The following is a 113,972-nucleotide window of genomic DNA, read 5'->3' as shown; positions in this document are numbered from 1 at the left end:
GATGATCACGGCACACCGGCCAATACCGCCGATGACTTCGTCCACGCCATAGGCGCGCTGAGCGCGGCGAGCTGCAAGGACTACTCGGGTTCCTATACCCCGGGCAGCGCAGGCTCCGAGAATCCGGGGTCCATCTCCTTCAGCGACACGGTCACGGCCACAGGGACGGCGCCGCTCGGCTTTGGCAGCGACACGGATACGGCAACCGCCACCTGCCCGCTCTGCCCGGTCTGTCCGAATTGCCCGACTCCTTAAGGGCGTAAACAGGGTTTCCTAAAACCTCCAGGGCCATGGCTGAGACCATGGCCCTTTTCTCTCTCCAATGCCTCGGTCAAAGGCCTTATTCCCGGCCGATCCAAACTTCAACGCCAGCGGCTCGGCTGCCGATTCAGCCCCTGTGACCGGTTTAGTTAGCGATAGATTAATAGGGCCGAATGTTAAAAATTCCTATTCCGGAAGGTTGCCAATTGGACCGATGCCCCGCAAGCTAAACGGGACGACAGGAAACACGATGGTCATCCCTCTGTTTTCCTGATGCTTTATTATTCAAACCGAGGGGCGGTAGCGGCCGCCTCCATCCCATTTTTGGAGGGGAACATGAGTCTGATTCAAGAGTTCAAGGCCTTTGCGGCCAGAGGCAACGTCATCGACATGGCGGTGGGTATCATCATAGGCGCCGCCTTCGGCAAGATAGTCTCCTCCTTCGTGGGCGACGTCATCATGCCCCCCATCGGCCTCATCCTGGGGGGCGTGGACTTCAGCGATCTCGCCGTCACCCTGAAGGCCGCCGAGGGAGATGTTCCCGCCGTGGTCATCGCTTACGGCAAGTTTATCCAGACCATCATCGACTTCCTGATCATCTCCTTCGCCATCTTCATGGGGCTCAAGGCCATCAACACCCTGAAGAAGAAGCAGGAAGAGGCGGCCGCCCCCGCCGGCCCCACCAAGGATCAGGAGCTGCTGACCGAGATCCGGGATCTGCTCAAATCCCAGCAGGGCAAATAATCCCACCTCCTGTCGTGCATTGAAAAAAACCGCCTGCTGGCGGTTTTTTTATGGGTGCAATACTCGCAGACGGCCTGCGTCAGGCCCGGGGGTGGTGCTCCCCGTGCAACGCCTTGAGCCGCTCGTTGGCCACATGAGTGTAGATCTGGGTGGTGGAGAGATCCGCGTGGCCCAGCAGCATCTGTACCACCCGCAGATCGGCGCCGTGGTTGAGCAGATGGGTGGCGAAGGCGTGGCGCAGGGTATGGGGGGAGAGCTCGCCCCGGATCCCTGCGCGCTGGGCATAGAGCTTGATGCGGTGCCAGAAGGTCTGGCGGGTCATCATCCTCGCCTGCTTGGAGGGGAAGACCACGTCCGAGCTGGTGCCACCGAGCAGCAGGGTGCGCCCCTCCCTGAAGTAGCGCTCGAGCCAGTGAATGGCCTCCTCCCCCATGGGCACCAGTCGCTCCTTGTTGCCCTTGCCCACTACCCGCACCAGCCCCTGGCGCAGGCTGACGTGCTCTGCGGTGAGCCCCACCAGCTCGGAGACCCGCAGCCCGGTGGCGTAAAGCAGCTCCAGCATGGCCCTGTCCCGCAGCTCCAGGGGATCGTCCACCAGGGGGGCCATGAGCAGCGCCTCCACCTCGGCTTCGCTCAAATCCGCAGGCAGCTTCTTGGGCAACTTGGGCCCCTCCAGCAGCACTGTGGGATCGTCGGCTCGCAGCTTCTCCCGATTGAGGTACTGATAGAAACGGCGCAGGGCCGACAAGAAGCGGGCCGTGCTGCTCGGGGCAAACTGCTGATCCACCCGCCAGGCGAGGTAGTGCTGGATCTCATCCAGCTTCGCCAGCAGCAGGGAGCTGCCCGCCTTGTCGAGCCAGAGCGCAAATTTCTCCAGATCGGTGCGATAGGAAGTGACCGTGTTGTCCGACAGCCCCCGCTCCAGCCAGAGGGCGTCGAGGAAGGGCTCTATGAGGGGATGATGGTGCTGGGCGGGAGCTGGCTTGGTCATGGGGCTCGGATCTTTGGCAAACGAGGGGCCATTGTAGCGCGACCCGATGCGCCAGGCATCGGCCAAGTACCCTCTTGCCCGATGAAGGGCGACCGGCAATCTGCTAGACTGGCGCTCTTCCCCCGGTCCCCCTCAGGGAGCCCGGCACCGGCAGCCCCACCGGCTGCGGCCAACTGCTTTCAAGAGAAGTGCGATGAAGATAGGTTTGTTTTACGGCTCCACCACCTGCTACACCGAGATGGCCGCCGAGAAGATCCGCGCCCTCATCGGCCCGGAGCTGGTCGATCTCCACAACATCAAGGATGTGCCCCTCGCCCGCATGCAGGAGTACGACATCCTGATCCTCGGCATCTCCACCTGGGATTTCGGCGAGCTGCAGGAAGACTGGGAATCCCGCTGGGAAGACATCCAGAACGTCGAACTGGAGGGACGCATCATCGCCCTGTTCGGCATGGGCGATCAGCTGGGTTACGGCGAGTGGTATCAGGATGCCCTGGGCCTGCTGCACGATCAGCTGCTGCCCAAGGGGGTCAAGCTGGTGGGCTACTGGCCGAACGAGGGCTACGAATTCGATGCCTCCAAGGCGCTGATCGACGATGGCCGCCACTTCGTCGGCCTGGCCCTCGACGATGCCAACCAGTACGACCAGACGGATTCCCGCATCGAGCAGTGGGTCGACCAGATCCTGGGCGAGATCCACGAGCTGCTCTGACTTGCCGGTTTGACGATGGCCGTCGTCTCGGCGGCGGCCTGACCCCGGGACCTTCCCAAATCCGGGCGACCCCCGCCGCTCGGACGCAGTTACTGCTCCTGTTTTTCCAATCGGACTCATCGCCTGATGCCATGGCGACTTTTTCATCTTGGTCTGCAACAATGCAGACGACGCTCCATAACAATCTCAACCAGAGCGTCGGAAGCAAACAGGAAACAGACCAGAAAAGGATATTCTATGACTCCATTCTCCCTGTTGGCCCCCGCCATCGCCCGCGACGTGCTCGATCACGCCCTGGCGCTGGGTGCCGACTTCGCCGAGCTGTTTGTGGAGCGCAAGCGCCGCAGCCAGCTCAGCCTGCTCTCCAGCCAGATCGAGGCCATCAGCGGTGGCCTCGATTTCGGCATAGGGGTGCGCCTCTGTTACGGCCACAAGGTGCTGTACGGCTACACCAACCTGGCCGATCGCGCCGAGCTGCTGCGCATCGTGAGCCTCCTGGCAGCCAAGGACAGGCGGGATCCCGTGGTGACCGCCACCGCCTTTGATTTCACCCGACTCAACGATCGCAACCCCATCGCCCTGCCCCTGTCGGCGGACAAGCAGCTGGAGCAGAAGATTGCCTACCTCCATGCCATGGACGCCGCCGCCCGCGCCGAGAGCGCCAAGGTGAGCCAGTTCTCCGGCAGTGCCCTTGGCTGGGAGCAGGAGGTGGAGATCTTCAACAGCGAAGGGCTACAGGTGAGTGATCGCCGCCACTACAACCGCATCACGGCCCAAACCATAGCCTTGGACGGCGGCGAGCAGAGCGTGGGTTATGAGGCCCCGGGGGCCATGATGGGCTGGGAACATGCGGCCCTCATCGATCCCCGGGAGCTGGCCCTCTCCTCCACCCGCCAGGCGCTGGTGAAGCTCGGCGCGGCACCCTGCCCGAGCGGCACCCTGCCGGTCATTCTGGAGAGCGGCTTTGGCGGCGTCATCTTCCACGAGGCGTGCGGCCACCTGCTGGAGACCACCTCGGTGGCCAAGAAGGCCTCCGTGTTCCACGACAAGATGGGCCAGCTCATCGCCAACCCCGTGGTCAACGCGGTGGATGAAGGGCTACAGGGCAACGCCTGGGGCTCCATCAACGTCGATGACGAGGGGATGGCGACCCAGCATACCCAGCTCATCAAGGACGGCGTGCTCACCGGCTTCCTGGTGGACAGGATGGGGGCCCTCAAGACCGGCTATGCCCGTACCGGCTCGGGTCGGCGCGAGTCCTACCGCTTCGCCCCGGCGTCGCGCATGCGCAACACCTACATAGAGGCAGGCCACCACAGCCTGGACGAGATGCTGGCATCGGTGGAATACGGCATCTATGCCAAGCGCATGGGGGGCGGCTCGGTGCAACCGGGTACCGGCGAGTTCAACTTCAACGTGCAGGAGGCCTACCTCATCGAGAAGGGCAAGGTCACCAAGCCCCTCAAGTCGGCGACCCTGATCGGCACCGGCCCGCAAGTCCTGCAGGAAATCTCCATGGTGGGTAAAGATCTGGCCATCTCGGCGGGCATGTGCGGCTCGGTGTCGGGCTCCATCCCCGCCTCCGTCGGTCAGCCCCAGCTGAAGGTCGACAACATCCTGGTAGGAGGTAACGCCTGATGAGCACCCTCGACATGAACCCGCTGCTCACCCGCCTGTTGGACAAGGTCGCGGACCTTGGCGCCGAGGCGGACATCATCGCCAATCAGGACAGGGCCTTCTCCCTCAAGGCGGACAAGGGGGAGCTCAGTGAATACAAGGTCACCAGCAGCCAGCAGCTCGGCATCCGCCTCATCAAGGACGGCCGGGTCGGCCTCGCCTACTCCGAATCTCTGGACGAGTCGGCACTGGACGCCATGGTGCAGGATGCCCTCGATGCCAGCCGCTTCGCCAAGGTGGACCCGGATCAGCGCATCTCGGTGCAGCAGAGCCGGCTCAATACGGATTGCACCGAGATCCATCAGCCAGACGGCACGCCGGTGGAGGAGAAGATCGCCCTGGCCCTGCGTCTGGAGTCGGAGATCCTGGCCCTGCCGGATGTGACCGGCGCCCCCTACAACAGCCTGTACGAGGGGGAGAGCCAACTCTGGCTCGCCAACAGCCAGGGGACCCTCTGCCAGCACGGGGAGTTCAGCGTCGGCTGCTACAGCTCGGCCCTGGTCGAGCGGGATGGCCGCCACGCCATGCACTATCAGGGGCAGATCGCCCGCCGTTTCGATGAACTCGACCCGAGCGGCCTCATCGCCCAGATCCATGCCATGGCCGATGGCCTGCTGCCCGGTGAAGCCGTGCCGAGCGGTCGCTACGGCGCGATCTTCAGCCTCGATTGCCTGGCCAGCCTGTTTGGCTGCTTCCAGTCGGCGCTGTCGGGCAAGTGGGCCCAGCAGGGGATCAACCCCTGGCGCGGTAAGCTCGGCCAGAGCGTGGCCTCCCGCTGGCTCACCCTGGAGAGCCGGGTCTATATGCCGGGGGGCATGCGTATCAAGGGGTTCGACGGTGAGGGAACGCCGACCCGGGATCTGCTGCTCATCGGTGAGGGGGAGCTCAAGACCCTGCTGCACAACAGCGCCAGCGCCCACCACTTCGGCGTGACCAGCAACGGCGCGGCGGCCCGCAGCGCCCGGGGCGCCCTGGATGTGGCTCCCCGTCACCTGGTCTTTGGTGCGGGTCCTCACACCGAAGCCGAGGTCAAGGCCGGCGAGTATCTGGAGCTGGTCAAGCTGGATGGCCTGCACTCCGGCGCCGATGCGGTGAGCGGTGACTTCTCGTTCGGCGCCTCCGGCTTCCTGTGCCGGGATGGCGAGCGGATGCAACCGGTGCGCGGCATCACGGTGGCGGGCAACTTCTATCGTTTGCTGGGAGAGCTGGAGGCGGTCGGCGATGTGCTGCATCACGACGATGGCAAGGGCTTCTACGCCCCCCTTATCCGCTTCGGTGGCCTGAGCATAGCGGGCAAGTAACCTCTCGCTTCCTCACGCAAAAGCGGCGCCATCAGGCGCCGCTTTTTTATGGCTGGCAACCCCCATGGACCGCTCCTACCCTCTAAGAACCTGTTGACGATCTGTCGCGAGAGGTCGGAAGCTCGGTAAAGAGCAGCGCAGGAACCTTGATCACGCCTCGCAGTAAGATCGCAGGCTGGTTCCAAGAGCCGCCGGTCGCATCGGCCGGATATTGCTGGAGAATACCAAGATGGACAACACCCTGGTTTGGGCCGACATTCCGACCCGGGATCTGGATCGCGCCATGGCCTTCTACGCGGCCCTGCTCGACGTGGAGGTCACGCCGGTCCAGGAGGAGATCCGCTTCGCCATGCTGCGCCACGATGGCAACAACGCGGCCGCCTGCCTCGGCCCCATGGATGAGTACCACCAGCCGGGTGGCACAGGCCCTCTCATCTACCTCGCCCTCGGAGACAGGTTGAGGGCGGCAGAGGAGATGGTGCCGAGGCTCGGCGGTCGGGTGCTGGAGCCCCTTCACAGCATCGGCAGCGGTCACGGCTCCCGGGTCATCATCGAGGACACAGAGGGCAACCGCCTCGCCCTCTATGCCCCGCCTGCGGCCTGAGTCAGTCGAACGTGCAGAAACGACAACGGCGACCCTGGGGTCGCCGTTGTGTTATCAGACTCTTTTGCCTGCTCAGGCCTCGGGATTGAGGCGAGTCGGCATGCCGGAGCGCTGTTCCAGCACCTGTTTGACCAGGTTGGAATCGCTGTCGGCGTGGGCGATGAAGCGGGTGATGGCCGGCGTCATGGGCAGCGGCACCGAGGCGGTGGAGTTGAACTCGGCCTCATTGCGTGACAGCGGCTCATGGACTTCCATGTAGCGACCGCCATCCGGCTCGACGGTGGACTTGACCGGCTGGTTCACGAACTGGACGCGGGTACCGACCGGTACCTTGTCGAACAGGTACTTGATGTCGTCGGCGCGCAGGCGCACGCAACCGCTGCTCACCCGCAGGCCGATGCCGAAGGTGGCGTTGGTGCCGTGGATGGCGTACAGGTTGCCGATGTAAAGAGCGTGCAGACCCATGGGATTATCCGGGCCGGCCGGCCAGACCGCGGGCAGGGTCTTGCCCTGGGCGGCGTAGCGACGACGGATGTTCTCGGTCGGGGTCCAGGTCGGGTTGGCGCGCTTGCGCTCCACCTTGGTGATCCAGTTCTCCGGGGTGTTCACCCCCAGCTGGCCGATGCCGATGGGCAGCACCTGCACCACGTTCTGACCTTTCGGGTAGTAGTAAAGACGCATCTCCGCCACGTTGATGACGATCCCTTCGCGCGGCGCATTCGGCAGGATCAGCTGGTGGGGGATGATCAGCTTGCTGCCCGGCGTCGGCAGATAGGGGTCGACACCCGGGTTCGCTTCCATGATGTTGGTCAGGCCCAGCTGGAAGTCGGAGGCGATCTGCTCAAGCGGACGGTTATCCGCAGGCACCACGTACTCCTGATTTTCACCGATCAGACGGCTGTTGGCGGCGGGCAGCACGTATTCAACGGCAGCGGCCTGCTGGCTGACCAGGGTCAGAGTACAAAATAGGGCCGAAGCGGCAATGCGAAGGGGATTCATAAAATTCCTGTGTAGTTCCTGTACCTGTGGGCCTGAGACCATTTTCTCCTCGGCGGGCCTGGCTGCGATCCGCTCGCGCCCGAGACCAATCACCGAGCGCGCATTCTTTCCCGAGTCGGCCAAAATTTCAACTTGAAGAGGCGGCTTTTTCACGGAAAAGATCCATTCTCCGGTCAACTCTCGGTTACGCACTCCCTCCGACACCCTAACATCGGCAGTCTGAGCGTAAAATGAACAGTATGGGCGCCTCAACATACCCGCTCAAATTGCATGATGAGCCGCTGGCGAGTACAATCTCGCACCCTTTATATCGGGAGTATCGAACCATTTCGTACTCCGGGTGAACCCTCATCGGAGGCCGTGCGTCGAGTACGGTCGCGCAGTGCCGATGAACCTATACGACGCCATCAGGTGGCGCCGTCCTGATTTGCAATCAGATATTAAGAGTCCAACATGTTCAAACCAGAATTGCTCTCCCCCGCCGGGACCCTCAAAAACATGCGTTACGCCTACGCCTATGGCGCCGACGCCGTCTATGCGGGCCAGCCGCGCTACAGCCTGCGGGTACGCAACAACGAATTCGATCACGAGAACCTGCAGCTTGGCATCAACGAGGCCCACGCCCTCGGCAAGCAGTTCTACGTGGTGGCCAACATCCAGCCCCACAACTCCAAGCTGAAGACCTTCATCCGCGACATGAAACCGGTCGTCGACATGAAGCCGGATGCCCTCATCATGTCCGACCCCGGTCTCATCATGATGATGCGTGAAGCCTTCCCGGACATGCCCATCCACCTGTCGGTGCAAGCCAACGCGGTCAACTGGGCCACGGTGAAGTTCTGGCATCAGATGGGCCTGACCCGCGCCATCCTCTCCCGCGAACTGTCTCTGGACGAGATCGAAGAGATCCGCATGCAGGTACCGGAGATGGAGCTGGAAGTCTTCGTCCACGGGGCGCTCTGCATGGCCTATTCCGGTCGCTGCCTTCTGTCCGGCTACATCAACAAGCGCGACCCGAACCAGGGCACCTGCACCAACTCCTGCCGCTGGGAGTACAAGGTGCACGAGGGGAAAGAGGACGAGGTGGGCCAGATCGTCCATCGTCAGGAGCCCATCGCCGTGCAGAAGGTCGACCCGACCCTGGGCCAGGGCAAACCCAGCGACGCCCTGGTACTGCTGGAAGAGTCCAACCGCCCGGGTGAATTCATGACCGCGTTCGAGGACGAGCACGGTACCTACATCATGAACTCCAAGGATCTGCGCGCGGTCGAGCACGTGGAGCGCCTGACCAAGATGGGGGTCCATTCCCTCAAGATCGAAGGCCGTACCAAGTCCTTCTACTACTGCGCCCGCACCGCCCAGGTCTATCGCAAGGCCATCGATGACGCGGTCGCCGGCCGCCCGTTCGATCCGACCCTGATGGGTACCCTCGAGAACCTGGCCCACCGCGGCTACACCGAGGGCTTCCTGCGCCGCCACAACCACAGCGAGTACCAGAACTACGACTACGGCTACTCCGTCTCCGACACCCAGCAGTTCGTCGGCGAGATCACCGGTCGCCAGGGCGACATGGTGGAGGTGGAAGTGAAGAACAAGTTCCTGGTGGGCAACAACCTGGAGCTGATGACCCCCCAGGGCAACCTCAGCTTCAACCTGGAGCAGATGCAGAACCGCAAGGGCGAGCTCATCGACACGGCGCCGGGCAACGGCCACGTGGTCTATGTGCCGGTCCCGAAAGAGGTCGACATCAACTACGGCATCCTGCTGCGCAACCTCGGCGAGCGCCAGGATACCCGTCAGCCCCACTCGGCCGCCTGAGATGGCCCTGCTCATCACCAGCAAATGCATCAACTGTGACATGTGCGATCCCGAGTGCCCGAACCAGGCCATCACCCTGGGGGCCAAGATCTACGAGATAGATCCAGATCGCTGCACCGAATGCGTCGGCCACTATGAGAAGCCCACCTGCATCAGCGTCTGTCCCATCGACTGCATCATCTGGGATCCCGCCCATGTGGAAACCGAGGAGCAGTTGCTGGACAAGTTCGTCAGGATGCACAGGCAGTAACAACTAAGGTCGACGGCTCCAGGGCCGCACCTTACCCCCATAGAAAAAGCCGGGCATGCCCGGCTTTTTCTATTGCGCTGCTCGCCCTCAGGGCTTGACCAGTTTCTGCAACGCCTCGAGTTCACGCTGACCCTCCAGCAGCTCGGCCTGGGACTCCTCCAGCTTGACCTGCTTCTTGGCGATCTTGTCCGGCTTGCCCGAGACCCGGGCGCTCTGCAGATCTGCCAGCCGCTCTTCCACCTCTTCCTTCTGCTTGGCGACCTTCTCTTGCTGCTCCTCGATGAGCTTGGCATCGGTGCAGTGGGTCTCGATGTTGCGCAGGGCCTGCTTCAGCCCGGCCACCTGCTCGGCATTGTTGTGCGCCTTGGCGAACACGAGCTGATCCGTCACCGCCTGATGCTTGGCCTTGCAGCCGACGTTTTCACTGGCATGGGCCTGCCCGGCCAACAGTAATATGCCAATTCCGGCAATTTTCCACATAACGACCTCATGGTGCTTTCATACTGGATGGCTGCCCATGAGACCCGACTCATGCGCTCAGGTCAAGCCAGCAGGGCAAGGGCTACGACAGAGTTTGCACTGCATCATGCTGATCGAATCCGTCTGGCGCTACAATGACATTTTTCCCTGTGGAGAGACCCATGAAGCAGCAAGTCGTCATCATCGCCAACGGCGCCCCCTACGGCAGCGAGTCCCTGTTCAACGCCCTGCGCCTCGCCATCGCCCTCAACGAGCAGGGCGGTGTCGTCCTGAAGCTGTTCCTGATGTCCGATGCCGTCGGCGCCGCCCTGGCAGGCCAGGCTCCGGCGGAGGGCTACAACCTGCGCCAGATGCTGGAGATCCTGCTGGCCCAGGGCACCCTGATCCGGCTCTGCAAGACCTGCACCGATGCCCGCGGCATCAGCCCCCTGCCCCTCATCGAAGGCATAGAGATTGGCACCCTGCCCCTGCTGGCCCAGTGGACCCTGGCCGCCGACAAGGTGCTGACCTTCTAGTTTCTAGGACTCGGCCTCGGCCCGGATCCGGGCTGGCCGGGGAGTCCTCGCCCCCCATCCGTAGAGTTGCAAGATGGCCAGGCAGAGCAGGGCCATCACGCCGTAAAGCCAGGCGCCTCCCCAGTTCGCCAGGATCCAGCCCCCCAGCAGGGCCCCGATGGCGATCCCCAGCCCGGACATGGACGCAGCCCCGAAGTAGCTCCCCTTGAGGTGCTCCGGCGCCATCTGGTCGACCAGCACGTTGAGCAAGGGGAACAGGATGCACTCGCCGATGCTGAGCAGGATCACTGCCACTATCCAGTGCCACCAGATGGCGGTGTCCCCGAGTGCAAATTGCAGCTGGGCGCCGAGGAAGAAGGCCACCCCGAGCTGCAGCCTGCGCTTGGTGTGCCAGCTGGCCGTGAGATGCAGCAAGGGAAACTGCAGTATCACTATGGTCAGGGCATTGGTCGCCACCAACCAGCCGATGAGGTGCTCCACCTCGGGCGTCCCGGCCCGGGTCAGGTACTGGATGAGGGGTGACTCGAACTGGGCATAGACCAGCATCAGCAAGAGGTTGGCCAGGGTCAACAACAGGAAGCCACGGTCCAGCCAGAGCACCCGCAGCACGGCACGCATGTCGGGACCGGCCGCCCGGTTCCCCTGACAGCCCGCCAGCCGAAAGCCGATGATGAAGATGAAGCCCAGCAGCAGATAGCTGGCGCTGAGCAGCAGGAAGGTCTCCTGCCGGGCGCTCAGACCGTAGCTGACCCCGAGCAGGGGGCCTATGGCCGCCCCCAGGTTCAGCAGGAAATAGCGCAAGTGCAGCGCCAGCTCACGGGCCTTGGGCTCGGCCAGGCTATCGGCCATCAGGGCCTTGCCCGGCGAGTCGATCAAGCCGTAGGAGAGACCGCTGCCGATCACCCCGAGCGCCAGCCAGGAGACCTGATGGGAGAGGCCGAGCAATCCCACGCTCAGGGCGGAGATCAGGCAGCCAAACAGCAGTATGTTGCGCCGTCCCCACTTGTCCGACAGCCAGCCCCCATAGAAGCTGACCAGGGTGGAGAGGGCCGCCGTCGCCCCCAGGATGAGACCGATCAGGGTCGCCGAGAGGTCGTAATCGCGGTAGAGCAGGATGGAGAGGAAGGGCCAGACCATGAAGAAGGTGGTCCGCACCATGAAGGTACCCAGGATGACGATCCAGACCAGCGGGGTAAATTGCCTGAGATAGGCCCATGACATACTGCAATTCCTTTTGACAGCGAGGCGGGGAGTCGTCCCTTATAACAACTGGCGCCAAAAGGAACAATGCCTCTTGCTGACATAATCAACCGCAGGAGAAAGGAAGCATAAAAAAAGCCGACCCTGAGGTCGGCTCTTTCACAGCGCTGCAGCCTTATTCGGCGGCAGGTGCCTCGACGGCAACGGCTTCGGCGGCCGGAGCAGCCTCGGTCGGTGCATTCGCTTCCTTGATGGAGAGACGCACGCGGCCCTGACGATCCACTTCCAGTACCTTCACCTTCACCACGTCACCGATCTTCAGGAAGTCGGCCACGTTCTGCACGCGGGCATCGGTGATCTGGGAGATGTGCACCAGACCGTCTTTACCCGGCAGGATGTTGACGAAGGCACCGAAGTCGGCCAGACGCACAACCTTGCCTTCGTAGATGCGGTTCACTTCGATCTCGGCGGTGATGGCCTCGATGCGACGGATCGCTTCCTTGGCGGCATCGTTGTCGACGGCGGAGATGCGGACGGTACCGTCATCATCCAGCTCGATGTTGGTGCCGGTCTCTTCGGTCAGGGCGCGGATCACGGAACCACCCTTGCCGATCACGTCCTTGATCTTCTCAGGATTGATCTTGATGGTGTGGATGCGCGGGGCGAAGTCGGAGATCTCGGCGCGCGGCGCCTGGATGGCTTCGTCCATCACCTTCAGGATGTGCAGGCGAGCACCACGGGCTTGCTTAAGGGCAATCTCCATAATCTCCTTGGTGATGCCTTCGATCTTGATGTCCATCTGCAGGGCGGTCACACCCTCGGTGGTACCGGCAACCTTGAAGTCCATGTCGCCCAGGTGATCTTCGTCACCCAGGATATCGGACAGCACGACGAAGCCCTCTTCTTCCTTCACCAGACCCATGGCGATACCGGCGACGGAGGCCTTGATCGGCACACCGGCGTCCATCAGCGCCAGGGAGGAACCACAGACGGAGGCCATGGAGGAGGAACCGTTGGATTCGGTGATCTCGGAGACCACGCGCACCACGTACGGGAACTCGGCGGCGCTCGGCATCACGGCGGCGACGCCGCGCTTGGCCAGACGGCCGTGGCCGATCTCGCGACGCTTGGGGCTGCCCATCATGCCGGTCTCACCGACGCAGTACGGCGGGAAGTTGTAGTGCAGCATGAAGCGGTCGGCGCGGTGGCCGGACAGTTCGTCGATGTTCTGGGCGTCACGCTCGGTACCCAGGGTCGCAACCACGATGGCCTGAGTCTCACCACGGGTGAACAGGGCGGAACCGTGAGCGCGCGGCAGGATGCCGGTGCCGACGGACAGGGCGCGGATCATCTCCGGATCGCGACCATCGATGCGCGGCTCGCCACGGACCACACGGCCACGGACGATGCGGCTCTCCAGGCTGTGGAACTCTTCGCCGATCTTCTTGGCATCTTCTTCCACGCCGGAGGCAATGACTTGCTCCACCACACGGGCCTTGATGGCACCGATGGCTTCGTAGCGCACGGCCTTCTCGGTGATGCGGTAGGCTTCACCCAGCTCGGCAGAGGCCAGCTCGGCCACCTTGGCTTTCAGGGCTTCGTTGACGGCAGGTGCAGTCCAGGCCCAGGGCTTGGTACCGACTTCTGCGGCGAATTCGTTGATGGCGTTGATGACGGTCTGCATCTGGTCGTGACCGTAGACGACCGCGCCCAGCATGGTCTCTTCAGACAGGATGGCCGCTTCGGATTCCACCATCAGCACCGCATTGGCGGTACCGGCAACCACCAGGTCCAGATCGCTCTCCGGCAGTTCCTTGGTGGTCGGGTTCAGCACGTACTGACCGTTCATGTAACCCACGCGGGCTGCACCGATGGGGCCGCCGAACGGGATACCGGAGATGGCCAGGGCCGCGGAGGCACCGATCATGGCGACGATGTCCGGGGAAACCAGCGGGTTCACGGACATGACGGTGGCAACCACCTGAACCTCATTGAGGAAGCCTTCCGGGAACAGCGGGCGGATAGGACGGTCGATCAGGCGGGAGATCAGGGTCTCGCCTTCGCTCGGACGGCCTTCACGACGGAAGAAACCACCCGGGATACGACCAGCAGCATAGGTACGCTCCTGATAGTTGACGGTCAGCGGGAAGAAATCACGGCCGTGATCGGCCTCTTTCTTGCCGACGACGGTCACAAATACACAGGTATCGTCCATGCTGACCATGACGGCCGCAGTGGCTTGACGGGCCATCACACCGGTTTCCAGGGTAACGGTGTGTTGACCGTACTGGAATGACTTTACAATAGGATTCACGTGAATTTCCTTTTTACAATTTGGGCCTTTAAATTCGCGTGCAAGTATACTTGATTCGAGCCAAAAGGTAAGCGGCGATACCCATTCTGTGAGGCAGGCAACGGCTTGCGGCAGCCGAAAAGCAGACAAGAAAAAAGGGGAACCCTGAGGTTCCCCTTTTTCGCGAAATCTGATGGTCGATTAACGACGCAGACCCAGCTTGGCGATCAGAGCAGCGTAACGCTGAACGTCTTTACGCTTCAGGTAGTCCAGCAGCTTACGACGCTGGGAAACCATGCGCAGCAGACCGCGACGACCGTGGTGATCCTTGGCGTGCTCCTTGAAGTGACCTTGCAGATGGTTGATCTGGGCAGTCAGCAGGGCAACCTGCACTTCGGGGGAGCCAGTGTCGTTGGCAGCGCGAGCGTTGTCAGCAACGATGGAAGCTTTGATCTCAGCATTTAGAGACATGGTGTTACTCCAGTAGAGAGTTTAAAGGTTCACAGCCGATCTCTAATTCAGCCATGAAATGAGGGCGGTATCATAATCGCACCCGCTCGCTTTCGCAACGAGAAAGCGCAGCGATCGGCAAGATGGGCCTATACCGCCTGAGGATCACTCCTCGTCCTGTTCGTCGTGATAGCGCACCAGACGCTTGGGGGCCACGCGCCCGTCGTCGTCGATCTCGCCCACCCCGATGAACTCGCGCTCCGGACCGACCGTCATGCGGACCTGACCGCTCTGCGGCGCACCCGCGACCTGGACCGCCTGGCCCTGATTCACATAGGCGGCGACCGTTGCCAGCATGTTCACCTCGGGCAGGGACGCCACAGCGGTATCCATGGGCAGCAGCAGGGGATCCAGCTGCTCCCGCGGCGGAATGCTCTCGGCCTTGGCCTGCTCGAAGATGCACTCGAGCTGATCCAGAGTCAGCATCCGATCATAGGGATAGGTCGCGACCTGGGTACGGCGCAGTTGAGTGACGTGCGCGCCACAGCCCAGCACCTCGCCGAGATCGTCCACCAGGGAGCGGATGTAGGTACCCTTGCTGCAATGCACCTCGAGGCGCACCTCATCCCCTTCGAAGCTCAGCAGTTTGAGCTCGAATACGGTGATGGGGCGCGCTTCCCGCTCGATCTCGATGCCTTCACGGGCGTACTCGTAGAGCGGACGGCCGTTGTGCTTGAGGGCGGAGTACATGGACGGCACCTGCATGATGGGGCCGCGGAACTGGTCCAGGGCCTCGATCAGGGTACCCACGGCCACGTTCACCGGCCGGGTGGAGACCACCTCGCCGTCGGAGTCGCTGGTGTTGGTGCGTTCGCCGAGCTTGGCGGTCACCTCATAGCGCTTGTCCGCCTCCAGCAGATACTGGGAGAACTTGGTCGCCTCACCGAGGCAGATCGGCAGCATGCCGGTCGCCAGGGGATCCAGGGCGCCGGTGTGGCCGGCCTTGGCGGCGTTGTAGATGCGCTTGACCTTCTGCAACACATCGTTGGAAGTCAGGCCGGTGGGCTTGTCCAGCAGCAGGATACCGTGTACGTCACGGCCCTTGAAACGACGTCTTCGAGACATCTCAGGCTTTGTCCTCAGTAGTATCATCCGGTGCGGCTTCGTCTTCGTCACGGCCGGCTTCGGTCATGCGACGCTTGTCTTCACGCACAGTGTTGGTCACCAGGTTGGAGAGACGCATCCCCTCGACCAGGGTCTGGTCGTAGTAGAAGCGCAGCTCCGGCACCACCCGCAGACGCATGGCGCTGCCCAGCAGGCTGCGGATGTAGCCAGCGGCTTCGGTCAGGCCCTTGAGCCCTTCCGCGATGCGCTCGGCGTCATTCTCCAGCTGCAGGAAGGTGACGTAAATCTTGGCATAGTTCAGATCCTTGGACACTTCCACATCGGAAACGGTCACCATGCCGATGCGCGGGTCTTTCACCTCGCGCTGCAGGATCAGCGCGATTTCACGCTGGATCTGCTGCCCGACCCGACGGGTCCGGCTGAATTCTCTGGCCATATTCTATCCTGCGATAAAAGGGGGCCGTGGCCCCCTATTTTGATTCACGCTCGGCTTACAGAGTCCGCTGGATTTCAACGGTCTCGTAAACTTCGATCTGGTCGCCTTCGCGTACGTCGTTGTAGTTCTTGACCGCGATACCACACTCGTAACCGTTGCGGACCTCGTTGACGTCATCCTTGAAGCGACGCAGGGATTCCAGCTCGCCTTCATAGATAACCACGTTGTCGCGCAGAACGCGAATACGGTTGGAACGCTTGACCACACCCTCGGTGACCATACAGCCGGCAACGGCGCCGAACTTCGGTGACTTGAAGACACTGCGGACTTCAGCCAGACCGATGATCTCCTGACGGTACTCAGGGGCCAGCATGCCGCTCATGGCCTGCTTCACTTCGTCGATCAGGTCATAGATGACGGAGTAGTAACGCAGATCCAGGCTCTCGGCATCGATGACCTTGCGCGCGGAAGCGTCGGCACGGACGTTGAAGCCCACCAGGATGGCGCTGGAGGCGGCAGCCAGGGTGGCGTCGGTTTCGGTGATACCACCCACGCCGGAGCCCACGATCTTGACCTTGACCTCGTCGGTGGAGAGCTTGACCAGCGCATCGCAGATCGCTTCCACGGAACCCTGTACGTCGGCCTTGATCACCACGTTCACTTCGGACACTTCGCCCTCGGTCATGTTGGCGAACATGTTCTCCAGCTTGGCCTTCTGCTGGCGAGCCAGCTTGACTTCGCGGAACTTGCCCTGACGATAGAGCGCCACTTCACGGGCTTTCTTCTCGTCACGCACGACGGTGGCTTCGTCACCGGCAGAGGGAACGCCGGACAGGCCGAGGATTTCCACCGGCAGGGACGGACCCGCTTCCTTGATCTCGCGACCCAGTTCGTCACGCATGGCGCGCACACGACCGTATTCCAGACCGCACAGCACGATGTCGCCCTGACGCAGGGTACCTTCCTGTACCAGCACGGTGGCAACCGGACCACGGCCCTTGTCCAGGAAGGACTCGATCACGACGCCGTTGGCCATGCCATCGAACACCGCTTTCAGCTCCAGCACTTCGGCCTGGATCAGGATGGCTTCCAGCAGATCGTCGATGCCCTCGCCAGACTTGGCGGAGACATGGACGAACTGGCAATCGCCACCCCAGTCTTCGGACATGACGTTGTAACGGGCCAGCTCGGTCTTGACGCGATCCGGATCCGCTTCCGGCTTGTCGATCTTGTTGACCGCCACCACCAGGGGCACACCGGCCGCCTTGGCGTGCTGGATGGCTTCGATGGTCTGCGGCATGACGCCGTCATCGGCCGCCACCACCAGCACCACGATATCCGTTGCCTGGGCACCACGAGCACGCATGGAGGTAAAGGCCGCGTGACCCGGGGTATCCAGGAAGGTGATCATGCCGCTTTCGGTTTCAACGTGATAAGCACCGATGTGCTGGGTAATGCCACCGGCTTCGCCTGCGGCAACCTTGGCTTTACGGATGTAATCCAGCAGCGAGGTCTTGCCGTGGTCGACGTGACCCATGATGGTCACGACCGGTGCGCGCGGCTTGGCTTCGGAGGTCTCGTCACGATCGGACAGCACCGCCTCTTCCAGCTCGTTCTCACGACGCAGCACCACCTTGTGGCCCATCTCCTCGGCAACCAGCTGAGCGGTTTCCTGGTCGATGACCTGGTTGATGGTGGCCATGGCACCCATCTTCATCATCACCTTGATGACTTCGACGCCCTTGACGGCCATCTTGTTGGCCAACTCGGCCACAGTGATGGTCTCACCGATCACCACATCGCGGTTCACCACGGCGGCCGGCTTGTTGAAGCCGTGCTTCATGGCGTTCGGCATGGCAACCTTGCCACGCTTGCCCTTGCGAGCGCGCGGGTCACGGGAGTTGCGATCGTTGCGATCGTCGTCACGGCGACCGACTTTCTTCGGTCCCTTGGCGGCGGCCGCGGTACGACGGCTGGTCTCTTCTTTGCGATCCAACTCATCTTCAGCCGCTTGCGCGTGCTTGTTGGTGGTCAGATGGTAGTCGCTGCTCTCTTTGGCACGAGCGGCTTCTTCCTCGGCCCAGCGAGTTGCGTTCTGTTCCGCCATGACGCGAGCCTCTTCGGCTTTCTTGGCGGCGAGTTCCTCAGCCTTGGTCAAGGCTGCTTGTTCTTGTTGGCGCTTCAGTTCTTCTGCTTCGCGCTTGGCCATCTTTTCTGCCTCTTGCTGAGCTGTGCTAACGGCTGCTTTGGCGGGCTGTTGAGCCTGTCGAGCCTTCTGTTGTGCCTCGATCCGCGCCTTTTCCTCAGCTTCACGACGAGCATGCTCAGCCTCACGGCGAGCCTTCTCCTCAGCCTCGCGACGGGCCTTGTCTTCGGCCTCGTGGCGAGCTTTTTCTTCTGCTTCCAAACGCGCTTTTTCCTCGGCTTCCGCCTGACGCTGTTCATCTTCCAGCGCCGAGCGTTTTACATAGGTGCGAGTCTTGCGTACTTCTACCTGCACTTCTTTATTCTTGCCGCCAGTCCCCTGAACACTCAGGGTGCTCTTGGTCTTGCGCTGCAAGGTCATGCGGGCAGGCGCGGTGATCTCGTCACCTCCATGCTGTTTCTTCAGATGAGCCAGCAGAGTCTGTTTCTCAGACTCGCTGATCATGTCGTCGGCCTTGCTCTTAACGATACCGGCATCGGCGAACTGCTGGAGAAGACGATCAACCGGCGTGTCGATGTCAGTGGCAAGTTGTTTGACTGATACTTCTGCCATTCATTTTCCTCCGTTTGATCTTAACTAGACTGCTCTTCTCCGAACCAACAGATATTGCGAGCAGCCATAATCAACTCACCTGCCTTCTCGGCGGTCAGCTCTTCAATGTCGGCAAGGTCATCGATACCTTGCTCTGCCAAATCTTCCAGGGTACCCACACCGCGAGCAGCCAGGGCATAAGCCAGGTCACGACCCAGGCCAGCCAGATTGAGCAGGTCTTCGGAAGGCTCGACGCCTTCGAAGGATTCTTCTTTGGCCAGGGCCTTGGTGGTCAGTACATCCTTGGCACGCTTGCGCAGCTCTTCGACCATGTCTTCATCCAGACCGTCGATGGCCAGCAGCTCGTTGACGGGCACGAAGGCGATCTCTTCCAGGGTGGAGAAACCTTCTTCCATCAGCAGGCTGGCGAAATCGTCGTCGATGTCGAGGGCGCTGGTGAACAGGGTCAGGATGCGATCGTTCTCGGCCTGGTGCTTGGCACGCATGTCCTCGACGGTCATGACGTTCAGCTCCCAACCGGTCAGCTGGGAGGCCAGACGCACGTTCTGACCGTTGCGACCGATGGCCTGGGCCAGGTTCGCGGCTTCCACGGCGATGTCCATGGTATGGTTGTCTTCATCGACGATGATGGAGGCCACATCGGCGGGCGCCATGGCGTTGATCACGTATTGAGCGGGGTTGTCATCGTACAGCACGATGTCGGCACGCTCACCGCTCAGCTCGGCGGAGACGGCTTGCACACGGGCACCGCGCATGCCGATGCAGGCACCGATCGGATCGATGCGGCGATCGTTGGTCTTGACCGCGATCTTGGCGCGGGAACCCGGATCACGGGCGGCGCCCATGATTTCGATCATCTCTTCGCCGATCTCCGGCACTTCGATGCGGAACAGCTCTTTGAGGAAGTCCGGGCTGGAACGGCTGACGAACAGCTGGGAGCCACGGGCCTCGGGGCGTACGGCATAGAGCAGACCACGGATGCGGTCGCCCGGACGGAAGGTCTCGCGCGGCAGCATGTCATCGCGGAAGATCACGGCCTCGGCATTGCTGCCCAGATCCAGGATCACGTTGTCGCGGTTGCTCTTCTTGACCACGCCGCTGATGATGGTGCCTTCCTTGTCCTTGAACTGGTCAACGACCTGGGAACGCTCGGCCTCGCGCACTTTCTGCACGATGACCTGCTTGGCGGTCTGGGTGGTGATGCGGTCGAAGGTCACAGAGTCGATTTGATCTTCCACATAGTCACCGATCTGGATTTCCGGCTGCTCGATCTGAGCGGCTTCCAGGGTAATTTCGGCGTAAGGGTTCTCCATCGCGGCCTGATCGGCGATGACCACCCAGCGGCGATAGGTGTCGTAGTCGCCGGTCTTGCGATCGATCTCGACCCGAACTTCAATCTCGCCTTCGTATTTTTTCTTGGTCGCAGTCGCCAGCGCCGTCTCCAGAGCCTGGAAAATCTTCTCACGGGGAACCGCTTTTTCGTTGGACACAGCGTCAACGACCAGCAAAATCTCTTTATTCATATCCGATAGCCTCGTTAACCAAAGTTCGGCACTATGTTCGCTTTTTGGATATTGGTGAAAGCCAACACCTCGTCCTTACCATCCACCGTCAGGGTGATCATGTCTCCCTGCACGGCTTTGATTACGCCTTTGAACTTGCGGCGGTTGTTTGTTGCCATCCGAAGCGAAACCGCCGCCTCCTGGCCAACGTATTTTTCGAACTGGGCGACCTTGAACAGGGGGCGATCCAGACCGGGAGAAGAGACCTCGAGGTAATACTCCTCGGTGATGGGATCTTCAACGTCCATGATGGCACCGACCTGGTGGCTCACCTCGGCACAGTTTTCCACCGTCACGCCTTGCTCGCCGTCGATGTAAACGCGCAGGGTCGAGTGCTTACCCGCGCGGATAAACTCGACACCCCACAGTTCGAAACCCAAGGCAACGACAGGAGCCTCGAGCAGATCGGTCAAACGTTGTTCCAACGTAGCCAAAGTCACCCTCCGAAAAACAAAAAAAGGGCATATAGCCCAGATAGAGATCGATTCAGAGTAAATCGCACATAACAAAAAGCCCCGATGTCAAATCGGGGCTTGGCGCTTTACCCTGATTGTCGCCTCGCAGCGACCGCCTTCCCGAGCGTAGGAAATGCGTGAAATTTGGTTGCGGGGGCCGGATTTGAACCGACGACCTTCGGGTTATGAGCCCGACGAGCTACCATGCTGCTCCACCCCGCGTCCGAAATCGTGCGAGATTATAGCCACTTCATTCTCGTCACACAAGACTGACTGGCTATAACACCCCGGTTACCCGGGTTCACTGCTTAATTGGTGCCGTGGGCGGGACTCGAACCCGCACACCCTAGAGCACTACCCCCTCAAGATAGCGTGTCTACCAATTCCACCACCACGGCAAAAACTCTTTATTCGGGAACGTCAGTATCTTTCTTCACTGGCGCTTTGCTCTGCTCAACTTGTTGAGTCTGTTGCAGATTTTCCCATTCGCTACCCTGTTTTACCTTGTTGCTTGACATGGAGCCGAGCACCAGGCTAATCAAAAAGAACAGAGTCGCCAAAATTGCAGTTGTGCGGGTCAGGAAACTGCCTGAACCACCGGAGCCGAATACGGTATTCGATGCCCCTGCGCCGAAGGAGGCGCCCATATCAGCCCCTTTACCTTGCTGAATCATCACCAGACCAATCAGGGCCAGCGAAACCAACAGATAAACGACCAAAAGAATCTCGTACATTTAACTTGCACCCTTTGCCGCTTCAACGATTCCTAAAAACGCCTTGTCATCGAGACTCGCACCGCCGATCAGACCACCGTCTACATCAGACTGGGCAAACAAATCTCGCGCATTGGCCGGTGTCACGCTCCCACCATAGATGATTCTGACTTTCTCACCTATTACCGGAGTATCCTCCGCCAAGCGACCGCGAATAAAGGAATGAACCTCTTGTGCCTGCTCGGGTGTGGCGCATTTACCTGTACCTACAGCCCAAATCGGCTCGTAGGCGATGATAGCATTATCGAAAGCCATCGCGCCATTTTTCTCTATGACGATATCCAGCTCTTCGGCGATCACCTCGAAGGTTCTTCTCGCCTGCCTAGCCGCACCTGACTCCCCCAAACAGAGGATGGGGATCAAGCCTGCCGCTCTGGCTGCCGCGAACTTCTCCGCGACGATGAAACTGGTCTCACCAAAGAGACGCCTGCGCTCGGAATGTCCTACCAGTACGTAGCGACATCCTGCCTCAACCAGCATCTCACACGAGACTTCACCCGTATAAGCGCCCGACTGGTGCTGGCTCACATTCTGAGCCCCCAACTTCATCACCCTTTGCTCATTGAGCAGAGCGGCCGTGAAGTCGAGATGCACATGGGATGGACACAAGACCACGTCTACCCGTTCGTCGATGCCTTGAAGGCACTGACCAGTAAACTGCTCTAACTGCGACCTACTACCGTGTAACTTCCAGTTGGCTGCTACAAACGGCTTGCGATGTCCCATCGGCAACTCCCTTGCGAAAGCGGGGCTGATAATATCCAGAGGATGCTCAGCTGACAAGTGCTATTTTCAAATTTTCGAATCGTTTGAACAAGATACGAACAAGGCGGCTAAAAAGCCGCCCAAAACGCTCATTAAAACGCCGATTCGACCCGTTTGGCGATGCGATTCGCCATATCCAGAACCTGTTGTTCGTCTTCCCCTTCCACCATGACCCGGATCAGGGGTTCGGTACCGGATTTGCGCAGCAGGACGCGGCCACGACCGGCCAGCTCCTGTTCCACCGCGGCAACCTCTTGCATGACGGCCTCGGCCGCCAGCGGGTCCTTACCCTCGGCAAAACGGACGTTCACCAGCACCTGCGGGAACTTGCTCATGCCGGAGCGCAGCTTGGCCAGCGGCATCTCGGCGCTGCAGACGGCGGTCAGCACCTGCAGGGCGGCGACTATACCATCCCCCGTGGTGGTCTGATCCAGGCAGATGATGTGCCCCGAGTTCTCCCCCCCGATGCGCCAGCCCTTCTCGTTCATCATCTCCAGCACGTAGCGGTCACCCACCTTGGCACGGGCAAACGGAATGCCGAGGGTCTGCAGCGCCAGCTCCAGCCCCATGTTGGCCATCAGGGTACCGACCACGCCCCCCTTGAGGCGGCCGTTGCGCAGGGCGTCGCGGGCGATGATGTAGAGGATCTCGTCCCCATCGATGATGTAGCCGGTGTTGTCCACCATCACCAGGCGGTCGCCGTCACCGTCGAAGGCGACGCCGAGATCGGCCTTGCACTCCAGCACCTTGGCGGCCAGCGCCTCGGGGGCGGTAGAGCCGACGCCATCGTTGATGTTGAGGCCATCCGGGCTGCAGCCGATGGCGATCACCTCGGCACCGAGTTCACGAAACACGGAGGGGGCTATGTGGTAGGTGGCGCCGTGGCCACAGTCCACCACCATCTTCAGCCCTTCCAGGCTCAGATGGGTGGGGAAGGTGCTCTTGCAGAATTCGATGTAACGGCCGGCGGCATCATCGATACGCTGGGCCTTGCCGAGCTCGGCCGACTCCACACACTTGAGTTCGTGATCCAGCTCGGCCTCGATGGCGAGCTCCACCTCGTCCGGCAGCTTGATACCATCGGCGGAGAAGAACTTGATGCCGTTGTCGTAATAGGGGTTGTGGGAGGCGCTGATGACGATGCCGGCCTCGGCACGGAAGGTGCGAGTCAGGTAGGCCACCGCCGGTGTCGGCATGGGACCCATCAGTATGGCCTTGAGGCCGGCGGCGGAGAGCCCAGCTTCCAGCGCAGATTCCAGCATGTAGCCGGAGATGCGGGTGTCCTTGCCGATCAGCACCTTCCTGGTGCCCTTCTTGGAGAGCACCTTGCCGGCGGCCCAGCCCAGCTTCATCACGAAATCTGGGGTAATGGGGTATTCACCCACCTTGCCGCGCACACCGTCTGTGCCGAAGTACTTTCTGGTCATTGTCTGTTCTCTTTTTCTTATTTGGATACGAAATCTTGTCCCGTCATGGTCATCCAGCCGACTCGCAACGCGTCCATGGTGGCGCGCACGTCGTGTACCCGGATGATCCTAGCACCCTGCTGCAACCCGATCAGGGCACAGGCCAGACTGCCTGCCAGCCGTTCATCGACCGGGCAGCCCAGCAGATTGCCTATCATAGACTTTCGCGACATGCCCACCAAGAGCGGCAGGTTGTAATCGAGCAACTTGTGCTGCTCCGCCAGCAGCTGATAGTTGTGGGCCACCGTCTTGCCAAAGCCATAGCCGGGATCCAGCAGCAGATGCTCGCGCGTGATCCCCGCCAACAGGCAGGCGGCGATGCGCTCATCGAAGAAGGCTCTCACCTCCCCCAGCAAGTCATCATAATGGGGCTCGGCCTGCATGGTGCGCGGCTGCCCCTGCATGTGCATGAGACAGACGGGGACGTCAGCCTCTGCCGCGGCGGCCAGCGCTCCCGGCTCCAGCAGAGCGCGCACATCGTTGATAAGGTGGGCCCCCGCGGCGCAGCCCTCCCTCATCACTATGGCCTTGGAGGTGTCGAGGGAGATCATCACCTCCAGCTCCTGCACCATGCGCTCGACCACAGGGATCACCCGGTCCAGTTCCTCCTGCTCGCTCACATCCGGCGCACCGGGCCGGGTCGACTCACCGCCGATGTCGATGATGGTCGCTCCCTCCGCCATCATCTGGCGAACGCGGCTCAGCGCCAGCTCCACCTGATTGAAACGACCGCCGTCCGAGAAGGAGTCCGGTGTCACATTGAGGATCCCCATGACATGGGGACGTTCGAGGGAAAGGCTGCACCCTTTACTGCTTAATTGCATCTTCACTTCCACCTGTTCAGAAAATCACGCGTATCCGCATAAAGAAAAACCCCGGGCAAGCCCGGGGTTTGGATGATCACGACTTATTTGGCAGGCACGTCATTCGCCTTGTCGATGTCGGTCAGCGAGGCGCTGTTGTCATCGGCCTGGGTCTTGGCCTCTGGCTCGCTGCTCACGCTGGCACCGCCTTGCGGGGTGTCGCCGTGCTCGTCGTGCCAGTTGCTGGGAGCACGGACCTCGCGACGGGCCATCAGATCGTCTATCTGCTTGGCGTCTATGGTCTCGTACTTCATCAGCGCATCTTTCATGGTGTGCAGCACGTCCATGTTGTCCAGCAGGATCTGCTTGGCACGGTCGTAGTTGCGATCGATGACCTGCTTGACCTCAGCATCTATGATGCGGGCGGTATCGTCGGACATGTGCTTGGCCTTGGCCATGCTGCGACCGAGGAAGACTTCACCGTCCTCTTCCGCGTAGAGCATGGGACCGAGACGCTCGGACATGCCCCACTGGGTCACCATCTTGCGGGCGATGTCGGTGGCGCGCTCGATGTCGTTGGAGGCACCGGTCGATACCTTCTCGGCACCGTAGATCAGCTCTTCCGCCAGACGACCGCCGTACAGGCTGGAGATCATGGATTCCAGGTGCTGCTTGGAGTGGCTCCAGCGATCCTGCTCGGGCAGGTACATGGTCACACCCAGGGCTCGGCCACGGGGGATGATAGAGACCTTGTAGACGGGATCGTGATCCGGCACGACGCGACCTATGATGGCGTGGCCCGCCTCGTGGTAAGCCGTCATCTCCTTCTCGGACTCCTTCATCACCATGGAGCGACGTTCCGCCCCCATCATGATCTTGTCCTTGGCCTTCTCGAACTCGCTCATGGAGACCACACGGCGGCTCTCACGGGCGGAGAACAGGGCGGCCTCGTTGACCAGGTTCGCGAGATCTGCACCGGAGAAACCCGGGGTACCGCGGGCAATCAGGGCCGCATTGACGTCATCCGCCAACGGCACCTTGCGCATGTGCACCTTCAGGATCTGCTCGCGACCACGGACATCCGGCAGACCGACCACGACCTGACGGTCGAAACGGCCCGGACGCAGCAGCGCGGGGTCCAGCACATCGGGGCGGTTGGTGGCGGCGATGACGATGACGCCCTCGTTGCCCTCGAAGCCATCCATCTCGACCAGCATCTGGTTCAGGGTCTGCTCACGCTCGTCGTGACCACCACCCAAGCCGGCGCCACGCTGACGACCGACTGCATCGATCTCATCGATGAAGATGATGCAGGGGGAGGACTTCTTCGCCTGCTCGAACATGTCGCGTACCCGGGAGGCACCGACACCCACGAACATCTCGACGAAATCGGAGCCGGAGATGGTGAAGAAGGGCACCTTGGCCTCGCCCGCGATGGCCTTGGCCAGCAGGGTCTTACCGGTACCGGGCGGGCCGACCAGCAGCACGCCGGTGGGGATCTTGCCGCCCAGCTTCTGGAACTTGGTCGGATCGCGCAGATAGTCGACCAGCTCCTTCACCTCTTCCTTCGCCTCGTCACAACCCGCCACGTCGACGAAGGTGGTCTTGATCTGATCTTCACTCATCAGGCGAGCCTTGCTCTTGCCAAACGACATGGCACCCTTGCCACCGCCGCCCTGCATCTGACGCATGAAGAAGACCCAGACACCGATCAGCAACAGCATCGGGAACCAGGAGATGAGAATGGACGTGATCAGAGACGGCTCTTCCGGCTTCTCACCCACCACTTTGACGTTGTGGTTGAGCATGTCGTTGAGCAATTGGGGATCCGGCGCCGGGATGATGGTCGTGAAACGTTCACCGGTGCGCTTGACGCCATTAATGACCTTGCCATCCATCCGCACTTCACGGATCTGCTCTTGGGTCACTTCTTTAACGAAGCTGGAATAGTCCAGCTGGCGACTGTTGGTATCGCTGGGGCTGAAGCTATTGAACACCGACATCAACACGACGGCGATGACCAGCCACAGGATTAGGTTTTTCGCCATGTCACTCAAATCAATGACCTCGCAGACTGACAGTTAACGATGAGGGTTAGGGTACTACAGTTTAAAACCGGTAGCCACAATGTAGACTTCTCGTGAACGGGCACGGGATGAGTCGGGTTTTCGAATCTTGACGGCAGTGAAAAGTTTACGGATTTCATTGAGATAGGCGTCGAACCCCTCCCCCTGGAACACCTTCACCACGAAACTGCCGTTGGTGCGCAGCACCTGATTGCACATGTCCAGCGCCAGTTCGACCAGATACATGGAACGAGCCTGATCGACCTGCTGGGTGCCACTCATGTTGGGGGCCATGTCGGACATCACCACATCCACCTTGTTCGGGCCGACCCGATCCAGCAAGGCACCGAGTACAGTTTCCTCCCGAAAGTCCCCTTGCAGGAAATCGACACCGGCGATGGAATCCATCGGCAGAATGTCGCAAGCGATCACTCGCCCATTGTCGCCCACCTGGTCGATGGCAAACTGGGACCAGCCACCGGGCGCCGCCCCCAGATCCACCACCGTCATGCCCGACTTGAGCAGTCTGTCCTTGCCCTGGATCTCGTCAATCTTGAACACGGCGCGGGAACGCAGTCCCAATTTCTGGGCTTTTTTGACGTATTGATCGTCAAAATGCTCTTTTAACCAGCGGGTTGAACTCGGGGAATGCTTTTTCTGGGTCATGATTGTCGACTTTAAAAAACCACAAGGGTTATTAGTATTAAGGGCTAAGTGGGGGTAGAATACGCCCCTTTCAACCCTGACTTATGAAGAAATTGCCATGATTCTCAACAATAAACAGAAACAGTACCTCAAGGGCCTGGCCCACAGCCTGAAGCCGGTCGTCCTGCTGGGACAACACGGTCTGACCGAAGGGGTGCTGGCCGAGATCGATCTGGCGCTGAACCACCACGAGCTGATCAAGGTTAAGGTTGCGTCTGAAGATCGTGAGATGAAACAGCTGGTGATGGACGCCATCGTCCGTGAGACCGGTGCCATCAAGGTACAGAGCATGGGCCACGTGCTGACCATCTACCGTCAGGCCACAGAACCCAAGATCCAATTACCACGCAAGTAACAGGAAAGAGCATTCGCTCTTTCCTTCATTCATTTCCCTTCTTCCCAAGTCGCTTGCCAAAATAGTCATCAGGCCCTTAACCTGCGATGAATACTTGCGGATACCTCTATGGACAAGCAACCTATCCTCACCGATGAGGAGCTGGCCATGCTGCGGGAACTGGGAGACTCCGAGGAGTTGGCCACCGGCCAGTTCCTGCGGGGTGATCTGAACCTTCCCCTGCAGAGCCTGCTGCAACGCGCCGACTACCTCGTGCTCGAAGCCCAGATCGCCGGCCACCAGTTACGCTTCCCCCTCCATCACGGCGAACCGGAGGAAGGCCATAGCGAACTGCGCATCGCTGCCCCGGCCATCTCCGAGCTGGGTCATGCCCATCTGCGTCCCTGGCGCCTCGATGTCAAGGCCAACCTGCAGACGGCGGATGGAGACTATGAAGTGCCCAGCCTCTCGGTGGGCGGCCTCATCGCAACGGGGCTGCCCCCGACCCTTGCCAGGGGCGATACCTTCGAAGGCATGCTGCTTATCGAGACCCTTCCCCCCTTGCCCATCACCGCCACCCTGATAAGGCCCATCCGGTCTCACAAGCCTCGGCAAGATTGGGCTCTGCAATACCAGCTGGGTCAGGGAGACAGGGAACGGCTGCGGGACTGGATCTTCCTGCGTCATCAGGATGCCTTCACCCGGGAATATCACGCGGACTGAATGCAAACAGGGGAGCCGGGCTCCCCTGTTTCATCGGTCACATCCCTTGTTCAGAGATATTCGACTTCCAGGATCTCGTACTCCACGTCACCCGCGGGTGTCTTGACGATGGCGACGTCGTCCACTTCCTTGCCGATCAGGGCACGGGCGATGGGGGAGTTCACGGAGATCATGTTCTGTTTGATGTCCGCCTCGTCGTCACCCACTATGCGGTAGATCACTTCCTCTTCCGTCTCGCTTTTCAGCAGGGTCACGGTGGCGCCGAAGATGATGCGACCGTTGTTGGCGATCTTGGTGATGTCGATCACCTGGGCATTGGAGAGCTTGCCTTCGATCTCCTGAATGCGGCCTTCACAGAAGCCCTGTTGCTCGCGAGCGGCATGGTATTCGGCGTTTTCTTTCAGATCACCATGCTCACGGGCCTCGGCGATCGCTTCGATAATCTGGGGACGCAGCTCGCTCTTCAGATAGTCGAGCTCTTGGCGCAGCTTCTCGGCGCCGCGAACAGTCATCGGAGTATGATTCATAGTCGAAACCTGGGTTGCTTTATAAAGAGAAGCTGCGGCAATCAAAGAGAGCCGCAGCTATCGGTTCGGATGAGGCATCTTAATATGAAGCCGTCACAAAATCCATGTCAGCCCCTGCGAGCGGGATCCCGCTTTAGGGGGAAACCGGCCTGGGCTCGGACACCCCTATGGGGGCGGAGACGGTCGGTTTGCCCTGCATGATGGCGATCTCCACCCGCCGGTTCATGCGCCGGTTCTCCGGGCTGTTGTTGGGCACCAGTGGCTGGGAATCCGCCATGCCCTGCACCACCAGTCGGTTGGGATCAAACCCCGGCACCTTGATCATCTGGTGGGCCACCGCCACCGCCCGCTGGGAGGAAAGCTCCCAGTTGGACTGGAACAACTCGTCCTCGGTGGCCACGTCATCGGTGTGACCGGAGACGGTGATCTCCCCCGGCACATCCTTGAGCAGGGCCGCCACCTTGCGGATCACCGGCCAGAACTGGGGCTGCAGGAAGGCAGAACCCGCGGGAAACGCGGCTTTCTCACGGATGCGAATGATGATCTGCTGCCCCAACGCCTCTATCTCGATGGCCCCGTCCTGGATCTGGGCCTGCATCTGCTCGGCCAGGGACTTGGCCAGATCATTGGACTGCTCCTGCGCCTTCTGGGCCTGGTGGGAACTGTCGCCACCGGTCAGGTTGCCGTCCGTCTTGTCCTTGCCACCGGCCTGATCCGCATCCCCCGGCTGAAAATCCAGCTCGGTCTGGGTCAGGTCTATGGTCTGCTGCATGATGGTGTCGATGGGGGTCGGCTCGGGCCGCCCCGGCCTGAACTCCTGGGCGATGACGGAGGTGCCCTTGGGGATGTCTTTCACCTCCAGAATATTCTGCACCCCGAACGCCTTCTCCATGGAGCCCGCTATCTGCTTGAACTTCTGCACGTCCATCTCGGCGAAGGAGAGCAAGAGCACGAAGAAGCACATCAAGAGCGACATCAGATCGGCGAAGGTGCCCATGTAACCGGGCAGGCCGGGAGGCGGACACTTGCACTTAGACATGGCGACTCCTACTCCATCCCGTTATTGCGTTTGGACTGGTGCAGGTAGTTCTGCAGCATGGCCTGGATGACGCGAGGGTTCTGGCCATCCTGGATCCCCATGATGGCGTCCAGGATCAGGGTACGGCTCAGGCGCTCCTCGCCGCTGCGCAGTTCCAGCTTGTCGGCGATGGGGATGGCGATCATGTTCGCCTCGATGGCGCCATAGAGGGTGGTCAGCAGGGCCACCGCCATGGCCGGACCGATGGACTTGGGATCGCTCATGTTCGCCAGCATGGCCACCAGCCCCACCAGGGTGCCTATCATGCCCATGGCCGGGCCGAGATCCCCGAGGGAGCGGAACACCTTGATGGCGATGACATGGCGCTCCGCCGTCAGATCGATGTCCTTCTCCATCACGGCCCGCACCACATCGGCGTCGTGGCCATCCACCAGCATGTCGATGCCCTTCTTCATGAAGGTATTGGGGATCTCCGCCGCCTCCAGGGCCAGGAAGCCGCCCTTGCGCGCGGCATCCGCCAGCTCGACCGCCTTGGCGATGAGATCGTCGAGCTTGTCCCCCTTGTACATGAAGGCCTTGCCCGCCACCTTGAACGCCATGAAGAACTGGCTGAGGTTGAACTTCATCATGCAGATGAACAGGGACCCCAATATGGTGATATAGACCGACGGCATATCCACATACATGGTCACCGGACCGCCCAACAACATGCCATAAACAACGACACCAAAGCCCAGCACTATGCCTATCAGACTGCCTAAATCCACATCCCTACTCCTGTCACCGAACTTGCCTTCTATTTATACTGCGTTGAATTTTCTGCTATTGCGCCGCGGGCAGCAAGCCCGGCACGAGGCAATCTGCGCCAGGCAATCCCTGGCTGCCAGTCCCGCCTTATCGGCCAAAGCCGCGATAGTTTGAGCACGGTGCGCTTTTCTGCCTCCCCCCTGTGGCCGGTCGATGTTAAGATGAGCCGTTTTTTTCAATCCCCGAGGATGGACATGGCCAGTAAAAAAATCGACCGTCTGAGTTTTGATGCCACCCTGGAAGAGCTGGAGACCATAGTGCATCAGCTCGAACAGGGTTCGCTCCCCCTCGAGGAGGCACTCAAGCAGTTCGAACAGGGTATCCACCTGGTGCGGGCCGGCCAGCAGAAGCTGGAGCAGGCCGAACAGAAGATCCAGATCCTGCTGACCCAGGCCGACGGCAGCGAGCAGGCGGTCCCCTTTTCCCCTGAACAAGGAGAGGAGTGAGTGACGCTGGACGATTTCACCCGCCTGCACCGTCGCCGCATCGACGACTGTCTGACGGCGCAGCTGGATGCCCTGCCCCCCATGGCGCCCCGCCTGCGGGATGCCATGAAATACGGCCTGCTGCTCGGTGGCAAACGGGTACGCCCCTTTCTGGTCTACGCCGTGGGCGAGATGCTGGGGGTGAAGAGCGAGTATCTCGACGGCCCGGCGGCCGCGGTGGAGTGCATCCACGCCTACTCCCTGCTGCACGACGACCTGCCCGCCATGGACGACGACGATCTCCGTCGCGGCCAGCCGACGGTGCACAAGGCCTTCGATGAGGGCACCGCCATCCTGGCCGGGGATGCCCTGCAGACCCTGGCGTTTTCCATCCTGGCCGATCACCCCCTCCCCGAGGTGCTGCTGGCCAACCGGGTACGGATGCTGAGCACGCTAGCCCGCGCCTCGGGATATCTGGGCATGTGCGGCGGCCAGGCGCTGGATCTGGAGGCCGAGAGCCGCCGGATCAGCCTCGCCGAACTCGAACAGGTGCATCGTCACAAGACGGGGGCCCTCATCGAGTGTGCCGTCACCCTGGGCGCCCTCTGCAAGGAGGATGTCGCGCCACAGACCCTGGCGGCCCTGCAAACCTATGCCGCCGCCATCGGCCTCGCCTTCCAGGTGCAGGACGACATCCTCGACATCACAGGCGATACCGAGACCCTCGGCAAGCCGCAAGGCTCGGATCTGGCGCTGGAAAAGAGCACCTATCCCGCCCTGCTCGGACTCGACAATGCCCGTGAGCTGGCTCGCGAACTGCATGACAAGGCCTTAACAGCCCTGCAATCCTTGCCCTACAATACCGACATTCTGGAAGCGTTTGCCGATTACATCATCGAGCGAACCCACTAAACGCTGGATAACAGTAACAAGATGAGCGTTGATATAAGCGAATACCCCAACCTGGCCCTCGCGGACACGCCGGTCGAATTGCGATCCCTGCCCAAAGAGCGTCTGCCCGTGCTGTGCAACGAGCTGCGTGAGTACCTGCTGCGCTCGGTGAGCCGCTCCAGCGGTCACTTCGCCTCGGGCCTTGGCACCGTCGAGCTGACGGTGGCCCTGCACTACGTCTACAATACCCCCTTCGATCGACTGGTGTGGGACGTGGGCCATCAGGCCTATCCCCACAAGATCCTGACCGGTCGGCGCGATCGCATTCACACCATCCGCCAGAAGGATGGCCTGCACCCCTTCCCTTGGCGCGGCGAGAGCGAATATGACGTGCTCTCCGTCGGTCACTCCAGCACCTCCATCGGGGCGGCCCTCGGCATGGCGGTCGCCGCCGAGCACGAGGGGCTGGGCCGCAAGGTGGTCGCCGTCATCGGCGATGGCGCCATCACCGCCGGCATGGCGTTCGAGGCCCTCAACCACGCCGGCGACGTCCACAAGGACATGCTGGTGGTGCTCAATGACAATGAGATGTCCATCTCCGAAAACGTCGGGGCGCTGAACAACCACCTGGCCAGGCTGATGTCCGGCAAGCTCTACACCACTATCCGCGAGGGTGGCAAGAAGGTGCTGGCCGGGGTTCCCCCGGTCAAGGAGCTGGCCAAGCGGGCAGAAGAACACTTGAAAGGCATGGTGGTGCCCGGCACTCTGTTCGAGGAGTTCGGCTTCAACTACATAGGCCCCATCGACGGCCATGACATCGGTGCTTTGGTCGAGACCCTGCGCAACATGCGCAACCTCAAGGGCCCCCAGCTGCTGCACGTCAAGACCAAGAAGGGCAAGGGTTACGAGCCCGCCGAGAAGGATCCCATCGGTTACCACGCCGTGCCCAAGTTCAACCCGGACGACTGCATCCTGCCCAAGAGCGGCGGCGGCAAGCCGACCTTCTCCGCCATCTTCGGCCAGTGGCTGTGCGACATGGCGGTGAAAGACGAAAAGCTGGTCGGCATCACCCCCGCCATGCGCGAGGGATCTGGCCTGGTCAAGTTCAGCCAGCAGTACCCGGACCGCTATTTCGACGTGGCCATCGCCGAGCAGCATGCGGTCACCTTCGCCGCCGGTCTCGCCATCGCCGATCAGAAACCCGTGGTGGCCATCTATTCCAGCTTCCTGCAGCGCGCCTACGATCAGCTGATCCACGATGTGGCCCTGCAAGAACTGCCGGTACTGTTCGCCATCGACCGGGCCGGTCTGGTGGGAGCCGACGGCCCCACCCACCAGGGGGCCTTCGACATCAGCTTCTTGCGCACAGTGCCGAACATGGTGGTGATGACGCCATCCGATGAGAACGAGTGTCGCCAGATGCTCTACACCGGCTATCAGTGCAATCGGCCTGCGGCGGTGCGCTATCCTCGCGGCAGCGGCTGCGGTACCGAGATCCAGAGTGAAATGACGGAGCTGGAGATTGGCAAAGGCCGTGTCGTCCGTGAGGGCAAGGGCCTCGCCATCCTGGCGTTTGGCACCCTGCTGCACCAGGCCAGGGCCGCCGCCGAGGCGCTGGACGCCACCCTGGTGGACATGCGCTTCGTCAAACCCATGGACGAGGCACTGGTGCTGTCCCTTGCCGCCACTCACGACCAGTTAGTCACCCTGGAAGATAACGCCATCATGGGCGGCGCCGGCTCTGCGGTGAACGAGCTGCTGATGCGTGCCAAGCAGTGCAAGCCGGTGCTGAATCTTGGCTTGCCCGACCGCTTTATCGAGCAGGGTACCCAGGACGAGATCTACGCCCTGCTGGGGCTCGACGGCGCGGGTATTCTCGCCAGCATCCAGGCTTGGCAGCAAGCCTGACCATCATCCGACAAAGAAAAAGGGCGCCTTATGGCGCCCTTTTTGTTATTCACTGTACCAGGCCAAACCTGTTCACGAACTGTCGCGAGAAGGCCGTCAACAAGGTGAAGAGCAGCGCAGGAACCGGAGCGTATAGGTATACGTGAGGATTCCGAGCAGCACATGAGCCTTGATCACGGCCTCGCAGCAAGTTCGTGGATAGGTTTATCAGCCCTTGTAGATCTTGGGATTGAACACATCACGCAGCCAGTCGCCGAGCAGGTTGATCACCAGCACCAGCACCACCAGACAGATCCCCGGGAAGGCGGTGATCCACCAGGAGCCGGAGAAGATGTAGTTGAAACCCACGCTGATGAGGGACCCGAGGGACGGCTGATCCACCGGCATGCCGAGGCCGAGGAAGGAGAGCGCCGCCTCACTCATGATGGCGTTCGCCACCTGCACGGTGGAGATGACCAGGATGGGGGACAGGCAGTTCGGCAGTATGTGGCGGAACATGATGCGCGGGGCACGGAATCCCATCACCTGAGCCGCTTCCACATACTCCTTCTTCTTCTCCGCCAGCACCGAGGCGCGCACGGTCCGAGCATATTGGGGCCATTCGGCGATGCCGATGATCACCACCAGCATCAGGATGGCGAACTTGGAGTAGAACTCAGAGCCAAAGGTCGCCTGGAAGATGGCGGAGATGATGATGGCCACCATCATGGTGGAGAAGGAGAGCTGCACGTCGGCGAAACGCATCAGCAGGTTGTCGATGCGGCCACCGAAGTAACCCGCCAGCAGACCGATGACGATGCCGAGCAGCAGCTGCAGCGCCACCGCGAACAGGCCTATGGTCAGGGAGATGCGGGCACCATACAGGATGGTGCTCCAGATATCCCGGCCCTGGTTGTCGGTGCCGAGCCAGAAGCGCTCCTCCCCCCCTTCCAGCCAGGAGGGTGGCAGCTCGGCGTCCATCAGATCGAAGCTGGTCAGATCGTAGACGTTGTGGGGTGCCAGCCAGGGCGCCAGCAGCGCCGCCAGCACGAACACCACGAACACGGCGAAGCTGAACATGGCTACCTTGTCCCGCAGGAAGTAGTAGACGATGTCAGAGTTCTTGATACGAGCCCAACGGCTTGGGCTTGCAGTCACTGCGTTACTCATGCTTACCCCTTGGCGGTCAAGTTAACGGTAGGGTTGATGAACCCGTAGAGCAGGTCGACCAGGGTATTGGTCACCACGAAGATCAGGCCAACGAAGATGACGTAGGCGGTGATGAGCGGGGTATCGACCCGGTGGATTGCCTCGAGGAACAGGAAGCCGGTACCCGGCCACTGGAACACGCTCTCGGTCAAAATGGTGTAGGCCACCATGGTCCCGATCTGCACGCCGCCGACGGTGATCACCGGCAGCATGGTGTTTTTCAGGGCGTGCTGGTAGTAGACCTTGTTGTTGTCCAGCCCCTTGGCGCGGGCAAACTTGACGTACTCGGAGGAGAGCTGCTCCAGCATCTCGGAGCGCACCAGCCGGATGAACAGCGGCAGCATGATGGAGGAGAGCGATACCGCGGGCAGGATCAGGTGCTTGATGCCATCCCAGGTAAAGAAGCCCGACTCCCAGCCCAGCAGGTTGTAAGTCTCGCCGCGGCCATAGGCAGGCAGCCAGCCGAGCTGGATGGAGAACAGATACATCAGCATGATGGCCGTCAGGAAGACCGGGATCGAGATGCCGATGCTGCTGACCGCCATGATGAACTTGGTCAGGACGCTGCGCGGTCTGATCGCCGAATAAACCCCCAGCGGAATGGAGACGACGACGATGATGATGGCGGCGGCAAACACCAGTTCAAGGGTAGCCACCAGCTTGTCGAGGATCACCTCGAGAGCCGGTCGCTTGAAGAAGTAGGAAGTCCCCAGATCCCCGTGCACCGCATTCTTCAGGAAGCGGCTGTATTTCACCAAAAAGGGATCGTTGAGGCCCATCTTGTCGCGCAGCTCCTGGCGCACGGACTCGGAGACGGATTGTCCCACCAGCTCGCGCAGCGGATCCCCCAGGTTGTCCTGGATGGAGAAGGCGACCAGGCTGATGACGAACATCACTATCACGGCCTGATAGAACCGTTTCAGCAGGAATGTAAACATGCTTGTCCTTCTACGTGGCCTGTGTCTTGGCACAGGCTTCTGTTAATGGCGGGGGCACCACAGGCTGCCCCCGCCAGGTCCTTCCTTGAGACTCTCTTACTTGTTGACCACCAGGTCACCCAGGTAAGGGAAGTTCATCACGTTGACGATGGGCTTGATGTCGACGTTCTTCTTGGCACCGTAGGCCAGGTCTTCCCAGTGCAGCGGCACATAGGCGGCGTCGTCGATCAGCATGGCTTCCACCTTCTGCAGGATGGCGGCACGCTTGGCCGGATCGGTCTCGGTGTTCGCTTCCATCACCATCTTGTCAGCTTCCGCGTTGGCATAACCGCCGCAGTTGTACTGGCCCATGCCGGTCTTGGCATCCTTGGTGAAGGTCAGGAACTCGAAGAAGTTCGCGGTATCTTCGGTATCCGCGTGCCAGCCGATCAGCTGCATGTCGGAGGCGCACTTGTCAAACTCCGGCCAGTACTGGGCCACCGGCATGGTCTTCAGATCCACCTTGATGTTGATCTTGGACAGCATGGCGGAGACGGCCTGGGCGATCTTGACGTCGTTGACGTAGCGGGCAGCCGGGGAGATGAAGGTCATCTTGAAGCCATTCTCGTAACCGGCTTCCTTCATCAGCTCCTTGGCCTTGGCCAAGTCATACTGGGGCTTGAGGGCCTCGTTGTAGCCGGCATAGCCTTTCGGGCTCAGCTGGCCGGCCGGGGTGCCGAAGCCTTTGTTGATCTTGTCGACGATACCCACCTGGTTGATGGCGTAGTTGATCGCCTGACGCACGCGCTTGTCTTTCAGCGCCGGGTTGGTGTTCTGGTTCAGCTCGATGATGATGGCGCGGGTACCGGACAGGGTCACCAACTGGGAATCCTTGCCGTTCTTCACGCGCTCCAGATCGTTCGGGGCAACCGGGTAGATCATGTCCACGTCACCACCCAGCAGGGCGGCTACGCGGGTCGCGTCTTCCTTGATCGGCACCACGGTCAGATTCTGGACGTTGCCCTTGGAGGCCTTGTCCCAGTAGTTGGCGTTGCGCACGTATTCCAGCTTCACGCCCTGCTCGCGGAACTTGACGCTGAACGGACCGGTACCGGAGACGTGGGTGGAGGCGTAGGAGTCGCCATTCTTGACGATCTCGGCCTTGTCTTTGCCCGCATCGCTCTTGCCGGTGTAGAACTTGGAGTCCATCGGGAAGACGTAGGTGACGGTCTGCAGCACCAGCGGGAACGGCTTGGCGGTGATGAAGTCGACGGTGAAGTCATCCACCTTCTTCGCTTCGGCGATGGGGTCGAAGATCGCCTTGAAGTCCGGGGAGCTCTTCAGACGGTTGACGGTCCAGACCACGTCGTCGGCGGTGAAGTCGTTGCCGGAGTGGAACTTGACGCCCTTGCGCAGGTGGAAACGCACAGTCTTGTCGTCGATACGCTCATACTTCTCGGCCAGACGCGGCTCGAATTGCAGATCCTGGGTGTAACGCATCAGGGGATCGAACACCAGGTGAGACATCTCCAGGGTCTGACCGGAGAGCTGCTCCTGCGGATCCAGCGAGGTGGCGTCGGAGGCGACGGCTACCTTGATGTCGGCGGCAGAGACGTTGAACGCGAGGCCAGCGGCGAACAGCGCCATGGCGATCTTGGATAATCCTTTCTTCATGTCTTTCTCCATGCTTTTGGCTTTTTATTGACACTTTTTTTGACAAACAGATCGGCGAAGCCTTTTTCCTGACTCGGCTTTCCTAGCTTGCGATCTCCAGCCCCTCGCGGGACATTCCCTTAAACTCCGGCATGAGCGAGATCAGCTTGCGACTGTACTCATGTTCGGCATTGGTAAAGAGTTTCTCGGTCTCCGCCACTTCCACCAGATGACCGTGGCGCATCACCCCGATGCGATCGCACATCTGGCGGATGACCGGCAGATCGTGGCTGATGAACAGCATGGTGAGCCCGAGCTCCTGCTGCAGGTCCTTGAGCAGGTTGAGGATCTGGGCCTGCACCGACACATCCAGTGCCGAGGTGGGCTCGTCGCAGATGAGGAAGCGCGGCCGGGTCGCCAGGGCGCGGGCGATGGAGATGCGCTGGCGCTGACCGCCGGAGAACTCGTGGGGGTACTTGACCCCGGCTCCCCGGCCCAGGCCCACGTGATCCAGCAGGTCGCTGACGATGCCCTCGATCTGGCCCTCGCTGTCCGCCAGCTTATGAAAGCGGATCGGCTCTGCGATGATGTCGCGCACCTTCATGCGCGGGTTCATGGAGGAGTACGGGTTCTGGAACACCATCTGCATCTGGCGACGCAGGGGGCGACGGGCATGCTCCCCCTTGAGGGCGGTGAGATCGATGCCCTCGAACACTATCTTGCCCGCATCGGGCGGATAGAGGCCTGTGATGGCGCGGGCTATGGTGGACTTGCCGGAGCCGGACTCCCCCACCAGGCCGAAAGTCTCGCCCTCGAAGATCTCGAAGTTGATGTTGTTGCAGGCGTGCACGAACTGGCGGCGGCTCGGGAAGATGGAGTTCTTGGTGACGAACTTGAGATCCACGTTCTCCACCCGCAGCAGAGCCCCCTCATAGCTGCGCTCGTCCTGACTCTGGCCGAGCCAGTGAGTCTTGAGATCGATGCTGGTATCCGCCGCGCCCGCCTCTTCGATGTAGGAGACCAGGGGGAAGCGCACCAGCTTCACATCCGAGCGGGGCACCGCCGAGATGAGGCTGCGGGTATAGGGATGGTTCGGGGCACCCAGCACCTGCTCGGTGGTACCGAACTCCACCAGATCCCCGCGATACATGACCGCCACCTTGTCGGTGACGTTGGAGACCACGCCCATGTCGTGGGTCACCAGCATGCAACCCACCTGACGCTCCTTGCACAGGGTGCGGATGAGCTGCAGGATCTGGTCCTGAATGGAGACGTCCAGCGCCGTGGTCGGCTCATCGGCGATGATGAGCTCGGGATCGCCGGAGAGGGCGATGGCGATGACCACCCGCTGGCGCATGCCACCGGAGAACTGATGGGGATACTGCTTTATGCGCACTTCCGGTTGCGGGATCCCGACCGCGGCCATCAGTTCGAGGGCCTTGGCGAAGGCCGCCTCGCGAGCGAGGTCGGTATTGGCCAATATGGTCTCCACCAGCTGTTGTTCGACGGTGAACAGCGGGTTGAGGGAGGTCATGGGATCCTGGAAGATGAAACCGATGCGAGAGCCGCGGATGGCTCGCATCTCGTTCTGGCTCTTGCCGGAGATGAGTTCACCGTTGAGATAGATGTCACCACGGGCGATGCGGCCGGGCGGACTCAACAGGTCGATGACGGCATTGCCTATGGTGGATTTGCCGGCACCTGACTCGCCGACCACACCGACGATCTCCCCCTTTTCAACGGAAAAAGAGAGATCCTTCACCGCGGCCAGCACCCCGTAGCGGGAGGGGTACTCGATCCGCAAGTTTTTCACTTCGAGCAAGGACATGTTTACCTCTGCGGGGGACATCCGTCCCAAATAATTCGTCCGTAAATCAGCGCAGATGCTGGAGGTGCCTTGGTAGCTATCTTGAGTGTTTGTTTTGAATGAGAAACGCTCAATCCATGAGGCCATCAAACCAGCGATCCGGGCGGGTTTTTTGCATTTTTTTGGAATAACCCGCGAGTAAGTTAGTCGGTTTGCCCGCGGGTGTAAATGATCCTGTTATACAATTTCGCAATACTTTGCGCAGATAACGCTCTCATCATAGGCATAAAATGTCGATAAACATCACACTATCAGATGTTGTGACGGCAATACCAGAGTTAACATCGCTTTAGTTTCAACAAAACCATAACAACCAATCATATTCACTATTCCATCCAGACTATCAAGCCTCGAATGAGTAGTGAATATTTATGTGAAATGATTTTTTAACGACAGCATATATGGATGAAGGAAAAATAAGCAGCGATAAATAGGGTCAAGGCAGCATCTTCCACCGAGACCCGGGGAGCGCAGTGAAAGGTAACGGAGGGGATTGCATACAAAACGACTCAGGCCCGGCAAATGCCGGGCCTGAGTGCTTGTCCAAGGTATCTCTGGTCTGCACCGACAGCCTTGGGTTGTCGCCAGAAGGATGCACCAATCCCAACTGGGCTGGCCCGTCAGCTCAGCCAGCCTGCCAGCAGTTGCATGCAGATCAGCGCGAACAGGCCCGCGATGAGGTCGTCCAGCATGATGCCGAGCCCCCCATGGATGCGGCGATCGAACCAGGAGATGGGCCAGGGCTTGAGCACGTCGAACAGCCGGAACAGCACGAAGCCGGCCAGCACCCACTCCCAGCCGGCCGGGGCCGCTATCATGGTGACCCCGAAGCCGATCACCTCGTCCCAGACGATGGCGCCGTGATCCGGCATGCCGATGGCGTCGGTCGCCCCCTGGCAGAGCCAGATCCCCACCAGGAAGCCCAGCACCAGCAGGGCGACAAACCAGGGGGTAGAGAGGCCGCTCACCAGCAGATAGAGCGGAATGGCGACTATGGTGCCCATGGTGCCCGGTGCCCAGGGGGAGAGGCCGACCCCAAACCCCACCGCCAGCAGGTGGCGCGGGTTCTTGAGATTCAGCTGCTTCAGCTCGGGTTTTATCATCATCCTTGTTGATTCCAATCTGTCGGTTTTAGCTCGCAGCCGCGGTTCCAGGCCATCATGCGAAGTGATCCCATCCCTTGAGCTCAAGCGCTACCGGCTGTTCATCCAGCAGATAATCGATGCCGGGCTCCCCGGCCAGGATACGGCCGATGCGGGTGAACTTGACGCCGCAGTTCGCGAGCGCCGTGTCCAGGGCGCCGTGATGCTCCTGGGGCACGGTGAAGCAGAGTTCGTAGTCATCGCCGCCCGCCAGTGCCAGTTGCCAAGCCGCCTCGGCGGAGACCGCATCCTGCAGCACAGGCGAGAGCGGCAACAGATTGAGATCGATCTGGGCGCAGACGCCGGAGGCCTTGAGGATATGGCCGAGATCCGAGGCCAGGCCGTCGGAGAGATCCAGCGCACTGCTCGCCAGCCCGCGCAGGGCCTGTCCCGCCAGGATACGGGGATGGGGATGATCGAGCCTGGGCAGCACGGCCGCCAGCTGGTTCTCGTTCAATACCCGCTTGCCGAGCAGGTGGGAGAGCGCCAGGGCCGCATCCCCCAGGGTGCCGGTCACATAGATGCCATCTCCCGCCTTGGCGCCGCTGCGCAGCAGGGCGCGGCCGGTGGGCACGGATCCCTTCACCGAGACGGTGATGGAGAGGGGGCCACGGGTCATGTCGCCCCCCACCAGGGCCACGTTGTAGTACTCGGCGAGCTCGAGGAAACCCTCGGCGAAGCCGGCTACCCAGGCCTCGTTGATGGCGGGCAGGGTCAGGGCCATGGAGACCCAGCGTGGCTCTGCCCCCATGGCGGCGAGATCGGACAGGTTGACCGCCAACGCCTTGTAGCCGAGATCCACCGGATCCATGTCGGGGAAAAAGTGGACGCCGCTCACCAGGGTATCCGTGCTCACCGCCAGCTGGGTATCCGCCGGCAGGGTCAGCAGGGCGCAATCATCTCCCGGGCCCAGCACCACGTCCTTGCGGGCGTGGGGGACCTTGAAGTACTTCTCAATCAGCTCAAATTCACCCATACAGTAAAAAGCCAGCGGTTAGGCTGGCTCCTCTCTTAAGGCTGATGGACAGCGGATCAGCGCTTCGGCAGCGTCTTGATCACCTTGTCCAGAACACCGTTGACAAACTTGTGGCTGTCATCGGCGGCGAAGGCTTTGGCCAGCTCGATCGCTTCGTTGATCACCACGCGCGGCGGCACATCATCACGACGGGTCAGCTCGTAGGTCGCCAGACGCAGGATCGCCTTGTCCACCATGTCCACTTCTTCCAGCGGACGGGAGAGGAAAGGTGCAAACACCTTGTCCAGCTCGTTGCAGTGGAGGGCTACCCCGAACAGCAGATCGCGGAAATAGTTCAGGTCCACACCCTTGGTGTCCTGATCGATCTTGAACTGCTCTTCGATGTCGCCCACGTTGGCCTGGGTCATCTGCCACTGGTAGATGGCCTGGGTGGCGCAATGACGGGCCTTACGGCGCTCGGACGGTTTCAATGTACTTCTCCTCGTTACACGTCCAGTTGTTTCAGGACGTTGATCATTTCGAGCGCGCTCAGTGCAGCCTCTGCACCCTTGTTACCCGCCTTGGTACCGGCGCGCTCGATGGCTTGTTCGATGTTTTCTGTGGTCAGCACGCCGAAGGCGACGGGAATTTCATATTCCATCATCACCTGGGCCAGACCCTTGCCGTTCTCGCTCGCCACCAGTTCGAAGTGGTAGGTACCGCCACGGATGACGGTGCCGAGGGCGACGATGGCGTCGTATTGGCCACTCTTGGCCAGCTTCTTGGCCGCCAATGGGATTTCAACGGCGCCCGGCACGCGAACCAGGGTCAGATTGCTCTCCTGGATCTGGCCTTGACGCTTCAGCACGTCCAGCGCGCCGTTCACCAGGCTGTCATTGATGAAGCTGTTGAAACGGGCAACGACAATAGCTACACGCGCCTCGGGAGCGGCGATATTTCCTTCGATGATCTTCATTGGAAATCCTGTCTCTGTGCAATCAGTAGGGCCGTCAATGGGGCCGCGGCCAAAAGTGCGCACATTCTAGCACAAAGGCAATGGGACAAAAACAGGCATCACCACTCCGGTCACCAGACCCTTATTAATTTTTTTCTTAACTGCTCCGACCTGCTAATAATACGTGCGCCTGTCACGGGGTAAAAATAATAATATCAAGGAGTTCAATATGTTGTATTTCAAACGCAGCGGCGTCGCACTCGCGTGCCTGCTATCATTTTCCGCCCAAGCCGATACCGGCGCACCACGCATCATAGGGGGCAGCGCCACGACAGCCCCCAGCTGGATGGCGGCGGTCGGTGAAGTCGTCGATGGCACCTGGGTCAACTTCTGCGGCGGTACCCTGATCGACAGTCAGTGGGTGCTGACTGCCGCCCACTGCGTCGCCGATGCCCAATCCGGCCCCATGGAGGTCGCCATCGGCGTGACGGACTTGAGCCGCCCCCACACCCGCAGCAGAGTCGATCAGGTGCTGATGCACCCCGAGTACTATCAGAATCTGATGAACCATCTGGGGAGCCCCGACCAGACCCCCTCCTCCTCGGATCTGGCCCTGCTGCACCTGGCCAGCCCCGTCTCCCTCTCCCCCATCAGGATCGCCGATCTGACGGCCAAGGACACCTGGCAGCTGGGTACCACCCTGCTCCATGCCCTCGGTTACGGTGGCACCAACCCTGCCGCGACCAAGACCAGCTCGCAACTGCTGGCGGTGGATCTCGCCTACCAGGGGGAGAAGGACCGCTGGTATGGGGATCAGACCAGCACCCACATCTTCGCCGGCAACCTGCTCGGCCAGGATACCTGCAAGGGTGACAGTGGCGGCCCCCTGACTTCCGGGGGAGAACTGGTCGGCGTCACCAGCTACGGCGCCTACCCCTGCGCCACCGGCAGCGCCGGCGGCTATGTCTACGCCCCGGCGTTCAAGGAGTGGATTTCCAGCCAGCAACAGGGGGTTACCCTGACCACCATCCGCGGCCTCGTTCTGCCCCAGGGGACCAGTGGCTGGGCCGACTACCAACTCGCCAACCGCACCACACAGGCCCTGACCCTGAGCAACGTCTACAGCGACGCGCCTTCCATGTTCAACGGCTGTCCCGACCGCCTGGAGGCGGGGCAGCACTGCACCCTGCGCCTGCGCGCCGATGCCAACGACACCGTGGGCACCCTTCGTCTCCAGGGGATAGCCCTCACCGCCATCGACGAGCGAGGGGGGAGTCAGCGTCTTCAAGGGGTTCTGATGAGCATGACCGGCAAGCCCACAACCACCACGGGGACGACGGCGGCAGGCGGCAGCACGACAACGACTGCGACGACAACCACCAGCTCCACCTCTACCTCCAGTGGCGGTGGCGGCGGTGGTGCAATGGGTCTTGCCAGCCTGTTGCTGCTGCCCCTTGCCTGGTTGCGCCGTCGCCGCTAAGGCAGCCCCTCACCGGCAGGCAACAAACAATAAGGGATGACCGAGGTCATCCCTTATTTCATTGCGTCAGGATCTCCCCAGCCCATGGTGGGAAGCGACGGCGTGGGCAAGATTACTCGCCGACGTATTCCACCACTTCCAGGCCGAAGCCGCCGAGGGCGTGGTACTTCTTCGGTGAGCTCAGCAGCCGCATCTTGCCGACCCCGAGTGTCTTCAAGATCTGGGAGCCCACGCCGACCCGGCGGGAGGTACCCTGCCACCTGGCTCCTTCCGGTGCCAGCCCCTTGTCGGCGGCCTCGAACGCCTTGACCCGGGCCAGCAGCTCGTCGCCGTTGGCCTCGGCCCCCAGGATCACCAGCACACCGCCCTCTTTCGCGATGCGCGCCATGGATTTGGCCAGCGGCCAGCTGCGGGCGGCGTGACGGTCGGTCTGCAGCAGATCGCTCAGCACGTCGTGCAGATGCACCCGTACCAAGGTCGGCTGGTCGGCCTGGATGTCACCCTTCTTCAGGGCGAAGTGCACCTGGTTGTCTATGGTGTCGCGGAAGGTGATGAGGTCAAACTCGCCGTATTCGGTAGGCAGTTTGCACTCGGCCACCTGCTCCACCGTGGTCTCGTGCTGGTTGCGGTACTCGATGAGATCCGCGATGGTGCCGAGCTTGATGCCGTGCTGCTCGGCGAATACTTCCAGATCCGGGCGGCGTGCCATGGTGCCATCTTCGTTCAGGATCTCGACGATGACGGAGGCCGCTTCATAGCCTGCAAGCCGGGCCAGATCGCAGCCCGCTTCCGTGTGGCCGGCGCGGGTCAGCACACCGCCATCCTGCGCCATCAGCGGGAAGATATGGCCGGGCTGCACCAGATCGGCGGCCTTGGCGTTCGGGGCTACCGCGGCTTGCACCGTCACGGCGCGATCGGCGGCGGAGATGCCTGTGGTCACCCCTTCGGCCGCTTCTATGGTCACGGTGAAGGCGGTGGAGAACTGGGCGTTGTTACGATCCACCATCAGCGGCAGCGCCAGCTGTTTGCAACGATCCCGGGTCAGAGTCAGGCAGATCAATCCTCTCCCATACCGGGCCATAAAGTTGATATCTTCCGGGCGGACACAGGAGGCGGCCATGATGAGGTCCCCTTCATTCTCCCTGTCTTCGTCATCCATCAGGATCACCATCTTGCCAGCCTTGATATCGGCAATGATTTCCTGGGTTGTGCTCAGCGCCATGGGCTACTCCATCAACATGCTTCGGGATTGAGCCTGCGGGCTCGACTTGATACGGGGTTATTCTGACCTAGATGGGGGCAGAGGCCCCCATTTCAACCTGCGCGGGCTCACAGAAAAGCGTTTTCGGCCCCCACAGCGTCATCACAGAAAGCCGGACTGCGCCAGTTTCTCCAGGGTCAGGGACGAGGTCGTGCCCTCCTGCGCCCTGCCTTGCATCAGCCGCTCCAGATAGCGGGCTATCTGATCCACCTCGAGGTTCACGCGATGTCCCGGCTTCCAGTTTGCGATCGTGGTCTCCTGGGCGGTGTGCGGTACTATGGTGAGACGGAACAGGTTGCCCTGCACTGCGTTTACCGTGAGGCTGATGCCATCCACCGCGATGGAGCCCTTCTCGGCGATATAGCGGGCGAGCTCCCCTGGCGCTTCAATCCAGTATTCGATGGCGCGGCCGCTGCTGGACTTGCTCTTCACCTCGCCGATGCCATCCACGTGGCCGGAGACCAGATGACCGCCGAGGCGCGAGGTCGGCATCAGTGCTTTTTCCAGATTGACGGGATCGCCCACCTTGGCATCGGCGAAGCCGGTGCGAGACAGGGTTTCGAGCGACACGTCGGCGGTGTAGCTCTTGTCGCCGAGGGCCACCACGGTCAGGCAGACGCCGTTGGTGGCGATGGAGTCGCCCAACTTGACGTCGCTGAAATCCAGGGTCGGGGCATGCACTGTGAGGGCCATGTCCTCCCCCTGACGACGCAGGGCTGCCAGGGTCCCCATGGCTTCGATAATTCCGGTAAACATGCAGATCACCTTGCTGCTGACAGGGCCCGGCGGCCCTGTCTCTGAAATGTGTAAATGCCGAACATCAGGCTATGCTGGCCTCGATGTGCACGACTGGCTCAATCGGCCCGCACTTCCTTGAAAGATCCTGAAGGCTGGCTAGGCAATCTTGGCCGTGATGCGAATATCCTGCCCCACCAGCCGCACATCCTTGAGGTTGAGCTTGGGTGCCTGGAACAGCCGGGTCAACTCGGGCAGGTGGAACAGGCCACGGCCCTCGTCCCCCAAGAGCTTGGGCGCCTGATAGAGCACCAGCTCGTCCACCAGGCCTTTGCCGAGCAGGGCGCCACACAGGCGTGGCCCCGCCTCCACCAGCACGGAGTTGATGTTGCGCTTGGCCAGCAGCATGAAGAGGCTCACCAGATCCAGCTTGCCGTCGAGCAACGGCAGCTCCAACTGCTGCACCCATTCCGGCCAGTCCCCGTCCACCTTGTGGCGAGCCAGCAGCACCGGGCCCGTGCTCTTGAACAGGGGGAGATCAGGGGTCAAGCGATTCTGGGAGTCGATGACGACCCGCAGGGGCTGGCGCAGGGCCTCCTTGGGGTAGACAGCCTTGACCGAGGGAGGCAACTCATCCCATCGCACGTTGAGCGAAGCCCCGTCGGTCAGTACCGTCTCGGCGCTCGACAATACGGCGTCGTGACGGGCCCGCAGGCGCTGCACGTCGGCGCGCGCTAAGGGGCCGGTGATCCACTGGCTCTCGCCGCTCGCCATGGCGGTGCGGCCATCGAGACTCGCGCCGAGCTTCACCGTCACCAGAGGGAAGGCGGTGCGCATCCGCTTGAAGAAGCCGGGGTTCAGGGCTTCAGCCTCGGCGCTCAGCAGGCCGAAGTCCGCCTTGATACCCGCCTCGGAGAGCATGCGCAGACCGCGCCCGCCCACCTGGGGATTGGGATCCACCATGGCGGCGACCACCCGGGTCACCCCGGCCTTGATCAGCGCCTCGGCACAGGGAGGGGTGCGGCCGTGGTGGGAGCAGGGCTCCAGAGTCACGTAGGCGGTGGCGCCACGGGCCTCTTCCCCGGCGGCGTGCAGGGCATAGACCTCGGCGTGAGGCTCGCCGGCACGCTGGTGCCAGCCCTCACCCACCACCACGCCGGCCTTCACCAGCACGGCGCCGACACAGGGGTTCGGGGCCGTGGTGTAGCGACCGCGGCGGGCCAGCTCGAGGGCCCGGTTCATCCATCGATAATCGTCTTGACTAAACATCTGGGCTCCCGTTCAACGCGAGAAAATAGGGGTAATAACTCAATCCGTGGATGGCTGGCTCATTTCTCCAGCTTGGCGATCTCTTCACCGAACTCGCGGATGTCCTCAAAGCTGCGATAGACGGAGGCGAAGCGGATATAGGCCACCTTGTCGAGGCTCTTGAGCTCATCCATCACCAGGTTGCCGAGCAGCTGGGAAGCCACCTCCCGCTCGCCGGTGGCGCGCAGGCGGGACTTGATGTGATTGATCCCCTTCTCGATGGCTTCCATGCTCACCGGCCGCTTCTCCAGCGCCCGCAAAATGCCGCCGCGCAGCTTCTCTTCGTTGAAGGGCTCGCGGGAGCCGTTGGACTTGATGATGCGCGGCATCACCAGCTCGGCCATCTCGAAGGTGGTGAAGCGCTCGTGACAGAGCAGGCATTCGCGGCGGCGACGCACCTGATGGCCCTCCGCCACCAGACGGGAATCGATCACCTTGGTATCAACGGCACTACAGAACGGGCAATGCATCGGACCTCCGGCGCAAACTCATGGCATCTAAGGGGTCACCTGCCACCAGGGGCAGGAGCTTGGTCAGCCAGTGTAACACGGCCACCCAAAACCGGTAAAAGCCCAGAAAAAACAATGCTACCCCTGGGTAGCATCGAGATTACGGTGAGAGGGGTCGCCTCCATCAGTCGTCATAGGGCAAGGCATCGGGATCGCAATCCACGTAATCGGGCGCGGGATCCTGCTCGAACTGCACCGCCTCTATGTGAGTCGCCCCCTGCATCAGCGCCTTGCCGACCCTGTGCATGCCATCCATGACCCGACCTTCGCTGTCGAGGATGATGGGATAGGCGAGGTCGGCGGCCAGCATCAGCTGGCAATGCTCGACCATGCTGCGCACCGTGGGCCGGACGCTGCCATGGCCGTACCAGTGCTCCTTGTCCAGCTCCGTTATTTGGCCAAGCGGTACGGCTCGCACCGGCAGCTCGCGGCCGAGCCTGATCAACTTGCGTACATCCCAGGCCAGCAGGCCCCCCGGGCTTGGGCGAAAGTGATACTGGGCGCGGATGGACGAGACAAGGTCATCATCGCTGGGGGCAATCTGACTGGGCATGGCGCTTCCTCTCCTCTTGGCTGGCTGAGACTGAGCACGGCGCCCACGTGACGCCGCGATATAAACAACAATGCCACCAGAGGGTGGCATTGTCTCATACCAGGATGTCTGGCTTATCAGGCATAGACAGGCAGACGACGGCAGATATCCAGCACCTGCTCGCGCACGTTGGCCAGCACTTCGTCGTTGTCGTGGTTGTCCAGCACGTCGCAGATCCAGCCAGCCAGCTGCTTGCTCTCAGCTTCCTTGAAGCCGCGGCGAGTGATGGCCGGGGTCCCCAGACGCACACCGGAGGTGACGAAGGGGGAGCGCGGGTCGTTCGGTACCGCGTTCTTGTTGACTGTGATGTTGGCCTTGCCCAGGGCGGCATCGGCCTCTTTACCGGTCAGCTCGCGACCGATCAGATCCACCAGCATCAGGTGGTTGTCGGTGCCGCCGGAGACGATCTTGTAACCGCGGGCCAAGAACACCTCGACCATGGCCTTGGCGTTCTTCACGACCTGAGCCTGGTAAGTCTTGAACTCGGGCTCGAGCGCTTCCTTGAAGGCCACGGCCTTGCCGGCGATGACGTGCATCAGCGGGCCGCCCTGACCACCCGGGAAGACGGCGGAATTCAGCTTCTTGTAGAGCTCTTCGTCGTCGGCGGCGGAGAGGATCAGACCACCGCGCGGACCGGCCAGGGTCTTGTGAGTGGTGGAGGTGACCACGTGGGCGTGGGGAACCGGGTTCGGGTAGACGCCGGCGGCGATCAGACCGGCCACGTGGGCCATGTCGACGAACAGCCAGGCACCGACCTTGTCGGCGATCTCGCGCATCTTGGCCCAGTCAACCACACCGGAGTAAGCGGAGAAGCCGCCGATCATCATCTTCGGCTTGTGCTCGACCGCCAGGCGCTCCATCTCGACGTAGTCGATCTTGCCGGACTCATCGATGCCGTAGGGGATGATGTTGTACAGCTTGCCGGAGAAGTTGACCGGGGCGCCGTGGGTCAGGTGGCCGCCGTGGGCCAGGTTCATGCCGAGCACGGTATCGCCCGGTTGCAGCAGGGCCATGTAAACGGCGCTGTTGGCCTGGGAGCCGGAGTGAGGCTGCACGTTGGCGTAAGTGGCACCAAACAGTTCCTTGGCGCGCTCGATGGCCAGGGTCTCGACCACGTCCACATACTCGCAACCACCGTAGTAGCGCTTGGCCGGGTAGCCTTCGGCGTACTTGTTGGTCAGCTGGGAGCCCTGGGCCTCCATGACGCGGGGGCTGGTGTAGTTCTCAGACGCGATCAGCTCGATGTGCTCTTCCTGACGACGGGTCTCGTCTGTGATGGCCTGCCACAGCTCTGGATCATAGCCGGCGATGGTCATGTCACGTTTCAACATCCGTTTATCTCCTGAAAATCGTTTGCGCGATAGGTGAAGTGGGCCGGCGCATTGTAACGTGAGCGGGATCAAAGAGACAGTCCAACCACCCAAAAAAATGTTGAATCTATGTTACGAAAGACGAGTTTCATCCCCCGGACTGCTCCCCCTTCGCCGCCAGCCAGGCCTGCAGCCCATGGATAGCCTCCTCGAATGCGTGGGTCAGCACCAGAGGCTCCCCCTCCCCCCTCTCCAACTCGGCGCAGAGTTCGGCAAAGTCCGTCAGCCCCAGCGCCAGGGCGCTGCCCTTGAGTTTGTGGGCCAGTTGACGGCGCGCTTCCCCCGGCTCGCTCGCGACCAAGGTCGCCACCAGCTCGCGGCCTTGTGACTCGAACAAATCGATAAGCTGACCGATGCGCGGCAGACCCAGCACGGGCAGATCCGCCTCCAGCACCCCGTTGCCCGCAGGAGCAGCCTCTCCGGGGCCAGCCCCTGCCGAGGCGGCACCCTGGCATTGGCGCGCGATGGCACCGGCCAGGGTCGCCAGCCGCATGGGTTTGCCCACGAAGTCGGCGAAACCGGCGGCCAGACAGTGGCGGATATCTTCCGGGTACATCTGGGCCGAGACCGCGATGGCGGGCAGGGGCCGGCCATGTACCTCCTCGCTGATGGCGTCGAGATCTTCCCGCAGGCTAATGCCGTCCATGTCCGGCAGGTTGATGTCGAGCAGGGCCAGATCGAAGGGTCGCTCGCTCACCCAGGCCAGTGCCGTGCGCCCATCCTCCGCCAGGGTGACCCTGTGACCGAGGCGCGCCAGCATGCCCTGGGCCACCAACCGGTTGATCTCGTTGTCCTCCACCAGCAGGATCTCCCGGGGCTGGCAGAGCAGGACGGGCTCTGGCTGCGCGGGCAACAAAGCCGCCGAGCGTTGCAGGGGCAGGCTGAAGCTGAAGCGGCAGCCCGCACCGGGCTCGCTCGCAAGCCCAAGCTCCCCCCCCATGGCGCTCACCAGCTTCTGGCTGATGGCGAGGCCGAGACCAGTGCCTCCCTGATGGCCGAGATCCCGCTTGCGCTGACGGAACGCCTCGAACACTGCCTGCTGCTCCTCGGCTGGAATGCCGGGGCCGGTATCCTCGACCACGAACTCGATGCAGGGCTCGGCGCAGGGGCCGGCGCAGGCCAGGGGCATGACCGAGAGGGTGATGCTCCCCTTGCGGGTGAACTTGACGGCGTTGCCGAGCAGGTTTGCGATCACCTGGCGCAGCTTGCCTATGTCCCCCTCTACCACGGGCGGCAGGGTGTCGCCATAGATAAGCTCGAGGCGCAGCCCCCTGGCCTCGGCCCTCGGCCGAAACAGGGTGCAGAGATCGTCCGCCAGCTGCCGCAGCGGGAAGGGTTCCCGGCGTGCCTCCACGTGGCCCGCCTCTATCTTGGAGTAGTCGAGGATGTCGTTGAGGATCTCGAGCAATGACTCGCCACTGTGGCCGATGGCGGCCAGATAACGCTGCTGCTCCGGGTTTAGCCAGGTGTCTTCCAGCAGGCTGAGCCCGCCGAGGATGCCGTTCATGGGGGTGCGGATCTCGTGGCTCATGGTGGCGAGGAAGACCGACTTGGCCCGGTTGGCCTGCTCCGCCTCGTCCCTGGCCTGGCGCTGTTTCTCCACCTCCTCGTTGAGGCGCAGGTTCGCATGGCTGAGCTGACCGGTGCGCTCCTCCACCCGGGATTCCAGCTCCCGCTGATAGCGGCCGAGCTCGATGGCGTTATCGCGAAACACCTGCAGGGCCCGGCCGAGTTCGGCCAGCTCATCCTGTCCCTGATGCATGCCAGGCGCCGGGGGCGTCAGATCCCCCCGTGCCAGCCGGCTCATCCCCTCCACCGCGTGTTGCAGGGGCCAGACGATGCGGCCATAGACCATGCGCCACATCAGCAGGATCAAGAGACCCAGGGTGAGCAGGCCGATAAAGACCAGGGCGCTGGCCAGCAGTTGCAACCGCTCCCGCAGCACTCGCTGGCTCTGGCCGAGGGCCTCCCGCGCCCCCGCCACCAGGCTGTCAACCTGCTGGTTGAGGCTGCCCATCATCACCTCGTTGGCCGAGGCCAGCACCCGCAGCGCCTCCCCCTTGCCAATCCAGTCGCTGCGCAGCTGCACCAGTCTGTCGCTCTGCCCGAGCAGGGCCAGCGCCTGCTCCACCGCGGCCCGGCGGGCGGGGTCCGTCACGGCGCCGGCCCGCAGTTGCAGGATGGCCAAAGCCTTGCGACTATCCTGCTGCAGCCCTTGCAGGGCGGGCTGCTGCTCGCTGCGCCAGATCTCCTCTATCCTCTGCTGCTGCATCAGGGTGCGATGGCGCAACTCCGTCATCTGCTCCAGCCAGTCGAGATCCTGCTCCAGCAATCGATCCAGCGCCGCGTCAGCCTGCTTTCCCTGCAATCGATAGAGGGAGCCCATGCCCGCCACCATCACGGTCTCGGCGTTCTCCATCTGGCTGCGGGCGAGCTCGGCCACCTGGCTGGCGGCCTCCACCAGTTGGGTACGCAGCACACCGCCTTCGGCCATGAGCGTGAGTCGCTCCCCCACCAGCCAGCCCTGCTGGCCGAGATTGCCGATGATGGTCTGGCTGAGCCGGTGCAACTGCGCCAGCTCCCCCTCGGTGCCGAGTTGTTCCAGCACCCCTTGCATCTGCTGCCCCTGCAGGGTCAGCAGGCGCCCCTGATGTTCCCGCTCCGCCTCGCTGCTCGCCATGGCCAGCAGGTGGGAGGCGTTCTGGATCTCGCCACTCAGGCGCGCCAGGGTACGGGCGCTCTCCTGACCCGCCAGGGTGGCTTGCACCCCCTGCTCCAGCTGGCGCAGGCGGTTGAGACCGACCCAGCCCAGCAGGGAGGCGCCGAGGGTCAGCATGGCCATCAGGGAGAAGGCCAGCAGCAACTTGCCGCCCAGGCCGGAAAACATTCTCACGGGGGATCCCTTGGTTGTGATCGACTTTGTCCGGATAATACGGCCTCACACTTTAACAAAACCCTCTGCCATGCGAAGCCTCTCTCTGTGCATTCTGCTCGCCCTGCTGGTCCGTCCCGCCTCGGCCTTCGAGGTGGATCACTGGCCGGATGGCGCCTTCACCGGCCAGCCGACCAGACTGACCTGGCCGGCCCCCGCCCCCCTCGCCAAGCCCCTGACTCTGTGTATCCTCTACCCCCACCTGCGGGATGCCTACTGGCTGTCGGTCAATCAGGGCATGGTGGAGGAAGCCAAGCGGCTCGAGGCCAAGCTGCGGATCCACGAGGCGGGGGGTTATGGCGCCCTGGCCGAACAGCGCAAGCAGTTGCGCCAATGCGTGGATGAGGGGAGCGATGCCATCCTGCTCGGCGCTGTCAGCTATGGGGCTCTCGCCGACGCCATCAGGCAGAGCCCGCTGCCGGTGTTCGGGCTGGTCAACGATCTCGCCCCCGGCCTAGCCGTCGCTCAGGTCGGCGTGCCCTGGTACCAGATGGGCTGGCGCATCGGCCACTGGCTGGCAGAGCGCCACCCGGCGGGCAGCCAGCCCGTCTCGGTCGCCCTCTTCCCGGGCCCCGACTCCGGTAGTGGTACCGCCTTGGTCGAGTCCGGCTTCATCGACGCCATCCGTGACAGCGCCATCCGGCTCGTCACCACTGCGCGCGGCGACAACAGCCGTGAGATCCAGCGTACCCTGGTGCAGCAGACCCTGGCCCGTCACCCCGGGCTCGACTACCTGGTGGGGGGGGCCATCGCCGCCGAGGTGGCGGTCAACGAGCTGGCCCAGCACCATGCCGACCGCCCCAGGGTGCTCGCCACCTACTTCAGCCACGGCGTCCAGCGCGGCCTGCTGCGGGGCAAGATCCTCGCCGCCAACAGCGATCAGATGCGTGAACAGGGGCAGCTTGCGGTGGCCCAGGCCGTCTGCCTGCTTCGCCAACCGGATGCTACTGAAACCCAATGCCCTCGTGTCATGGGCCCACCCATCCTGACCCTGAGCGCCCCCCTGAGCGCACCTGAGCACTCCCTGTCGGATGGGGATTTTCGTCCCGTGTACCGAGTCGGTCTGGCTCCCACTCCCCCCTAGACCAAAACCCGAAGCGGATCACAATCCCCCCTTGCTGCTTCTTATAACATGCTCATTAACATCGTTTTTTATTCGAAAGCCGGAGCAGGCAAACGGGGGGAATCCTGATGGAGCATCTGCTGACCTTTATCATCCTGGTGGCGTTCTTTCTGTTCTACTGGGTCTACTACAGCCATCAGCGCAGGCGCGTCCCCGCCACCCAGTGGGAGAATATTCCCACCAAGGCCCAATATCTGAGCGCCCACCCGGAGGCGGTGGACGGCAAGATAGTATTCTGCCGCCACTGTGGTCACCACAAACAACTGGAGGTCGGTCTGGTGCATCTGGCAGACTTCAGGCGCGAGTGGGCCTGTGCCAAGTGCAAGCGGGTGCTGTTTCGCGCCGAAGATGACCAGATAGCCTGAGACGCCTGATAGAGGAAAATGCATGAAGATGTTACACGCCAGCTGCCTGTGCGGCGCCGTCAGCCTGCGCCTGCCGGACAGCTTCGATTACATGGGCAACTGCCACTGCGGCGAGTGCCGCAAGTTTTCCGGCTCGGATTACGCCTCTGTGGGCGGGCTGGACGGGGACAAGGTGGAAATAGTGAAAGGAGGCGATGCCATCGCCCGCTTCCAGAAGTCGGCGGAGACCAGCCTCGCCTTCTGCCGTCACTGCGGCTCCAGCCTGTTCAGCCAGAAGCGCAGCAGCGGCAAGATCAACCTGAGGCTCGGGGTGCTGGACGAGACGCCAAGCCAGCAGCCCGGCTTTCACATCTTCGTCGGCTCCAAGGCCCCCTGGCACCGGATAGGGGACGACTGTCCGCAGTTTGAGACCCGGCCGCCGGCCTGATGGCAGAACAATCAATCACCGCCTGCAACAGCCTTTTATTAAAACTTCGCCAAAGGCACTGAAAGCAGCCTGATTCACTGCCTACGGCGCTATCTGACCGGCAAACAGATAACCCTCGCCGTGGACGGTGACAAACAGCTGGGGATCCCGCGGCTCCTCCTCCAACTTGCCCCTCAAGCGGCGGATCAGCACGTCTATGGTGCGATCGCTCGGGCCATCGCCACGATGAGTCACCAGGGAGAGGATCCGCTCCCGGCTGAGCACCCGGCCCGCATGGGCGACAAACACCACCAGCACCTCGTATTCCGCCTTGGTGAGGCGCACCGGCACCCCGTCCTTGGTGAGCTGGCGGCGGGGAATGTCAAAGCGCCAAGGGCCGAAGCAGACCGCATCGTCATCGGGTTCGCTCGCCCCTTGCACTGAGGTCGCCAGCGAGATGCGCCACAGCAGGTTCTTGACCCGCACCAGCAGTTCCCTGAGCTCAAACGGCTTGGTGACATAGTCATCGGCCCCCATCTCGAGCCCCACTATCCGGTCTACCGCGTCGCTGCGGCCGGTCACCAGGATGATGCCCACCGTGCTGCGGGCCCTGAGCTCCCGGGTCAGCAGCAGGCCATCTTCCCCCGGCAGGTTGATATCCAGCATCACCAGGGCGATATCCTGCTCCGCCAGGGCGGCCCGCATCCCCTGCCCGTCTTCCACCGCCGTCACTCTATACCCTTCTCGCTCGAAATAGCCGGTCAGCTTCTCGCGGGTCACGACGTCATCTTCGACGACCAGTATGTGGTGGCGCATGGCAGGGCTCGCAGCAGGGACAGGGGGGATTATTCTATTCATATTTTGTCATAAATACCCCTAATTCATTAATTTTTACCGGCAACCCTGTTCACAGCCGCTCCCTATCATGGCTCACATCAAAAAAGCGATGTGAGAGACCTTCCATGAAAAAACTGTGGCACTTCCTGCGCACACCCAGCCGCCGCTGGTCGGTGCTGGCGCTGATCCTGGTCGGGGTCGGCGTGACCCTGGCCGGCACCGTCGGCCTGCATTACGGCTTCGAGAAGACCAGCTCCCTGGAGTTCTGCGTCTCCTGCCACTCCATGGAGAGCACCGTCTATCCGGAGTACAAGGAGTCCATCCACTTCAAGAACGCCTCCGGGGTCCAGGCGGTCTGTACCGACTGCCATCAGCCCAAGGACTTCGTCGGCAAGGTGGCCCGCAAGATGGAGGCCGCCAACGACCTCTATCAGGAGTACATAGGCCACAGCATCGACACCCAGGAGAAGTTTGAGGACAGGCGCTTGCACCTGGCGGAGAAGGTGTGGGCCCGCATGAGCAGCCAGAATTCCAAGACCTGCAAGTCCTGCCACAGCTACGACAACATGGATCACGCCAAACAGTCCCCCGCCGCCGCCCTGGCCATGAAGGACGCCGCCGCCAAGAACATGAACTGCATCGAGTGTCACAAAGGCATAGCCCACGAGCTGCCGAACATGGCCGGCGGCTTCCGTGCCACCTTCGCCGGCCTCAAAGAAGCTGCCCAGGAGGCTCCCGCCGCCGAGACCCTCTACACCCTGGCCGAGAAAGATCTCTATGCCAGCGAGCAGAGCACCGAGGCCGTCGGCAAGCTGCTGCCCGCCTCCCGCATCGAGGTGCTGGCCCGCAGCGGCGATCGTCTCCAGGTGTCGGTCGAAGGCTGGCGCGAGCGAGACGGCAAGGGCCGGGTGCTGAGCGAATACATGGGCAAGCGGGTCTTCGTGGCCACCGTCCGTGACGAGCTCAAGGGGAACGAGCAGGTACTCAAGCAAGAGATGGATGAAGCCACCCAGATCCCCTGGGAGCAGGTGCGGGTCCAGGCCTGGGTCGATGGCAAGGGGCTCGAGCCCTCGCTGCAGCCCATCTGGGACTATGCCGGCGAGATGTACAAGTCCACCTGCAACTCCTGCCACGCGGCGCCGGATCCCGCTCACTTCACCGCCAACGGCTGGATCTCCGGGCTCAAGGCGATGTCCGCCTACTACCGCCTGAGCAAGGAAGAGGAGCGCACCCTGCTCAAATACCTGCAGAACCACGCCGCCGATACCGGCGGTCAGGGTAGCCACTAAGGATTCGAAAGAGGAATAACATCATGATCAACATTTCCCGCCGTGGTTTCCTGGGTGGCCTGCTGGCCAGCGGTGCCAGCGCCCTGATCGGCCCCTCCCTGCTCGGCCGCGCCGTCATGGCCGCCGAGTCCGGTGACAAGCTGGTGCAATCGGGCTCCCACTGGGGCGCCTTCCGCGCCCGGGTGGTGGACGGACGCTGGGTCGAGACCCTGCCGTTCGAACACGACAAACACCCGACCGAGATGCTCAAGGGGCTGGCCGAGGTGGTCTACAACCCCTCCCGCATCCGCTACCCCATGGTGCGCCTGGACTGGCTGCGCAAGGGTCACCAATCAGACACCAGCGAGCGCGGCCAGAACCGCTTCGTGCGGGTGACCTGGTCCCAGGCCCTGGACTTCTTCTATCACGAGCTGGAGCGGGTGCAGAAAACCCATGGCCCGAGCGCCCTCTACGCGGGCCACTCCGGCTGGCAGTCGGTGGGCAAGCTGCACTCCGCCGGCGCCATGCTGGGCCGCGCCATGAACCTGCACGGCACCTACCTGGCCAAGGCCGGTGACTACTCCACCGGCGCCGCCCAGGTGATCCTGCCCCACGTGGCGGGCGCCATGGAGGTGTACGAACAGCAGACCTCCTGGCCGCTCTTGCTGGAGCACAGCAAGACCATAGTCATCTGGGGATCCGATCCCATCAAGAACCTGCAGGTGGGCTGGCTGGTGCCGGATCACAGCGTCTACGACTACTGGGCACAGCTCAAAGAGAAGGTGGCCAAGGGGGAGATCCGGGTCATCAGCGTCGATCCGGTCAAGTCCAAGACCCAAAAATACCTGGATTGCGAGCAGGTTGCCCTCAACCCCCAGACCGATCTGCCCCTGATGTTGGGTATTGCCCATACCCTCTACAGTGAGAAGCTGCACGACGAGAAGTTCCTGAAGAACTACACCACCGGCTTTGACAAGTTCCTGCCCTACCTGCTGGGCGAGAGCGACGGTCAGGTAAAAGACGCCGAGTGGGCGGCCAAGCTGTGTGGCGTGCCCGCCAACCGCATCCGCGAGCTGGCCCGCACCATGGCCAGCGGCCGCACCCAGCTCATCGGCGGCTGGTGCGTACAGCGCATGCACCACGGCGAGCAGTACGCCTGGATGCTGGTGGTCGTGGCCTCCATGCTGGGCCAGATCGGCCTGCCCGGCGGCGGCTACGGCTTTGGCTGGCACTACAACGGCGCCGGCACCATCACCAGCACGGGCCCCATCATGTCCGGTTTCAGCTCCGTCATCCCCGGGGTCAAACCTATCCACGACGGCGACTGGAAGGGCTACTCCAAGTTCATCCCCGTGGCCCGCTTCGTGGATTGCATCCTCAATCCGGGCAAGACCATAGCCTTCAACGGCCAGACCATCACCTACCCGGAGATGAAGATGGCGGTGTTCTGCGGCAACAACCCCTTCCACCACCAGCAGGATCGCAACAAGATGGTGGCGGCCTGGCGCAAGCTGGAAACCGTGGTGAGCGTGGATCACCAGTGGACCGCGAGTTGCCGATTCGCCGACATAGTGCTGCCGGCCACCACGACCTACGAGCGGGACGACATAGAGCAGTGGGGCTCCCACTCCAACGCCGGCATCCTGGCCATGCGCAAGGTGGTGGAGCCGCTGTTCGAGGCCCGCGACGACTACGACATCTTCGCCGACCTCTGCCGCCGCTTCGACCGCGAGGCCGAGTTCACCGGTGGCAAGAACAAGCTGGAGTGGATCCAGAGCATCTATGACGACGCTCGCCTGCAGGGCCGTGGCATCGGCATCCGGTTGCCCCGTTTCAGCCAGTTCTGGCAGGGAGAGGGCTTCGTCACCTTCCCGGCCGGCCAGCCCTGGGTGCGCCACGAGTCGTTCCGCCAGGAGCCGGATCTGGAGCCCCTGGGCACCCCGTCCGGCCTCATTGAGATCTTCTCCCAGACAATAGCCAACTACGGCTATGCGGATTGCCCCGGCCATCCGGTCTGGATGGAGCCGTTCGAGCGCTCCCACGGCGGCCCGGGCAGCAAACAATACCCGCTGCACCTGCAATCCTGCCACCCGGACAAGCGGCTGCACAGCCAGCTCTGCTCCTCGGATGACTATCGCGCCACCTATACGGTGCAGGGCCGGGAGCCGGTCTACATGAGCCCCCAGGACGCCAAGGCGCGGGGCCTTGAGGACGGGAATCTGGTGCGGGTGTTCAACGGCCGCGGTCAGGTACTGGCGGGGCTGGTGGTCTCCGATGACTATGCCCCCGGCGTGGTACGCATTCAGGAGGGGGCCTGGTACGGCCCGCTGGAGGGGGGCAAGGTCGGCACCCTGTGCACCTATGGCGACCCCAATGTGCTGACCGCGGACATCGGCTCCTCCAGCCTGGCCCAGGCCACCTCGGCCCACACCACGCTAGTTGAGATAGAGAAATTCCAGGGCACTGCGCCCGCGGTCACCGCCTTTGGCGCACCGGAGTCGGCGGCGGGCATAGACCCCATGTTCCCGGCACTGTGAGCGGGGGCGGCCAAAACCGCCCCTTGAGTTTCCTTTATTTTTAAAGTCGTTAGAATCGGGGGCCATCATGGCTCCCGATTGTCATCCACGGAGGAAAAATGCAGGAATTTATGGCTACCAGCGAACGCCGGGCCGAACTTTACTGGTGGTTTTCCACCCTGTTTGCCGCCGAGCTCAGCGACCCCCAGATCGCCGAGTACGACAGCTATGACGTGCGCAGCTTCCTCAAAAGCCTCTCCACGCTGGATCCCATGCGCGACGCAGTGGCCGAGCTCAATGACGCCATCGCCCGCCTGCTGGTGCGCCAGGATCGTCAGCTGGAGCTGGCCGCCGACTTCGCCGGTCTGTTCCTGGTGGATCCCAAACAGGGAGCCCTGCCCTACGAATCCCTCTATCGCGGGGAAGCCAAGCTCCTGATGCAGGCCCCCATGGCCGAGATGCAGGCGCGCCTCAAGCGCCTCGGCATCGATGTCAGCGACAAGTACAAGGAGCCTGCCGATCACCTGGCCATCGAGCTGGATCTGATGGGCAATCTCATCATCCGCGCCGCCGAGGCGACCACGGCCAGCGAGCGGGAACAGTGGCTGCAGGAGCAGGAAGAGCTGCTCCATCACCACCTGCTCGGCTGGTTCGCCGATTTCGAGCAGGCCTGCCGCAAGGCCGACCAGTTCGGTTTCTATGGCGCCAGCGCCCGCCTGCTGGGGGTCTTCCTCGCCATGGATGCGAACTACCTGAATCTGGTCAAACCGGCGCAAGCCGCCGACTGATCCCATGAAGACGGCCCTGCTGCTGATCGCCTGCTGGCTGCTCACCTTTATTCCGACACAGCAGGGCCTGCTCCCCCTGGCAGCCCTGCTGTTCAACCCGGACAGGGAGCTCTATGGCGCCGCCCAGCTCACCGGTTTCGCCGGCATACTGCTCACTCTCTACCTCGCGAACCTGGGGGTGGAAGTGGTGCTGCGTCGCCGCTTCCAGATAGCCGGCATGCTGGCCCTGCTGGTGGCCTGGGTCGACTTCATCCACAGCAGCGGCAGCCAGGCGCACTGGTTGCCGCTGCTGGCCTTCGCCCTCCCTTTCCTCGTGCTGGCCATGCTGGTGCTGGTGCGCGGCCTGCAGGCCTTCGGCCGCCAAAAAGGCTGATATCCTGTTGATTTAATGCTGTTCCCCGTTTCCTTTCTCTCCGCCGACTTCCTGCCATACTGACAATCACGCCACATTGACAAAGACATCAATTCAGGTGCCTCCATGACAAAAGCGCTACCCGAATCGGTTAAGGCCTCCCTTCTGTCCGGCCCCCTGCCCCCCCAGCAGCTGCAGCGGCTATTCGACATGGCGCCCTTTGGCATTGGAGTCTTCGATCGGGAATTCAGATGCCGCAGCGTCAATGGCCCCTTCGCCGAGATCTGCGGCGCCCCCCTGACCCTTGGCCAGAGTCTGTTTGAACTCGATGCCGCCGAGCTTCCCCTGCTGGTCCCTCTGCTCGGCGCGCTGATCCACCGTGGTATACCCCGGGAAAAATGGGATCTTGGCCATTTCACCACAGACTATCCCGGGCAGCCCAGGCACTGGCAGGCGATATGCAGCCCCATTCTGGATGCCGGCGGCGATCCGGATGGGCTCTTGCTCATCGTTCGTGACATCGGCGAAGAGCAGCTCTCCCAGCATCAGGCCGATCGGCTGCGGCAGGCCGAGGCGCGGCTCCATCACCTCGCCTACCACGATCCCCTCACGGATCTCGGCAACCGCGCCCTGTTGCAGGAGCGGCTCCTGCTCGAGATAGAGGCGGCTCGCCTCAATCACCACAGCTTCGCCCTGCTGTTCATCGATCTCGACGGCTTCAAGCTGGTCAACGACAATCTGGGCCATGAGGCTGGCGATCACCTGCTCAAGCTGCTGGCCGAGCGCATTCGCCACAATCTTCGCCCCCGGGATCTGGCGGCCCGGCTCGGCGCCGACGAGTTTCTGGTGCTCATCCCCGGCCTCTCCCAGCCACGGCTGCTGGCCGAGCGAGTCGAACAACTGCTGCAGACACTGCGCATACCGGCCGAACTTGGGCAGGAGCGGATCGCCCTCTCCGCCAGCCTGGGAGTCGCCCTCTACCCGGAACATGGCCAGACCCCGGATCACCTCATCAGCGCGGCCAACAGCGCCATGCAGGAGGCCAAGCGCCAGGGCCGCAACGGTCACCTGCTCTATGCCCCCGACATGGCCGAGCAGACGCGGGAGCGCATGCTGCTGGAGCAGGGCCTGCTCAAGGCCGTGGAACAACAGCAGTTTCGCGTCCTCTATCAACCCATGGCGGATCTCACCAACAACCGGCTGAGCGGGCTGGAGGCCCTGCTGCGCTGGCAGCATCCGAGCGAGGGGGTGATCTCCCCCGCCCGCTTCATCCCGGTGGCCGAGCGGTGCGGCCTGATCGAGCAGATTGGGGAGTGGGTGATGCGCACCGCCTGCCAGCAGGGGCAACGCTGGCTGGCGCAAGGATTGAGCGTGCCCAGACTGTCGGTCAATGTCTCGGTCAGGGAGATGCGCGCCCCCGATTACGTGGAGCGGGTGGCGGCCATCCTCTCGGAGACGGGGTTTCCGGCAGAGCGGCTGGAGATAGAGGTCACCGAGAGCATCATCCAGAGCGTGGATCAGAGCCTGCGCTTGTTTACCCGCCTCAAGGCGCTGGGAGTCCAGATCGCCATCGATGACTTCGGCACCGGCTTCTCCTCCCTCAGCCTGCTCAAGACCCTGCCCATCGATCGCATCAAGATCGACAGATCCTTCGTGCAGGCCCTGCCCGATGACAAGCACAGCCGGGAGCTGTGCCGCACCATAGTCCATCTCGCGGACAGCCTCGGCATGGCGGTCACCGCCGAGGGGATAGAGACCCAGTCCCAGCGCCGGTTTCTGCAGTCCCTGCGCTGCGAGGAGGGCCAGGGCTATCTGTTCAGCCATCCCCTCTCAAAATCCCATCTGGCCAGCAAGCTCCATCCCCACCACAGCACCTGGTGCTGAGCCAGCCAAACCCCATAGAAAAAGGGAGCCATCGGCTCCCTTTCTCATATCATCTCCCTCTCGCCGCCTCGCCTTCCCGGCCGGCAGCTAGCCTCTTCTCATCGCTATCCAAAAGTCTAATTGCCCTCGGGCACCAAAGGTATAAGTTGTTACTCAAACATTACAGGAATGTATTCAAAGGAGTGACAGATGAGCGAGAGCAAGGTCTACCCGGTCAAGGCCCACATCGGTAAGAACGCCCTGCTGGACAAGGCAGGCTATGAGGCCATGTATCAGGCATCGGTGCAGGATCCTGAGGCCTTCTGGGGCGAACAGGGCAAGATCCTCGACTGGATGAAGCCCTACACCCGGGTCAAGAACACCTCCTACGATCCCGGCCATGTCTCCATCAAGTGGTATGAGGATGGCCTGCTCAACGTCTCCGCCAACTGCCTGGATCGCCATCTGGCCCAGCGCGGCGACAAGGTCGCCATCATCTGGGAGGGGGACAACCCGGCCGAGGATCGCAAGCTGACCTATCGCGAGCTGCACACCGAGGTATGCAAGTTTGCCAACGTACTCAAGACGCAGGGAGTCAAGCGCGGCGACATGGTCTGCCTCTACATGCCCATGGTGCCGGAGGCGGCCATCGCCATGCTGGCCTGTACCCGCATCGGTGCCGTCCACAGCATCGTCTTTGGCGGCTTCTCCCCTGAAGCCCTGGCCGGCCGCATCATCGACTCCGGATCCTCCATCGTCATCACCGCCGATGAAGGGCTGCGTGGCGGTCGCCCCATCCCCCTCAAGAAGAACGTGGATGAGGCCCTCACCAACCCCGAGACCCGGGTCAGCAAGGTCATCGTCCTCAAACGCACCGGTGGCCAGGTCGCCTGGCACAGCCATCGTGATCTCTGGTGGCACGACGCCGTCGCGAGCGTCAGCGCGGATTGCCCTGCCGAGGCCATGGGCGCCGAGGATCCCCTGTTCGTGCTCTACACCTCGGGCTCCACCGGCAAGCCCAAGGGCGTGCTGCACACCACGGGTGGCTACCTGGTCTACGCCAGCCTCACCTTCAAGTACGTGTTCGACTACCACGAGGAGGACATCTACTGGTGTACCGCCGACGTGGGCTGGGTTACGGGTCACTCCTATCTGGTCTATGGGCCCCTCGCCAACGGCGCCACCACGCTCATGTTCGAAGGGGTACCAAACTACCCGGCCACCAACCGCATGAGCCAGGTGGTGGACAAGCATCAGGTCAGCATCCTCTACACGGCGCCGACCGCCATCCGCGCCCTGATGGCCAAGGGCAAGGAGGCGGTGGAGGGCACCTCCCGTTCCAGCCTGCGCATCATGGGATCCGTGGGTGAGCCCATCAACCCGGAAGCCTGGGAGTGGTACTACCGCACCATAGGCGACGAGCGTTGCCCCATCGTCGACACCTGGTGGCAGACCGAGACCGGCGGCATCCTCATCAGCCCGCTGCCCGGCGTCACCGATCTGAAACCCGGCTCCGCCACCCGCCCCTTCTTCGGGGTACAGCCGGCCCTGGTGGACAACCTGGGCGAACCGCTGGAGGGTGCCACCGAGGGCAACCTGGTGATCACCGACTCCTGGCCTGGCCAGATGCGCACCGTGTTCGGCGATCACGAGCGCTTCGAGCAGACCTACTTCTCCACCTTCCCCGGTCGCTACTTCACCGGCGACGGCGCCCGTCGCGACAACGACGGCTACTACTGGATCACCGGACGGGTGGATGATGTACTGAACGTCTCCGGCCATCGCATGGGCACAGCCGAGATAGAGTCGGCCCTGGTGGCCCATCCGAAAATCGCCGAAGCCGCCGTGGTGGGTGTCCCTCACGAGATCAAGGGTCAGGGCATCTACGCCTATGTCACCCTGATCGCCGGGGAAGAGCCGAGCCGCGAGCTGCATAAAGAGGTGAAGGAGTGGGTACGCAAGGAGATCGGCGCCATCGCAACGCCGGACGTGATCCACTGGGCCGAGGGACTGCCGAAGACCCGATCCGGCAAGATCATGCGCCGTATCCTGCGCAAGATCGCCACCGGTGAGACCGACAGCCTGGGGGATATCTCCACCCTGGCGGATCCGGGCGTAGTCGACAAACTCATCCGTGAGAAGTCGGAAGCGGCATGATCATGCGCTCCATAATGCAGCGCAAGATCGCCACCGGTGAGACCGACAGCCTGGGGACATCTCCACCCTGGCGGATCCGGGTGTAGTGGACAAGCTCATCCGGGAGAAGTCGGAAGCGGCTTGAGTCCTGCCACCTTCCTCCACAAAGCCGGCCTTGTGCCGGCTTTGTCGTCTCTATGCTCCGGCTTTCGTCCTCTGGGCCAAAAAGCACAATAAATAAACAGATGTAGAGATTAGACCAGTAAAATGCTGCGATTTTTCACGAAATCAATATAATTGCGAAATCTGTGTGCCAGGGCACATCGAATTGCGCAGAAAATGGCTAGATTTCTGGTAGTCCACAGATAGCCGACAGATGGCAGCATTATCATCGAGGATGTACACAATATGTCGCAACATCACCGAATCCTCCTGCTCAATGGCCCCAACCTGAATCTGTTGGGCAAGCGGGAGCCGGGAATCTACGGCAGCAAGACGCTCGATGAGATCGTCGCCGATCTGCAGCACAGCGCCGGCGAACTCGGTGTCACTCTGGAACACCTGCAATCCAACGCCGAACATGAGTTGGTCGGCCGCATCCATCAGGCCATGGGCCAGGTGGACTATATCATCATCAACCCGGCCGCCTTCACCCACACCAGCGTCGCCCTGCGCGATGCGCTGCTGGGTGTGGCCATCCCCTTCATCGAGGTTCACCTGTCAAACGTCCATGCCAGGGAGGCTTTCCGACATCACTCCTATCTGTCCGATGTGGCCAAGGGAGTGATCTGTGGGCTGGGTGCCGATGGCTACCAATTCGCTTTAACCGCGGCCGTGCACCAGTTGCGCGCGGCTTGATAATCACTGATCAGATAAAGAAGAAAGAGAATGCTAATGGATATCCGCAAAATCAAGAAGCTGATTGAACTGGTTGAAGAGTCCGGCATCGCCGAGCTGGAAATCTCCGAAGGGGAAGAGTCCGTTCGCATCAGCCGCAATTTCTCCGGCCAGGTTAGCGTTGCCCCGCAGATGATGATGCAGCCGGCTCCGGCTCAGCAAGTGGCCGCCCCGGTTGCCGCCGCTGCACCGAGCGCGGCCCCTGCCGCCGATGCCGCCCCGAGCGGTCATCTGATGCGCTCCCCCATGGTGGGCTCCTTCTACCGCTCCTCCAGCCCGGAGGCCAAGCCGTTCGTGGAAGTCGGTCAGCACGTCAATGTCGGCGATACCCTATGCATCGTCGAAGCCATGAAAATGATGAACCAAATCGAGTCTGACAAGGCCGGTGTGATCAAAGCGATCCTGGTTGAAAATGGTCAGGCCGTCGAATTTGACGAGCCGCTGTTCATCATCGAATAAGGGAAAATGCCACCCATGTTGGACAAAGTAGTCATCGCCAACCGAGGTGAAATTGCCCTGCGGATCCTGCGCGCCTGTAAAGAGCTCGGGATCAAGACAGTGGCCGTTCACTCCACCGCCGACCGGGAGCTCAAGCATGTGCTGCTGGCCGACGAAACCATCTGTATCGGCAAGCCTGCCAGCGGTGAATCCTACCTCAACGTGCCGGCCATCATCGCCGCCGCCGAGGTGACCGGTGCCGTCGCCATCCACCCGGGCTACGGCTTCCTCTCCGAGAATGCCGACTTCGCCGAAGTGGTCGAGAAATCCGGCTTCATCTTCATCGGCCCGCGCGCCGAGACCATTCGCCTGATGGGTGACAAGGTCTCCGCCATCGAGGCGATGAAGAAGGCGGGCGTGCCCTGCGTACCCGGCTCCGACGGCCCGGTGGACAACGATGCCAAGCGCAACGCCACCATCGCCAAGCGGATCGGCTACCCCGTGATCATCAAGGCCGCCGGTGGCGGTGGTGGTCGCGGCATGCGCGTGGTGCGCAACGAGGCCGAGCTGGCCTCCGCCATCGCCCTGACCAAATCCGAAGCGGGCCAGTTCTTCAAGAACGATATGGTCTACATGGAGAAGTACCTGGAGAACCCGCGCCACATCGAGATCCAGGTGTTGGCAGACGGCCAGGGTACCGCCCTCTATCTGGGTGAGCGGGACTGCTCCATGCAGCGCCGTCACCAGAAGGTCGTTGAAGAAGCACCGGCCCCCGGCATCACCGAAGAGATGCGCAAGTTCATCGGTGAGCGCTGCGTGCGCGCCTGTCTCGAAATAGGCTACCGCGGTGCGGGTACCTTCGAGTTCCTGTACGAGAACGGCGAGTTCTACTTCATCGAGATGAACACCCGGATCCAGGTCGAGCACCCGGTCACCGAGATGGTCACCGGTGTGGATCTCATCAAGGAGCAGCTGCGTATCGCCGCCGGCCAGCCCCTCTCCATCACCCAGCAGGACATCCGCATCCGTGGCCACGCCATCGAGTGCCGGATCAACGCCGAGGATCCCGCGACCTTCATGCCGTCTCCGGGCCTGATCCAGCGCTTCCACGCGCCGGGTGGTCTGGGTGTGCGCTGGGAGTCCCACATTTATGCGGGCTACAAGGTGCCACCCTACTACGACTCCATGATCGGCAAGCTGATCTGTTACGGTGAGAACCGCGACGTCGCCATCGCCCGCATGCGTCACGCTCTCGACGAGCTGGTGGTGGAAGGGATCAAGACCAACATCGCCCTGCAAAAAGAGATCATGAAGGACGAGAACTTCCAGCACGGTGGGACCAACATCCACTACCTGCACAAGAAGTTGGGTCTGTAAGGACACTCTCCCAGGGGATCCCTGGGTCAACCCAGATCCGCATTTGAAAAAGGGCCATGGCGACATGGCCCTTTTTTGTTATTCTTGCGCCCCGCTCACTCGTCGGAGGCCAAGGTGAACCGTTTCGCACTCGCCCGTCGTGAGGCAGCCCTCTGTCTGCTGCTCACCCTGCTCTATTTCGCCGCCTGGTACGGCTCGGCTTATTTCATCCCGGAAGAGATCGAACTCTGGGACATGCCACTCTGGTTTGTGCTCAGCTGCATCCTGATGCCACTGCTGTTTATCGGCCTCTGCGCGCTGATGGTGGATCGCCTCTTCATCGACATCCCTTTGGATACGGAGGAAACCCTCGCCGAGCCCCTGCAGGCCACCGGTACTCTGGGCCCAGCCATGAGCCAGGCACGCCACGAATCCGATTCCGATAACTCCAATGCCGATAACAAGGAACCTCGCCGCCATGAATCTTGAGTTGATGATGCCGCTCATCGTCTACCTGGTGCTGGTGCTGGGGGTCGGCTACTGGGCCAGCCGCCACCGCGCCGGCGGCGACTTCGTGCAGGAGTACTTCATCGGCAATCGCAGCATGGGCGGCCTGGTGCTGGCCATGACGCTGGTGGCCACTTACACCTCTGCATCGTCCTTTATCGGCGGGCCCGGCGCCGCCTACAAGATAGGCCTCGGCTGGGTGTTGCTGGCGATGATCCAGCTGCCCACCGTCTGGCTCACCCTGGGGGTACTCGGCAAGAAGTTCGCCATCATAGCCCGCCGGGTCAATGCGGTGACCATCAACGACATGCTGTGGGCCCGCTATCGCAGCAAGTGGGTGGTGGTGCTGGGATCCGTGACCATCATCCTCGCCTTCATCGCCACCATGGTGGTGCAGTTTATCGGCGGTGCCCGCCTGCTGGAGACCGCCACCGGCCTCAGCTATCAGCAGGGCCTGCTGCTGTTCGCGAGCTGCGTGCTGCTTTATACCGTCATAGGCGGGTTCAGGGCCGTGGTGATGACGGACGCCCTGCAGGGGATCATCATGCTGATCGGCACCGGCGCCCTGCTGGCGGGGATCCTGGTGGCCGGCGACGGCCTGCCGAACCTCATCCATCAGCTCAAGGAGATAGATCCCAAGCTGGTGAGCCCGCAAGGGGCCGGCGACATGCTGACCCAGCCCTTCATGCTGAGCTTCTGGGTACTGGTCTGCATCGGGGTGGTGGGGCTGCCCCACTCGGCCCTGCGCTGCTTCGGCTACCGGGACAGCAAGGCGCTGCATCGCGGCATCCTCATCGGCACCATTGTCAGCGCCCTGCTGATGTTCGGCATGCACCTGGCCGGGGCCCTGGGCCGCGCCATCCTGCCCGGCATGGACAGCCCGGACAAGATCATGCCGTCCCTGATGATGGAGGTGCTGCCCCCCTGGCTGGCGGGGGTCTTCCTCGCGGCTCCCATGGCGGCCATCATGTCCACCATCGACTCCCAGCTCATTCAAGCCTCGGCGACCCTGGTAAAGGACCTCTACCTCAACTATCTCAGTCCTAAAAATGAACGGCAGGAGAAGCTGGAAGTGCGGGTACCACGCCTCTCCCTGCTCTGCACCCTGATCCTCGGCAGCCTGGTGCTGCTGGCGGCGCTGCAGCCCCCGGAGATGATCATCTGGCTCAACCTGCTCGCCTTCGGCGGCCTGCAGGCGGTCTTCCTCTGGCCCCTGGTGCTCGGCCTCTACTGGTCCCGGGCCAATGGCCCTGGCGCCCTAGCCAGCATGGTGACCGGCATCCTCTGCTACGGGATCCTGAGTCAGTGGGGCATCAAGCTGGCGGGCCTGCACGCCATCGTCCCCAGCCTGAGCCTCGGCCTCATCGCCTTCATCCTGGTCAGCCTGCTGACCCCGCCCCCAGATCAAAACGTGCGGCGGTTATTTGATCAGGAATAACAAAACGCACAATAAAGGGACCCTCTGCCTATCCCCAAATGGGTGCCATGCAGGTAAACTGTGCGCTATGTCACAAAATAGCCAGCACCCATGCCTGCACCGACAGCCAGACAAACCCTGACCCAGGCCCTGCAACGGCTCGGCTACGCCCTGCTGTTGCCGGTCTCCATCCTGCCCCTGGCCGCCCTGCTCCATCGCCTCGGTCAGCCGGACGTGCTGGATCTGGCGGTACTCTCCCTCGCCGGCCAGGCCCTGTTCGGCCAGATGCCCCTCATCTATGCGGTGGCCATCGCCTTCGGCCTGAGCCGGCAGGGACAAGGGGCACAGGCGTTGGCGGGGGCGGTCAACTTCCTGCTGCTGAGTTCGGCTCTCGGCACCCTGGCTCCCGGCCTGCATGCGGACATGATCTGCGGCCTGCTGGCGGGGCTGACCACGGCGCTCATCTGCTCCTGGTCCCGCACCCTGCGCCTACCGGGTTGGCTGCGGCCGCTGCAGGAAGATCTGCCGGGCATGCTGCTCTCGGCACTGGGTTGCCTGCTGCTGGTGCTCCCCCTCTCCATCTTGTGGCCGCTGCTGGAGCAGGGCATCAGCCTGCTTGCCTCCCACCTGCTCACCACCCCCTTCGGTGCCTTCTGCTACGGCGTGCTCAATCGCCTGTTGATCCCCTTCGGCCTGCATCAGGTGCTGGGCAGCCTGGTGGGGCTGGGGGAGAGCAACCTGCAGGCGCTGGCCAGCGCCCAGCCCCTGCACGAGGGCTATGTGGCCGGCCTCTACCCCGTCATCATCTTCGGTCTGCCGGGGGCCTGCCTCGCCATCTGGCTGCATCGAAAACGCCTGCGGCGTCTGCCACAGGGGGGGCTGCTGCTCACCCTGGCCCTCACCTCAGCCCTGGTGGGGATCACCGAGCCCATCGAATTCCTGTTCGCCTTCACCGCCCCCTGGCTGTTCCTGGCCCACGCCCTGCTGACCGGACTGTCGCTGGCCATCTGCAGCGGGCTCGGCATCAAGGTGGGCAGTTACTTCTCCGCCGGGCTGATGGATCTGGTGCTGAGCTACTCCGCCGGTGAGCACAGCTTCTGGCTCATCCCCATCGGCATCCTGTTCTTCGTCGCCTATGCCCTGCTGTTCTCCCTGCTGCTGGATCACTCCCCCCTCAGCCTGCCGAGCAAGCCCCTCGCCGAGGAGCTGCCCCAGCTCACTCACCTGGCCCCCACGGATCCCCAGATGCTGGCCATCCAGTACCTCAAGGTGCTGGGGGGCATGGACAATCTGCAGGCCATGAGTGTCTGCCTGACCCGCCTCAGCCTCAGGGTCGGCGACATGACGCTGGTGGATCAGAGCCGCCTCGCGGCGCTGGGCAGCCTCTCATGGATAGTGCTCAACGACCATCAGCTGGTGCTGGTACTGGGCCCCAATGCGGGGCTGATCGAGGGGCAGATCCGCATGCTGGCAAGACGCCAGTCGGTTCCCCTCGGCCTGGAACCGGGCAAGGCCCAGTCCTGACCTCACCGGACCGCGCGTCAGGCGAAGGGCAGGCGATCGGCCACGAAGTCCATCAGGGTGCGCAGGGCCGGGGCCAGATGCTCCCGGCTCGGGTAGATGAGGTAGAAGGGATTGGGCGGGACGGACAAGTTCGGCAGCACCTTTTGCAGCGCCCCCGCCGCCAGATCGGCGCGGCAGACGTGATCCGGCAGCAGGGCGATACCACCGCCATTGACGGCCAACTCCCGCAGCGCCAGCAGGCTGTTGCTGATGCAGCGCCCCTGCGCCCGCCAGCCCCCCTCCTGCAGCGGCCAGACCGGCAGTGCCGTATGCACCAGGCAAGCATGCAGCCCCAGTTCAGAGAGTTGCTGTGGCGCCCCGTGTGCCGTCAGATAGGCGGGAGCCGCCACCAGATGGCGCGGCACCTGGCCGATGCGCCGGCAGATGAGGCTGGAATCCTTGAGGGGGGCCGCCCGCAGAGCCAGATCATAACCCTCCCCCACCAGATCCAGCTGCTCGTCACTCAGGGTCAGCTCCAGCACCACCTCGGGATAGAGGGCGCGAAACTCCGCCAGGATCTTGCCGAGCAGCAGGGTGCCGGTCGCCTCGGGGGCGGTGATCCGCACCCGGCCAGCGGGGGCGCTGCGCAGCCTTGCCATCGCCAGATTGGCGCTGCGGGCCAGCACCAGCAGCCCCTTGCAATGCTCCACATAGAGCTCCCCTTGCGGGGTCAGGCTGAGCCTGCGGGTGGTGCGCTGCAGCAGCCTCACCCCGAGCTGGGACTCGAGGCGCGAGATCTTCTGGCTTACCGAGGACTTGGGCATGTCGAGCAACTCGGCCGCCCGGGTGAAACTGCCCTGCTCCACTACTGTGGCGAACAGCCCCATCAACTCCAGTTCGACATTGTTCATATATGCAAACAGTCTTTCCAAATTACCCATCTTAATGATGATAATTCACCAGACTACACTGCTTGGCAATCCACTCATTCCCTTTGAAAGGAACTGCCATGAAAGCCATCGCCCTGACCCACTACCTGCCAAGCGATCACCCCCATTGCTTCATCGAGGCCGAGCTCCCCACCCCGACCCCGGGCCCACGGGACCTGCTGGTCAAGGTAAACGCCACCTCCATCAACCCGGTCGACACCAAGGTGCGCTCCCCAAAAGCCAAGATGGAGCCGAGCCCGCGGGTGCTGGGCTGGGATGCGGTGGGGGACGTGATCGCCGTGGGCAGCGAGGTGACCCTGTTCAAGCGCGGTGATCGCGTCTGGTATGCCGGCGACATCAGCCGCCCGGGCAGCAACGGCGCCCAGCAACTGGTGGACGAGCGTATCGCCGCCCTGGCGCCGACCAGCCTGAACGATCTGGAGGCCGCCGCCCTGCCCCTCACCGCCATCACCGCCTGGGAGGCCCTGTTCGAGCGCATCGGCCTCAGTCGTGAGAGTGAGGGCCGGCTGCTGATCATAGGCGGCGCCGGCGGCGTGGGTTCCATCGCCATCCAGCTCGCCCGCCAGCTCACCAATATGGAGGTGATCGCCACCGCCTCCCGGCCAGAGACCCGGGCCTGGTGCCTCGAGATGGGGGCCCATCAGGTGGTGAGCCACCACAAACTGCAGGCCGAACTCGCGGCCCTCGGCATCAGCCAGCTCGACGCCATCTTCTGCACCAATGCCACCGAGCAGCACTGGGCCGCCATGGCGAGCCTCATCCGCCCCTTCGGCCACATCTGCACCATAGCCGAATCGAGCGAGCCCTGGGATCTCGGTCTGCTCAAGCCCAAGAGCGTCACCTTCAGCCAGGAGTTCATGTTCACCCGTTCCCTGTTCCAGACCCCGGACATGACAGAGCAGCACAGGTTGCTGGGGCGGGTCGCGGCCCTGGTGGAAGAAGGGGTGCTCAGGACCACTCTCAGCAAGGTGGTCGCCGAACTGACCCCGCTCACCCTGGCTCAGGCCCATGCCGAGGTGGAGGCGGGCCGCATGGTGGGCAAGCTGGTCATCGACATGAGCCAGTTCGGCAACTAATCCCTTCTGGGTAAAAACTGCACCATCATGGGGTGAACTCACCAGCGGCAAGCCCCATCAGTGCACAGCCTCTCTCAGACAACCGACAGTCACCACGCGGCTTCACCATCAAAAGAGATAAAAAGGGGCCATCCCGTTGGGATGGCCCTAAAAACCTGAACGTTGGGGGTAACAATCACACACATATCCTTATGCAGGACACACTAGCCGCTGCAGCTTGCGTGCCAAGTCGCCATTTCACTGCAAGATCCATCCTTTTCCCCGCCAATTTCCACCAGATAAAAAAAGCCACCCTGAGGTGGCTGAAAAAGATGACGGAACTTTCATAGAGCAAAGCATTCAGCGGGAACAAGTTGCTTCCCGTCACCCAAGGAGGAATACATGAACCGTGCCAACTCGGCAGGATCCCCTTCCTCCGGCCTGTACCATGGGCAAACCACGACAGCACAGGCCCATGATGATAGAATCCCGCGGTTTCACATTTATGAAGAGTCGACCCCATGCCCTGGATACAAATTCGAATCAACGCCACCGCCAAGACCGCGGACAAGGTGAGCAACATGCTGCTGGGGCGTGGAGCCCAGGCGGTGACCTTTATGGATGCCAAGGATGTGCCCGTCTACGAACCCATGCCGGGTGAAACCCCGCTCTGGGGGGAGACAGAGGTGATGGGGCTGTTCGACGCCGAAACCGATCCGGCCCCCATCATCGCCTTCTTCCAGCAGATCTTCGGCGAAGACGTCGGCTACAAGGTCGAACAGCTGGAAGACAAGGACTGGGTGCGCGAATGGATGGATCACTTCCACCCCATGCAGTTCGGCGAGCGGCTCTGGATCTGCCCGAGCTGGCGCGATGTGCCGAACCCGGATGCGGTCAACGTCATGCTGGATCCTGGCCTGGCCTTCGGTACAGGTACCCACCCCACCACGGCCCTCTGTCTGCAGTGGCTGGACGGGCTGGATCTGGCTGGTAAAACCGTGGTCGACTTCGGTTGCGGATCCGGCATCCTCGGCATCGCCGCCCTGAAGCTCGGCGCCGCCCGGGTCATCGGCATCGACATCGATCCCCAGGCCATCCAGGCCAGCCATGACAACGCCGAGCGCAACGGCGTCGCCGGCCAGATTGAGCTCTACCTGCCGGCGGATCAGCCCCAAGGGGTGGAGGCGGACGTGGTTGTCGCCAACATACTGGCCGGCCCGCTGCGCGAACTCGCGCCGCTTATCGCAGGTCACGGCAAGCCCGGCAGCCTGATGGCCCTGTCCGGCGTGCTGGAGAGCCAGGCGCCTGAGCTCGAGACCATCTACGGTCAGTGGTTCGACATGGATCCGACCGCGGTGAAAGAAGAGTGGTGCCGCCTCTCCGGCCGCAAGCACGGCTAAGTCACGCATGACTGCGCACAAAAGGGCACCCTCGGGTGCCCTTGTTGTTTCTGTGCCTCGCAGCCTTCCTCTCAGACAGCACCAGGAAATGCCGACCCTGCGCCCAGGCTCACTCTTCTTTGCTGACGAACGGCGTAAGATGGCGCTCTCTGCCCCCGGGCTGGCCAGTGACTTGTACCCACCGCCAGCCGCAGCAACACAACAACAAGAGATGACCCATGAGTGACTACCAGAAGATGATCGCCAGCCAGCCCTATGACTGCATGGCCCCCGAACTGGATATGATGCGCCGGGAGACGGCCCGCCTCTATCGCCGTTTCAACCGGACCGAGGAGGAGGAGGAACAGCAGATCCTGCTGCGGCAGCTCATCGGCGAACTGGCGGATAACGCCTTCATCTGCCCCCCCTTCTACTGCACCTATGGCCGCCATACCAGCCTGGGCAGAGGCACCTACATCAACATGGGGGCCACCATATTGGATAATGCCCCGGTGCGCATCGGCGCCAACGTCATGATAGGGCCGAACGTGCAGATCTACACCGCCGCCCACGCCCTGGACGCCGATGCGCGCATCGACGGGGTAGAGACGGCACTGCCGGTCACGATCGAGGACAGGGTCTGGATAGGGGGCGGCGCCATCCTCTTGCCCGGCGTCACCATAGGGCGGGAAGCCATCGTCGGGGCGGGATCCGTGGTGACCAAGGACGTGCCGGCGGGCGCCCGGGTGGTGGGCAATCCCGCCAGGATCTTGCCAAAGAAGCAGGAACGACCCGACTCCTGAGCAGGGATCGCGATGACTGTTGAAGCGACAGATGGCAGGGAAGCAAGCGGGGCGAGAGGTGTGGAGCCCCAAATAAAAATGAAGCCCAATGTCATCAAGACGTTGGGCTGTAAAAAGGTGCTACGGAATTGCGACTCTCATCGCAGAATATTAGAAGGGGTCACCTTCTAAACTGGCAAAGGGATAATAACGGGGCGCAAACGTTTTACGTAGCGTAATCGACCAGGATTGAGAACAGCCTCTCACTATTCAAAAAATTTGCGGCCAACCCCTCTCGCCCCCTTGGCAAACCGGCATTTATCAGTACAGCCTGATGAAAATGTCACCAAAGAAAAAAGCCCTGATATATCAGGGCTTTTTGTCTGAAACCCGCCGTTAGAAGCGGCGCACGAAGTCGGCAACGGGCAGCTCTCGCAACTTGCGTGCCTCCAGCATGGGGGTGCCCAGATAGAGGAAACCCACCAGCTGATCCCCCCCGGCCAGCCCCAGGCCGGCGTTGATCTGCTCATCGAAGATGAACCAGCCGGAGCGCCAGATGCCGTTGAAGCCCTGGGCCTGGGCCGCCATCTGCATCGCCATCAGGGCGCAGCCGGCGGAGAGCTCCTGCTCCAGCTTGGGCACCTTGGGATGCTCCTGATAGCGGGTCGCCACCGCCACCAGCAAGGGCGCGCGCAGCGGCGCGGCGCGGCTCTTCTCGATACTCTCCTCATCTTCGCCACGGGCGCGGGCCGCCTCCGCCAGCAAGGCGCCCAGCCGCTCCCGTCCCTCCCCCTCGAACAGGATGAACTGCCAGGGGGTCAGGGTGCCGTGATCCGGTGCCCGCAACCCCGCCTTGAGAATGTTGTCGAGCACCTCACCGCTCGGAGCGGGTTCGGTCAAACGACCGCAGGAGTGACGGTTCAGTAACAGATTGAGGGCATCCATGGGCAACTCCATTGTTCTGCGAATAGTTCTGCAAAAGGTTCTGCGATAAGTTCAGCGCAAAACCTGATCTGATGGCGCTACCCTAGCACAGCGGGCAGACAGCGAAAAGGCGCCCGACCGCTCGGGAACAGGCAGTATAAACCCCTGACTAGCAGGGGTTTATCACTCTATCCATTGCATATCGGGTCAAATGACAGCAGCCAGTTCTGCCCCCTGGCGGATGGCCCGCTTGGCATCCAGCTCGGCGGCCACGTCGGCCCCGCCGATGATGTGCACCGGCTTGCCCGCCGCCTGCAGGCCCGCCTGCAGCTCCCGCAGGGGCTCCTGCCCTGCGCAGATGATCACCTGATCCACCGGCAGGCACTGCTGCTGCCCGTCCACCTCGATGTGCAGCCCCTCATCGTCGATGCGCTGGTACTGCACACCGCTCAGCATCTGCACCTTGCGGTTCTTCAGCACGGTTCTGTGGATCCAGCCTGTGGTCTTGCCCAGACCATCCCCCACCTTGCTCTCCTTGCGCTGGAGCAGCCAGATCTGGCGCTCGGGGGCGTCGATCTCGGGCTTCATCAGGCCACCGCGCTCGCCGAGCCCCTTGTCGATGCCCCACTCCTTGAGCCAGTGGTCACGGTGGCGATCAGCATCCCCTGCCGTCTGTTGTTCCACCCGTTTTTCCACCAGATATTCCGCCACGTCGAAGCCGATGCCGCCGGCGCCGATCACCGCCACCTTCTGGCCGACCGGCTTGTGATCCCGCAGCACGTCCAGGTAGCTCAACACCTTGGCATGCTCGATGCCTGGGATATTGGGGGTGCGCGGGCGGATGCCGGTAGCGAGGATCACCTCGTCAAACCCGCCGCCCAGCAGGCTCTCGGCGCTCTGGCGCTGACCGAGATAGAGCTCGACGCCGCACTTCTCTAGCCGCCTGGCGAAGTAGCGCAGGGTCTCGTGGAACTCCTCCTTGCCCGGGATCTGCTTGGCGAAGTTGAACTGGCCGCCTATGGTCTGCGCCTGATCGAACAGGCTCACCTGATGGCCGCGCTCGGCGGCGTAGCAGGCGAACGCGAGCCCGGCGGGCCCAGCCCCCACCACGGCGAGCTTCTTGGGTTGGGGTACCCGACCGAAGGTGAGCTCGGTCTCAAAGCAGGCCCGCGGGTTGACCAGGCAGGAGGCGCGCTTCTGCTTGAACACGTGATCGAGACAAGCCTGGTTGCAGGCGATGCAGGTGTTGATCTCGTCCGCCCTGTCCTCCGCCGCCTTGATCACGAATTCGGGATCCGCCAGGAAGGGGCGCGCCATGGAGACCATGTCTGCCTCCCCCGCCGCCAATATGCGCTCGGCCACGTCCGGGGTGTTGATGCGGTTGGTGGTGATGAGGGGCACCTTGAGGTGCTTTTTCAGCTCGGCGGTAACCCAGCTGAAGGCGCCACGCGGCACGCTGGTGGCTATGGTGGGGATGCGGGCCTCGTGCCAGCCGATGCCGGTGTTGATCAGGGTCACTCCCGCCTGCTCCAGCGCCTTGCCGAGAGCGATGATCTCCTCGAGGGAGGAGCCCTTCTCCACCAGATCCAGCATGGAGAGGCGGAAGATGATGATGAAGTCGGTACCGACCCGCTCGCGGATGGCCCGCACGATTTCCAGCGGGAAGCGCATGCGGTTGTCCGCACTGCCGCCCCAGTCGTCGCGGCGCTGGTTGGTGCGCTCGCAGATGAACTGGTTGATGAGGTAGCCTTCCGAGCCCATCACCTCGACCCCGTCGTAACCCGCGGCCTTGGCCAGGGCCGCGGTGGCGCCGAAGTCGCGGATGGTGCCGCGGATCTGGCGCTCGCTCATGGCTCTGGGCTTGAACGGGGAGATGGGAGCCTTGAGAGCGCTCGGCGCCAGGCTGAACGGATGATAGGCGTAGCGGCCGGCGTGGAGGATCTGCAGCGCTATCTTGCCCCCCTCCTGGTGAACCGCGGCGGTCACCTTCTTGTGTTTGGCGACCTGCCAGGGGAAGCTCAGCTGGGAACCGTGAGGCACCAGCCGACCGCGCAGGTTGGGGGCGATGCCGCCGGTGACGATGAGGCCAACGCCGCCCTTGGCCCGTTCGGCATAGAAGGCGGCCAGCTTGTCAAAGCCTCCTTTCTCCTCCTCCAGGCCGGTGTGCATGGAGCCCATCAGCACTCTGTTGCGAAGCTGGGTAAACCCAAGGTCAAGGGGGGTCAGCAGGGTCGGGTAGCGGCTCACAAAGCCTCCAGTTAATTTTTTGTTATCAAATTGAGGCTAGAGTAAAGAATCGAATACCCTTTTTCAAACAAATGTTTGGACATTTTTTCGGCGAACAGGCGTGTTGTGAAGAGAGTGGCGGGAATAGTCTCCCAAGCGGAAATGGCAATTGGCGGGTCAAGTGGTTAATAATGGCCTCTCTTCATCGATTAACAGGGCGATAACGGGACTATGTCTATTTTCAAGGGTCTGGGATGGCTGTTTCGCAGCCTCTGGCGTCTGCTCAATTTCACCCGGCTGATGCTGGTGAATCTGCTGTTTCTCATCATAGTGCTGGCCATCGTCTTCACCTTTAGCCAGAAAGAGACCCCCACCACCCCCATCGAAGGGGCGCTCACCCTCAACCTCTCCGGCGTGCTGGTGGAACAGCGCACCCAGACCGACCCCACGGTGCAGTTGCTGCGCCAGGTGGACAGCAGCGACGATCAGCCGAGCGAGATAGTGTTGTCGGACCTGCTCTGGGCCATCAAGAGCGCCAAGGATGACGATCGCATCAAGGCGCTGGTGATCAAGCCCCAGGGGCTGCAGGGGGCCAACCTCTCCAAGCTGCAGGAGGTGACCGCCGCCATCGACGGGTTCAAGGAGAGTGGCAAGCCGGTCATCGCCATGGCGGATTACTACAACCAGGGCCCCTATCTGCTCGCCGCCCACGCCGATCACGTTCTGCTCAACCAGAGCGGCGCCGTGCTGATCGAGGGCCTCGGCGTCTACCAGACCTACTTCAAGTCGGCGCTGGAGAAGCTCAACGTCACTCCCCATGTGTTCAAGGTCGGTACCTACAAGTCCTTCGTCGAGCCCTACACCCGGGACGAGATGTCCCCCGAGAGCAAGGAGGCGAACCAGCGCTGGCTGGATCAGCTGTGGCTCTCCTATGTGAATGACGTGGCCGCCGAGCGGGAGATCGAGCCCGAGGCCGTCGCCCCCGGCAAGGATCAATTCCTGAGCCTGCTGCGTGCATCCGGCGGCAATGCCGCCAACTACGCCCTCGAGAACGGCCTGGTGGATCAGCTCGCCACCCGCGACGAGATGACCCAGGCAGTCATCAAGGAGGTGGGTGAGGCCGAGGATCACGGCTGGAAAGGGGTGGGTCTGAAAGAGTATTTGGCCGCAATCCCTGAACAGTACCCCCAGAGCGGCAAGGATGAGGTAGGCCTCATCGTCGCCAGCGGCGCCATCATGGACGGGGTTCAGCCCGCCGGCACCATAGGGGGCGACAGCCTCTCCGATCTGCTGGCCGATGCCCGCCGCGACGACCAGGTGAAAGCCGTGGTGCTGCGGGTCGACAGCCCGGGTGGCAGCGCCTTCGCCGCCGAGCAGATCCGCGCCGAGCTGCTGGCCCTGAAGCAGGCAGGCAAACCCGTGGTCATCTCCATGGGCAGCTACGCCGCCTCCGGTGGCTACTGGATCTCCGCCGATGCGGACAAGATCTTCGCCTCCCCCACCACCCTCACCGGTTCCATCGGTGTGTTCGGCATGTTCGCCACCATCGACAAGGCGCTCTCCCAGTACGGGGTACATACGGATGGCGTCGGCACCACGGACTTCGTCGGTGTCGGCCTGACCCGGGCCCTGCCGGAACACGTCGGCCAGGCCATCCAGCTCGGGGTGGAAGACACCTATCAGCGCTTCGTCGGCCTGGTGGGCAAGGGCCGTGGCCTGAGCCCGGAAGAGGCAGAGAAGGCCGCAGAAGGCCGAGTCTGGACCGGTCAGGATGCCAAGGATCTGGGGCTGGTGGACGAGTTCGGCAATCTGGACGACGCCCTCAAGGCCGCCGCCGATCTCGCCAACCTCAAGAGCTGGCAGGTGACCCCCATAGAGCAGGAAGAGTCCGCACGGGACAAGTTCCTGCGCGAGCTGTTTGACAGCAGCGCCCGCGCATTGGCTCCCCATGTGCAGAGCTGGCTGCCCGCAGGCTTTGGCAAGGCGCTGGTCGAGGTGAACAAGGGGCTGGATCCCCTGGTTCGCTTCAACGACCCCCAGGGCACCTATGCCTTCTGTCCCGTCTGCACCCTCTAGCGTCATCCGGCCAAACCCGGCGCCAGTCCGGCACTCGAAACAAAAAAACCGCCCAATGGCGGTTTTTTTATGGCAGAGGCGTCACCTTCAACCCAGCAGGCCGGCGTCGAACCACTGCTGCAACTGGGCCAGCACCCGGGTCTCGCGCACCGTCCACTGGGGACAGGGGCCGGCCAGCTGGGTCTTGTTGCGCTGCAGCGCCTCATCCAGGGCGAACCAGCCCGGGGTGAAACCGAGGCGCACCTCGTAGGGCTGGGGACGGGGCTCGCTCCAGGCGTCTCCCAGCTGGCAGAGGTAGTAGTAGGAGTGGATGCAGTAGGCGTCGAACTGCGCCTCACGGGCAGGGCGGTACTCCCGGGTCTGCCCGAGCAGTGCCCCCACAGCCAAAAGCTCGGCGCCGCATTCCTCCCTCAGCTCCCGGGCCAGCGCCTTCTGATGGCACTCCCCCGCCTCGACGCCGCCTCCCGGGAACATGAGATCCCCGTTGACCCGGGAGTGCACCAGCAGCAACTCGTCACCGCGCAGCACCACGGCCCGCACCGTGGTGCGCTCGATCACCCGCCCGTCACTTCGGGCCTGACCGTGCAGCAGGCGAATGTCGAAGGGATCGGTCCAGGGAGACGCAGGGATCAGTGGATTCGTCATGGTCTGTAGTCCCCCTGCCTGAGCTGCTGGACTATGGTGGCAGCGGCCCTGTCCCAGGCGTCCTGCTCCCCCTTGCTGATGTTGTGGTAGAGGGCGAGGCGGCTGGCGGAGACCTCGCTGGCCTCTTGGAACGACTCGCTCACCTTGCCCCACTGGTAGGCCAGGCCAAACTCCTTCTGGCCCATGTAGAGGGTGCTGAGGGAGGTGAGGATGCGGCTGTTGATCGCCTCCCCCTCCCCATAGAGGGTGAGGGCATGGTGCATCAGGGCGATGGCCTTGCGCGGCTCGTGCTTGGCATAGACGCCCCCGAGGGCCAGTTGCAGCTCTGGCTCCTCCAGCACCGGGCTCCCCTCCAAGGCCAGGAAGCTGGCCCGGGCCGCCGGGTTGCGGTTGTTGGTCCAGTGCCAGAGCAGCAGATAGGGATCCTGAGAAGCACTTGTCTGCTCATCGAGCAACGTCAGCTGGTCACCGGCGGCCAGCATACCCTCCACCCTGGGACTCTTCTGCTCCCTTGCCCGTTTGTATTCGATGTTGGTGGAGTGTTCGGCGCACTGCAGATAGCGTTCGAGACCGCGCATCAGCTCGTACTTGCGCCTGTCGGTTGGCTCACCCTGCAGGTAGTAGCGAGCCCGGATCACCTCGCTGCGCTCCTGGCGACACCAGCCGTCGTCCACCAGATCCGCGCAGAGACCGGGATGATTGCCGCAGATGTTGTGGATCCTGTCGTCTTCACAGGCCGTCAGCGTCAGGACGCAGGAGAGGGCCAGCAGGGAGGGGCGCAGTGGAGAAAGGGTCATGGTTCCCATCAAGTCGGTAACAATCAGAGCTCGCGTCGGATACCACCAACTAGCAAACAAGCTACATATCCATTACAATGCGCGCGCCATATAAGGCCGCGACTGCAGAATAATATAACGAAACCATCAGCCCTACACTGATCTGCATTCGACGAATTTCATTTTGCCCCGGCAATTTGCTTCAACAACGTGAAATAAAGGATCTGGTTAATGACCCACGAGCACTACTTGCAGGCGTGGCAGGAGAGCCAGGAGCTCGCCGAAGCCATGCAACCCTTGATCGGTCGCCTCTATCGTCAGCAAGGGATCGAGATCACCATCTTTGGACGCCCCCTGCAAAACGCCTCCACCATCGACATCCTCAAAGCCCATCGGGTCGTTCGCCGTCACCAGGGCAATGTGCTACCCATCCAGCAAAGCTTCCCCCTGCTTCAAGCCATCGTCGCGCTGAACCCGGTCGCCGCCGAAGTGGATCTCGGCAAGCTGACCGTCGGCTACTGGCAGGATCATGAGGATGAGTCCGGTATCGAGGATTACCTGAGAGCCAAGCTGGCGCCGGCCCTGAGCCAAGGGGCCGTACCCGCGCCCACCGACGTGGTGCTGTACGGCTTCGGCCGCATCGGCCGCCTGCTGGCCCGCTTGCTCATCGAGCGCACCGGCGCCGCCAACTCCCTGCGCCTGCGCGCCATCGTGGTGCGCGGCGGCCGGGAGGGAGATCTGGAGAAGCGTGCCAGCCTGCTGCGCCGCGACTCGGTGCACGGCCCCTTCAACGGCTCCATCGAGGTGGATCTGGAGCGCAGCGCCATCATCGCCAACGGCACCTTCATCCAAGTGATTTACGCCAACAGCCCGGCAGACATCGACTACACGGCCTATGGCATCCATAACGCGCTGATCGTCGACAACACCGGCGTCTGGCGCGACGAGGCGGGCCTGTCCGAGCACCTCAAGGCGCGCGGCGCCGCCCGGGTGCTGCTGACCGCCCCCGGCAAGGGGGAGATGAAGAACGTGGTGTTCGGGGTCAACCATGACGTCATCACACCGGATGATCGCATCATCTCCGCCGCCTCCTGCACCACCAACGCCATCACCCCGGTGCTCAAGGTGATGCAGGACAAGTACGGCATCCGCCACGGCCACGTGGAGACGGTACACTCCTACACCAATGATCAGAACCTGATCGACAACTATCACAAGGGGGAGCGGCGCGGTCGCAGCGCGGCCCTCAACATGGTGATGACCAGCACAGGGGCCGCCAAGGCGGTGGCCAAGGCACTGCCGGAGCTCAAGGGCAAGCTGACTGGCAACGCCATCCGGGTGCCGACCCCCAACGTGTCCCTGGCCATCATCAATCTGTCTCTGGAGCAGGCCACCGACCGGGACAGCCTCAACGCCTATCTGCAGCAGATGGCCCTGAGCTCGGCCCTGCATCGCCAGATCGATTTCAGCGCCAGCACCGAGCTGGTCTCCTCCGACATGGTGGGTTCCCGCTTCGCGGGCATAGTGGACTCCCAGGCCACCATCGCCGAGGAAGATCACTGCGTGCTGTACGTGTGGTACGACAACGAGTTCGGGTACAGTTGTCAGGTAGTGCGGGTGATGGAGCAGATGGCCGGCGTAGTCCGTCAGGATCTGCCCGCCTGATCCCCCCATGGCTCAACGTTTTCAAGGAGAGGCCGGATGTCATTTCAGCAAGTCATAGGGCAGATGCCCAAGGAAGTGTACGAGCGGCTCAAGACCGCGGTCGAACTCGGCAAGTGGCCGGATGGCCAGCCCCTCACCGAGGAGCAGAAGGCCACCTCGCTGCAGGCCGTGATGGCCTGGCAGGCGATGCACCTTGAAAACCCCGAGCACATGAACATAGGCCCGGATGGCGAGATAGTGATGAAGAGCAAGAGCGAGCTCAAGCGTCAGTATCGGGACGAGGAAGAAATCGTTCGTATCAATCCTCACCACTGAGCCTTGCCGCAAGCCCTGGCTCGCACGCCATAGCAAAGAGGGGAGCCAATATGGCTCCCCTCTCTATTTCCTATCTCCCTCATGGTGGGGAGGTCAGAAGCTGTTCACGACCTGTCGTGAGAAGGCGTCAACAAGGTGAAGAGCTGCGCAGGAACCGGAGTGTATACGCATACATGAGCCCTCTTGGTCACAAACAAGCGAGCAGCACATGAGCCTTGATCACGGCTTCGCAGTAAGTTCGTGGACAGTTTCTCAGGGCGTCAGTTCGCCGCACAGGGATTGCTGCATCAGCTCGCGAATACGCGGGGCCGGCAGATCCTGGCTCAGCAGGAAGTGCAGCTTGGTGAGCGCCGCCTCGGCGGTCATGTCGAAGCCCGAGATGACCCCGGCGCGCGAAAGCGCATTGCCGGTGGCATAGCCCCCCATGTTGACCTTGCCGTGCAGGCACTGGCTCAGGTTGACTATGATGACGCCACGGGCCGAGGCCTCGGAGAGCAGCGCCAGCATGGCCGGATTCTGCGGCGCATTGCCCACCCCGAAGGAGAGCAGGATCAGCGCCCGCACCGGCTGCTGCAAGATGTTCGCGATCACCTCCGCCGAGATGCCGGGGTAGAGGGTCACCACGCCGATGGGCTGGGGGGTGATGTCATGCAGCACCAATGGGCTCGCAGAGGGCTCCCCCAGCTCACCCGCCTCTAGGGAGATGGCGATGCCGGCGTTCAGCAGCGGCGGGTAGTTCGGCGAGTCGAAGGCGTGGAAGCCGTCGGCGTGCACCTTCTTGCTGCGATTGCCGCGATAGAGCTGGTTGTTGAAGAACAGCGTCACCTCGTGGATCGGGTAGTTGGCCGCTATGTAGAGCGCATTTAGCAGGTTCTGCTGGCCGTCGGATCTCAGCTCGGCCAACGGGATCTGGGAGCCCGTGATGATCACCGGCTTGTGCAGGTCTTCGAGCATGAAGGAGAGCGCCGAGGCGGTGAACGACATGGTGTCGGTGCCGTGCAGGATCACGAAGCCGTCGTACTTCTCGTAGTTGTCGCGAATGTCCTCGGCGATGCGCTGCCAGTCCGCCGGGGTCATGTCGGAGGAGTCGATGAGGGGATCGTATTCGTGAATGTGGTAGGACGGCATCTCGGGTCGATGAAACTCGGGCATCCGTGCCAGACAGTCTTCCATAAAGCCCGCCATCGGCACATAACCGTGATCGGAACGCTGCATCCCTATGGTGCCGCCTGTGTAGGCGATGTAGATAGACTTCTTCACACCCTCTCCTCTCGTTGGCCGAAAACCGGCAAATCCTGAATCGATCTGTCCCACTGCCCGCGTTGTACCACGGACGGGAAGCGGGCGAATTATAAAGACTGGCCGCCCAAATGACAGCCGCGACGTCACTATTCCTGGCCAAAATGAGACATTCGGCAGCAGCTTTAAATGTTGAAAGAACACACAAAAACCACCATTAATCTGATGAACATGGATATAAATGGTGCTTTTTGCTACTATCCGCCGGATTTTTCCTAAATCTCACCTGGATGCCTGCACAAAACAGGCGACCACAGACCCCATTTTTACGTGGGATGGGGGCCCAGGCCCCCTCTTGAACTGGCCCCTGAGCCACACTGTTTTTATCCCGGCTGAATCTGTGCGTCTTTCTCGCCAAAGACACGGCCAATCAACATGGGAGAACCGAATGATACAATTTGATTCCTACACGACCCTGGTCGCCGCCACCCTGGTGCTGCTGCTCGGCCGCCTGCTGGTTAACCGGGTCACCGTCTTGCGCACCTTCAACATCCCCAAGCCCGTCGCGGGCGGTCTGGTGGTGGCCCTGATCCTGCTGCTGCTGCGCGCCGGCATGGGGGTGGAGCTGCAGTTTGACACCACCCTGCAGACCCCGCTGATGCTGACCTTCTTCGCCTCCATCGGCCTCTCCGCCGATCTGGGCAGCCTCAAGCGCGGCGGCAAGGCGGTGATCACCTTCCTGATGGTGGTCACCGGCCTGCTGCTGGTGCAAAACACATTGGGGGTAGGCCTGGCCACCCTGCTCGGTCTGGATCCCCACATGGGGCTGCTGGCTGGCTCCATCACTCTCTCCGGCGGCCACGGCACCGGCGCGGCCTGGGGCTCCATCTTCACCGAGAAGTACGGCGTGCAGTCCGCCGCCGAGCTCGCCATCGCCTGTGCCACCTTCGGCCTGGTGCTGGGTGGCCTCATCGGCGGCCCCGTCGCCCGCTACCTTGTGAAGAAGGTGCAGGTGCCCGGCGAAGAGCACAACCGGGACGATGCCCCCCAGGGCTTCGAGATGCCGGACATGGAGCGCCCCCTCACCCCCTTCAGCGTGATCGAGACCCTGGCCCTGATCGCCATCAGCCTCAAGGGGGGGGAGATGTTCTCCCTCTACCTCAAGGGCAGCGCCCTCGAGCTGCCGGTGTTCGTCTGCGTACTGTTCGTCGGCGTGCTGCTGCGCAACCTGCTGACCCTGCTCAACTGGCACGAGGTGAGCGATAGGGAGGTCTCCCTGCTCGGCAACGTCAGCCTGTCGCTGTTCCTCGCCATGGCGCTGATGAGCCTAAAGCTGTGGGATCTGGCGAGCCTGGCCCTGCCCATCTTCCTGCTGCTGGCCGCCCAGACCGTGGCCATGGCGCTCTACGCCATCTTCGTCACCTTCAGGGTCATGGGCAGCAACTATGATGCGGCCGTGCTGGCGGCGGGTCACTGCGGCTTCGGCCTCGGCGCCACCCCCACCGCCATTGCCAACATGCAGGCCATCACCCAGCGCTTCGGCCCCTCCCACCTGGCCTTCCTGGTGGTACCCATGGTCGGTGCCTTCTTCATCGACATCATCAACGCCATGGTGATCAAGCTGTTCCTGGCTCTGCCTTTCCTGTAACCAGCAGATCAGCCATTCTGATACGAGAGCCCACCTTCTGGTGGGCTCTTTGTTTTCTGGCCGCAGCCAACGACGGGCGAGGCAGGTATGCACTCTTCTCACTTAAGCCAACAACACACTTCATGACCTCTCCCCTCCCGGGGCGAGCACAGCAACTTCTCACTAGCGGCCAGTAAAAAGCCCCGCACTCTCGTGCGGGGCTCTGGCATCGCGGGCTGGCCTTTCCTTAGAGGATAAAGGTCGACACCTGCTGATTCAGGTTGGTGGCACGGCCCTTGAGGCCCTGGGCCTGATCCAGGTCACGCATGGCGGCGGCGGTGATCTCGTCGCTCACATCCTTGATGGCGGTGGTGTTCTGGGTGATCTCGCCGGTCACCTGGGTCTGCTCCTCGGCGGCGGTGGCGATCTGACCCGCCATGTCGGAGATGAGCGAGACCGCTTGGGTGATCTCTTCGAGCGCGGCGGCGGCGGCATCGGCGTCCTTCACGCTGTTGTCCGCCAGCCCCTGACTGGTCTGCATCAGACTCACCGCGCGAGCCGTGGTCTGCTGCAAGGTCTCGATGGTGGCCTGGATCTCCTGGGTGGAATCCTGGGTGCGGCGGGACAACACCCGCACCTCGTCCGCCACCACGGCGAAGCCGCGGCCCTGTTCACCGGCACGGGCCGCTTCGATGGCCGCGTTCAGCGCCAGCAGGTTGGTCTGCTCGGCGATGCCCTGGATGGTGGAGAGGATGCCGGAGATGGCCTGGGCGTGGCGGCTCAGCTCGCCGATGACGCCGGTGGCCTGGCCCACCTCTTCCGCCAGGTTGTTGATGGAGGCTCGGGTCTGGTTCACCAGCATCTTGCCCTGCTCGCTGCTCTGGGCAGATTGCTGGGCGGCGGCGGCGGTGTTCTCGGCGTTGCCGGCGATCTCCATGGTGGCGCTCGCCATCTCGGTGACGGCGGTGGCGACCATGGTCACCTCCTGCTGTTGGCGCTGCAGCTCTTCCACCGCGGCCTGGTTGGTCACCAGACTGCGCTCGGCGTCGGCGTTCAGTTCGTTGGCGAGCTGACGGATGTTGCCGATCAGCTGGTGCTGGCTGCCCACGAAGCGGTTGAAGCTGTTGGCCAGCTGACCCACCTCGTCGTTGGCGTCGATCTTGATGCGCTGGGTCAGATCGCCGTTACCGTCGGCGATGCGGGCCAGGGCCTGGGAGACCTTGCCGAGCGGCCCGAGCAGCAGGCTCACCAGCCAGGAGATGGCGAGTATGCTGCCCACCAGCACCAGCAGGGCCAGGCCAAGCTGGGTCAGCAGCAGGGAGGAGAGCGGTGCCTCCAGGGTGGCCTTGTCCAGCACCAGCACCAGCTCCCAGTCGGTGTTGGGGATATCCACCGCCCACAGCAGCTTGTCACGGCCTTCGTTGTCGAAGTAGGCGGGCACCAGGCTGTTGCTGCCCTTGCTCTGTTCGATCAGGGCGTTGGAGAGATCGTTGTCTATCTCGGTGGCCGGTTTCATCGCCTTGGCCGCGTCTTTGTACGCGATGACGGTGCCGTCCTTGTGCATCAGGATGGCGACGCCGTCCGCCGGCAGGGCCATCTTGGTGACGTCCTCCACCAGGGAGGCGATGGAGAGATCGCCGCCGACCACGCCGCCCTGAGCGGGCTGGGCCAGGGTCACCACCATGATGTTGTAGGCCACATCGAGATACGGCTTGGTCACGATCAGGGCACCCTTGCCCATGGCCTCCTGATACCAGCCGCGGGAGCGGGGATCATAGCCATCGCGGTTGATGGAGGGGTCGGAGTCGTGCATCTTGCCGCTGCCCTCACCGAAGTAGGTGAGCTGGAAGCGACCGGAAACCTGCGCCTGCTGCAGGGCGTTGAGGGGTTCTGAGGTGGCCTTGTTGCCCAGAGCCTGGATGACGTCGCGGCGGGCGGCGAGCCAGTCGCTGATCCGTTCGGCCTGCTGGCTGCCGAGGCGCTGCACCTGCTCCTGACTGCCTTGCAGCAGCAGTGATTTCTGGCTGGTATAGCTCTGCCAGGAGAGCAACAGGATCACCAGTGACAGGGCGATGACCACAGACAACAGTATCTTCTGTTTGAGTGACAGGTTCTTCATCGTGCTTTCTTCTTTTGGTCAGGAACAGGATTGCTCGGAGCGGAGATGGCACCCTTGCATGTGGATCAATAGCGGCCAACGGGCACAAAACTGAAGCGACAAATGCCGACGCCGGCGATATTTTCCACTGAAACCCTGCCGATAGCACCAGAAATCACGGTGGGTTGACGCACCAGGGACAGCCAACCCTGTCTATTCCTTCCACAATTGGCTAGAATGTCCCGTTTTTAAATCACATCGACCCCGAGAGTTTTCACGATGTTTGAAGTCAATCCTGTATTAAACAAGCTTAAGGAGCTGTCTGAGAGGACCGAGCTGCTTAGGGGGTACCTTTGACTATGACGCCAAGAAAGAGCGTCTAGAAGAGGTCAACGCCGAGCTGGAACAACCGGACGTCTGGAACGAGCCGGAGCGCGCACAGGCGCTCGGCAAGGAGCGCGTGGCGCTCGAGAACGTGGTCGGCACCATAGACACCCTGACCCAGGGCGTCGATGACGTCGAGATGCTGGTCAGCCTGGCGGTCGAGGGGGAGGACGAAGAGACCTTCAACGAGGCCATCGCCGAAGCCGACGATCTGGAAGCCAAGCTCGTCGAGCTGGAATTCCGCCGCATGTTCTCCGGTCAGCACGACGGTTCCGACTGTTACATCGACATCCAGTCCGGTTCCGGCGGCACCGAGGCCCAGGACTGGGCCAACATGGTGCTGCGCATGTACCTGCGCTGGGGCGATGCCCACGGCTACAAGCCCGAGCTCATCGAATGCTCCGAAGGGGACGTAGCCGGCATCAAGTCCGCCACCGTCAAGTTCACCGGCGAATACGCGTTCGGATGGCTGCGCACCGAGACAGGCGTGCACCGTCTGGTTCGTAAATCCCCGTTCGACTCCGGTGGCCGTCGTCACACCTCGTTCTGCTCCGTGTTCGTCTATCCCGAGATCGATGATGACATCGAGATCGACATCAACCCGGCGGACCTTCGCATCGACGTCTACCGCGCCTCCGGTGCCGGTGGTCAGCACGTCAACCGGACCGAGTCCGCGGTGCGTATCACCCACGTCCCCACCGGCGTCGTGGTGCAGTGCCAGAACGACCGTTCCCAGCACAAGAACAAAGATCAGTGTATGAAGCAGCTGAAGGCCAAGCTCTACGAGCTGGAAATTCAGAAGCAGAATGCCGAGAAGCAAGCTCTCGAAGAGACCAAGTCCGATATCGGCTGGGGTAGCCAGATCCGCTCCTATGTACTGGATGATTCCCGTATCAAGGATCTGCGTACCGGCGTCGAGACCCGCAACACCCAATCGGTGCTTGACGGCGACTTGGACAAGTTTATCGAAGCCAGCCTGAAATCAGGCCTGTAAACAGAACAGCAGGAATCACCATGTCTGAACAAACCACCACTCCGGAAATCGACCAGACTCTCGACCTCAACAACGAGATGCTTGAGCGTCGCTCCAAGCTGGCCGCCCTGCGCGCCCAGGGCAATCCCTTCCCCAACGACTTCCGTCGTGACAGCCTGTCCGGCGATCTGCATGCCGAGTTCGGCGACAAGAGTGCCGACGAGCTGGCGGCCCTGGGTAAACGGGTGAAGATTGCCGGTCGCATCATGACCCGCCGGATCATGGGCAAGGCTTCCTTCGCGACCCTGCAGGACATGGCTGGCAAGATCCAGGTCTACGTCACCCGTGACGACCTGCCGGAAGGTTTCTACAACGAGCAGTTCAAGAAGTGGGATCTGGGGGACATCGTCGGCGTTGAGGGCACCCTGTTCCGCACCAACACCGGTGAGCTCTCCGTTCACGTCTCCGACATCCGTCTGCTGACCAAGGCTCTGCGTCCCCTGCCCGAGAAGCACAAGGGTCTGACCGATCAGGAAGCCCGTTGCCGTCAGCGCTACCTGGATCTGATCGCCAACGAAGAGTCCCGCAAGACCTTCATGATCCGCACCCAGGTGGTCGCCGGCATCCGCAAGTTCTTCAACGAGAAGCGCTTCATGGAAGTGGAAACCCCCATGATGCAGGTCATCCCGGGCGGTGCCTCCGCGCGTCCCTTCGTCACTCACCACAATGCGCTGGACATCGACATGTACCTGCGTATCGCCCCCGAGCTCTATCTGAAGCGCCTGGTGGTCGGTGGTTTCGAGCGCGTGTACGAGATCAACCGCAACTTCCGTAACGAAGGCATCTCGGTGCGTCACAACCCCGAGTTCACCATGATCGAGTTCTATATGGCCTACGCCGATTACATCGATCTGATGGACCTGACCGAGGAGCTGCTGCGCACCCTGGCCCAGGACATCCTGGGTGACACCAAGATCCGTTACGCCAAAGAGGGCGAAGAGGGTCTGACCATCGATTTCGGTCAGCCGTTCCAGCGCCTCACCATGGTCGAGTCCATCCTGAAGTTCAACCCGGATGTGACCCTGGACGATCTGGCGACCCTGGAGAGCGCCAAGGCCGTCGCCAAGCGTCTGCACATCGAGCTGATGAAGGGCTGGGAGCTGGGCCACGTGATCACCGCGATCTTCGAAGAGACCGTGGAGCACATGTTGCTGCAACCGACCTTCATCACCGAGTACCCGGCTGCTGTCTCCCCGCTGGCGCGCCGCAACGACGTGAACCCCGAAGTCACCGACCGCTTCGAGTTCTTCATCGGTGGCCGCGAGCTGGCCAACGGCTTCTCCGAGCTAAACGATGCGGAAGATCAGGCCAAACGCTTCCAGGATCAGGTCGATCAGAAAGCTGCCGGTGACGACGAAGCCATGTTCTACGACGCCGACTTCGTCACCGCGCTGGAACACGGCCTGCCGCCCACTGCCGGTCAGGGTATAGGTATCGACCGTCTGGTCATGCTGTTCACCAACAGCCACACCATTCGCGACGTCATCCTGTTCCCGGCCCTGCGTCCGCAGAAGTAAGGTCCGCAACAACAAGCCATCGAAGGCAGAGTCCCTCTGCCCTCGAGCGCCATCAAAACGCCCCGCAATTGCGGGGCGATTTTTTATGCAGAACCGTTGGTGGCGGTACGCTGCCGAGAATCCGTCCCTAGGCTTTAGGCGGCAGCAGCCACTCCCCCCGCCACAGGGTCAGCGCCTGACCGGCCATCTGCACCCTGTCTCCCAGTAAGGAGAGTCGAAGCTCCCCGCCCCGCATGGAGAGCTGGCGAGCCTTGAGCCGCGTCTTGCCGAGGCGCTCGGCCCAGAACGGCACCAGGGCACAGTGGTTGGAGCCGGTGACCGGATCCTCGTCCACCCCCACCCAGGGGGCGAAGTAGCGGGAGACGAAGTCATATTCCGAGCTGCTCGAAGGCGCCGTCACCATCAGTCCCCGGCCAGGCAGGGCGCGCAGGGCATGGAAGTCCGGCTTGAGCGCCCGCACCTCCTCCTCACTGCCCAACTCCAGCAGGAACTTGGCACCGGCGGCCAGGGTCTGCCGCGGCTGGCAACCCAGGGCTCCGGCATAGGCGGGATCCAGCGTCAGTGGAGAGAGCTGGATGCGGGGAAAGTCGAGCCGGATCCATTCCCCTTCGCGCACCGCCGTCAAGATGCCGCTGCGGGTCTCGAAGCGCAGCACCTCGTCAAGCCCTGCCTCACCCGCTTCCCAGATGGCGTGAGCCGCCGCCAGGGTGCCGTGACCGCAGAGATCCACCTCCACGGTCGGGGTGAACCAGCGCAGCCGATAGTGAGCATTCCCTAACCCCGTGAGGAAGGCAGTCTCGGAGAGGTTGAACTCGGCGGCCATGGCCCGCAGCTCGGCCGTGGGCCGCTCGGGCCCCAGCACCACCACGGCGGGGTTGCCGCCGAAGGGGCGCTGGCTGAAGGCATTGACGTGAAACAGTGTGGTCATGCATATCCCCTTGTGGGACGGCTGAAAGAGTCGTTGCGAGTCTTTATACCACGGGTCAAGGGGTCCCAGAGCCGGATCTCGGCTTTATAAATTCACAAATCGCATAAAGAAGATATTTTTATTCTTTGTTGTTATTCACCACAGCCCTTAACCTGACCAAAAATCAGACCATGGAAGACGTGTGTGATGCAATTGACAGCCCCCATACCCAACATCAGCCCCCTCTCTGACGAGCAGCAGCGCCAGCTGAACCAGGTTCTCACCACCCTCAACACCCAGCAGCTTGCCTGGGTGAGCGGCTATCTCTACGGCCTCTCCCAATCCGGCCAGCAGCCGGTGACAACGACAGCAGCCAGCGCGGCGCCGGGTGGCAACCTGACCATTCTCTACGGCTCCCAGACCGGCAACGCCAAGGGAGCGGCCGCCGTCATCCAGAAGCAGGCAGAGGCCCTGGGCCTGCCGGTGACCCTGGTCTCCATGGCCGATTACAAACCTAAACAGCTCAAGAAAGAGAGCCACCTGCTGGTGGTAGTGAGCACTTACGGGGAGGGTGAGCCACCGGAGAACACCGTCGATCTGTTCGAGCAATTGAAGAAGGGCAAGATTGGCAAGTTGGAGGGGCTCAAGTTCGCCGTGCTGGGTCTGGGTGACAGCTCCTACGAATTCTTCTGCCAGACCGGCAAGGACTTCGACGGCTTCCTCTCAAAAGCAGGTGGTGAACGTATCCATGAGCTAGCCAGCCTGGACGTGGATTACCAGGAGACCGCCAAGGCCTGGGGTGAGCAGGCGGTCAAGGCCATCGCCGCCACGCTCTCTGCGGGCGCTTCGACCGCCACAGTGGCGGGGGCCGTGCAATCTGCGGTCGGCCACAGCCAGTATCACAAGGAGAACCCCTTCCCCGCCCGCCTCTCGGTCAATCAGAAGATCACCGGCCGCGATTCCACCAAGGACATCCGCCATATCGAGATCAACCTCGAGGCGTCCGGCATCACTTATCAACCCGGTGATGCCCTCGGCATCTGGTTTGACAACGACGCCTCCCTGGTGGATGAGGTACTGGCCCTGACCGGTCTTTCCGGCAATGAAGCCAGCGCCCATGGCAGCCTGCGGGAAGCCCTGACCCGTCACTTCGAGCTGACCCGGCTGCACGGCGGCTTTATCACCGGATTGGCAGAGATCGCCGATAACGCGGCACTCAAGGATCTGGCCGGCGACAAGGCCCAGGTCAATACCCTGGTCGCCTCCGCCCAGGTGGTGGATGTATTGAAACGCTTCCCCGCCAGGCTGAGCGCAGAGCAGCTGACCGTCCTGCTGCGCCCCCTCACCCCCCGCCTCTACTCCATCGCTTCCGCCCAGAGCGAGGTGGAAGAGGAGGTGCACCTCACCGTCGGCGTGGTGCGCTATCCTCAGGCCGATGGCACAGTGCGCTCGGGGGGCGCCTCCTCCTATCTGGCAGACCGCCTGTTTGATGAGGCCGAGGTGCGGGTGTTCGTGGAGCACAACGACAACTTCCGCCTGCCGGCGAACCCGGATACACCCGTCATCATGGTGGGCCCGGGCACCGGCATTGCACCCTTCCGCGCCTTCATGCAGGAGCGTGAGGCGCAAGGAGCAGAGGGCAAGAACTGGCTCTTCTTCGGCAACCCTCACTTTACCCAGGACTTCCTCTATCAGGTGGAGTGGCAGCGTTATGTGAAATCCGGCCTGCTCAGCAAGATCTCGCTGGCATTTAGCCGGGATCAGGGCCACAAGATCTATGTGCAGGACAGGCTGCGCGAAGCAGGTCTCGAGCTCTATCAATGGCTGGAGGCCGGCGCCCACTTCTATGTGTGCGGCGACGCCAACCACATGGCCAAGGATGTGCAGCAGGCCCTGCTGGATGTGATTGCCGAACACGGCCACAAGAGTCGTGAGGAAGCAGAAGAGTATTTGAGCGAACTGCGTCGTGCCAAACGTTATCAAAGGGATGTCTATTGATGAGCAAACAAGTGATTCCGGGACCGGTGGAAGGACCGCTCTCCGACAACGAGCGCCTCAAGCGCGAGAGCAACTTCCTGCGCGGCACCATAGAGCAGGATCTGCAGGATCCCCTCACCGGCGGTTTCAACGGCGACAACTTCCAGCTGATCCGCTTCCACGGCATGTATCAGCAGGATGACCGCGACATCCGCCCGGAGCGCGCCGCCCAGAAGCTCGAACCCCTGCACAACGTCATGCTGCGGGCCCGCCTGCCCGGCGGCATCATCACCCCGGCCCAGTGGCAGGTGATCGACAAGTTTGCCGAGGAGCACAGCCTGTACGGCAGCATCCGTCTCACCACCCGCCAGACCTTCCAGTTCCACGGGGTTCTCAAGCGTGACATCAAGATGATGCACCAGACCCTCAACAGCACCGGCATCGATTCCATCGCCACCGCGGGCGACGTGAACCGCAACGTGCTCTGCACCAGCAACCCGGTAGAGTCCGAGCTGCACCAGGAGGCCTACGAGTGGGCCAAAAAGATCTCCGAGCATCTGCTGCCCAAGACCCGCGCCTACGTGGAGATCTGGCTGGACGGCGAGAAGCTGGGGGGCGATGAGGAGCCCATCCTCGGCTCCAACTATCTGCCGCGCAAATTCAAGACGACCGTGGTGATCCCGCCCCACAACGACGTGGACATCCACGCCAATGACCTGAACTTCGTGGCCATCGCCGATGGCGGCAAGCTGGTGGGCTTCAACGTGCTGGTGGGTGGCGGCCTCGCCATGACCCACGGCGATACAACGACCTATCCGCGCAAGGCGAGCGACTTCGGCTTCATTCCCCTCTCCCACGTGCTGGAGGTGGCGGCCGCCGTGGTCAGTACCCAGCGCGACTGGGGCAACCGGGTCAACCGCAAGAACGCCAAGACCAAGTACACCCTCGAGCGAGTCGGCGTCGAGGCCTTCAAGGCCGAGGTGGAGAGCCGTGCCGGCATCCAGTTCGGGCCGGTGCGCCCTTATGAGTTCACCAGCCGTGGGGATCGCTTCGGCTGGGTGGAAGGCATAGATGGCAAACATCACCTGACCCTGTTCATCGAGAACGGCCGCCTGCTGGACTTCCCGGGCAAGCCCCTCAAGACCGGCATGCTGGAGATCGCCAAGGTGCATCAGGGGGACTTCCGCCTGACCGCCAACCAGAACCTCATCATCGCCGGCGTCCCCGCCAAGGAGAGGGCCCGTATCGAGAAACTGGCCCGCCAATATGGCCTGCTGGATGACGGCGTGAGCGAGCAGCGCAAGCAGTCCATGGCCTGCGTGGCCCTGCCCACCTGCCCGCTCGCCATGGCCGAGGCCGAGCGCATGTTGCCTGCCTTCGTCACCGACATCGAAGGCCTGCTGGCCAAGCATGGACAGGCGGACGATGCCATCATCTTCCGGGTCACCGGTTGCCCGAATGGTTGCGGCCGCGCCATGCTGGCGGAGGTGGGTCTGGTGGGCAAGGCCCCCGGTCGCTACAACCTGCACCTGGGTGGCAACCTGGAAGGGACCCGCATTCCGCGCCTCTACCAGGAGAACATCACGGAGCCGCAGATCCTGGCCGAGCTCGACACCCTGATCGGCCGCTGGGCCAAGGAGCGCGACGGAGCCGAGTGCTTCGGCGACTTCGTGATCCGCGCAGGCATAGTGGCGCCCGTTATAGATTCAGCGAGGGACTTCTATGCAGTCTGAACTATCAACTAGCGAGCAACCCAGGCTCACCGCCGACGGGCGGCTCGATCTGCAGGCCCTGCTGACCCTGAATCGGGAAGAGCAGGTCGAGGCGCTGGCCCCCCTGAACCGGGAGCTGGACGCCATGAGCGCCCCCGAGCGGGTACGCTGGGCCCTGCAGCACCTGCCGGGGGAACATGTGCTGTCGTCCAGCTTCGGCATCCAGGCGGCCCTGATGCTACACCTGGTGGGCCAGGAGAAAAGCGATGTGCCCGTGGTGCTGACCGATACCGGCTATCTGTTCCCGGAGACCTACCGCTTCATCGACGAGCTGACCGAGCGCCTCGCGCTCAACTTGAAGATCTACCGGGCCGAGCTGTCGCCGGCCTGGCAGGAGGCTCGCTTCGGCCTCCTGTGGGAGCAGGGGGTGGAGGGGATCACCCGCTACAACCAGCTCAACAAGGTGGAGCCCATGGACCGCGCCCTGACGGAACTCGGCGCCCAGACCTGGTTCTCGGGCCTGCGCCGGGAGCAGTCCGGTAGCCGTGGCAAGCTGCCTGTGCTCGCCATCGCGCGCGGCCGCTTCAAGTTCCTGCCGGTGATCGACTGGAGCAACAAGGACGTCTTCTACTACTTCAAGGAGTTTGACCTGCCCTATCACCCCCTGTGGGAACAGGGTTACCTCTCGGTCGGCGACGTGCACACCACCACCAAGTGGGAGCCTGGCATGAGCGAGGAGCAGACCCGCTTCTTCGGTCTCAAGCGTGAATGCGGCCTGCACGAGGAGAGCGGTGAGCAAGGCGGCTCCGGGATCTGATCCCGCCAGCCCCTGATTCTGCCCATAAAAAACGCCCGGCCCATGCCGGGCGTTTTGTCTATCGGGCAATCAGGATCGCCACTTATTGCGCGGCGGTGCGCGCCTGGGCCAGCCAGTCGTTGACCTGCTGCTCATGCCCCTTGAGCCAGGCATCGGCGTGGCGCTCCACATCCGCCGGCTTGTTCTGTCCCTTGTTCATCAGGCCATTCTGGATGTTGATGTCGTTGAGGGGCAACTTGACGATGCTGAACAACTTGGCCGCCGCCGGATTGGCATCGGTGAAGGCCTTGTTGGCGACTATGTGCATGGTATTGACCGCAAACCCGTAGTCCTTGCCGTTCGGCAGCCGAGTCTTGGCCGCATCCCTGGCATCGGCCGGGACTTCCAACCAGACCACGTCCCGCCCCGGCACCAGTTCGCTGCTGAGCCAGTACGGCGTCCAGGTGTAATAGAGCACCGGCTTGCCGCTCTGGTAGCGAGCCAGGGTATCGGCGATCAGGGCCGCGTAGTTGCCCTGCTTGTGGGTCACGGTCGGGGTCAGGCCAAGCTCGTCGAGATGGTGGTTGATCGCCTCCTCACAGCCCCAGCCCGGGTTGCACCCCACCAGATCGGCCTTGCCGTCACCGTCCCCGTCAAACAGGGCCGCCAGCTTGGGATCCTTCAGCTGACCGAGATTGGTGATGCCGTATTGGGTCGCGGTCTTCTTGTCGATGAGATAGCCCTGGGCGGCGCCAGCCACATAGGTCCCCTGGCGGAAGAACACCTTGTCGCCCCCCGCCTGCTCGTACTTGTTATCCTGCAGCGGGATCCAGTTAAAGGCGAGGAAGGTGCCATCTCCCTGGGCCACAGAGGCATAGGCCACGTTGTAGTCCACCTCTTGCGCCGGCTGCACGTCGTAGCCGAGCCGCTCCATCAGCTTGCTGACCAGCAGGCTCTGGAACGCCTCTTCCGGCAGGGAGCTCTGCAGGGGTTGCACCTTGACCCCCTCCCCCGGCAACTCGGTACTGGCCATGGCGACCGAACTCAGCAACAGAGAGCTCAGTAGCAGGGCGCCCAGGGTCAGGCTGGTAGTAATGGATCTCATAAGGTTGCTCCTTTGCATTGAATGGATGGGCTGCGGCCGCACAGTCGCAGCAGCAGGGCCGCCGGGCCGCGCTGATACCAGCGGCCGGTGCGGCTGCGATCCGGTTGTCCCATGGCCTGGGTCAGGCGATCGAGCACTATGGCCAGCAGCACTATGCCGAGGCCGCCGATGGAGGCGAGCCCCATATCGAGGCGGCCTATGCCCCTCAGCACCATCTGGCCGAGGCCGCCGACCGCGATCATGGAGGCGATCACCACCATGGAGAGCGCCAGCATCAGGGTCTGGTTGACCCCGGCCATGATGGTGGGCATGGCGAGCGGCAACTGCACCTTGAACAGCAGCTGGGACGGACTGGCGCCGAAGGAGTGGGCAGCTTCAACCAGATCGGTGGGCACCTGGCGAATGCCCAGCATGGTCAGGCGGATCATGGGCGGCAGGGCGAAGATCACCGTCACCACCACACCCGGCACGTTGCCGATACCAAACAGCATTACGATGGGGATGAGGTAGACGAAAGCTGGAGTGGTCTGCATGGCGTCCAGCAGGGGCCGGGTCCAGCGGGACAGCCGTTCACTGCGCGCCAGCAGTATGCCGACCGGCAAGCCTATCAGGACGCAGAAGAAGAGCGAGGTCAGCACCAGTGACAGGGTTATCATGGCATCGTACCAGGCACCGATAAGGCCGATCCCGACAAGAGATGCGAGGGCGCCGAGTGCCATGCGACCATTGACCAGCTGCCAGGCGACCAGGGTCAGCAGGCCTATCATCAGGGCGGAGGGTACCGTCTGCAGCAGATGGGTCATACCCCCCAGGGCCAGCTCCACCGGCGCCCGGATCAGCTGGAACAGGGGCCGCAGGTTTTCCACCAGCCAGCCGATGCCGCCCTCGACCCAGGTATCCAGTGGCACCAGCGCCTGCTGGAAAGGATCCAGCCAGTTGATCTGGGTGTCCGTCTCCGTGGTCGCTATCTGGTTCTGCCAGTCGGCGGCGACTGTGTCCGTGCTCGCCCAGGGATCGCCGGCGGCCTCTGTGCTCGCCTCCGTGGTTGCGGCCCAGAGATCGGCCGCGACCTCGTCGGCCCGAGCGGGGGCACTCGCCAGCAGCAATAATGCCAGCATGCCTGCCAGCAGAGGATAATAAGAAGTTAATTTCATGCCGGGGTACTCCTGTCCAGGGTGTTCAGCAGGTTGGCCTTGGAGATGAGTCCCAGATAGCTGCCATCCGATTCGACCACGGGCACCTGACAGGGGGCGGCGGCCACCTGGCTGATGAGTTCATTGAGGGGGGTATCTGCCAGGATGGGCTGGATGTCCGACAGCAGCGCCTGCTCAAAGCTACCCTTGCTGCGTACCGCCTGGTTCAGCGATTCCACCGAGACGACGCCGAGGAAGCGACGACTGCGATCCACCACATAGCCGAATTCCCGCTCCAGCTCCTTGAGCTGACGCAGGGCGTTGCCCGGCCCGTCCGTGGTGTGTTTCTTGATAAGCGGCACCTGCTTGCGGCTCGCCACATCCCGGGCGCTGAACACGTTGGCCAGATCCACCCCGCGAAAGAAGGCGCGCACATAGTCGTTGGCGGGTTGGTTCAGGATCTCATCCGGGGTACCGACCTGCACCACCTGACCGTCCTGCATGATGGCGATGCGATCGCCGATGCGCATCGCCTCGTCCAGATCGTGGGAGATGAAGACAATGGTTCTCTGCTGACTGCCCTGCAGCTTTAGCAGTTCGTCCTGCATCTCTGTGCGAATGAGTGGATCCAGCGCAGAGAAAGCCTCATCCATCAGCAAGATATCCGGGTCATTGGCCAGGGCTCGGGCCAGGCCGACCCTCTGCTTCATGCCGCCGGAGAGGGCATCCGGGTAGGCATCGATCCACTGGCCCAGCCCCACCTGATGCAGGGCCTGGCGGGCACTGTGCTGGCGCTCCGCCAGCGGCACTCCGGCCAGCTCCAGGCCGAAGGCGGTGTTTTCCAGCACGCTCAGGTGGGGCATCAGGGCGAAGGACTGGAATACCATGCTGATCTTCTTGCGCCGCACCTGGCGCAGCTCGCCGTCCGAGATGGCGGCTATGTCTTCACCGTCGATGAGCACCTGGCCGCGGGTCGGCTCGATCAGCCGGTTGAAGAGCCGCACCAGGGTGGACTTGCCCGAGCCGGAGAGACCCATGATCACGAAGATCTCCCCCTCCTGGATGGCGAGGTTGACGTCCTGCACCCCCAGGGTCTGTCCCGTCTTTTGCAAGATGCTGGCGCGGTCGTGCCCTTTCGCCAGCCACTTGAACGCCTTTTCCGGATGTTCTCCGAAGATTTTATAGAGTGATTTGACCTCAAGCTTGACTGTCATGCTGTCCTTTTTTTATGGCCGGCATCTTGATGTTTCAGCTGCCGAACGCGAACCAATTACTTTTAACACTAAACAAAAATCACCCCACAAAAAAGAACCATAAGAGTCCCACCATGAAATCAAAAATTTAAGATACTGATTTTTATGGATTATTTAAATGAACAAAAAATTCAACAACGACGGATGATCCGGGGGAAACGGACTGATCATTTGATATATTAATCAAATATTATGGATGCACCATGAGATATCAGTCAGTTATAAGCTACCGAGAGAGCATGGGGATGAGGCACATCGCCAGTATGAGGGGTGATGACCACATGCTTACACAACGAATGATTTTTTGAGGGGTGAGCTCCCAGTTCCTGGGATGGAGTGGATCCAGTTTGAAGAGGGAGGCCTGGCTGGCTCAGTGGCTGAGCCTAGTCAGAGAGCGGGCAGACGACAGGCAAAAAAAGCCCCTCGCAGAGAGGGGCTTGTCGGCGTCGACCTGGCTAGCGGCGCTGCCAGATCTCGAAGCGGTAGGGATGGGGATTCTTCTCGTCGGGCTCATGGGGCTCGCTCTCCAGCCTCACCCAGTCGGCCTCATCGAAAGCCGGGAAACGAGTGTCCCCCTCCACCGCCAACTCGATGCGGGTCAGGTAGAGGCGATCCGCTTTGGACAACAGCTGGCCATAGAGATAGCCACCGCCTATCACCATCAGCTCCTCAACTCCTTCCTCTTGCAGACAAGCCAGGGCAGCCTCCACCGAAGCGACCATCTCCACCCCGTCGGCACGATAGTCGGGATTGTGGCTGATCACCAGATTGCGGCGCCCCGGCAGGGGCCGGCCGATGGACTCGAAGGTCTTGCGCCCCATCAGCACAGGCTTGCCGAGGGTCACCCGCTTGAAGTGGGCCAGATCCGCGGGCATGTGCCAGGGCATCTGGTTGTCCTTGCCGATCACCTGGTCCCGGGCCATGGCGGCAATCATGGAAATCTTCATGGGTCGGCTCCTCGCAACCTGTCTCAGACTATGGGCCGGTTACGGTACACGACCAGAGACGGGATCGCCAAACCGAAACTGAGGGCCCCCACGATAAACAGCACCTTGAGGCCATTGCTCACCGCATGATGGATAAGCTCGGTCGTTACCCCGGAGATGTTGAGCTCCACCACGGCGATCATGGTCTTGAACGCATAGGCCCCCGGCAGCATGGGGATGATGGAGGCGACGCTGAAGACGGGGCGCGGTGCCAGCAGGCGTTTCGACCAGTAGACGCAGACAAAGCCCACCGTAGTGGACGCCGCCAGGGTGGCCCACTCGATGGGCATGCCATGGTGCATGAGCAGAGTGCGCAGGCTGTGGGCGAGCGCTCCCCCCATGGCGCAGTACTTCAGCATCTGCGGCGGCACGTTGAACAGCATGGCAAACCCCACCGCCGGTATGGCCGACCAGAATGCATCCCGAAGCAGCAGCAACAACAGATCCATCATGGCGTCTCCCCCCATGTTCCGGGTTGGGTGGCAATACAGATACCACGCGACAACAGGTTCCCGCCTTGATGGCGTCTCTCTTGATAAGCCCTCATATGGAATCCCACCACAGCTTCCAGCCCCAGATACCGGTCACCGACATGGCCAGCACTATGCCGATCACGGCGCTGATGGTGAGCAGGGTCGCCATTCCCCAGCGGGCCAGCCCCATGTTGAAGTAGCCCTTCACCATGTCGGAGACCGCATTGATGAGGGGGAAGCCGGGCACCAGCAGCAGGACGCTGGCCGCCATGGCGAGATAGGGCTGCTCCCCCCAGCCGAAGTAGGTGGCGCTCGAGGCGATCAGGGTGGCGACGAAGCCGGTCACGGCGAAGTTGATGAGGGGGCTGTGATGGTGATGGGCCATCAGCTGGCGTACCCGCATCGCCACTGCGGAGGCGACGAAGGTCACCAGGAAGATGGGCCAGTCGCCCCCGAACAGCAGGCTGAAAGCCCCGCAGGAGAGCCCCACCATGGGGACCACCAGCCAGGGGTGATAGTGGAACGGTTTGATGGTATCGAGCCGCTGGCGCACCTCCCGCGCACCGATGAGCTCCTTCTCCGCCAGAATGCAGAGGCGCTGCACCTCGCACACCACCTGCATGTTGATGCCCCGATCCAGCACCCGGCGGGTGGTGGTGACGCAGTGCCCCTGATAGAGGCTGGTCAGGACGATGGCGCCGGCAGAGAGCGCCATCTCCACGCTCTCCAGCCCCAGGGCCAGGCCGAGCCGCACCGTGGTCTGCTCGATGAGCCGCGCCTCGGCGCCATGCTGGCCCATCAGCTGGCCCACCTTGACGATGATGCGGGTGATCTCCGTCTGTTGTTCCGGCGACAACACCCGTCTTGGAGTAATACTTCTCATCATTCCCTTGAGTCGTAGAAAATTGACCGAACCCTCATATTACCCCAGCGGCTTTTTTACTCCATATATATCCACGGCGAGAAACCGTTATCGGATTATTTATTTCATGACCGCCCTCTGTTTGCAGCAAATAACAAACAAGCCACCACACTTATTAACAAGGTGGCGGCCTGGTTTATTAAAAAAGATGAGAATATAAATAAAACGGCCAAATACTCTATTTATCCCGGCGATGGTCCGCGAGCCGGATAACGTTATTTCCGGGTACCAAGCCGTCAGCCAGGGGGGCTGTTTCATCCTGTAGATGATTGATCTGGCTGCGCATGGCATAGAAGGATTCGTGCATCATATTGGCGATCCGGATACAGCTGTCCAGATTGTTCTTGGCCAGCCTGCGCTGGCAGTCGATGCGAAATTGCAGACCCCGCAGCCGTCGTTGCCGGTCCGGCCCCACCTGCTCGATCAGGGTATCTATCTGCTGGTGCAGCAGCGCATCGAGCCGTTCTGGCTCCACGAGGGCCCAATGTTTCAGGGTATCGAAATCTGGCAGCTCCATATGATCTCCTGGCCAGAGGCCTCATGTGTGACACATCCAAACTACGCTCAGCACACAAATTCACTGTCCGTAAGAAAGGTTATATAAGAGAGGAGCGATTCCGGTTCAGTTTGCACCGAGCCACAGGAGTCCGGTTGTGGATAGAGGGGCGAAAATGAGGGCAAGGAAAAAGATTTATTCGTTAGGATTCAGACAATTATCCATGCCTGCTTGAATGCGATTTTTTTAGAAATTTTACACCTTTTTATATGCTGGCTTATTACTGAATGGTCGATAAGAGGAAAGTCGTTTTCATTCGAATCAGCCTTATGCCGACACTGGGAGAAGCCGGTGAGGATTTAACATATCTCACTGATTATGTTATTTTATTTTATTTTCCACTTTTACATACCACTGAGGGCAGAGCATGAGCAAGGCACGCATAGGCATAGTCACCGTCAGCGATCGCGCCAGCGCAGGCATCTATGAAGATCTCTCCGGCAAGGCCATCATGGAAACCCTGGGCGCCTACCTGACCTCGGAGTGGGAGCCTGTCTACCGTCTCATTCCGGACGAGCAGCCACAGATTGAAGCCACCCTGAGCCAGCTGGCCGACGAGGAGTTGTGCTGCCTCATCGTCACCACGGGGGGGACGGGCCCGGCCAAGCGAGATGTGACCCCGGAGGCCACCGAGGCGGTGTGCGATCGCATGATGCCGGGCTTTGGCGAGCTGATGCGGGCGGAGTCCCTCAAGTTCGTCCCCACAGCCATCCTCTCCCGCCAGACTGCGGGTCTGCGGGGCAGCTCCCTCATCGTCAACCTGCCGGGCAAGCCCAAGTCCATTCGCGAGTGTCTGGACGCCGTCTTCCCCGCCATCCCCTACTGCATCGATCTGATGAACGGCCCCTATCTCGAATGCGACGAGAGCGTCATCAAGCCATTTCGCCCCAAGAAATAAAGCCATTTTCCGCATATAACAAGGTGGCCGGGTCTCCCCGGCCACCTTGTTTCTGACAGTCACTTGTCTGCGCCGGCTATTTCCTGCCGTAGACCTTGACCCCCGCCTTGCTGCCTTCCGAATTGCCGTAGACCTCTATTTTCTTGATGCAGAGCCTGGTCCCCAGGGAGCGCCAGCCCGACTCCTGATCCCGTCCCAGCTCCCGGTTGAAAGAGAGGGTCTTGCTGCGGTCATTGCCGTAGATCACCTTGACCCTGTCCAGGGTCAGCTCCCTGCTCGCCTTCACCATGATGGACTTGACCGGTCGGCAGACGATCATGGGGATGATGGCCGGGCGATCACCGACCCCCAGCAAGAGGGTCTGACCGAGCCGGAATTCATCGTCGGCCAGGGCCGGCGAGGCCAGAGCCCAGGCCAGGGTGGATAACAAGAGTGCGGTCAGGCCGCGGCGCAGCCGAGATGAGGTTGAAGAAGAGAATGAAACGGACATGATGCCTCCCTAAAAGTGGGAGACATCTTAATTAATCAAACCTAAACCCAGGCTGTACTGGAACTGAACTGGAGCTGCACCCGAGCTGAACGGGTGCAACCCCATCAGGCCCAGCGCTTGAAGATGAGAGAGGTATTGATGCCGCCAAAGGCAAAGTTGTTGGACATCAGATACTCCACATCCAGCACCCGGCCACCGCTTCGGATGTGATCCAGGGGGGCACAGGCGGGATCCGGCTCATTCAGATTGAGGGTTGGCGCGAACCAGCCCTCCGCCATCATCTCCAGGGAGAGCCAGGCCTCGATGGCACCGCAAGCCCCCAGGGTATGGCCGAAGTAGCTCTTGAGGGAGGAGATGGGGGTCTGGTCGCCAAACAGGGCTGCGGTGGCGTGGCTCTCGGCGATGTCACCGCGCTCGGTGGCGGTACCATGGGCGCTGATGTAGCCGATATCCTTGGGCTCCAGGCCCGCATCCGCCAGCGCCAGCGCCATGCAGAGCTGCATCGTCTCCTGCTGGGGCTGGGTGACATGGGCCGCGTCGCAGTTGGTGGCAAAGCCCACCAGCTCGGCGAAGATGTGGGCACCACGGGCCCTGGCGTGTTCCAGCTCCTCCAGGATCAGGGTGCCTGCCCCTTCCCCGATCACCAGTCCGTCCCGATCCTTGTCGAAGGGTCTGGGGGTCAGCGCCGGACTGTCGTTCATCTGGCTGGTGGCAAACAGGGTATCGAACACCACGGCCTCGGAGGGACAGAGCTCCTCGGCACCGCCCGCCACCATCACGTCCTGGTAACCGTGCTTGATCGCCTCGAAGGCGTAACCTATGCCCTGGCTGCCCGAGGTGCAGGCACTGGAGGTGGGAATGACCCGGCCACGCAGGCCGAAGAAGAGGCCGGTGTTCACGGCCGCCGTATGGGGCATCATCTGCACATAGGTGGTGGCCGTAATGCTGGCGGTGGTCTTGTCGTTGAGCATGGCGCCAAAGGCGCCGATGGGATCCGTGCTACCGGTGGAGGAGCCATAGGCGATGCCGGTTCGCCCGCCGGTCAGCACCGGATGGTCGATGAGCCCTGCCTGGGTCAGGGCCAGTTCGGTCGCCACGGTGGAGAGCTGGGAGACCCGCCCCATGGCCCGGGTCTTCTTGCGCGGGTAATGGGCCGGCAGGGAGAAGTCCTGGATGGGGGCCGCCAGTCGGGTATTGAGCCCCTCGTAGACGGCCCACTCGGGCATAGCGCAGACGGCATTGTGCTCGTCCTTGAGGCGAGGCCCTATGCTCTGCCAATCGTTGCCAAAGGCGGTCACGCCGGCCATGCCGGTGACGACGACACGCTTCATGCTGCTCTCCCTTCCTGCTGTTCCTGATGATTCACTGGCTTCATGGGTCCACTCATATCAAGCCACCGTTGATCGAAATGACCTGACGGGTCACATAGCCTGCGATGTCCGACATCAGGTAGGAGACGAGGCCCGCGACCTCATCGGCTTGCCCCATGCGCTTGAGGGGGATCATCTTCAGCGCCTCGGCCTCAACCTCGGCATTGACCATGCCTGTATCGATGAGGCCGGGGGCCACGCAGTTCACCGTGATCTTGCGCTTGGCCAGCTCCAGCGCCAGGGCCTTGCTGGCTCCTATGATACCCGCCTTGGCGGCGCTGTAATTGACCTGGCCCCGGTTCCCCATGATGCCGGAGACCGACGACAGGGTGACGATGCGACCGCCCCGGCGCAGCCCTATCATGGGCATGATGCAGGGCTTGAGCAGGTTGTAGAAGCCATCGAGGTTGGTGTGCAGCACCCCATCCCAATCCTCGTCCGTCAGGGCCGGGAAGGCGCCATCCCGGATCACCCCGGCGTTGCAGACCACGCCGTAGTAGGCGCCATGGGCCTCGATATCGGCCTCCAGGCGGCTGCGGCACTGCTCCCTGTCCGAAATATCGAACTGGATGAGGCGCCCCTGCCCCCCTGCGGCCTGGATGTCGCCTAGCGTCTGCTCGGCACCGCCGCGATCCCCGTGATAGTGCACCACGATGTGAAAGCCGTCGGCGGCCAGTTTCAGGGCGATGGCGCGACCTATGCCCTTGCTGGCACCTGTCACCAATACGGTGGAATTCATGTTCAATCCTTCTTTAAAAACAGATGATCCGACTGCCTTGAGCAATATCGCCAGGGTGAGAGATCGGAGAAATATTAACCAAGCAGACCTTGCAGCTCTTCGTCACTCGGCAGATAGGTGCTGAGCCTGGCCTCGGCACAGCGCAGATCCCCGCACAGGATCCGGCACTCGAAGCTGGCCATACCGTTATCCTCCAGCAGGCACTCCGCCTCGATGACGAGCCGCTCTCCAGCCGCAAAACGCGCGACTTGGCTCTGGTACTGGCGGCTGCCGAGCAGCATGCCGATGCGTACCGGCTCCCCTCTCTCCCGTCCCCGCATCCCGGCCCAGGCGGCTATGGTCTGGGCCATCAGCTCAAGACCGACCCAGGAGGGCAGGCAGCCCTGCTCGTCCAGCAACAGCCCGTGGCGTTCACCGACCCGGGTCTCGCAGCAGACCCGGTTGCCCTGATAATCGAGCAGCCGGTCCAGCAACAACATGGGCGCCTGATGGGGCAGCAGTTCGTCCAGGATGATCGTCATGATGGGCTCCCGTCGTGATGGTCGAGTCGGCCCAACAGCAGGCTGACGTTATTGCCCCCGAAGGCAAAGGAGTTGGACAGCACCCGGGTGAGTGCCCTGGCGGGCTCTCCCTGTGCCAGCCTGAGCGGCGTCAGCGCCGGATCCTGCGCCTCCCCTTGCCGGGGTGCCGGCAGGCCTAGCTCCATCAGCAGGCAGCAGAGCGCCGCCTCTATGGCCCCCGCCGCCCCCAGGGTATGGCCGGTCAGCATCTTGGTGGAGCTGCAGGGCGCCGTGTTCTCTTCGTCATAGAGGCGGGCAACAGCCTTGCTCTCCATCTCGTCGTTGAGCCGGGTCGCGGTGCCATGCAGGTTGATGTAATCCAGATCGGCAGCACTCAGCCCGGCCTGCCCCAGCGCCATGCGCATGGCGGCCTCGGCCCCTATGCCTTCCGGATGGGGCGCCGAGATGTGCCAGGCATCGGAGGACTCCCCGGCGCCGAGCAGGGCGAGGCTCGCATGCTCCCGGGTCAGCAGGAAGAGAGCTGCCCCCTCCCCGATGTTGATGCCGCGCCGCTCCGCGCCGAACGGGCGGCAGAGATCTGTGCTCAGGGACTCCAGACTGTCGAAGCCGTTGAGGGTCAGCCCGCACAGGCTGTCCACCCCACCGACGATGACGGCGTCCGCAAGACCCGCCGCCAACAGGCGCTGGCCGCTGATAAAGGCGCGGGCGCTCGATGAGCAGGCGGTGGAGAGGGTGTAGGCGGGGCCGGTGAGGGCCAGATGGCGGGCCAGAAACTCGCTCGGCGAGCCCAGCTCCTGCTGACGGTAATCGAACCCGGCTGGCAGCGGCTGACCGGCTTGCACCGCTGAGACCGCGACCTCGGCCTCGGCGATCCCCGAGGTGCTGGTACCGAGTACGATGGCGATGCGATCCGGGCCTAACCGGGTCTTCAGCTCATCGAGGGCTGGCTGGGTCTGGGCCAGCGCCGCCAGCAGCAGGCGGTTGTTGCGCGACTCATAGGGGGCAAGGGCCGCCGGTATAGCAGGCAGCTCGGCGCGCACTCGGCCGACCGGGGTGAGTCGGCCATCGCTCAAGCTCTCCCGCTCGCCATCCAAGGGGGTGATGCCAGCCTGTTGCCAGGAAGCCAGCGCCGCAGAGACCTCGTCCTTCCCCTGTCCCAGGGCGCAGACAAGGCCATAGGCCTGGATATAACAGGAGGTCACCGGCAGGGTTGCACTCGGGTTCATGGTGCCAACTTCTCCATCTGCAGCTGGTAGTCGAAGGCGTGCTGGATGAGCCGCACCGGTTCTCGCTCCCCGGCGAGCAGACGATAGTGGATCTCGCTCACCAGCTTGCCATCGGGGTCGGTCAGGCGCCGCACCATGCCCTCATCCGCCAGGTGCCAGCCCTCAGGTAACCGGGGCTGCCAGGCGGCGATGGGCCAGTAGCTCATCATCACGTCGGCGAGCACCTGGGCCACCGGGGGCAACGCTGCGCCGCCCAGCAGACTGGAGAGCCGCTCGGTGTGGATGCCCTTGTCGTCATAGCTCACCCGAAACAGCCGGATCCCGCTCGGGGTCAGCCCCACCAGGGTAAGCTGGCGACCATCTGCCTCCAGCACGGTGAGCAATTGATGCTCCCCCCCCTTGCTGTGGGCACTCAGCAACTGCTGACGGTAGAGGGGCTGCGCCCGCTCAGGGGGTGGCAGCAGCAGGCTGGTGCCCTGGGTCAGGTAGGCGCGATTCTCGGGCGCTGGGGCACTGGCGCAGGCGCCGAGCAAGGCGGCAAACAGCAGGGGCAGGAACAGCTTCATCATGGCTCCCGTAGCAGAATTGAAAAAGCAGAGTTGAAAAAAGTGGTCATCGCCGCTCCAGCACCAGTGGAGAGAGCAGGAAGGCGATAAAGATGCCGCCGCTCAGCACCAGACCGAAGCCCGCGATGGCGGAGGTGTGGCTCAGGGCCAGCAGACCGAATGAGAGCTGGGTGGTCAGGTTGGCCAGCAGGATGGCAAACATGGTCGAGCGTTGGCGCAGGGGATCCCCGCCGCTGTAGGCGAAGAAGAGGCTGTAGTCGATGCCGATGCCGAAGATGAGGCTCATGGCCAGCACCCCGAACAGGGTGAGCGGCTGGCCGCAGGCGGCGAGCAGGGCCAGCCCAGCGCCCAGGGAGAATCCGCTGATCATCAGGATCCGCGCCCCCTTGCGCCAGCCGAAGCGAGCCCAGAGCAGCAGGCCCACTAGGGCGATCGCCACCAGCAACAGTTCCGTCAGCTTGACCCTGTAGTGGGCAAACAGCTCGCTCCACTGGTTGCGCGGATCCTGCCAGAAGACCCCCTCCTGACCCTCGGCCAGGGCCGCCACGGCGGCCGCATCCGTCACACCGCTCACCGGCAGCCAGAGCGCCACCCGACCATCTGGCAAGCCGTGCCAGAGCAGCCGGCTACCCTCGCTGACGGGGCTCCCCAGCCAGTGTTCCGGGGTCAGGGGATGCCAGGATCTGGGTTCCGCCTTGACCGGCACCCCGGCCAGGTTGAGGCGCGCCACCACCTCGGGCAAGAGGTCAGTGAGGGCGGCGTGATCCGCCCGTTGCTGCGCCAGAGAAGGCAGCCACTGGGCCAGCGAGACGAAGCCCGTCAGCTGACCCTGCGCCTTGGCCTCGGCGAGCTTGTGGCTCATGGCCTCGAGGCGCTGCAGGGCCGTCTCCCCATCGGCCGCCGTCACCAGGAAGCCGGTCATGCCGCCCTGCTGGCCGGTCAGGCGCTGGATCTGCCGCTCCTGTGCCTGCAGCTCGATGGGCAGCGGCTGCAACCGGGCTATGTCATCATCGACTTGCAGCCGATTCAATCCCGCCCCGATCAGGGTCAGACAGAGCAGGGGCACGCCCCAGCGCAAGGCAGGCCACTCGCGCCACCACGTGAGCCAGAGCGCCATCGGCACCAGCACGCGGGCCTCCCGCTGGGGCAGGTCACCGAGCCAGAGCGGGAACAGGCAGAGCACGGTAATGAACGAAGCCGTCAGCCCCACCAGAGCGCACAGGGCCATCTGCTGCAAACCGGGGAAGGGGGCGAGCCAGAGCAGGCCATAGCCCACCAGGGTGGCGAACAGCGCCATCGAGAGACTGGGCAACAGGCGGGCTCGGGTCTGGTGAGGGCTCTCCTGCAAGCCATGCAGACGCCGCTCGGTCAGGAAATGAATGCCGTAATCTATGATGCCCACCAGGCTGGAGCTGATCACCAGGGTGAACATGTGCACCTCGCCAAACCAGAGCAGCACGGCCAGCACTCCCCAGGCGAGGCCGATGGCGATGGGCAGCAGGGAGATCCAGAGCGCCCGATACGAGCGAAACGCCAGCCACATCAGCAGCAAGACCCCGACCGTGGAGCCGAGCCCTATGGTGGAGATGTCCTCCTGAGCCAGCTCGCTGGCATGCTGGCTGTAGAAGAGGGTGCCACGGCGCAGCAGCTCCACGCCGGGGAACTGGGCCTTGAGGCTCTGCTCCGCCTCGTTGAGGTGGCTCAGCAACTCGGTATTGCGGGCGAGATCGAAGGCCGACAGATCCAGCTCGGCTCGCAGCAGGAACCACTGCCGCCCTGTCTCGTCCTGGCTCATCAGCCAGTCATGTTCGAGGCGCATTGTGCTGGTCATCTGACCCTGCACCCCGGCCCGGGTCAGCAGCAGGGGATCCGCCTGCCACTCGGCGCGGGAAACGCCGCCGAAGGGGCTGTAGATCTGGCCGAGCACCCACTGGCTCCAGGCCCTTGGCCCCGCAGCCAGACGGGCACGACTGCCCTCGTCGAGGCGCTGCCAGGCATAGTCATAGATGAAGCCTTGCCAGGCGGGAGCGAGCTCAGGTTGATTGGCGCGCACCGCGCTGAGCTCGGGCAAGGCGTTCAGGGTCTTGGCCCACGCCTGCGCCGCGGCCAGACCGTCCTGCCCTGCCGGCAGGCTCAGCATCCAGACCAGCTGCCTGTCTACCTGGCGCAGCAGGCCCTCACGCAGGGCAGGATCCAGAGTGGATCGCTCCTCGTGGGGCAGCAGGTCCATCAGGCTGGTGTTGATGCGGCTGTGGGAGAGTTGCCAACCGAGCAGCGCCAATGCCAGCGTGCTGAGCAGCAGCCAGAGCCAGGAGAGCCGACGCCAGGTCAGTTCGCTCCAGCCCCGGACAGGGAATGTGCGTTCGACAGCTGATGCGGCTGGGTGTTCAGGGAGCAAAATGGGCCTGCTCCTCGGCAGCTAGGGGCAGGTTAACCCTCTGCCAGTCAGAGAAGTGGATGCGGGTCTCATCCCCTTGCCGATCGGCGATCACCAGCCGGTCCAGCTGCTGGCCACCGCTCAGGGTGAGGTTAGTGAACACCTTGTTCAGGGGGGCTGCCCGGGGGGTCAGCACCAGGGTCCAGCCCTGCTCGGTGGAGTGAAAATCGAGGGCAAAGTAGCGGGCCAACGCCTGCTCGTCCGAGCCGAACAGGGCCAGCATCATGCCGCTGAATTCCAGCAGCTGGGGATTGTCGATCACCTGCACAGGCCCCTGCCCCACCTGCTGACTCATGCGTTGGGCGGTCAGGCTCAGGGCCAGCTCGAAGGGCTGTTGCTGATGCCACCAGAGCCCCTGACCCCGTACCAGCAGCACCTCGCCGCTGGATTTCAGGGGCTGGGCCAACCCGGCCACCTGCTTCTCCTGCTCGAAGCGGGCACGCTGGGCCGGCTCTGCACTCAGCAGCTCGCACACCTCTGCCTGGGTCATCGCAGGGGCCTGGGGGGTGGCCAGGGCCATCCCAGGCAACAGCAGCAACAGGCAGGCCCAGAGTATCCCTCGCACTCCCTTCATCCGACGTGCGCTCACTCCGCCACCCCCAGCTTGTCGAGCAAGACCCTCGGCGAGGCGAGGCACATCTCGCCGCTATCCTTGTTCACCGCCACCTGGATGCTGTAACCCTTGCTGGTGCGCACGCCACTCTTCGCATCGAACAGCTGATACTCGATCTTGAGACGGTTCTGGTATTCGCACAGCCGCGCCTCGACTCGCACCTTCTGGCCAAAACGCAGAGGCGCCATGTACTTGAGGCGCAGATCTATGATGGGCCAGTGATAGCCGGAGGCTTCCATCTGGGGGTAGTTGTAATCGATAGTCTCGAGCAGGGCGCAGCGGGCCAGCTCTATGTAGCGCACATAGTGCCCATGCCAAGCCACCGCCATCATGTCCACGTCGTGGAACGGGATCTCCACTTCGATGCTGTGGCTGATCATCCAGGGTTCAGTTGGCATGTTTCGACTCTCCATAGAGCGGATAGTGACGATCCTGCAGGCGTACTATCAGGGCCCTGAGCTCCTGCTCGAGGGGCCGGTCTTCCACCAGGGCCGGGTGGTCGGCTCTCACCGCCAGCACCATGTCGCGCAAGGGTTGGCTCAGCTCATCCAGAGCGCACTTCTGCAGGCCGAGGCGCAGCTCGGTCCCCTGCACCGCCGCCAGCAGGCAGGCGGCCCCCACCTGCTCGGTCAGGGTCAGCACCCGCAGCGCATCCCGCGCCGCTATGGTACCCATGCTCACCTTGTCCTGATTGTGACACTCGGTGGAACGGGAGAAGACGCTGGCGGGCATGGTCTGCTTGAGCGCCTCGGCAGTCCAGGCGGAGACACCGATCTGCACCGCCTTGAAGCCGTGGTTGATCATGCGCCGCTCGCCGCTGGCGCCGGACAGGTTGCTCGGCAGGCCGCCGTTGAACTTGCCGTCCACCAGCTGGGCCAGCTGACGATCGAGCAAGTCGGCCAGGTTCGCCACCGCCGTCTTCATGCTGTCCATGGCCATGGCGATATGGCCGCCGTAGAAGTGGCCGCCGTGCATCACGTGTTCGAAATCGCCATCGATCAGCGGGTTGTCGTTGGCGCTGTTGAGCTCGTTCTCGATGAGCTGGCGCCACCAGGGCAGGCTGTCGGCCACCACGCCGATGACGTGGGGGGCGCAGCGCAGGGAGTATCTGTCTTGCAAGCGATCGCTGTGGCGCGGTAGCTCGCCGCTTTGCAGATCAGAACGCAGCCAGGCGGCGATATTCTGCATGCCGGGGTGAGGCTTGGCCGCGAACAGCCGCTCGTCGAAGTGGAAGGCATTGCCCTCCATGGCGACGCTGACCAGGGCGGTGATCCGGGTCGCCAGCTGCATCAGGTAGTCGGTACGGGCAAAGGCGAGACAGGCAAGGGCCGTCATCACAGAGGTGCCGTTCATCAGGGCCAGCCCCTCTTTCGGGCGCAGCCGCAGGGGCGACACCCCCAATTCGGCATAGACGTCTGCGGTACTGGCGAGCTGGCCATCCCGATAGAGTTCACGCTCCCCCACCAGCACGGCGGCCACGTAGGAGAGCGGGGTGAGATCGCCGCTGGCCCCGACCGATCCTTCCTGTGGGATGCGCGGGATCAGATCCTGCTCCAGCAGCCAGCAGAGCCGCTCCAAGAGTGCCGGGCTGACCCCGGAGACGCCCTGTGCCAGGGAGCAGAGGCGAGTGGCCAGCACGGCGCGCCCGGCCGTTACGTCGAGATCCTCGCCCAGGCCACAGCCGTGGAAGCGGGTCAGGTGCAAAGGCAGCTCGGCCACCAGGGCGGGGGGCACGGCCCGGGTCACGGAGTCGCCGTAACCCGTGGTCACCCCGTAGATGACCCCCTCTTCGGCCAGCAGGCGATCGAGGAAGTCGGCGCCGCGCTGGATGCGGGCCATAAAGGCGGGATCCGGATTGAGTACGGGTCTGGCGCGCCCCTCGGCCAGGGCCACGACCTGCTCTATGGTGAGCCGGTCTGCGCCGAAGGTGACCTGAGGAGAAGGAGTATCACTGTTCATCATGAGTTAGCTGCCAAAAATCGAAGAAATTGAACCAGTCCAGCGGCGCGCGTAGGCAGTGGTGCTGCAAGCGATCGGCATAGGCCTGCACCCAGTGGCGCAGGGCCGTCTCCCGCTCGGAGCGGGGCAGTGTCAGTCGTTCG

General features: G+C 62.4%; 103 protein-coding genes, 2 tRNA genes and 2 pseudogenes (2 of these 107 only partly in view). 43 read left to right on the top strand and 64 right to left on the bottom strand.

From position 1 onward, the window contains the following. Both ACRCYW_RS21230 and mscL read left to right on the top strand, forming a co-directional pair. On the top strand, positions 1 to 255 hold the 3' portion of the coding sequence (locus tag ACRCYW_RS21230; protein ID WP_438551957.1) for a hypothetical protein. 1,539 nt of this gene lie to the left of the window's left edge; 255 of the gene's 1,794 nt are visible here — the last part of the coding sequence; the start codon falls outside the window, past its left edge; the stop codon is at positions 253 to 255. Between the two features lie 342 nt (positions 256 to 597). Continuing rightward, the gene (gene mscL, locus ACRCYW_RS21225) at positions 598 to 1,005 is read left to right on the top strand and encodes a large-conductance mechanosensitive channel protein MscL (RefSeq protein WP_349919145.1); all 408 of its coding nucleotides are present in this window, start codon (positions 598 to 600) and stop codon (positions 1,003 to 1,005) included. A 79-nt stretch (positions 1,006 to 1,084) separates the two neighbouring features. On the opposite strand, the gene xerD is transcribed toward mscL, so the two are convergent. Further along, on the bottom strand, positions 1,085 to 1,996 hold the full coding sequence (gene xerD, locus ACRCYW_RS21220; protein ID WP_438551956.1) for a site-specific tyrosine recombinase XerD: 912 nt from the start codon (positions 1,994 to 1,996) through the stop codon (positions 1,085 to 1,087). A 193-nt stretch (positions 1,997 to 2,189) separates the two neighbouring features. Between xerD and fldB the strand changes: the two genes are divergently transcribed. The 4 genes from fldB (at position 2,190) to ACRCYW_RS21200 (ending at position 6,290) form a co-directional block, all read left to right on the top strand. Continuing rightward, positions 2,190 to 2,708, top strand: a complete 519-nt coding sequence (fldB, locus tag ACRCYW_RS21215; protein ID WP_438551955.1) for a flavodoxin FldB — start codon at positions 2,190 to 2,192, stop codon at positions 2,706 to 2,708. A gap of 237 nt (positions 2,709 to 2,945) precedes the next feature. After that, the gene (locus ACRCYW_RS21210) at positions 2,946 to 4,346 is read left to right on the top strand and encodes a TldD/PmbA family protein (protein WP_438551954.1); all 1,401 of its coding nucleotides are present in this window, start codon (positions 2,946 to 2,948) and stop codon (positions 4,344 to 4,346) included. Continuing rightward, the gene (locus ACRCYW_RS21205; RefSeq protein ID WP_438551953.1) at positions 4,346 to 5,686 is read left to right on the top strand and encodes a TldD/PmbA family protein; all 1,341 of its coding nucleotides are present in this window, start codon (positions 4,346 to 4,348) and stop codon (positions 5,684 to 5,686) included. The genes ACRCYW_RS21210 and ACRCYW_RS21205 overlap by 1 nt, the downstream gene beginning before the upstream one ends. 211 nt (positions 5,687 to 5,897) lie before the next feature. Then, positions 5,898 to 6,290, top strand: a complete 393-nt coding sequence (locus ACRCYW_RS21200; RefSeq protein WP_438551952.1) for a VOC family protein — start codon at positions 5,898 to 5,900, stop codon at positions 6,288 to 6,290. Positions 6,291 to 6,362: 72 nt separating this feature from the next. On the opposite strand, the gene ACRCYW_RS21195 is transcribed toward ACRCYW_RS21200, so the two are convergent. After that, positions 6,363 to 7,289 (bottom strand): L,D-transpeptidase family protein, encoded by a 927-nt coding sequence (locus ACRCYW_RS21195; protein ID WP_438551951.1) that lies wholly within the window; start codon positions 7,287 to 7,289, stop codon positions 6,363 to 6,365. 453 nt (positions 7,290 to 7,742) lie between these two features. Between ACRCYW_RS21195 and trhP the strand changes: the two genes are divergently transcribed. Both trhP and ACRCYW_RS21185 read left to right on the top strand, forming a co-directional pair. Further along, positions 7,743 to 9,107, top strand: a complete 1,365-nt coding sequence (gene trhP / locus ACRCYW_RS21190) for a prephenate-dependent tRNA uridine(34) hydroxylase TrhP (protein ID WP_438551950.1) — start codon at positions 7,743 to 7,745, stop codon at positions 9,105 to 9,107. 1 nt (position 9,108) lies between these two features. Continuing rightward, positions 9,109 to 9,357 carry a YfhL family 4Fe-4S dicluster ferredoxin gene (locus ACRCYW_RS21185; protein ID WP_438551949.1) on the top strand — a complete coding sequence of 83 codons (249 nt, stop codon included), beginning with the start codon at positions 9,109 to 9,111 and terminating at the stop codon, positions 9,355 to 9,357. An 87-nt stretch (positions 9,358 to 9,444) separates the two neighbouring features. Here ACRCYW_RS21185 and ACRCYW_RS21180 read toward each other — a convergent pair whose 3' ends face one another. After that, on the bottom strand, positions 9,445 to 9,837 hold the full coding sequence (locus ACRCYW_RS21180) for a DUF1090 domain-containing protein (RefSeq protein ID WP_438551948.1): 393 nt from the start codon (positions 9,835 to 9,837) through the stop codon (positions 9,445 to 9,447). A 161-nt stretch (positions 9,838 to 9,998) separates the two neighbouring features. Here ACRCYW_RS21180 and ACRCYW_RS21175 point away from each other — a divergent pair, with 161 nt between their 5' ends. After that, positions 9,999 to 10,352 (top strand): DsrE/DsrF/TusD sulfur relay family protein, encoded by a 354-nt coding sequence (locus ACRCYW_RS21175; RefSeq protein ID WP_438551947.1) that lies wholly within the window; start codon positions 9,999 to 10,001, stop codon positions 10,350 to 10,352. Positions 10,353 to 10,355: 3 nt separating this feature from the next. Here ACRCYW_RS21175 and ACRCYW_RS21170 read toward each other — a convergent pair whose 3' ends face one another. The 16 genes from ACRCYW_RS21170 to rlmE form a co-directional block, all read right to left on the bottom strand. Beyond that, positions 10,356 to 11,573, bottom strand: coding sequence for an MDR family MFS transporter (locus ACRCYW_RS21170; protein ID WP_438551946.1), 1,218 nt, complete (start codon positions 11,571 to 11,573; stop codon positions 10,356 to 10,358). 154 nt (positions 11,574 to 11,727) lie between these two features. Further along, a complete protein-coding gene (gene pnp, locus ACRCYW_RS21165) occupies positions 11,728 to 13,866 on the bottom strand; it encodes a polyribonucleotide nucleotidyltransferase (protein WP_438551945.1) in 2,139 nt (712 codons plus the stop codon). A 180-nt stretch (positions 13,867 to 14,046) separates the two neighbouring features. Then, on the bottom strand, positions 14,047 to 14,316 hold the full coding sequence (rpsO, locus tag ACRCYW_RS21160) for a 30S ribosomal protein S15 (RefSeq protein WP_100861224.1): 270 nt from the start codon (positions 14,314 to 14,316) through the stop codon (positions 14,047 to 14,049). 144 nt (positions 14,317 to 14,460) lie between these two features. Continuing rightward, positions 14,461 to 15,420, bottom strand: a complete 960-nt coding sequence (truB, locus tag ACRCYW_RS21155) for a tRNA pseudouridine(55) synthase TruB (RefSeq protein WP_438551944.1) — start codon at positions 15,418 to 15,420, stop codon at positions 14,461 to 14,463. 1 nt (position 15,421) lies between these two features. Next, a complete protein-coding gene (gene rbfA, locus ACRCYW_RS21150) occupies positions 15,422 to 15,856 on the bottom strand; it encodes a 30S ribosome-binding factor RbfA (protein ID WP_100861222.1) in 435 nt (144 codons plus the stop codon). A gap of 55 nt (positions 15,857 to 15,911) precedes the next feature. Beyond that, complete coding sequence (gene infB, locus ACRCYW_RS21145) at positions 15,912 to 18,614, bottom strand: translation initiation factor IF-2 (protein WP_438551943.1); 2,703 nt, start codon at positions 18,612 to 18,614, stop codon at positions 15,912 to 15,914. 20 nt (positions 18,615 to 18,634) lie between these two features. Continuing rightward, positions 18,635 to 20,137 carry a transcription termination factor NusA gene (gene nusA, locus ACRCYW_RS21140; protein ID WP_438551942.1) on the bottom strand — a complete coding sequence of 501 codons (1,503 nt, stop codon included), beginning with the start codon at positions 20,135 to 20,137 and terminating at the stop codon, positions 18,635 to 18,637. Positions 20,138 to 20,151: 14 nt separating this feature from the next. Then, positions 20,152 to 20,610, bottom strand: coding sequence for a ribosome maturation factor RimP (rimP, locus tag ACRCYW_RS21135; RefSeq protein WP_438551941.1), 459 nt, complete (start codon positions 20,608 to 20,610; stop codon positions 20,152 to 20,154). A 166-nt stretch (positions 20,611 to 20,776) separates the two neighbouring features. Further along, positions 20,777 to 20,853, bottom strand: a tRNA-Met gene (locus ACRCYW_RS21130). A 91-nt stretch (positions 20,854 to 20,944) separates the two neighbouring features. Then, a tRNA-Leu gene (locus tag ACRCYW_RS21125) sits at positions 20,945 to 21,029 on the bottom strand. Positions 21,030 to 21,038: 9 nt separating this feature from the next. Then, a complete protein-coding gene (secG, locus tag ACRCYW_RS21120) occupies positions 21,039 to 21,365 on the bottom strand; it encodes a preprotein translocase subunit SecG (protein ID WP_010633113.1) in 327 nt (108 codons plus the stop codon). Continuing rightward, positions 21,366 to 22,130, bottom strand: a complete 765-nt coding sequence (tpiA, locus tag ACRCYW_RS21115; protein ID WP_438551940.1) for a triose-phosphate isomerase — start codon at positions 22,128 to 22,130, stop codon at positions 21,366 to 21,368. It abuts the gene before it with no gap. Positions 22,131 to 22,261: 131 nt separating this feature from the next. Continuing rightward, positions 22,262 to 23,596 (bottom strand): phosphoglucosamine mutase, encoded by a 1,335-nt coding sequence (gene glmM, locus ACRCYW_RS21110; RefSeq protein ID WP_438551939.1) that lies wholly within the window; start codon positions 23,594 to 23,596, stop codon positions 22,262 to 22,264. Between the two features lie 17 nt (positions 23,597 to 23,613). Next, positions 23,614 to 24,459, bottom strand: a complete 846-nt coding sequence (folP, locus tag ACRCYW_RS21105) for a dihydropteroate synthase (RefSeq protein WP_438551938.1) — start codon at positions 24,457 to 24,459, stop codon at positions 23,614 to 23,616. An 83-nt stretch (positions 24,460 to 24,542) separates the two neighbouring features. Next, on the bottom strand, positions 24,543 to 26,495 hold the full coding sequence (gene ftsH, locus ACRCYW_RS21100; RefSeq protein ID WP_438551937.1) for an ATP-dependent zinc metalloprotease FtsH: 1,953 nt from the start codon (positions 26,493 to 26,495) through the stop codon (positions 24,543 to 24,545). 45 nt (positions 26,496 to 26,540) lie between these two features. Continuing rightward, positions 26,541 to 27,170 carry a 23S rRNA (uridine(2552)-2'-O)-methyltransferase RlmE gene (rlmE, locus tag ACRCYW_RS21095; RefSeq protein WP_438551936.1) on the bottom strand — a complete coding sequence of 210 codons (630 nt, stop codon included), beginning with the start codon at positions 27,168 to 27,170 and terminating at the stop codon, positions 26,541 to 26,543. 97 nt (positions 27,171 to 27,267) lie between these two features. On the opposite strand from rlmE, the gene yhbY reads away from it, so the two are divergent. Both yhbY and ACRCYW_RS21085 read left to right on the top strand, forming a co-directional pair. Beyond that, entirely contained in the window at positions 27,268 to 27,564 is a 297-nt protein-coding gene (yhbY, locus tag ACRCYW_RS21090; protein WP_438551935.1) for a ribosome assembly RNA-binding protein YhbY, read from the top strand. A 108-nt stretch (positions 27,565 to 27,672) separates the two neighbouring features. After that, entirely contained in the window at positions 27,673 to 28,266 is a 594-nt protein-coding gene (locus tag ACRCYW_RS21085) for a PilZ domain-containing protein (protein WP_438551934.1), read from the top strand. A gap of 50 nt (positions 28,267 to 28,316) precedes the next feature. On the opposite strand, the gene greA is transcribed toward ACRCYW_RS21085, so the two are convergent. The 3 genes from greA to pomA form a co-directional block, all read right to left on the bottom strand. Beyond that, complete coding sequence (greA, locus tag ACRCYW_RS21080; protein ID WP_438551933.1) at positions 28,317 to 28,793, bottom strand: transcription elongation factor GreA; 477 nt, start codon at positions 28,791 to 28,793, stop codon at positions 28,317 to 28,319. Between the two features lie 133 nt (positions 28,794 to 28,926). Beyond that, positions 28,927 to 29,832: a flagellar motor protein MotB gene (locus tag ACRCYW_RS21075; protein WP_438551932.1), complete on the bottom strand. Its 906-nt coding sequence runs from the start codon at positions 29,830 to 29,832 to the stop codon at positions 28,927 to 28,929. Between the two features lie 8 nt (positions 29,833 to 29,840). Beyond that, a complete protein-coding gene (pomA, locus tag ACRCYW_RS21070) occupies positions 29,841 to 30,599 on the bottom strand; it encodes a flagellar motor protein PomA (protein WP_438551931.1) in 759 nt (252 codons plus the stop codon). Between the two features lie 234 nt (positions 30,600 to 30,833). Between pomA and xseB the strand changes: the two genes are divergently transcribed. Genes xseB through dxs form a run of 3 tightly spaced genes read left to right on the top strand, consistent with a single transcriptional unit; the run spans position 30,834 to position 33,863 of the window. Continuing rightward, the gene (gene xseB / locus ACRCYW_RS21065) at positions 30,834 to 31,085 is read left to right on the top strand and encodes an exodeoxyribonuclease VII small subunit (RefSeq protein WP_438551930.1); all 252 of its coding nucleotides are present in this window, start codon (positions 30,834 to 30,836) and stop codon (positions 31,083 to 31,085) included. Then, complete coding sequence (gene ispA, locus ACRCYW_RS21060) at positions 31,086 to 31,976, top strand: (2E,6E)-farnesyl diphosphate synthase (protein WP_438551929.1); 891 nt, start codon at positions 31,086 to 31,088, stop codon at positions 31,974 to 31,976. 21 nt (positions 31,977 to 31,997) lie between these two features. Then, positions 31,998 to 33,863, top strand: coding sequence for a 1-deoxy-D-xylulose-5-phosphate synthase (dxs, locus tag ACRCYW_RS21055; RefSeq protein ID WP_438551928.1), 1,866 nt, complete (start codon positions 31,998 to 32,000; stop codon positions 33,861 to 33,863). 207 nt (positions 33,864 to 34,070) lie between these two features. Here the strand turns inward: dxs and ACRCYW_RS21050 are convergent, their stop codons facing one another. From ACRCYW_RS21050 to ribH, 8 genes are all read right to left on the bottom strand, one after another. Beyond that, complete coding sequence (locus ACRCYW_RS21050; RefSeq protein WP_438551927.1) at positions 34,071 to 35,012, bottom strand: ABC transporter permease; 942 nt, start codon at positions 35,010 to 35,012, stop codon at positions 34,071 to 34,073. 2 nt (positions 35,013 to 35,014) lie between these two features. Continuing rightward, positions 35,015 to 35,989 carry an ABC transporter permease gene (locus tag ACRCYW_RS21045; RefSeq protein WP_438551926.1) on the bottom strand — a complete coding sequence of 325 codons (975 nt, stop codon included), beginning with the start codon at positions 35,987 to 35,989 and terminating at the stop codon, positions 35,015 to 35,017. A gap of 96 nt (positions 35,990 to 36,085) precedes the next feature. Next, positions 36,086 to 37,642: an ABC transporter substrate-binding protein gene (locus tag ACRCYW_RS21040; RefSeq protein ID WP_438551925.1), complete on the bottom strand. Its 1,557-nt coding sequence runs from the start codon at positions 37,640 to 37,642 to the stop codon at positions 36,086 to 36,088. 82 nt (positions 37,643 to 37,724) lie between these two features. Further along, entirely contained in the window at positions 37,725 to 39,449 is a 1,725-nt protein-coding gene (locus ACRCYW_RS21035; protein ID WP_438551924.1) for a dipeptide ABC transporter ATP-binding protein, read from the bottom strand. Between the two features lie 659 nt (positions 39,450 to 40,108). Further along, a complete protein-coding gene (locus ACRCYW_RS21030; RefSeq protein ID WP_438552056.1) occupies positions 40,109 to 40,591 on the bottom strand; it encodes a phosphatidylglycerophosphatase A family protein in 483 nt (160 codons plus the stop codon). A 55-nt stretch (positions 40,592 to 40,646) separates the two neighbouring features. Beyond that, complete coding sequence (thiL, locus tag ACRCYW_RS21025) at positions 40,647 to 41,606, bottom strand: thiamine-phosphate kinase (RefSeq protein ID WP_438551923.1); 960 nt, start codon at positions 41,604 to 41,606, stop codon at positions 40,647 to 40,649. Positions 41,607 to 41,662: 56 nt separating this feature from the next. Further along, a complete protein-coding gene (nusB, locus tag ACRCYW_RS21020) occupies positions 41,663 to 42,076 on the bottom strand; it encodes a transcription antitermination factor NusB (RefSeq protein WP_349919195.1) in 414 nt (137 codons plus the stop codon). 14 nt (positions 42,077 to 42,090) lie between these two features. Further along, the gene (ribH, locus tag ACRCYW_RS21015; protein WP_042078850.1) at positions 42,091 to 42,561 is read right to left on the bottom strand and encodes a 6,7-dimethyl-8-ribityllumazine synthase; all 471 of its coding nucleotides are present in this window, start codon (positions 42,559 to 42,561) and stop codon (positions 42,091 to 42,093) included. A 208-nt stretch (positions 42,562 to 42,769) separates the two neighbouring features. Between ribH and ACRCYW_RS21010 the strand changes: the two genes are divergently transcribed. Further along, on the top strand, positions 42,770 to 44,020 hold the full coding sequence (locus ACRCYW_RS21010) for a S1 family peptidase (RefSeq protein ID WP_438551922.1): 1,251 nt from the start codon (positions 42,770 to 42,772) through the stop codon (positions 44,018 to 44,020). A gap of 112 nt (positions 44,021 to 44,132) precedes the next feature. Here ACRCYW_RS21010 and ribBA read toward each other — a convergent pair whose 3' ends face one another. From ribBA to torS, 7 genes are all read right to left on the bottom strand, one after another. Then, entirely contained in the window at positions 44,133 to 45,242 is a 1,110-nt protein-coding gene (gene ribBA / locus ACRCYW_RS21005; RefSeq protein ID WP_438551921.1) for a bifunctional 3,4-dihydroxy-2-butanone-4-phosphate synthase/GTP cyclohydrolase II, read from the bottom strand. 141 nt (positions 45,243 to 45,383) lie between these two features. Next, the gene (locus ACRCYW_RS21000) at positions 45,384 to 46,037 is read right to left on the bottom strand and encodes a riboflavin synthase (protein ID WP_438551920.1); all 654 of its coding nucleotides are present in this window, start codon (positions 46,035 to 46,037) and stop codon (positions 45,384 to 45,386) included. Between the two features lie 138 nt (positions 46,038 to 46,175). After that, entirely contained in the window at positions 46,176 to 47,285 is a 1,110-nt protein-coding gene (gene ribD, locus ACRCYW_RS20995) for a bifunctional diaminohydroxyphosphoribosylaminopyrimidine deaminase/5-amino-6-(5-phosphoribosylamino)uracil reductase RibD (protein ID WP_438551919.1), read from the bottom strand. Between the two features lie 59 nt (positions 47,286 to 47,344). Next, a complete protein-coding gene (gene nrdR, locus ACRCYW_RS20990) occupies positions 47,345 to 47,794 on the bottom strand; it encodes a transcriptional regulator NrdR (RefSeq protein ID WP_100861196.1) in 450 nt (149 codons plus the stop codon). A gap of 163 nt (positions 47,795 to 47,957) precedes the next feature. Continuing rightward, positions 47,958 to 48,386 carry a hypothetical protein gene (locus ACRCYW_RS20985; protein WP_438551918.1) on the bottom strand — a complete coding sequence of 143 codons (429 nt, stop codon included), beginning with the start codon at positions 48,384 to 48,386 and terminating at the stop codon, positions 47,958 to 47,960. 116 nt (positions 48,387 to 48,502) lie between these two features. Further along, complete coding sequence (gene glyA / locus ACRCYW_RS20980; protein WP_438551917.1) at positions 48,503 to 49,756, bottom strand: serine hydroxymethyltransferase; 1,254 nt, start codon at positions 49,754 to 49,756, stop codon at positions 48,503 to 48,505. A 127-nt stretch (positions 49,757 to 49,883) separates the two neighbouring features. Further along, positions 49,884 to 52,688, bottom strand: a complete 2,805-nt coding sequence (torS, locus tag ACRCYW_RS20975; protein WP_438551916.1) for a TMAO reductase system sensor histidine kinase/response regulator TorS — start codon at positions 52,686 to 52,688, stop codon at positions 49,884 to 49,886. A 70-nt stretch (positions 52,689 to 52,758) separates the two neighbouring features. Here torS and torT point away from each other — a divergent pair, with 70 nt between their 5' ends. From torT to ACRCYW_RS20960, 3 genes are all read left to right on the top strand, one after another. After that, positions 52,759 to 53,811 (top strand): TMAO reductase system periplasmic protein TorT, encoded by a 1,053-nt coding sequence (torT, locus tag ACRCYW_RS20970; protein WP_438551915.1) that lies wholly within the window; start codon positions 52,759 to 52,761, stop codon positions 53,809 to 53,811. A gap of 107 nt (positions 53,812 to 53,918) precedes the next feature. Then, entirely contained in the window at positions 53,919 to 54,215 is a 297-nt protein-coding gene (locus ACRCYW_RS20965; RefSeq protein WP_438551914.1) for a hypothetical protein, read from the top strand. Positions 54,216 to 54,237: 22 nt separating this feature from the next. After that, positions 54,238 to 54,642 carry a GFA family protein gene (locus ACRCYW_RS20960; RefSeq protein ID WP_438551913.1) on the top strand — a complete coding sequence of 135 codons (405 nt, stop codon included), beginning with the start codon at positions 54,238 to 54,240 and terminating at the stop codon, positions 54,640 to 54,642. An 81-nt stretch (positions 54,643 to 54,723) separates the two neighbouring features. Here ACRCYW_RS20960 and torR read toward each other — a convergent pair whose 3' ends face one another. Then, positions 54,724 to 55,437, bottom strand: coding sequence for a two-component system response regulator TorR (torR, locus tag ACRCYW_RS20955; RefSeq protein ID WP_438551912.1), 714 nt, complete (start codon positions 55,435 to 55,437; stop codon positions 54,724 to 54,726). Between the two features lie 146 nt (positions 55,438 to 55,583). Between torR and torC the strand changes: the two genes are divergently transcribed. The 12 genes and pseudogenes from torC to ACRCYW_RS20895 all read left to right on the top strand — a co-directional run bounded on the left by torC (position 55,584) and on the right by ACRCYW_RS20895 (position 70,520). Continuing rightward, positions 55,584 to 56,747: a pentaheme c-type cytochrome TorC gene (gene torC / locus ACRCYW_RS20950; RefSeq protein WP_438551911.1), complete on the top strand. Its 1,164-nt coding sequence runs from the start codon at positions 55,584 to 55,586 to the stop codon at positions 56,745 to 56,747. 23 nt (positions 56,748 to 56,770) lie between these two features. Then, the gene (gene torA, locus ACRCYW_RS20945) at positions 56,771 to 59,263 is read left to right on the top strand and encodes a trimethylamine-N-oxide reductase TorA (protein ID WP_438551910.1); all 2,493 of its coding nucleotides are present in this window, start codon (positions 56,771 to 56,773) and stop codon (positions 59,261 to 59,263) included. A 98-nt stretch (positions 59,264 to 59,361) separates the two neighbouring features. Continuing rightward, the gene (torD, locus tag ACRCYW_RS20940; RefSeq protein ID WP_438551909.1) at positions 59,362 to 60,030 is read left to right on the top strand and encodes a molecular chaperone TorD; all 669 of its coding nucleotides are present in this window, start codon (positions 59,362 to 59,364) and stop codon (positions 60,028 to 60,030) included. A 4-nt stretch (positions 60,031 to 60,034) separates the two neighbouring features. Continuing rightward, on the top strand, positions 60,035 to 60,403 hold the full coding sequence (locus ACRCYW_RS20935) for a hypothetical protein (protein WP_438551908.1): 369 nt from the start codon (positions 60,035 to 60,037) through the stop codon (positions 60,401 to 60,403). A 168-nt stretch (positions 60,404 to 60,571) separates the two neighbouring features. Next, positions 60,572 to 62,266 (top strand): annotated as a pseudogene (locus tag ACRCYW_RS20930) (putative bifunctional diguanylate cyclase/phosphodiesterase); the annotation flags it as partial. Positions 62,267 to 62,455: 189 nt separating this feature from the next. Next, on the top strand, positions 62,456 to 64,402 hold the full coding sequence (acs, locus tag ACRCYW_RS20925) for an acetate--CoA ligase (protein WP_438551907.1): 1,947 nt from the start codon (positions 62,456 to 62,458) through the stop codon (positions 64,400 to 64,402). Between the two features lie 387 nt (positions 64,403 to 64,789). Beyond that, complete coding sequence (gene aroQ / locus ACRCYW_RS20920) at positions 64,790 to 65,239, top strand: type II 3-dehydroquinate dehydratase (RefSeq protein WP_438551906.1); 450 nt, start codon at positions 64,790 to 64,792, stop codon at positions 65,237 to 65,239. 36 nt (positions 65,240 to 65,275) lie between these two features. Beyond that, positions 65,276 to 65,737 carry an acetyl-CoA carboxylase biotin carboxyl carrier protein gene (gene accB, locus ACRCYW_RS20915; protein WP_438551905.1) on the top strand — a complete coding sequence of 154 codons (462 nt, stop codon included), beginning with the start codon at positions 65,276 to 65,278 and terminating at the stop codon, positions 65,735 to 65,737. 15 nt (positions 65,738 to 65,752) lie between these two features. Continuing rightward, complete coding sequence (gene accC / locus ACRCYW_RS20910; protein ID WP_438551904.1) at positions 65,753 to 67,093, top strand: acetyl-CoA carboxylase biotin carboxylase subunit; 1,341 nt, start codon at positions 65,753 to 65,755, stop codon at positions 67,091 to 67,093. 114 nt (positions 67,094 to 67,207) lie between these two features. Further along, positions 67,208 to 67,435: pseudogene (locus ACRCYW_RS20905) on the top strand (DUF997 family protein); the annotation flags it as partial. 115 nt (positions 67,436 to 67,550) lie between these two features. Then, positions 67,551 to 69,017: a sodium/pantothenate symporter gene (gene panF, locus ACRCYW_RS20900; protein WP_438551903.1), complete on the top strand. Its 1,467-nt coding sequence runs from the start codon at positions 67,551 to 67,553 to the stop codon at positions 69,015 to 69,017. A 90-nt stretch (positions 69,018 to 69,107) separates the two neighbouring features. Next, entirely contained in the window at positions 69,108 to 70,520 is a 1,413-nt protein-coding gene (locus tag ACRCYW_RS20895) for a PTS transporter subunit EIIC (protein WP_438551902.1), read from the top strand. A gap of 17 nt (positions 70,521 to 70,537) precedes the next feature. Here the strand turns inward: ACRCYW_RS20895 and ACRCYW_RS20890 are convergent, their stop codons facing one another. After that, positions 70,538 to 71,410 (bottom strand): LysR family transcriptional regulator, encoded by an 873-nt coding sequence (locus tag ACRCYW_RS20890; protein WP_438551901.1) that lies wholly within the window; start codon positions 71,408 to 71,410, stop codon positions 70,538 to 70,540. Between the two features lie 98 nt (positions 71,411 to 71,508). Between ACRCYW_RS20890 and ACRCYW_RS20885 the strand changes: the two genes are divergently transcribed. The 3 genes from ACRCYW_RS20885 to ACRCYW_RS20875 all read left to right on the top strand — a co-directional run bounded on the left by ACRCYW_RS20885 (position 71,509) and on the right by ACRCYW_RS20875 (position 74,686). Continuing rightward, the gene (locus tag ACRCYW_RS20885) at positions 71,509 to 72,525 is read left to right on the top strand and encodes a zinc-binding alcohol dehydrogenase family protein (protein WP_438551900.1); all 1,017 of its coding nucleotides are present in this window, start codon (positions 71,509 to 71,511) and stop codon (positions 72,523 to 72,525) included. 500 nt (positions 72,526 to 73,025) lie between these two features. Beyond that, the gene (gene prmA / locus ACRCYW_RS20880; protein WP_438551899.1) at positions 73,026 to 73,904 is read left to right on the top strand and encodes a 50S ribosomal protein L11 methyltransferase; all 879 of its coding nucleotides are present in this window, start codon (positions 73,026 to 73,028) and stop codon (positions 73,902 to 73,904) included. 218 nt (positions 73,905 to 74,122) lie between these two features. Continuing rightward, positions 74,123 to 74,686 carry a sugar O-acetyltransferase gene (locus ACRCYW_RS20875; RefSeq protein WP_438551898.1) on the top strand — a complete coding sequence of 188 codons (564 nt, stop codon included), beginning with the start codon at positions 74,123 to 74,125 and terminating at the stop codon, positions 74,684 to 74,686. 375 nt (positions 74,687 to 75,061) lie between these two features. Here the strand turns inward: ACRCYW_RS20875 and ACRCYW_RS20870 are convergent, their stop codons facing one another. After that, positions 75,062 to 75,610 carry an NAD(P)H nitroreductase gene (locus ACRCYW_RS20870; protein ID WP_438551897.1) on the bottom strand — a complete coding sequence of 183 codons (549 nt, stop codon included), beginning with the start codon at positions 75,608 to 75,610 and terminating at the stop codon, positions 75,062 to 75,064. 186 nt (positions 75,611 to 75,796) lie between these two features. Beyond that, complete coding sequence (locus ACRCYW_RS20865; RefSeq protein ID WP_438551896.1) at positions 75,797 to 77,836, bottom strand: oxidoreductase; 2,040 nt, start codon at positions 77,834 to 77,836, stop codon at positions 75,797 to 75,799. Positions 77,837 to 78,046: 210 nt separating this feature from the next. Here ACRCYW_RS20865 and sppA point away from each other — a divergent pair, with 210 nt between their 5' ends. Beyond that, the gene (sppA, locus tag ACRCYW_RS20860; RefSeq protein ID WP_438551895.1) at positions 78,047 to 79,891 is read left to right on the top strand and encodes a signal peptide peptidase SppA; all 1,845 of its coding nucleotides are present in this window, start codon (positions 78,047 to 78,049) and stop codon (positions 79,889 to 79,891) included. Positions 79,892 to 79,978: 87 nt separating this feature from the next. On the opposite strand, the gene ACRCYW_RS20855 is transcribed toward sppA, so the two are convergent. Further along, a complete protein-coding gene (locus ACRCYW_RS20855; protein ID WP_438551894.1) occupies positions 79,979 to 80,536 on the bottom strand; it encodes an NUDIX domain-containing protein in 558 nt (185 codons plus the stop codon). Continuing rightward, a complete protein-coding gene (locus tag ACRCYW_RS20850; protein ID WP_438551893.1) occupies positions 80,533 to 81,333 on the bottom strand; it encodes a DUF2989 domain-containing protein in 801 nt (266 codons plus the stop codon). Before ACRCYW_RS20850 ends, ACRCYW_RS20855 begins: the two co-directional genes overlap by 4 nt. 210 nt (positions 81,334 to 81,543) lie before the next feature. On the opposite strand from ACRCYW_RS20850, the gene ACRCYW_RS20845 reads away from it, so the two are divergent. Together ACRCYW_RS20845 and ACRCYW_RS20840 are read left to right on the top strand one after the other, a co-directional pair. Next, entirely contained in the window at positions 81,544 to 82,977 is a 1,434-nt protein-coding gene (locus ACRCYW_RS20845; RefSeq protein WP_438551892.1) for a glyceraldehyde-3-phosphate dehydrogenase, read from the top strand. A 36-nt stretch (positions 82,978 to 83,013) separates the two neighbouring features. Beyond that, positions 83,014 to 83,292: a YeaC family protein gene (locus tag ACRCYW_RS20840; protein ID WP_438551891.1), complete on the top strand. Its 279-nt coding sequence runs from the start codon at positions 83,014 to 83,016 to the stop codon at positions 83,290 to 83,292. Positions 83,293 to 83,544: 252 nt separating this feature from the next. Here the strand turns inward: ACRCYW_RS20840 and ansA are convergent, their stop codons facing one another. After that, positions 83,545 to 84,552, bottom strand: coding sequence for an asparaginase (gene ansA, locus ACRCYW_RS20835; protein WP_438551890.1), 1,008 nt, complete (start codon positions 84,550 to 84,552; stop codon positions 83,545 to 83,547). Between the two features lie 427 nt (positions 84,553 to 84,979). On the opposite strand from ansA, the gene gltS reads away from it, so the two are divergent. Beyond that, entirely contained in the window at positions 84,980 to 86,179 is a 1,200-nt protein-coding gene (gene gltS, locus ACRCYW_RS20830) for a sodium/glutamate symporter (protein ID WP_438551889.1), read from the top strand. A 226-nt stretch (positions 86,180 to 86,405) separates the two neighbouring features. On the opposite strand, the gene ACRCYW_RS20825 is transcribed toward gltS, so the two are convergent. Next, complete coding sequence (locus ACRCYW_RS20825) at positions 86,406 to 88,277, bottom strand: methyl-accepting chemotaxis protein (RefSeq protein WP_438551888.1); 1,872 nt, start codon at positions 88,275 to 88,277, stop codon at positions 86,406 to 86,408. Positions 88,278 to 88,535: 258 nt separating this feature from the next. Between ACRCYW_RS20825 and prfB the strand changes: the two genes are divergently transcribed. Together prfB and lysS are read left to right on the top strand one after the other, a co-directional pair. After that, positions 88,536 to 89,634, top strand: a protein-coding gene (gene prfB, locus ACRCYW_RS20820; protein ID WP_438551887.1) for a peptide chain release factor 2 whose coding sequence is annotated in 2 segments (ribosomal slippage) — positions 88,536 to 88,610 and positions 88,612 to 89,634 — 1,098 coding nt in all. Because the reading frame shifts where the segments join, the coding sequence is not laid out codon by codon here. A gap of 20 nt (positions 89,635 to 89,654) precedes the next feature. After that, the gene (lysS, locus tag ACRCYW_RS20815) at positions 89,655 to 91,190 is read left to right on the top strand and encodes a lysine--tRNA ligase (protein WP_438551886.1); all 1,536 of its coding nucleotides are present in this window, start codon (positions 89,655 to 89,657) and stop codon (positions 91,188 to 91,190) included. Positions 91,191 to 91,317: 127 nt separating this feature from the next. Here the strand turns inward: lysS and ACRCYW_RS20810 are convergent, their stop codons facing one another. After that, a complete protein-coding gene (locus ACRCYW_RS20810; protein WP_438551885.1) occupies positions 91,318 to 92,118 on the bottom strand; it encodes a PhzF family phenazine biosynthesis protein in 801 nt (266 codons plus the stop codon). Positions 92,119 to 92,304: 186 nt separating this feature from the next. On the opposite strand from ACRCYW_RS20810, the gene ACRCYW_RS20805 reads away from it, so the two are divergent. From ACRCYW_RS20805 to ACRCYW_RS20795, 3 genes are read left to right on the top strand one after another with little or no spacing between them, the layout of a single operon-like run. After that, the gene (locus ACRCYW_RS20805; protein WP_438552055.1) at positions 92,305 to 94,095 is read left to right on the top strand and encodes an assimilatory sulfite reductase (NADPH) flavoprotein subunit; all 1,791 of its coding nucleotides are present in this window, start codon (positions 92,305 to 92,307) and stop codon (positions 94,093 to 94,095) included. Beyond that, positions 94,095 to 95,807 carry an assimilatory sulfite reductase (NADPH) hemoprotein subunit gene (cysI, locus tag ACRCYW_RS20800; protein WP_438551884.1) on the top strand — a complete coding sequence of 571 codons (1,713 nt, stop codon included), beginning with the start codon at positions 94,095 to 94,097 and terminating at the stop codon, positions 95,805 to 95,807. The genes ACRCYW_RS20805 and cysI overlap by 1 nt, the downstream gene beginning before the upstream one ends. Beyond that, on the top strand, positions 95,797 to 96,603 hold the full coding sequence (locus ACRCYW_RS20795) for a phosphoadenylyl-sulfate reductase (RefSeq protein WP_438551883.1): 807 nt from the start codon (positions 95,797 to 95,799) through the stop codon (positions 96,601 to 96,603). The genes cysI and ACRCYW_RS20795 overlap by 11 nt, the downstream gene beginning before the upstream one ends. 82 nt (positions 96,604 to 96,685) lie before the next feature. Here the strand turns inward: ACRCYW_RS20795 and proX are convergent, their stop codons facing one another. The 7 genes from proX to ACRCYW_RS20760 form a co-directional block, all read right to left on the bottom strand. Next, the gene (proX, locus tag ACRCYW_RS20790) at positions 96,686 to 97,687 is read right to left on the bottom strand and encodes a glycine betaine/L-proline ABC transporter substrate-binding protein ProX (protein ID WP_438551882.1); all 1,002 of its coding nucleotides are present in this window, start codon (positions 97,685 to 97,687) and stop codon (positions 96,686 to 96,688) included. Next, on the bottom strand, positions 97,684 to 98,841 hold the full coding sequence (proW, locus tag ACRCYW_RS20785) for a glycine betaine/L-proline ABC transporter permease ProW (RefSeq protein ID WP_438551881.1): 1,158 nt from the start codon (positions 98,839 to 98,841) through the stop codon (positions 97,684 to 97,686). Before proW ends, proX begins: the two co-directional genes overlap by 4 nt. Then, positions 98,838 to 100,034 carry a glycine betaine/L-proline ABC transporter ATP-binding protein ProV gene (gene proV / locus ACRCYW_RS20780; RefSeq protein WP_438551880.1) on the bottom strand — a complete coding sequence of 399 codons (1,197 nt, stop codon included), beginning with the start codon at positions 100,032 to 100,034 and terminating at the stop codon, positions 98,838 to 98,840. The genes proW and proV overlap by 4 nt, the downstream gene beginning before the upstream one ends. A 494-nt stretch (positions 100,035 to 100,528) precedes the next feature. After that, complete coding sequence (folA, locus tag ACRCYW_RS20775) at positions 100,529 to 101,020, bottom strand: type 3 dihydrofolate reductase (protein WP_438551879.1); 492 nt, start codon at positions 101,018 to 101,020, stop codon at positions 100,529 to 100,531. A 23-nt stretch (positions 101,021 to 101,043) separates the two neighbouring features. Next, positions 101,044 to 101,511, bottom strand: coding sequence for a threonine/serine exporter family protein (locus ACRCYW_RS20770; protein ID WP_438551878.1), 468 nt, complete (start codon positions 101,509 to 101,511; stop codon positions 101,044 to 101,046). A 91-nt stretch (positions 101,512 to 101,602) separates the two neighbouring features. Beyond that, positions 101,603 to 102,418: a threonine/serine exporter family protein gene (locus ACRCYW_RS20765; RefSeq protein ID WP_438551877.1), complete on the bottom strand. Its 816-nt coding sequence runs from the start codon at positions 102,416 to 102,418 to the stop codon at positions 101,603 to 101,605. 214 nt (positions 102,419 to 102,632) lie between these two features. After that, complete coding sequence (locus ACRCYW_RS20760; protein WP_438551876.1) at positions 102,633 to 102,971, bottom strand: DUF3135 domain-containing protein; 339 nt, start codon at positions 102,969 to 102,971, stop codon at positions 102,633 to 102,635. A gap of 406 nt (positions 102,972 to 103,377) precedes the next feature. Here ACRCYW_RS20760 and mog point away from each other — a divergent pair, with 406 nt between their 5' ends. Continuing rightward, on the top strand, positions 103,378 to 103,908 hold the full coding sequence (mog, locus tag ACRCYW_RS20755) for a molybdopterin adenylyltransferase (protein WP_438551875.1): 531 nt from the start codon (positions 103,378 to 103,380) through the stop codon (positions 103,906 to 103,908). A 76-nt stretch (positions 103,909 to 103,984) separates the two neighbouring features. On the opposite strand, the gene ACRCYW_RS20750 is transcribed toward mog, so the two are convergent. The 11 genes from ACRCYW_RS20750 to ACRCYW_RS20700 all read right to left on the bottom strand — a co-directional run. Further along, positions 103,985 to 104,398 (bottom strand): DUF2541 family protein, encoded by a 414-nt coding sequence (locus ACRCYW_RS20750; RefSeq protein WP_438551874.1) that lies wholly within the window; start codon positions 104,396 to 104,398, stop codon positions 103,985 to 103,987. Positions 104,399 to 104,502: 104 nt separating this feature from the next. After that, positions 104,503 to 105,729 carry a beta-ketoacyl-ACP synthase gene (locus ACRCYW_RS20745; protein ID WP_438551873.1) on the bottom strand — a complete coding sequence of 409 codons (1,227 nt, stop codon included), beginning with the start codon at positions 105,727 to 105,729 and terminating at the stop codon, positions 104,503 to 104,505. 52 nt (positions 105,730 to 105,781) lie between these two features. Beyond that, positions 105,782 to 106,507 (bottom strand): 3-ketoacyl-ACP reductase FabG2, encoded by a 726-nt coding sequence (locus ACRCYW_RS20740; protein ID WP_438551872.1) that lies wholly within the window; start codon positions 106,505 to 106,507, stop codon positions 105,782 to 105,784. A 74-nt stretch (positions 106,508 to 106,581) separates the two neighbouring features. Continuing rightward, the gene (locus ACRCYW_RS20735; RefSeq protein ID WP_438551871.1) at positions 106,582 to 107,028 is read right to left on the bottom strand and encodes an ApeP family dehydratase; all 447 of its coding nucleotides are present in this window, start codon (positions 107,026 to 107,028) and stop codon (positions 106,582 to 106,584) included. Further along, complete coding sequence (locus ACRCYW_RS20730; protein WP_438551870.1) at positions 107,025 to 108,254, bottom strand: beta-ketoacyl-[acyl-carrier-protein] synthase family protein; 1,230 nt, start codon at positions 108,252 to 108,254, stop codon at positions 107,025 to 107,027. The genes ACRCYW_RS20735 and ACRCYW_RS20730 overlap by 4 nt, the downstream gene beginning before the upstream one ends. Further along, on the bottom strand, positions 108,251 to 108,820 hold the full coding sequence (locus ACRCYW_RS20725) for a DUF3261 domain-containing protein (RefSeq protein WP_438551869.1): 570 nt from the start codon (positions 108,818 to 108,820) through the stop codon (positions 108,251 to 108,253). The genes ACRCYW_RS20730 and ACRCYW_RS20725 overlap by 4 nt, the downstream gene beginning before the upstream one ends. A 46-nt stretch (positions 108,821 to 108,866) precedes the next feature. Then, on the bottom strand, positions 108,867 to 111,218 hold the full coding sequence (locus ACRCYW_RS20720) for an MMPL family transporter (protein ID WP_438551868.1): 2,352 nt from the start codon (positions 111,216 to 111,218) through the stop codon (positions 108,867 to 108,869). Next, positions 111,208 to 111,831, bottom strand: a complete 624-nt coding sequence (locus ACRCYW_RS20715) for an outer membrane lipoprotein carrier protein LolA (RefSeq protein ID WP_438551867.1) — start codon at positions 111,829 to 111,831, stop codon at positions 111,208 to 111,210. Before ACRCYW_RS20715 ends, ACRCYW_RS20720 begins: the two co-directional genes overlap by 11 nt. A gap of 11 nt (positions 111,832 to 111,842) precedes the next feature. Further along, the gene (locus ACRCYW_RS20710) at positions 111,843 to 112,268 is read right to left on the bottom strand and encodes an acyl-CoA thioesterase (RefSeq protein ID WP_438551866.1); all 426 of its coding nucleotides are present in this window, start codon (positions 112,266 to 112,268) and stop codon (positions 111,843 to 111,845) included. After that, positions 112,258 to 113,829 carry an HAL/PAL/TAL family ammonia-lyase gene (locus tag ACRCYW_RS20705; protein WP_438552054.1) on the bottom strand — a complete coding sequence of 524 codons (1,572 nt, stop codon included), beginning with the start codon at positions 113,827 to 113,829 and terminating at the stop codon, positions 112,258 to 112,260. The genes ACRCYW_RS20710 and ACRCYW_RS20705 overlap by 11 nt, the downstream gene beginning before the upstream one ends. After that, positions 113,819 to 113,972, bottom strand: the 3' end of a protein-coding gene (locus tag ACRCYW_RS20700) for a glycosyltransferase family 2 protein (RefSeq protein WP_438552053.1). The gene runs 1,532 nt beyond the window's last position; 154 of the gene's 1,686 nt are visible here — the last part of the coding sequence; its start codon lies beyond the right edge, outside the window; the stop codon is at positions 113,819 to 113,821. The genes ACRCYW_RS20705 and ACRCYW_RS20700 overlap by 11 nt, the downstream gene beginning before the upstream one ends.

Origin of the sequence: Aeromonas sp. (genome assembly GCF_051657805.1) — a bacterium.
Classification (GTDB): Bacteria; Pseudomonadota; Gammaproteobacteria; order Enterobacterales; family Aeromonadaceae; genus Aeromonas.
This window is presented reverse-complemented; position numbering and strand designations above follow the sequence as displayed.

Bases quoted from the DNA above. Each gene is read 5' to 3' on its own strand.
- mscL (WP_349919145.1), top strand. From the start codon at position 598: ATGAGTCTGATTCAAGAGTTCAAGGCCTTTGCGGCCAGAGGCAACGTC.
- xerD (WP_438551956.1), bottom strand. From the start codon at position 1,996: ATGACCAAGCCAGCTCCCGCCCAGCACCATCATCCCCTCATAGAGCCC.
- fldB (WP_438551955.1), top strand. From the start codon at position 2,190: ATGAAGATAGGTTTGTTTTACGGCTCCACCACCTGCTACACCGAGATG.
- ACRCYW_RS21210 (WP_438551954.1), top strand. From the start codon at position 2,946: ATGACTCCATTCTCCCTGTTGGCCCCCGCCATCGCCCGCGACGTGCTC.
- ACRCYW_RS21205 (WP_438551953.1), top strand. From the start codon at position 4,346: ATGAGCACCCTCGACATGAACCCGCTGCTCACCCGCCTGTTGGACAAG.
- ACRCYW_RS21195 (WP_438551951.1), bottom strand. From the start codon at position 7,289: ATGAATCCCCTTCGCATTGCCGCTTCGGCCCTATTTTGTACTCTGACC.
- trhP (WP_438551950.1), top strand. From the start codon at position 7,743: ATGTTCAAACCAGAATTGCTCTCCCCCGCCGGGACCCTCAAAAACATG.
- ACRCYW_RS21185 (WP_438551949.1), top strand. From the start codon at position 9,109: ATGGCCCTGCTCATCACCAGCAAATGCATCAACTGTGACATGTGCGAT.
- ACRCYW_RS21180 (WP_438551948.1), bottom strand. From the start codon at position 9,837: ATGTGGAAAATTGCCGGAATTGGCATATTACTGTTGGCCGGGCAGGCC.
- ACRCYW_RS21175 (WP_438551947.1), top strand. From the start codon at position 9,999: ATGAAGCAGCAAGTCGTCATCATCGCCAACGGCGCCCCCTACGGCAGC.
- ACRCYW_RS21170 (WP_438551946.1), bottom strand. From the start codon at position 11,573: ATGTCATGGGCCTATCTCAGGCAATTTACCCCGCTGGTCTGGATCGTC.
- rpsO (WP_100861224.1), bottom strand. From the start codon at position 14,316: ATGTCTCTAAATGCTGAGATCAAAGCTTCCATCGTTGCTGACAACGCT.
- truB (WP_438551944.1), bottom strand. From the start codon at position 15,420: ATGTCTCGAAGACGTCGTTTCAAGGGCCGTGACGTACACGGTATCCTG.
- rbfA (WP_100861222.1), bottom strand. From the start codon at position 15,856: ATGGCCAGAGAATTCAGCCGGACCCGTCGGGTCGGGCAGCAGATCCAG.
- infB (WP_438551943.1), bottom strand. From the start codon at position 18,614: ATGGCAGAAGTATCAGTCAAACAACTTGCCACTGACATCGACACGCCG.
- nusA (WP_438551942.1), bottom strand. From the start codon at position 20,137: ATGAATAAAGAGATTTTGCTGGTCGTTGACGCTGTGTCCAACGAAAAA.
- secG (WP_010633113.1), bottom strand. From the start codon at position 21,365: ATGTACGAGATTCTTTTGGTCGTTTATCTGTTGGTTTCGCTGGCCCTG.
- tpiA (WP_438551940.1), bottom strand. From the start codon at position 22,130: ATGGGACATCGCAAGCCGTTTGTAGCAGCCAACTGGAAGTTACACGGT.
- glmM (WP_438551939.1), bottom strand. From the start codon at position 23,596: ATGACCAGAAAGTACTTCGGCACAGACGGTGTGCGCGGCAAGGTGGGT.
- folP (WP_438551938.1), bottom strand. From the start codon at position 24,459: ATGCAATTAAGCAGTAAAGGGTGCAGCCTTTCCCTCGAACGTCCCCAT.
- rlmE (WP_438551936.1), bottom strand. From the start codon at position 27,170: ATGACCCAGAAAAAGCATTCCCCGAGTTCAACCCGCTGGTTAAAAGAG.
- yhbY (WP_438551935.1), top strand. From the start codon at position 27,268: ATGATTCTCAACAATAAACAGAAACAGTACCTCAAGGGCCTGGCCCAC.
- ACRCYW_RS21085 (WP_438551934.1), top strand. From the start codon at position 27,673: ATGGACAAGCAACCTATCCTCACCGATGAGGAGCTGGCCATGCTGCGG.
- greA (WP_438551933.1), bottom strand. From the start codon at position 28,793: ATGAATCATACTCCGATGACTGTTCGCGGCGCCGAGAAGCTGCGCCAA.
- ACRCYW_RS21075 (WP_438551932.1), bottom strand. From the start codon at position 29,832: ATGTCTAAGTGCAAGTGTCCGCCTCCCGGCCTGCCCGGTTACATGGGC.
- xseB (WP_438551930.1), top strand. From the start codon at position 30,834: ATGGCCAGTAAAAAAATCGACCGTCTGAGTTTTGATGCCACCCTGGAA.
- dxs (WP_438551928.1), top strand. From the start codon at position 31,998: ATGAGCGTTGATATAAGCGAATACCCCAACCTGGCCCTCGCGGACACG.
- ACRCYW_RS21050 (WP_438551927.1), bottom strand. From the start codon at position 35,012: ATGAGTAACGCAGTGACTGCAAGCCCAAGCCGTTGGGCTCGTATCAAG.
- ACRCYW_RS21045 (WP_438551926.1), bottom strand. From the start codon at position 35,989: ATGTTTACATTCCTGCTGAAACGGTTCTATCAGGCCGTGATAGTGATG.
- ACRCYW_RS21040 (WP_438551925.1), bottom strand. From the start codon at position 37,642: ATGAAGAAAGGATTATCCAAGATCGCCATGGCGCTGTTCGCCGCTGGC.
- ACRCYW_RS21035 (WP_438551924.1), bottom strand. From the start codon at position 39,449: ATGTCCTTGCTCGAAGTGAAAAACTTGCGGATCGAGTACCCCTCCCGC.
- ACRCYW_RS21030 (WP_438552056.1), bottom strand. From the start codon at position 40,591: ATGATAAAACCCGAGCTGAAGCAGCTGAATCTCAAGAACCCGCGCCAC.
- thiL (WP_438551923.1), bottom strand. From the start codon at position 41,606: ATGGGTGAATTTGAGCTGATTGAGAAGTACTTCAAGGTCCCCCACGCC.
- ribH (WP_042078850.1), bottom strand. From the start codon at position 42,561: ATGAAGATCATCGAAGGAAATATCGCCGCTCCCGAGGCGCGTGTAGCT.
- ACRCYW_RS21010 (WP_438551922.1), top strand. From the start codon at position 42,770: ATGTTGTATTTCAAACGCAGCGGCGTCGCACTCGCGTGCCTGCTATCA.
- ribBA (WP_438551921.1), bottom strand. From the start codon at position 45,242: ATGGCGCTGAGCACAACCCAGGAAATCATTGCCGATATCAAGGCTGGC.
- ACRCYW_RS21000 (WP_438551920.1), bottom strand. From the start codon at position 46,037: ATGTTTACCGGAATTATCGAAGCCATGGGGACCCTGGCAGCCCTGCGT.
- ribD (WP_438551919.1), bottom strand. From the start codon at position 47,285: ATGTTTAGTCAAGACGATTATCGATGGATGAACCGGGCCCTCGAGCTG.
- nrdR (WP_100861196.1), bottom strand. From the start codon at position 47,794: ATGCATTGCCCGTTCTGTAGTGCCGTTGATACCAAGGTGATCGATTCC.
- ACRCYW_RS20985 (WP_438551918.1), bottom strand. From the start codon at position 48,386: ATGCCCAGTCAGATTGCCCCCAGCGATGATGACCTTGTCTCGTCCATC.
- glyA (WP_438551917.1), bottom strand. From the start codon at position 49,756: ATGTTGAAACGTGACATGACCATCGCCGGCTATGATCCAGAGCTGTGG.
- torT (WP_438551915.1), top strand. From the start codon at position 52,759: ATGCGAAGCCTCTCTCTGTGCATTCTGCTCGCCCTGCTGGTCCGTCCC.
- ACRCYW_RS20965 (WP_438551914.1), top strand. From the start codon at position 53,919: ATGGAGCATCTGCTGACCTTTATCATCCTGGTGGCGTTCTTTCTGTTC.
- ACRCYW_RS20960 (WP_438551913.1), top strand. From the start codon at position 54,238: ATGAAGATGTTACACGCCAGCTGCCTGTGCGGCGCCGTCAGCCTGCGC.
- torR (WP_438551912.1), bottom strand. From the start codon at position 55,437: ATGCGCCACCACATACTGGTCGTCGAAGATGACGTCGTGACCCGCGAG.
- torC (WP_438551911.1), top strand. From the start codon at position 55,584: ATGAAAAAACTGTGGCACTTCCTGCGCACACCCAGCCGCCGCTGGTCG.
- torA (WP_438551910.1), top strand. From the start codon at position 56,771: ATGATCAACATTTCCCGCCGTGGTTTCCTGGGTGGCCTGCTGGCCAGC.
- torD (WP_438551909.1), top strand. From the start codon at position 59,362: ATGCAGGAATTTATGGCTACCAGCGAACGCCGGGCCGAACTTTACTGG.
- ACRCYW_RS20935 (WP_438551908.1), top strand. From the start codon at position 60,035: ATGAAGACGGCCCTGCTGCTGATCGCCTGCTGGCTGCTCACCTTTATT.
- acs (WP_438551907.1), top strand. From the start codon at position 62,456: ATGAGCGAGAGCAAGGTCTACCCGGTCAAGGCCCACATCGGTAAGAAC.
- aroQ (WP_438551906.1), top strand. From the start codon at position 64,790: ATGTCGCAACATCACCGAATCCTCCTGCTCAATGGCCCCAACCTGAAT.
- accB (WP_438551905.1), top strand. From the start codon at position 65,276: ATGGATATCCGCAAAATCAAGAAGCTGATTGAACTGGTTGAAGAGTCC.
- accC (WP_438551904.1), top strand. From the start codon at position 65,753: ATGTTGGACAAAGTAGTCATCGCCAACCGAGGTGAAATTGCCCTGCGG.
- panF (WP_438551903.1), top strand. From the start codon at position 67,551: ATGAATCTTGAGTTGATGATGCCGCTCATCGTCTACCTGGTGCTGGTG.
- ACRCYW_RS20895 (WP_438551902.1), top strand. From the start codon at position 69,108: ATGCCTGCACCGACAGCCAGACAAACCCTGACCCAGGCCCTGCAACGG.
- ACRCYW_RS20890 (WP_438551901.1), bottom strand. From the start codon at position 71,410: ATGAACAATGTCGAACTGGAGTTGATGGGGCTGTTCGCCACAGTAGTG.
- ACRCYW_RS20885 (WP_438551900.1), top strand. From the start codon at position 71,509: ATGAAAGCCATCGCCCTGACCCACTACCTGCCAAGCGATCACCCCCAT.
- prmA (WP_438551899.1), top strand. From the start codon at position 73,026: ATGCCCTGGATACAAATTCGAATCAACGCCACCGCCAAGACCGCGGAC.
- ACRCYW_RS20875 (WP_438551898.1), top strand. From the start codon at position 74,123: ATGAGTGACTACCAGAAGATGATCGCCAGCCAGCCCTATGACTGCATG.
- ACRCYW_RS20870 (WP_438551897.1), bottom strand. From the start codon at position 75,610: ATGGATGCCCTCAATCTGTTACTGAACCGTCACTCCTGCGGTCGTTTG.
- sppA (WP_438551895.1), top strand. From the start codon at position 78,047: ATGTCTATTTTCAAGGGTCTGGGATGGCTGTTTCGCAGCCTCTGGCGT.
- ACRCYW_RS20855 (WP_438551894.1), bottom strand. From the start codon at position 80,536: ATGACGAATCCACTGATCCCTGCGTCTCCCTGGACCGATCCCTTCGAC.
- ACRCYW_RS20850 (WP_438551893.1), bottom strand. From the start codon at position 81,333: ATGACCCTTTCTCCACTGCGCCCCTCCCTGCTGGCCCTCTCCTGCGTC.
- ACRCYW_RS20845 (WP_438551892.1), top strand. From the start codon at position 81,544: ATGACCCACGAGCACTACTTGCAGGCGTGGCAGGAGAGCCAGGAGCTC.
- ACRCYW_RS20840 (WP_438551891.1), top strand. From the start codon at position 83,014: ATGTCATTTCAGCAAGTCATAGGGCAGATGCCCAAGGAAGTGTACGAG.
- gltS (WP_438551889.1), top strand. From the start codon at position 84,980: ATGATACAATTTGATTCCTACACGACCCTGGTCGCCGCCACCCTGGTG.
- ACRCYW_RS20825 (WP_438551888.1), bottom strand. From the start codon at position 88,277: ATGAAGAACCTGTCACTCAAACAGAAGATACTGTTGTCTGTGGTCATC.
- lysS (WP_438551886.1), top strand. From the start codon at position 89,655: ATGTCTGAACAAACCACCACTCCGGAAATCGACCAGACTCTCGACCTC.
- ACRCYW_RS20810 (WP_438551885.1), bottom strand. From the start codon at position 92,118: ATGACCACACTGTTTCACGTCAATGCCTTCAGCCAGCGCCCCTTCGGC.
- ACRCYW_RS20805 (WP_438552055.1), top strand. From the start codon at position 92,305: ATGCAATTGACAGCCCCCATACCCAACATCAGCCCCCTCTCTGACGAG.
- cysI (WP_438551884.1), top strand. From the start codon at position 94,095: ATGAGCAAACAAGTGATTCCGGGACCGGTGGAAGGACCGCTCTCCGAC.
- ACRCYW_RS20795 (WP_438551883.1), top strand. From the start codon at position 95,797: ATGCAGTCTGAACTATCAACTAGCGAGCAACCCAGGCTCACCGCCGAC.
- proX (WP_438551882.1), bottom strand. From the start codon at position 97,687: ATGAGATCCATTACTACCAGCCTGACCCTGGGCGCCCTGCTACTGAGC.
- proW (WP_438551881.1), bottom strand. From the start codon at position 98,841: ATGAAATTAACTTCTTATTATCCTCTGCTGGCAGGCATGCTGGCATTA.
- proV (WP_438551880.1), bottom strand. From the start codon at position 100,034: ATGACAGTCAAGCTTGAGGTCAAATCACTCTATAAAATCTTCGGAGAA.
- folA (WP_438551879.1), bottom strand. From the start codon at position 101,020: ATGAAGATTTCCATGATTGCCGCCATGGCCCGGGACCAGGTGATCGGC.
- ACRCYW_RS20770 (WP_438551878.1), bottom strand. From the start codon at position 101,511: ATGATGGATCTGTTGTTGCTGCTGCTTCGGGATGCATTCTGGTCGGCC.
- ACRCYW_RS20765 (WP_438551877.1), bottom strand. From the start codon at position 102,418: ATGATGAGAAGTATTACTCCAAGACGGGTGTTGTCGCCGGAACAACAG.
- ACRCYW_RS20760 (WP_438551876.1), bottom strand. From the start codon at position 102,971: ATGGAGCTGCCAGATTTCGATACCCTGAAACATTGGGCCCTCGTGGAG.
- mog (WP_438551875.1), top strand. From the start codon at position 103,378: ATGAGCAAGGCACGCATAGGCATAGTCACCGTCAGCGATCGCGCCAGC.
- ACRCYW_RS20750 (WP_438551874.1), bottom strand. From the start codon at position 104,398: ATGTCCGTTTCATTCTCTTCTTCAACCTCATCTCGGCTGCGCCGCGGC.
- ACRCYW_RS20745 (WP_438551873.1), bottom strand. From the start codon at position 105,729: ATGAAGCGTGTCGTCGTCACCGGCATGGCCGGCGTGACCGCCTTTGGC.
- ACRCYW_RS20740 (WP_438551872.1), bottom strand. From the start codon at position 106,507: ATGAATTCCACCGTATTGGTGACAGGTGCCAGCAAGGGCATAGGTCGC.
- ACRCYW_RS20735 (WP_438551871.1), bottom strand. From the start codon at position 107,028: ATGACGATCATCCTGGACGAACTGCTGCCCCATCAGGCGCCCATGTTG.
- ACRCYW_RS20730 (WP_438551870.1), bottom strand. From the start codon at position 108,254: ATGAACCCGAGTGCAACCCTGCCGGTGACCTCCTGTTATATCCAGGCC.
- ACRCYW_RS20725 (WP_438551869.1), bottom strand. From the start codon at position 108,820: ATGAAGCTGTTCCTGCCCCTGCTGTTTGCCGCCTTGCTCGGCGCCTGC.
- ACRCYW_RS20715 (WP_438551867.1), bottom strand. From the start codon at position 111,831: ATGAAGGGAGTGCGAGGGATACTCTGGGCCTGCCTGTTGCTGCTGTTG.
- ACRCYW_RS20710 (WP_438551866.1), bottom strand. From the start codon at position 112,268: ATGCCAACTGAACCCTGGATGATCAGCCACAGCATCGAAGTGGAGATC.
- ACRCYW_RS20705 (WP_438552054.1), bottom strand. From the start codon at position 113,829: ATGAACAGTGATACTCCTTCTCCTCAGGTCACCTTCGGCGCAGACCGG.